The following is a 100,976-nucleotide window of genomic DNA, read 5'->3' on the forward strand; positions in this document are numbered from 1 at the left end:
CCCGATCGTGTCCGGCTCTGGGCGGCGTCCGCCCAGCCAGTTCTCCCGCTTCGAGTGTAGCGAAGCGGGATTGCGCGTCGTCGCTACGGGCGCGATACATGTCGCAGATCCTAAGGTCGGTCTGGGAGGGCGTGGGGATGACGGGTCAGGGGGAGGAGACCGGCCATTCGGCGCATCTGCCGGTGGAGAGTTTCCTCGTTCGCGGCAATGATTTCCTGATCGCCGGCTGCGAGGACGTCTTCCTCATGTCGGCCCCGCACACGCACAGCCAGGTCGAGATGAACTACGTCCTGAGCGGGCGGGTCGTTTATCGGCACGACGGCCGAATGGCGGCGCTGGAGGCCGGCGATCTCGGCCTGTTCTGGGGGGCGATCCCGCACCAGAGCGTCGAGGTCGCGCCGGGCACGCGCTATGTCTGCATCTACCTGCCGCTGGAAATGTTTCTGGGTGCCCCAATCGGCGAGGCGCTGCGCTCGGCCGTGCTGGCGGGCGGCCTGATGGTGGCGGCCGAGCCCCGGCGCTTCGAGCCCGAGGCGATGTGCCGGATGCGCGCCGAATGGCTGGCGAGCGGCGACATGCGCCTGCGCGATCTCGTGGCGGCGGAGGTCGTTCTCCTTCTGCGCCGGCTCGACGTGACGGGCTGGCGCGACCTCCTGTCGGGCTCGCACGAGGAAGGTCGGGCGGTGTCCGGCGCCATGCCGCCAAAGGTTCTGGAGATGACGCGCTTCATCGCCGAGCACGGCCACGAGGCGATCACGGTGGCGGACGTGGCCAAGGCAGCAAAGCTCCACCCGAACTACGCGATGACGCGCTTTCGCGCGCTGCTCGGAATGACGATCGCCCATTACATCCTGCGCCATCGAATGATGGCGGCGCAGACTCTTCTCCTGTCCACGCGCAAGGATCTTGCCGCCATCGCCTTCGAGACCGGCTTCGGCTCGGTGAGCCAGTTCCACCGCTCCTTCCGCAGCTATTTCAGCTGCACCCCCGCCAGCTTTCGCCGCCACATGCGCCCGGTTCAGAGCATTCCGCTGGCGGCCAAGAACTGACGAACCTTAGACATTGGTGATGTTGTAGACCGTGTCGGAGAAGCGCAGCTGATCGACATGGGTGATGCTGGCCTTGTAACCGTCGTCGAAGCTCACGATCGTCGTGTGGTCGCTGGTCGAGATATGCGCGTCGGAGAAGTGGCGGTCGGCGAAGTTGACGGTGTTGGAGCCGGCGCCGCCGTCCAGTGTGTCATGGCCCGTGCCGTAGTGGACGATCTGGAAATAGTCCGATCCGTCGCCGCCCATGACGCTGTCGCCGACGCCGTAGGCCATGAGATAGTCGTCGCCCGCGCCGCCCGAGAGCGTCGCATGGCCGCCCTTGGAGCCGATGATGGAATCGTTGCCCGCGCCGCCGTCGACATAGGAATAGCCGGTCTTGTCGTCGTGCAGCATGATCGTGTCGTTGCCGTCACCGCCCTGGATCGTCGCGTGGTGGCCATAGGCGTCGATGGTGGACGCGCGATGCGAGCCGGAGGCGTCGATCGTGTCATAGGCGCCGTGGGAGCCGATCGTGTCGCCATCGGCGTGAATCAGCGTGTGGTCGCCATAGGTATTGATGGTCGCCACGCCGCCATGGATCGTGTCGTAATCGCCGGTGGAGCGGATCGTGTCGCCGCCTCCGCCCGCGTGCATCTCGGTGTGCCCCTTCGCGCCGCCCTCGAGATAGCTCCCGTCGGTTCCGGCCCAGAGCGTGTCCATGCCGTTGCCGCCCAGCAGCGTGTCGTGGCCCCCGCCGCCATAGATCACGTGCGAGCCGCCGATCGAACCGCCCGACAGGCTGTCAGCGCCGAGCCCGCCGTGGATCGTGGCATCGCCGCCGCCGGCGGTGATCGTGTCGCCGCCGTCCGAGCCGAAGATCGTGTCGTTGCCGAGGCCCGTCAGGTGGATCGTGCCGTGATCGCTCATGATCACAGAGACGTTCGCGCCGGAATCGTCCACCGCCACGTCCTTGGAGTCACCCGGAATGACCACCATGACAGCATCGCCCGAGTCGGCGGCGACCTGGTCGCTGCCGATCGACTGGATCGCGACGTGAGACGTGCCGGCCAGGCCGATATCGCTCAGAACCCGATTGATGCGGTCGGTGGCCTCCTGCGAAAGGGAGTGCAGGGCGGCCGCCTCGGAACTGCTGTACATTTCAGCCATGGGGGGCGCTTCGGAATGCCGTCAGCTGAGCCTTTCGTCTTGGGTTGTCGGAAGGGTTGGAAATCGCCGTGTCAGGCGGCGCCGGCCTGCGGCATCTCGCGGCGGAAGACGCGAAGGCGATTCTCCGGCCGGTTGTCCTGCCGGCCGACGGGGTCGCTCACCGTCTCGCCGCGCACGAGAGGCACCATGTCCAGCCGCAGGCCGACCAGCGGGTCGAGCGGCGAGGGGCCGGTGAACTCGATCTCGCGGCCCGAGCGGACGACAGGAGAGCCGCCGAGAAACAGCGCCTCGCCGCGCAGCATGAGATCGGAAGGGGCGGCGTCCGTCAGGCGCAGGCGCAGGCCGATCAGCGGCAGCGCCTTGCCGCGCGAGCCGGCATAGGCGCCGGCGGGAAACCAGCTCGACCAGCCGCCCGTGCGCCCGCCCGTCGCCACCTGATATTCCACCGGGCATTCGGTGCCGACGCCGCGCACCTCCAGCCCCTCGATTCGGCCGGGCAGGGCGGGGCCGCAGAGCCATTCGCCGCGCGCGGCCGAGAGATCGCCGCGCAGGGACACATGGGCGCGCACCAGGAACTCGCTCGCGCCCGGGGTCAGCGGCGTGCGCTGGCGGCTCGACGGGGCGGCGATCGACAGGCGCTGCGCCTCGATGCGGGACAGCTCCAACGAAGCGTCGAGACTGCCGCCGCTCTGGCTGGCCTGGATCGTCAGATGAAGCGTTCCGTCCTGCTCGGCCAGCACCACGAGGCCCTTGCCGGGGGCCGAGAGCGTACCGAACTCTTCGCCCGGCGCGGTGACCAGGAAGATGCCTTCGGAGGCGGCCTCGACCCGGGCGATCGGCGGAACCGAGAGGTCCAGCGCGTAGGCGGGATCGAAACGATAGACCAGGGAGTGAAGTCCTCGCGTGACCTTCAGAACGGCCTTGCGCTCCTGTCCGACCATCGCTCCGCTTCTCCCTGCCCTCGATCGTGAAAGTTACTCTTAGAGCAATACATCAGACTTCGTGAAATAATTGCTTCCGCACTCTGACCCGTTACAAGCAAACAATCTAAATTTTTTATTCAATACAGAGATTTGTTAGCGTTAAATTTCTCTGGATTTCAGCGATCGTTGACCAAACCAGGATGGGCTTGGCGCAGGGGGATGGGACGAGGACTCTGAGCCCGGCGGTCTGGTGCAGCGCGGTCGGACTCGCGCCGTGTTCGGCCTCGCCAGGGGGCCATACAGATTTGCTACGATGTATAACGATGTATACGGAAGCGTAACATCCTTCGAATAATTTGAGCCATCATTCTTCCAAGAGATGTGGCCGACATGATCAGGGGCAGTATCGAGTTCGTTACCAGCGACTCCATTCAAGGTTGGATCTTCTCCGAAGACGGCCGCATCCGCGAGCGGACCATCCTGGCCTTTCGTGACGACGTCTGCATCGGCGCGGGCAAGGTGAACATGTTCCGCGCCGATCTGGCGGATGCAGGGATCGGCGACGGGCATCTCGGCTTCAGCTTCCCGATCTCGGTCGCGGCCGACGAGACCGGCGCGGTTTTCCTGAAGCTGGAAGGCAGCGACGCGGTGATCCTTCAGTCCGGCGCGACCATCGCGACGGGCGCCAAGGCCGAGACCCGCCTCGATCGCGCCGAAATGCGCACCCGCCTCGCCGCCCTCAAATGGGCCCTGAAGCATGGGCGCATTCCGCAGTCGGACTTCGACTTCCTGCGCATTCTCTGGTCCTTCGGCGCCTATGAGCGCGGTCTGTCGCGGCGCGTGCCGACGAGCGAGACCCCGGTTCTGGACAAGCCCGTGACGGTCGCCGCGCAGCTCTTCGAAAGCTATCTCGGCCTCGACGCGCAGCTGGAGCAAGTCGAGATGATGCAGGGCGAGGCGCTGCAGGCCGAGATCCGCCGCGTCGCCTCGCTGCCCGACGCAGCCCCTCTCCTGGCCTTCTACTCCACCGACCGGGCGCGCCTTCGGGTCATGGAAGGCACGCATGTGTCGAGCGCGGCGGGCGACGCGCCGCAGGGCACGCTCTCGGACTACACGCTGACGGCCGAGAACCTCGTGGTGATCGACATCCGCGCCTCGGCCGAGCTGGTGGTTCCGCCAGGCGGGCGGGTGATCGCCCTGTCGGCGAGTCCCGCGATCGCATGAAGACGGTCCGACCGGACCAATAGCGCAACCCAATCGGTTCGGCCGGATGGCATGACATGCTGAACCACACGCCCCCTCGCTACGCATCGCCCGAACTCTCGCCCTCGCTGGGCGGACTTTGGCGCGGCCGAATCGACCGGTTCGACCCGATCAACGGCATCGAGGGCTGGGCCGTGGCGATCGAGGAGCCCGGCCGCCGCGTCGAGCTGGAGCTTTCGGTCGGCGGCTATGTCATGGCGCTGGGCACGACCGGGCTCGCCCGGCCCGACATCGACATTCACGTCTCGCCCCGCTGCCGCGCGGGCTTCCGCTTCGATCCGTCCGTGTTCGGCCGTCTGGCGCGGCTGGCCGCCCATCGGCACGACAAACCTGTGTCACTGCGCGTGGCGGGCACCGACGTCACGCTCCTGCCCCCAGCGGGCCGCGCGCCGAGCGTCGGCGAGCTGGTCGCGCAATGGCGCGAGGCGATCCTTTCCGAACTTGGCCGGCGCGAGGCGCCGCGCTCCAAGGGCGACCGGCTCCTCGGCCAGCTGCGCGCCCTGCGCCTTGAGGCCGAGCGCCTGCGCGAGCGCCCGCTTCTGCCCCATTCCGATGGCGAAATCGGGCAGATCGATCTCGTCCACCTGTCCTCCGACGGGCAGGTCTGGTTCATCGGCTGGGCCAAGCGCGGCATCGACACCGAGTTTCCCGCCGTCGTCGCGGACAGGGTAAAGCACCCCGCAGGCATCGCCGTCGCCCCCTACGAGCGTTCCGACCTGTCGGCCAATTGCGTCGGGGTCGTCGGACTGATCGAGACCGGATGGACGCCGCCCGCCCACTTCAAGGACGGGTTCGTCTTTGCCGGCGACAAAGGCCAGTTCCACCTTCGCCTGACTCCGCAGACCCGCCTCGTGCGCGCCGACGCCTTTACGGCCGCCTATCAGCAGCTTCAGCCCGCGCTGGTGGGCGGGCAGGGGGAGGCGATGGGCGCGGTGCTAGCCTCGCTCGCCAACTGGCTTCCCGGCGCCTCGGCCGCGGGCGGCGTCTTCGTGGAGGGTGGCGTCGATCGGCTGCTGCTCATTCCCGGCTTCGGCTGCATCGCCGAAGGCTGGGCCGTCAGCCCCGCCAAGCGCACCGAGACCTTTCATCTCAAGATCGGCGACACGGTGCTGACCGCCGACGAGACCTGCACCTATTTCCGCCCGCGCACCGATCTTCAGGGCGCCTTCGGATCGGCGCCCTCCGTCACCGCCCGCGCCGGCTTCACCACGATCTTTCGTGGCGCCTTGCCGGTCGGCGCCTCCGCCGCGCCGCTCCTGCGCGTGGTTCTGGAAGATGGCACGTCGGCCGTCCTCCGGGTCGATCCCAAAGTGCCCCGCCGCCTCGATCTCGTGACCGATGGCGACGAGGTTCTGGCGCTCTATCCCTCGCTGCGCTTCGAGCCCGTTTATCCCGCACTGGTGTCCGCCGTGCAGGACACGCTGCGCGCGGAATGGCGCGCGCCTGCCGTTCTCGCCCTCGCCCCGGCCGAGCGGGCCGTCGTGCAGCGCCTTCCCGCCGACGAGGGGAACCTGCGCCTCGTCTTCGACCGCGCCGCGCGCTACCTGCCCGACCTCGAACCCGGCACTGGCCTCGCTTTCGTCGCCGACACCGGCCGCAACCGGTCCGAAGCGCTGCTGCGCTTCGAGGAGCTGCGGGCGCGCACCGAGGCACCGCTCTCGCTCTTCGTGGTCGCTCATCCCGACGAGGTGGTGGCCGAACTGCCCTGGATGCTGGCGCGCATGGAGGCCAAGCGCTTCGTCCATGTCGGGCGCGGCGTGGCGCTGACGGCGGCGGGCTGGGCCGGGGCGCGAGCGAGCCTTGCGCGGCGCGGCCATTCGGTCGATCGGTTCGAGATCGTGGACGACGAAGGACGGCCGGACCGGATCGACGGCGCGCTGTCGGCCGCCGCATTCGGCTGGAGCACGCCGGCCCTGATCGACTGGAGTCGCACGGCGCCGCGCTTCCTGCGCGGCACGCACGCGGGCGGCGCGCTGCCCGAGCAGCCCGGGCTCGACCGGCTCGTCGCTGGCGGGGCGGTGCGCCTGGAGCGCCCGCGCCTGTCGCGCCTCGCCGACCTCATCGAAGCGGACATTCTGAAAGGCGCGGCGCGATGAAGCTTGGCCCGATCCGCCACATGGGCTTCGAGCAGGCGCTGCTGCCCAAGCGCATGGCCATCGTCTCCCACAGCCATCCCTCGCTTTCCAAGGGCGGGGCGGAAATCTCGGCCTATGCGCTCTACCGGGGCCTGCGCGAGATCGGCGTCGATGCCATCTATATCGGCTCCTGCGCGGAGGCCGACCGGCAGAAGCTCTCGCTCGGCCACGAGACCGAGTTCGCCGTGTTCCGCGACGCCGCGCGCTACGACCATTTCTACCATCTCGCCCCGGCGGGCGAGGAGGAGCAACTGCTGACGATCCTGCGCGAGCAGCGGATCGGCCTCGTCAATTTCCATCATTTCTACAATCTCGGCCTCAACACGCTGCGCGCCTCTCGCCGGCTGCCGGGCGTCCTCAACTTCCTGACGATCCACGAATTCCTGGCGATCTGCCACAATCACGGACAGATGGTGACGCGCCCCGCGCAGGTCCTGTGCGAGCGCGCGCGGTGGGACGATTGCACCAGCTGCTTCCCCGGCGAAAGCCGCAGCCGCTTCGCCATGCGCAAGGAAACCATGCTGGACGGGTTCGGCGCCTTCGACGGCTTCGTCTCGCCGAGCCGCTTCCTGGCCGAGCGTTTCATCGAATGGGGCCTGTCGGCGGACCGCACCACGGTGATCGAGAACGGGCTCCTGGCGCCGCCCGAGGCGCGGCACGGCGAGCGGGGCGAGGGGGCTTGGGTCTTCGGCTTCTTCGGCCAGATCACGCCGTTCAAGGGCGTCGACGTCATTCTCGACGCGGCCGAGCTGATCGCCAAGGACCCCGATCTGGCGCGCAAGGTGCGTTTTCGAATCCACGGCAATCTGGTGGGCCAGTCCGCCAGCTTCACCGAGCGCTTCGAGGCTGCGCTCAAGGCCTATCCGTTCCTGACCTATGCTGGCGCCTACAGCAACGCCTCGGTCCACCGGCTGATGGCCGATTGCGATTATCTCGTGATCCCCAGCAAATGGTGGGAGAACTCGCCCGTGGTGATTCAGGAGGCCTATTCCGTCGGCCTGCCCGTGATCTGCACCGGCATCGGCGGCATGGCCGAAAAAGTGCCAAACGGCGTGTCGGGCCTGCATTTCCGGCTGGGCGACGCGAGCGACCTCCTGCGCGCGGTTCAGCTCGGGGCCGATCCGCGCAACCACGCCACGCTGAAGGCTGGCATTCCCACGGTTCTCTCGGCGACGGGCATGGCCGAGCGCTATCTCGCCTTCTTCGCCACCATGGCGGCCAGCCGCATGGTCGCCGCGCCATGATCCAGGGGCATATCGACTTCGTCTCGCGCTCGCGCGTGGAAGGCTGGGTCAGCAGCCCGCAATGGCCCCTGCGCGGGGCGCGCGTCCTCGCCTTCGTGGACGAAACCTGCGTCGGCGGCGGCATCGTGGAGCTGTTCCGGCAGGATCTGGCCGATGCCGGCGTCGGCGACGGGTTCGTCGGCTTTCGCATTCCCGTGGCGCTGGAGCCCTGGCACGACATGCGCCTTCTCGACATCCGCCTGGAAGGCAGCGCCTTTCTTCTCAAGCAGCGCCGGTCCTGCCTCGCGCTGCGCGACGCGCAAGGGGCGGATCGGCGCCGCCAGGGGCGCGAGCCGGAATCCCTATCCTGGATGCTGTCGCGCGGGTGGATAGACCAGACGCAGTATGATGCGCTGCGCCTCCTCGGCCTCATCGGCGCGCACACGCAGCTTCTGCCGCCCGCGCTCTCGCATCTGGAGCCGCGCCGGCGCTGCGACGAGGTGGCGATGATCGCGGCCGGGGTCCTGGAGGTGCATCTGCTCCAGCCCATGGCGCTCGAAATCCGCGAGGATCTCGGGGGAGATAGCTTCGCCGCCATGCGGGACGAGCTGCGCGGGGCCTTTCCCGCCGTGCCGCCCGTGGTCGGCCTCTGGTCGGAGCGGCGCGGCACGGTGGCGGTGGAGGAGGGCGCGCAGCACGCCGGCGCGCCGGCCGCCTCGAACCCGATCGAGCACGGGTTCGGCGATCGCGAACTTCTGCTTCTCAACCTCGACACCGCGCCCAGCCTGCCGCGCGGAGGCGGCGCCGAGCGCTTCACCGCCTTCGTGCCCTGCCGGCCGGAGGTCTAGCGCCATGCTGGCCGAGGCGCCCCGCCCCCTGTCGCCCGAGCTGATGGCCTCGCGCATCTTCTCGCCCTTCGCCTATCCGCTGCCGCGCCAGTCGCGCGTCGTGCCGGTCGTGGCGGCGGAGGCCGAGCGGCTGGCCGCGACCTTTCCGCTGATCTGGCAGGCGCGCGAGAGCGGCCCGGAGCTGGTCGTCCTGCGCACGCTGATGGAGGATGGAACCGGCTTTCCGCCCGGCACCGAGCGCGCCCTGGCGCTGCTGCCGCTCCTGTTCCAGGCCTATCCGCTGACCCTGCCCGCCGACCCGGCGGAGGCCGGGCGGCCGGGCCAGCGGCTGATGCTGGACACGGCCTGCGCCGACGAGGTGACGGACGCGGGCGCGCCGATCGCCACGTCCGAGGGCAAGCTCTCGCGCGGCGCGGAACTGCGCCTTCGCGCGCTGGAAATCTTCGAGCGCGATCTCGCGCGCACCCGCGCCCTCTCGCTTTCGCTGGCGGTGCGCGGCTTCCTCGAGCCCTGGACGCTGGCCTTCGATCTCGGCGCCGGGCGCCGCTGCGAGATCACCGATCTTCTCGTGGTCGCGCCGCGCGTCTTCGACACGCCGGCTTTGGCACCGGTGATGGAGGAGTTCGGTGTGGTGGCCGCCCGGTTGCTCGGGCTACACCGCCTGTCCCTGTTTCGCGCCGGCGCGCTCCTGGCGCAGGCCCGCGCGGCCTCGGCGCGGAGCGCGGCGGCATGACGGGCGCGGTTCCGCTTCTTGCCTTCGCGAGCCAGCGCTACAGCGCGCCGCGCGCCTTTCGCTTCGCGCTGGAGGCCGGCTTCGTCGCGGTCAACGACACAGAATATCTCCTGACGGCCCATCACCTGCCGCTGGTCGCGCGCATCGAAGGCGGCGAGCCGGTGCTAGGTGCGCTGGTCGCGGAGGCCGATCTCGTCCGGCCCGCGATGGAGCCGGACGGCGCCTGGCGCCTCGGCTACCTGCCGATCGCGCTTCGCACCTATCCTTTCGTGCTGGCGGAGCGCGAGGCGCAACGGCCGATCGACGAGATCGACGTGCTCGTGCCCGGCGCCGGTCTGCTCGGGGCGCAGGGCGCGCCGATCTCGGTCGATCTCGCCACCGGCCAGCTCGGGCCGGAAATGATGGCGATCCGCAACACGCTGCACATGACGCGCTCGGGCCGCGCCCGCCTGTCCCAGGCGCTGGAGCTCCTGCGCATCGCCGGCGTGCTGGTGCCGATCGTGGACGAGGCCGGCGCAAGCCGGGGCGACTGGACGGTGGATGCCAGCGCCTTCGCCGCGCTGGGCAACCCCGTCGTGGCGAGCCTTGCGCGCCAGTCCTTCCTGCCGCTGGATCTCGCCGGCGCCATGCTCTTCTCGCGCCGCCACCTGCGGCCCGAGCGCCTTCCCAAACCCGAGCCGCGCGCGCTCGGCGCGCCGCCGCCCAAGGCCGTGGCCATCGCCAGCGATCCCGCCGACTTCATGCTCGCGAGCCTGGAGGAGATGGACTTCGCGTTGGACGGAAGCGACCTGTTCGATCTCGGCGATGTCGTGCTCGGCGCCGAGTTCGCGCCGCTTTCGCCGGAACTCGAACAGGAAGCGGCGGCATGAGCGCCGCTCTGATCCGCCGCCATGTCCTCAATGTCGGCAGCGGCCCGGCTCATCCCGGCAAGCTGCACCCCGCCTTTCGCTGGCCGCATTGGCGGGAAGTGCGGCTCGATGTGGAGCCCAAGGTGCAGCCGGATATTCTGGCCAGCATGGTGGACATGCGCCATGCCGTGGCGGACGCCAGCTTCGACGCGCTCTGGTCCTCGCACAATCTGGAGCATCTTCCCTCGCACGAGGTGCCGCTCGCCTTGAGCGAGTTCGCCCGCGTCCTCGCCCCGCGTGGCTTCGCGTTGATCACCTGTCCCGATGTCGAGGAGATCGCGCGCTTCATCGTCGAGCATGGGATCGATGAGGTGGCCTATCCCTCGGCCTCCGGCCCGGTGACGCCGCTCGACATGCTCTGGGGGCACGGGCCCTCGATCGAGGCGGGCTTCGGCTTCATGACCCATCGCACCGGCTTCACGCTGTCGCGACTGGCGCGGCTGGTGCTGGAAAGCGGCTTCGCCGAGGTGCGCCTGTCGCGTGGCCGGTTCGCCCTTTGGGCGCTGTGCCTCAAGCCTGGCTGCCGGCTGGACCAGCTGCGCGGCGATTTCGGCCGCACCGAGCAGGCCGAGCTTCTGGGCGCGGAAGGCGAGGGCGAGGGCGAGGGCGACGCGCGCGCCGCCGCTTCATGAAGATCCTCTTCGTCCACAACAACTTCCCGGCCCAGTTCCGTCACCTCGCCGAACATCTGGCCGCCGACCCTGCCAACGAGGTGAGGGCGATCGGCGCCGACGGCGCGCGGCCGGTGCGCGGCGTGACGCTGCATCGCTACTCCTTGCAGATGGCCGATGTCGGCGCGACCCATCCCTTCGCACGCCGCTTCGATCTGGAAACGCGCCGCGCCGAGCAGGTTCTCTATGTCGCGGCCATGCTGATGTCGGAAGGCTTTTCGCCCGATCTCGTGGTGGTCCACAGCGGCTGGGGCGAGGCGCTGCCGCTGCGCGCGGTGTTTCCCGGCGCGCGCCTCGTGGTCTATTGCGAGTATTTCTACCGGACCGAACAGTCCGACGTGAACTTCGACCCCGAATTTCCCGCCCTCGGCCTCGACGGCGCGGTGTCGCTGCGCGCGCGCAACGCCATGACCCTTCTGGCGCTGGCCGAGGCCGATCTCGCCATCACGCCGACCGAATGGCAGCGTTCGACATTTCCGCCCGCGCTCGGCTCCTCCATCGCGGTCGCGCACGAGGGGATCGACACAGACCATGTGCGCCCCCGGCCGGAGGCGCGCTGCCGGCTGGAGGACGGCACGCTCCTGTCGCGCGACGACGAGGTCATCACCTTCGTGAACCGCAATCTGGAGCCCCTGCGCGGCTATCACATCTTCATGCGCGCCCTGCCGCGCGTTCTCGCCGAGCGGCCCAAGGCGCGGGTGGTGATCGTCGGCGGCTTCGGCGTGTCCTACGGCCAGCGCGCGCCTTCGGGAAAGACCTGGCACCAGATCTTCTTGGACGAGGTGTCCGGCGGGCTCGATCTCAAGCGCGTCCACTTCCTCGGCCATCTGCCCTACGAGGACTATCTCGACGTTCTGCGCGTGTCGCGCGTCCACGCCTATCTCACCTATCCCTTCGTCCTGTCCTGGTCGTGCCTGGAGGCCATGGCGACGGGCTGCGTCCTGGTCGCCTCCGACACGCCGCCCGTGCGCGAGGTGATCGACGGGCAGAACGGGCTTCTTGTGCCGTTCCATTCGCCGGACGCGCTGGCCGAGGCGCTGCTGCGGGTGCTGCGCGCGCCCGAGCGCCATGCCGAAATGGGCCGCCGGGCGCGCGAGACGATCCGTCGCCGCTTCGATCTCCGGCGCGTCAGCCTGCCCCGGATGGAGCGGCTGGTGATGGGCGCCTCGCCCCGGCCCACCGGCGGCGCGACAGATCGTCCTCAGCCCGGTGTCTGGCCTCAGGGCTGAGCGGGTTCGATAAAAACTTAATCTCTCTTCGGCATCATCGATCGAATTCTTGACGGGACCGGCGTCCCAAGGTGAACGACATGCGCGCAGCCCTTGTGAAGTATTCCGGACGCAGGCTGAACAACCACAAGGCTGTCTGGTTCGACGTTCCTTTTCAGGACACGTTGGAGAAATATTACAACACCGGCGATATTTGCGTCTACGATTCGACCTTGCGGGTGGTGGACTATAGCGAGGGCCATCTCCTCAATATCGACGAGCCGGTCACCGATGCCGAGTTGCACCGGCTGAAGACCAATTGCGACTTCATCCTCCTGCGTGGGTCCAACTATATCCACGAGGATATGGACTGGGGCCACTTCCTCGCCTGGATCGAGGCGCTGAACCTGCCGGTTCTGTGCATCGGCGTCGGTGCGCAGGCCGAGCGGGAGCGCCCGATCATCCTGCCGACCGAGGGGCGGCGCGTCTGGCAGGCGATCGCCGATCGCACGCCGTCGATCGGCGTTCGCGGCGCCTACAGCGCCGAGACGCTGCATCGCAACGGCATCCACAATCTGGAAATCGTCGGCTGCCCGTCGATTTTCCGCGGGCTCGACCGAACCATGGCGCTCAAGCATGCGAGCGACGGCCCCAAGCGCGTCACCTTCAGCCTGCGACGCGAGGTTGGCTCGACCTACGCGGTCGATCCCGCCGCCTTCCAGGCGACGCAGAAGCGCATGATCGCCAAGCTGGCGCTGGCCTCCGACCTCTTCCTTTCCTGCCATGGCGAGCCGGAGGAGAAGGCGTTCTTCTTCAAGGTGCCCAAGCACATGGAGGCGGCCACCGCCAAGCTCGTGGCCGAAGGTTGGTTCGACGAGACCACGGGCCGGGTGCTGCGCGATCTCTATGAGCGCCGCCTCTATTACGTCGGCGCGCCGGACGACTACGACCTCTACGCCACGCAGTTCGACGCCGCGCTCGGCTACCGCGTCCACGCCGTTCTGCCGGCGGTCGCGGTCGGCGTGCCGGGCGTCCTGTTCTCCTACGACACGCGCTCGCGCGAGCTGGCAGAGACGTTCGACCTGCCGATCTACACGCCCGAGGAGTTCGAGCGACAGACGTTGAAGGACGCCTTCGCTCCCTGGCGCTTCGACCGGTTCCAGTCGCTCTTTTCCGAGCGCTACGACCGGATGAAGGCCTTCATCGAGAAGAACGGCGTTCCCTCGCGCATGTGAGGACGCCCACGCCTCGCGGGAGCGACGGGGCGCTTAAGCTGCCTTTCAGACTCTTCTGCGATGGTAAGCTAGACCTTCTTCCGTTCGGAAAAGGCAACAGGAATTTCGCGGCGAACGGGCCGCTACAGGAGGGGGAGCCGGTCCATGCGCACCCGGCGGCAGCAAGGCGGGGGAGGGTCGGAGCTTGACGCCCGGTCCTGCCCGCACGCCCGCCGCCCCCGCCCGGATGCACCGGCCATGAGCGTCGCACCATGAGCGTCGCCTCCACCTCGCCGCTGCTCGGCATCCTGCGCGAATTCTCCTACGGCTATCTCGTGCTGCTCGCCTTCGGCTTCTTCTTTCCGTTCCTGTTCATGGGCATGTCCTTCATCCCCATGAGCATCATGGAGCGCGTGGGGTCGAGCCGGAACGCCTCCACCCTCGTCACGCTGATCCTTCTCGCCGTGGTGGTGACGGTCACCTACACGCTGCTCGAAGTCGTGCGCTCGCAGGTGCTGGAGCGCATGGGAACGGTGATCGACCAGAAGCTGACGCGCATCTGCTTCGACGCCTTCAACCGCGAGCGGCGGCTCGGCACGGGTTCGCCCGCGCAGGCGCTGGCCGATCTCCAAACCACCCGGCGCTTCCTCTGCGGCCCATCGCTCTCGGCCCTGATCGACGCCTTCTGGTCGCCGCTCTTCGTCATCGTCATGTTCTCGATGAGCGCCGCTTTCGGCTTTCTCACGCTCGGCCTTCTCGGCTTCTCGGCCTTCGTCTCCGTTTCCACGCACTATCTCGTCGCCGGCCATCTAAAGGCCGCGCAGCGGCTCGACAACGAAGCCAATGAGTTCGGGCTCGCCGTGTCGCGCAACGCTGAGACGGTGCGCGTCATGGGAATGCTGCCGACCGTCACCAACCGCTGGTACGACCTGCACAGCGAGGGCGTCGGTTGGCGCGCGGCCGCGCAGTCTCGCGCCTCGCGCCTCGGGCTCGTGCCGCGCATCGTCCAGAACGGGCAGATGATCATCGTCTACGGCGTCGGCGGCTTCCTGTTCCTGGCGAACCAGATCCATATCGGCATCCTGTTCGTGGTTCTGATGATGATGATGCGTGCCCAGGGGCCGCTGCAGTACATCATCAACAACTGGAGCTCGATCCAGTCCTTCTGGCTCGCCGCCAAGCGCCTCGACAGCCTTCTGCGCACCGTGGGCGCCGAGCGCCAGCATGTGCAACTTCCCCCGCCCAGCGGGCCGCTCACCGTCTCGCGCATCGTCGGCGGGCCGCCCAGCACCGACAAGCCGATCATCAACGACGTGTCCTTCACCCTGCATCCCGGCCGTATCCTGGGCGTCGTCGGCCCGAGCGGGGCGGGCAAGTCCTGCCTCGGGCGGATGCTCGTCGGCATTTGGAAGGTGCGCCGGGGCACGGTCGTGTTCGGCGAGCAGGATCTCCAGCATTGGAACGAGGACGATCTCGGCCGCCATATCGGCTATATCCCGCAGGACGTGGAATTCCTGCCCGGCACGATCGCGGAGAACATCGCCCGCTTCGACCCCGCCTCCACCAGCGAGAAGATCCTCGACGCGGTGGAACTGGCCGGCATTCACGACATCATCCGCGGCCTGCCGGATGGCTATTCCACGCGGCTGGGCGCCGGCGGGCACACGCTGTCGGGCGGCCAGCGCCAGCGCGTGGCGCTGGCCCGCGCCGTCTACGGGCGGCCGCGCCTTCTCGTTCTGGACGAGCCCAATTCCAATCTCGACGCGCCGGCCGAGCAGGTGCTGGGCCGCACCATGCAGGCGATGCGCGACGACGGGGCGGCGGTGATCGTCGTCTCGCACCGCGTCAGCCTCCTGGCCTTCTGCGACGATCTTCTTGTTCTGAACGAAGGCACGGTCCAGGCCATGGGCGGGCGCGAGCAGATCTTCAGCCGCCTGCCGCGCCTGCGCGGCACGCCGCCGCCGCTGGTGCTGCAGCCCGAGCCGAGGGTCGCGCGGCTGTGAGCGTCGATCTCGCCCTCGGGGCGCCCAAACCCAACACGGACTGGCGCGCGGCGATCCGCACCGGCTACATCATCCTGGCGCTGGGCGTCGGCGTCTGCGGCGGCTGGGCCGCCTTTGCCCATATCAACGCGGCCGTGGTCGTCAGCGGCGCCTTCTCGGTGGAGTCCTATCGCAAGACCGTCCAGCATTTCGAGGGCGGCATCGTCTCGGAAATCCTCGTGCGGGACGGCGATCTGGTGGAAGCTGGCCAGACCCTGATCCGGCTGGAGCTGACGCGCACGCAGGCCACCGCCACGGCGGCGGCCAAGGGCCTCGCCAACGCGCTGGCCACCGAAGCGCGGCAGATCGCGCAGCGCGACCTCAAGGACTACATGGTCATTCCCGAGGAGGCGACCTCGCTTCTGCGCGGCTCCGACTCCACCGCGATCGACGACAATCACCGCGAGTTCGAAAGCCGCCGTCAGGTGCTGAACGGCGGCTTGGAGCTTCTCGACGTGCAGGAAAAGCAGGTCCGCAACGAGATCGAGCAGGCCCGGCTCGACACGCAGACCGCCAACGACCAGATCGCCAGCCTCGTGCAGGAACTGACGGGCCTGCGCCACCTCTTCGAGAAGGGCCTCGTCGCCGTCAGCCGCGTCACCGCGCTGGAGCGCCAGAAGGGTCTTCTGGAAGGCTCCGTCAAGAAGGCGCGCAACGACGTGCAGAAGGCCAAGGACAAGATCGCCGAGATCGCGCTTCGCCGGGAATCGCTGCGCAAGGACTACCGACAGGAGGCCGCCAACGCTCTGGTGGAGACCGGCAAGCAGATCGCCCAGTTCCGGCAGGAGCGCCAGATCGCGCTGGATCAGATGTCGCGCACCGACATCCGCTCGCCCGTCACCGGCACGGTGCAGCAGATGCGCGTCTTCACCGTGGGCGGCGTGGTGCGCCCCGGCGAACCGCTGCTCGACGTGGTGCCGCAGTCCGACGATCTTAGCCTCAAGGCCAAGGTCCTGCCGGCCGATATCGACCGGATCCGCGAGGGCATGGCGGTCGAGATCCATCTCAACGCCTTGATGAAATATCGCCGCGAAAAGCTGACCGGAACGCTGCGCTACGTCTCGCGCGATGCGATCGTCGACGCCAATCCGCAGGTTCCCGCCTATTACTCGATCGAAGTGGCGATCGACGGCGACAGCATTCCGCCCGACATTCGCGAGAAGCTCGTCGCGGGCATGGAGGCAGCGGTCATCATCCCGACCAAGGGGCGTACTGTGCTGCAATATCTCATCGCGCCGGTTCTCGAAAACCTGGAGGAATCCCTGCGCGAGCGGTGAGACGGGGCCGGGCAGGGGCAAAGTCGCGTCCTCCCTACGAACACCGTAAGCGACAATGACGTTCGGAGCGGAACACCCGGGAAGAGCTTCCGTTGGACCTGTGACCAACGGAGAGTGCCATCATGTTCATGCGTGTCGATCAGCTTCAGGCTGAGCTACCCGCCCCGAAACGGGCCGACCCGAATGCCGCCGCCGCGCTTCAGGAACTGCTCGGCGGCAAATATGGCGAAATGTCCACGCTCGGGAACTACATGTTCCAGAGCTTCAACTTCCGCTCCAAGGATAAGCTGCGACCGTTCTACAGTCTGGTCGCATCCATTACGGCCGAAGAGCTCGGCCATGTCGAACTGGTGTCGAACGGCGTCGCCATGCTCGCCAACGGGCCGGACAAGCCCAACGGCGACAAGGGCGACGGCGGCGACATCTCGGGCGCGCCCTTCGTCGACATGAAGGACATGCGCAACGCGGCAGCCTTCCTGTCGGCCGGCGGCGGTGCCATGCCGGTCAATTCCAACGGCATTTCGTGGAACAACGACTTCGTCACGACGACCGGCAATGTCGTGGTCGATCTCCTCCACAATTTCCACCTGGAATGCGGCGCGCGGCTGCACAAGCTGCGGGTCTACGAGACCTTGACCGATCCGACAGGCCGCGAGGTCTGCGGCTATCTTCTGGTGCGCGGCTCCGTGCACGCCCATGCCTACGCCCTGGCGCTGGAAAAGATCACCGGCGTCAAGATCAAGGATTTCTTGCCGACGCCGAACATTCCGCTTAGCAAGATTCCGGAATGCCAGAAGTATCTGGACGAGGGTTCGCATCGCCGGCTTTATACGTTCAGCCCCAACGACTACAAGGAAATGGCGGGCATCTGGGGCAATGGCGAGGTCGCCCTGCCCGACGATCCGCAGGGCGAACTCGAAGTGGTCGACGGCCATCCCGAGGGCGGCAAGATTCACCAGCTGACCGGCGTGCCTTCGGCCTTCACGCCGGACTACGCGCCGGAAGAAATGTTCGAGATCGCGCAGAAGCTCTACAAGGCATCGCGCTGATTTTCGGCCTCTGACACAGGCGGCGCCCAGTCCCGCCGTCGATCACACGAACCATCGAAGCGGTCCGGCGGGTTTCCCCAGCTGGGCTGCTTTCGTTTGAATGGAGGGCGCGCCGGGCCGGGTCCGCGTGGCTTTGTCTCACTGGGCGAACCGGCCGGGCCTTCCGAAGTTGACCGACATGCTGCACGATCCCCGATCCGCTTCCCGACCGAAGGGCCTCTGGCTCCCCCGCCGGGTCCTGGTCACCGCCTCTGCACTGGCGCACACGCATGGCCGCGCGATCGCGGAACGGGCCGAAGGTCTCGGCCTTGCCGTCGAGCGCCTCGCCACGGATCGCCTGCCCCTGGACCGCGCCGCCGATCCCAAACGCGGCTACGCCGCCGCCAAGTCGACCCTCGCGGTCGTGGTCGCACCGCCCTCCAAGCTGAAGCTCCAGCCGATCGCGCCAAGTGCCGACTGGCGGGTGGACCTTGCCGAAGGCTGCCCGGCCCATTGCAGCTACTGCTATCTCGCCGGCTCGTTGAAAGGGCCGCCGATCACCCGCGTCTACGCCAATCTCGACGACATCTCCGCCGCCCTGCCGCGCTATCTCGGCCAGGGCATGGTGACCTCGCGAAGCGACGCGCGGGCAGGCGAGGGGACGACCTTCGAGGCCTCCTGCTACACCGACCCGCTGGCGATCGAACCGGTGACGGGCTCGCTCTCGGCGATGATCGCCCGCTTCGGACAGTGGGAGGCGGACGTGCAACTGCGCTTCACCACCAAGTTCGCCGGGGTCGAGCCGCTGCTGGAGCTCGACCATCGCGGCCGCACCCGCATGCGCGCCTCGCTGAACCCCGCGGCCTTCGCGCGGTTCGAAGGCGGCACGGCCAAGGTCGGCGAGCGGCTTCTGGCGCTGCGCCGAATGGCAGACGCCGGCTATCCCATCGGCCTCACGATCGCGCCGATCATCGCGGCCGAGGGCTGGCGCGAGGCCTATGGCACCTTGATCGGCGACATCGCCGCTGTGCTGGGCGACGCGCCCGAGACGGCCGACCTGACGGTGGAACTCATCACCCACCGCTACACGCCCGGCTCGAAGGCGGTTCTGGAAAGCTGGTATCCCGGCTCCGATCTCGACATGAGCGGACAGGACCGGCGCGAAAAGCGCACGCGCTTCGGCGCGGTGAAACAGGTCTACGATGCCCCGACCATGGCGGCCTTGCGCGGCTTCTTCACCAGCAAACTCGCCGCCAAGCTGCCGCGCGGGCGCATCCTGTATTGGACCTGACGGACGGACGGCGAGGGAAAGGCCCCGCCGTCCCAAAGTCTGTCAGGCCGTGGCGCGGATCACGGCGCCGAGCGTGTCGGCCATTTCCGCGATCTCCTCCGCCTGCACGATCAGCGGCGGGGAAAGGGCGATGATGTCGCCGGTGACGCGGATCAGAAGCCCGCGCTTCAGGCATTCCACGAACACCTCGTAAGCCCGCGCTCCGGGCGCGCCTTCGCGCGGCTGAAGCTCGATGCCGGCGACGAGGCCGATCGTGCGGATATCGATGACATGCGGCAGGCCGCGAAGCCCGTGGATCGTGTCGGACCAGGTGCCGGCCAGGTCGGCGGCGCGGGTCAGAAGGCCTTCCTCCTCATAGATCTCCATCGTCGCGAGGCCCGCCGCGCAGGCGGCGGGGTGGCCGGAATAGGTGTAGCCGTGGAACAGTTCGATCGCGCCTTCCGGCCCCTGCATCAGCGCATCGTGCAGCTTGCGGCTGGCGAACACCGCGCCCATCGGGATGACGCCGTTGGTGAGGCCCTTGGCAGTGGTCACGAGATCGGGCACCACGCCGAAATGATCGGTCGCGAACGGGCTGCCCAGCCGCCCGAAGCCCGTGATGACCTCGTCGAAAATCAGAAGAATGCCGTGCCGGTCGCAGATCGCGCGCAGCCGTTCGAGATAGTTCTTGGGCGGCAGGAGGACGCCGGTCGAGCCCGCCACCGGCTCCACGATGCAGGCTGCGATCGTCTCCGCCCCGTGCAGCGCCACCAGCCGCTCCAGATCGTCGGCGAGATCGGCGCCGTGTTCGGGAAGCCCGTCCTTGGTGAAGGCGTTCCGTGCCAGATCATGCGTATGACGCAGGTGATCGGCACCCGGCAGAAGCGGGAAGACGCGCCGGTTGTTGACGAGGCCGCCGACCGTGATGCCGCCGAAGCCGACGCCGTGATAGCCGCGCTCGCGGCCGATCAGGCGCGTGCGCGTGCCCTGGCCGATGGCGCGCTGGTAGGCGATCGCGATCTTCAGCGCGGTGTCGACCGATTCCGAGCCCGAGCCGGTGAAGAAGATGCGGTCGAGCTTGCCGCCGTCCGGCCCCGGCGCCATGGCGGCCAGCCGCTCGGCGAATTCGAAGGCGATGGGATGGCCCATCTGGAAGGTCGGAGCATAGTCCAGCGTCAGAAGCTGGCGCTCCACGGCGCTGGCGATGCGCTTGCGGCCATGGCCCGCATTGACGCACCAGAGCCCCGCCGTGCCATCCAGCACCGTGCGCCCCTCCATATCGGTGTAGCGCATGCCCTCGGCCGAGACGAGAAGGCGCGGCGCCTGCTTGAACTGCCGGTTGGCCGTGAACGGCATCCAGAAACTGTCGAGGGAGGGCGTGTTGGGGCGTGTGTGGATGGTCATGAGGCGTCTCCGGGCAGGGTCGCGCCAGAATGGGCCGATCCCGCGCGCGAACAAGTCCTTTTCTTGCTTACCCCAACCTCTTGATTTCACGCGATCGGCTGCCCCACTGTTCGACAAATCGAACAAGAGGAACGCGCGGCATGACGGACGATATCGGCGGGCGGCTGCGGCACCTGCGCTTGGCGCATGGCCTTTCGCAGCGCCAGCTCGCAAAGCGGGCTGGCGTCACCAATTCCACCGTCTCGCTGATCGAGGCGAACGCGACCAATCCCTCCGTCGGCGCGTTGAAGCGCATTCTCGACGGCATCCCGATCGGTCTGGCCGAGTTCTTCGCCTTCGAGCCGGAGCGGCCGAAACAGGCCTTCTATCAGGCGGAGGAACTGGTGGAGATCGGTAAGGGGCCGATCTCCTATCGGCAGGTGGGCGAGAGCCTGTTCGGCCGCTCGCTGCAGATCCTGAAGGAGTGCTACCAGCCCGGCGCCGACACGGGAAAGGTGCCGCTCGTCCACGAGGGCGAGGAGGGCGGCATCGTCCTGTCGGGCCGGCTGGAGGTGACGGTGGACGACGAGCGCCGCATTCTCGGCCCCGGCGACGCCTATTACTTCGAAAGCCGGCGCCCGCATCGCTTCCGCTGCGTGGGGCCGAACCCGTGCGAGGTCGTCAGCGCCTGCACGCCGCCGACCTTCTAATTGGCGATCTCGTGCAGCCTCACGCTCGGCTCCACCGTTCGGGCGAGGTCGCAGAGGTGCCGGTGATGGGTGAGGTAGATCACCTGCCCGTGGCGCGACAGCGCCGCCAGAAGCCGCAGCACCTCTTCCGAGCGCGGCTCGTCGAAGGTCTCCATGATGTCGTCGGCGAGGAAGGGAACCGGCGCGCGGGCTTTGGCGAACTCCTCGTAGCCGGCCAGGCGCAGCGCGAGATAAAGCTGGAAGCGCGTGCCCTTGGACATGTCCATGGCAAGGCGCGAGCCGCCCGCGCGCGTCAGGCCGATCAGCGTTTCGCGGTCCTTCTCGGCCTGCGTGGCGAGGCCGGCATAGTCGCCCCGCGTCATGGTGCTGAAGGCCTGGGAGGCGCGGTCCATCATGGCGGAGCGGTGCCGGTCGCGGTAGAGGCGCAGCGCCTCGCCGGCGATCAGGGCGCCCGCTCGGAGGCGCAGCGCGCGCGTCGCCAACTCTTCCATTTCGAGGATCGCCACCCGGCGCTCGCCCATCAGCCGCGCCACGGCATCGTCCCCGCCGATCCGCTCCAGCGCGTCGGCCGCATCGCTCTTGGCGCGAAACAGCGTCTCGCGTCGGGCTTCGAGGTCTTTGAGGCGCGCGTCCAGCGCCCCGCGCTCGGCTTCCAGCGCCTCTTCGTCCGCCTCCGCCAGATGCGCGCGCGCCTCTTCGAGCGAGGCGACGGAGAGATCGGCGAGGATGTCGCGCTCCCAATCCTGAAGACGCGCTTCGCGACGGGCGCGTTCGGCGGCCGCCTCCAGGCAGGGACCGACCTCGGCCAGGGTCTCGACGCCGAAGGCGGAGATCATCGCCTCGGCCTCGGCGGCGAGCCGCGCCTGCGCCTCCTGCAGATCGGCGTGTTCTGAGGAAAGCCGCTCCAACTCGCCGTGGAAATGGCGCTGCGCCTGCGCCCGGCGCTCCGCCGTCTCGATTTCGCCGGCCAAGCGCTCCGCCCGGGCCGCGAGGGCGGCCTCGTCCAGCGCGAGGCCGGAGGCGGCGATCAGACCGTCCAGCGCCTCGGCAAAGTGGCGGCGGTTCTCCTCCATGGTCTCGACCCGGTGCTGCAGATCGGCCACCGCACGCAGGCGTGCCGGAAGCTCGGCCAGAACCGGCAGCATCTCGCGCACCGCACCGACCAGCGGGCCGAGCGCGGCAAAGCCCAGCTCCTCGCCCGCCTCCGCCGGGGCGAAGCGAGGTCCGAACTCTGAGGCCAAGCCGCTGTCGCTCAACAGACGGCGCCAACTTGCCGCCCATTCCTCGGCCAAGCGGCGGGCGCCTTCCGCGTCGCGCCGCCGCCGCTCCAGATCGAGCCGCCGCCCTTCGAGGTCTCGCGCGGCGGCGGCGCGGCGCGCACCCGCTTCCGTCGCCTCGGTCAGAACCGCGTCGGCGGCATCGCTCAACAGAGCCAGATCCCCGCCGGTAGGCTCGCGGCCCAGCGCGCGCAGCGCCTCGCACAAGCCCTCGCGCAGTCGCGCGGCCTCGGCTTCCGCCTCCTCCTGCGCCGTCTCGGCTTCGTCCAGAGCGGAGAAGGCGTGCAGCGCGTCCGCACGGCGCCGCGAAAAGACGTCGAGCCGCGATAGAAGAGCGACGCCGTCGTCCTCCTCCCCGCGCAGGGCGGGCGGCAGGGCGCTCGCGATCTCGGCGGCGATCCGCACGCGGTCGCGCCCGGCCTCGTCGGCCAGTTCGCGCCAGCGCTCGGCGGCGGTCTCGGCGGTCGCGAGCGCCGTGCCGAGCTGGCGCAATTCCCCGAGTTCACGCGCCTGGGCAAGGCGGCGCTGCGAGAGCCCATCATCTGCCTTCAACAGGGTCTCGAAGCGCTCGGCGGTGGCCTCGCTCAAACTCCCGCGATGCGCCGCCCAAGCCTCGTCACGCTCGCCCCGCAGACGTTCGGCATGGGCGTCGTCGATCGCCCCGGCGCTTTTTTCCATCGCGCCGAGCCGGGTGGCGGACAGCCGTGATTCCGTCTCGGCCTCGCGCAGCCGGTTCAGCGCTTCCGCCTCGCGGCGTTCGGTCTCCCCGAGGCGCGCCCGCCAACCGGCGAGCCGGTCGCTGTCGGGCAGATGCAGGGCGCGCAGCTGCGAGGCTTCCCCGGCCCAGGGTCGAAGCGCATCGAGCCGGGCGGCGAGGGCCTGACGGCGCTTGGCCGCTTCGCCGCGCCAATGGGCGAGCCTCCCCGCTGCGTCGCTGCGCCGGGCCAGCGCGCGGGCCGTGTCGAGCACGGCCAGGGCCGAGGCGTCGAAGCCTTCGGCCTCGCCCGTGGCACGGCCGGTCTCGGCGGTCTCCAGCCGATGCGCAGCCTCCGCCTCCTCGCCCAAGGCGGCTTCAAGCTTTTGTTCCAGCGCGAGCCGCGCGTCGATCCGCTCGCGAAGCGAGCCCAGCACCGGCGCGGGCAGGACAAGCGCCGCCGGAGCCGTTCCCTCGGGCGCGCCGAGGAGGGCCAGCGTTTCGCGGAGATGCGCCGCCGCCGCGTCGAGCTCGCGCCGACGCCGGGGCAGATCGTCCTCGGCGGTCAGGGCTCGGGCGCGGTCGCCCTCCAGCGCGCGCCAGCGAGGCTGAAGCGAGAGAAGGGCGGGTTCCGGCTGGCTGGCGGCCCGCTCGGTCTCGATCCGCGCCCGGTCGCTCTCGATCCTGCGAAGCGCTGCGTCCACCCGCGCGCTTTCCGCCAGAAGCTTGGGAAAGCTGTCGCGCCAGGAGGCGGGCGGCCGGGGCGCAGCGCCTTCCGCCTCCAGCGCCTCGGCCAGCGTGGCATGGTCGCGCAGCCGGGGCAGCGCCCGCAAGGCGGCCTCGATCTCGCGCCAGCGACGACGCAAGCCACCGAGTTCGGAGATCACCGCGTCGTAGCTCTCGCTTGCCTTTGCAAGGTCGCCGGCCAGCGCATTGTGCCGTGAAGCGGCCGTATCGATTTCGTTGCGCTTGGTGTCCAGCGCCTCGATGCGCTGGCGCAGGGCATAGATCGCGGTGGAGCGCGCCTGCTTGCGGTGGATGGCGTCGGCCTCGTCCTGCGCGCGCACCAACGCGGCGCTGATGCCGGCAAGGCCCGCGCTGGCGGAGAAGAGAAGCTCGCCGAGATCGCCCCGGCTCTGCAGGATGGCCTCGCCGCCGGCCTCCAGCGTCTCGTCGTCCAGCGAGAACATGGCGCGGTAACTTTCGCGCGACAGGCCGCCCAACGCGCCGGCGAGCAGGGCCTCGTTCACGCCCTGGCCGGCGCCGTCGGTCAGCGAGCCAGTGCGCTGCTTGCGGCGGATCAGATGACGCTCGGCCCCGTCGATCTCCAACAGCGCGCCGACTTCCATCGCGGAATAGGGATGCAGGAAATCGAAGCGCGACTTCTGCTCGATGCCGAAGAGAAGGTCGAGAAAGCCGGAAAGCGAGGTTGATTTGCCGGCCTCGTTCAATCCGTAGACGATGTGGAAATCCGGCGCGCCGGGCGTCGATGGGCCGAAATCGAGCCGATTGTCGGTGAAGCGGCCGTAGCGCGTGAGGTCGAGGCGGCGAAGGCGCATCAGGCGTCCTCCCCCGCGCCGAGGCTCAGCCGGGCGAGCATGTCCTCGCCGGCCTCCACCATGAGCTTGTCCAGAAAGGCTTCGAACTCCGCTTCGGTGCGTCCCGCGAAATCGCGCGCGTCGCTCGGCAGTTCGTCGCGCAGCTTCTCGGCCAGGGCGCGCACGGCCTCCCGCGTGCCATGGGCTTTCGCGACATCCTCGCGCATCAGCCGGCCCAGCTCGGCCAGCGGCCCCGCCGCCTCCCGCTCATTGCCCGGCGGCTCGGTTTCGACCGCGATCTTCTCCACGAAGGTCCGGCCGACCCGCTCGGCCCGGACCGAGGCCTCGGCATGGAGGAGATCGCCATCGCGCCGCAGGCGAAAGGCGAGTGGGGTGCGACCCTTGAGATGCAGCCGCGCGACCAGAACGGGGGAGCGGGCCGGGGCGCGCGCGTCTTCCAGCGCCCGGCCGATGCGCTCGATCGCCTCGCGCCAGTCCTCGACGCCGGACAGATCCACGGACACGCGGGCGAACTCGGCAAGCGAGGTCACGCGCTCCTCGATCTCGACCGTGCGATCGTCGCGGATGGTGACGAGCGTCACACCCTTCGGCCCGCCTTCGTTGACATCCCGCCCCTGCGGCATGCCCGGCATGACGACGCGCCCGCCGGCATCGCCATAGGCCGTGCGGCCGTGCACATGGCCGAGCGCCCAGTAGGAAAAGCGCGTCGCCTGAAGCTCGGGAACCGAGGTCGGCGCATAGACGTCGTGCCCCGGCGCGCCGGCGAGACTGGTATGGAGGAGGCCGATATTGGCCGTGTCCGGCAGGGCCGGCTTGAACTTCGGCAGGAGGCTTTCGGGCGCCTGCGGCTTGGCGAAGCTGACCCCATGCACGGCGACTTCGAGCGCGCCCTTGGGAATGCGCACGATCTCGGCCCGCCCGCCGAACACATGGACATTGGGCGGCAGGACGAGTTCGGCAGTGATGCGCGACATCGCATCGTGATTGCCGCGAATCTTGAAGACGCGCACGCCGCCGGCATGGAGCCGCTCCATCTCGCGCGCCAGGAAGCGCGCCGTCTTCATGGAGGTCTGCTCGCCGTCGTAGAGATCGCCGGCGATGACGAGGGCGTCCACCTGCTCTTCCAGGCAGAGATCGACGATCGCCGACAAGGCCCGGCGGGACGCGTCGCCGATCAGTCCGGCCAGATCGGGATCACGCAATGAAAGGGAGCGAAGGGGCGAGTCGAGATGGAGATCGGCGGTGTGGACGAAGCGAAAGGCCATGGCTCGTGTCTATCACGCCACGTTGCGCCTGACACGCGGCAGAGGCGCGGCGTCCACCACTTCCTGCAACCGAAGCTGACGCTGCGAAAGGTCGTAAATGGCGCCGAGACGGAGGAGAGTCCGCGGCTTCCGATGGGCTCTCGGCAATCGGGCGAGCGCCACATCTTTACGGCTCGTGCGTTGTCGCTCAGCTCTCTTTAAATCGCGCGAAAAACAATCTTGCAAAACATTGTTTCGCCCCCGTAATGTTCGTTCCAGCGACTGATTTTATTCGGTCGAACTTATCATACCTGTTAGACATATTTGGTTAGCTCCATATATTATAAGCGACTTATATAATTAGGAGGAAGCCATCATGCGGTCCACTGCCCCGCCTAACCCCGCCACGAGCCGCAAGACGGATGAGAGCGACCTTGTCCAACCTCTGATTGCCATTTCCAAAGCCACGCGCCAGCTCGTCGCCATTCGCCTCGCCGAGATCGGCGTCGTTGCCGGGCAGGATCAGCTGCTCGACGCTCTGGATCGAACTGAACCGCGTAGCGTCTGCGGCGTGGCGCAGGATCTGACCGTACGCCCGTCCACCGTCTCGAAAATGCTGGACATCCTCGAGCGGCGCGGCTGGTGCCAGCGTCAGGCCGACGAGGCCGACATGCGCCGTACCTGCGTGCGGCTGACGGAGGAAGGCGAGCGCATGCGCTCGGAGGTCCATCGCATCTGGGCCGACGTGAACGGCGATCTCGGCCGCACCCTGCCGCAGCCGGACCTGCAGGTTCTGACCGCTGCGCTTTGGGACATCGAGCGCCTCGTATCCGGCCGCCTGTCGCGACTCCGCTGACGGCGAAGGCCGAGCCGCTCTGGAGAGGCCACGCCGGCCTCTTTCGCCTCTTTTCAGCCCATCTTTGAGCCACAGAGGCGGCGTCCCGCATTCTGTTCCAAATCCTCACCAGACAGGATTTGCGAATTCGGCTCGCGTGGTGGCGCGGTGCCCTGATCTGTTCGAAACGCCGAACGCGCCCCGAATTCAGGCGAACTGGTAGACCCCGGCCGACGCTGCGTGCTGCGGGCGCAGCCACTCCGAGGGGAGGGCGCGCTTGCGCGCGTCGTCGCGCTTTTCCGGGCGCCGAAGGCCGAACATTTCGAGTTCCGACAAAACGGCGGCGGCATCCTGGCGCGCGCTGGAAAGACCCGGCGCGTCGTCGTCGGTGAGATTGTAGATCGTTCCCCCAGCCAGGAAGGGCGCCTCGAAGGCGGCGCGCAGGCCGAGACCCGCCGGCAGGCGGAAGCTTCGGCAGCTGGCAAGATCCCGCTCGACCCGCCGGGCGATGCGACTGGGAATCGACGTGATGCCGGTTGCGACCAGGGCGCGTCGGCGGGGCTGGCGCTCCGTGGGGGCTTCGCGCAGCATCGCCTCGGTTTCGGCCGCCGCGCTGGCCGACAAGGGCGAGAAGCGCACGGGAATGATGGCCATCGTGGACACAGCCGCCGCCTCGGCCAGCATGCCCTCGCACACGCCCGCATCGATCACCACGAAGCGGCGGGAGCGACGTCCGAGATGAACCACGTCTTCCAGCTGCGACGGCTTGGTCACGCGGGCGACGCCGATCCCCTTCGGGCAGCCCGGCCGCTCCGACCAGTGCGACAGGTCGGGCCGGCGCGCGGCGTCCACAAGAAGGACCTCGGTTCCCAGACGTTCGACGGCGGAGGCCAGAGTCAGGGCCAGGGTCGTCGTGCCCCCGCTGCGAAACGACCCCACCGTCACCACCGTCATCTCCACAACTCCCACTGGAAAAGCGCCTGCCGCATTCATGCAAATGTCATATCGCAGCGCAATCCCTTAGCCGGCAAATCCTCGAGGAGGCCAGTTTCGATCCAATTTCGTGTCCAGAAGGATACAGGTTCGGCCCGAAACATTGCGCCATGGCCACTCCCGGTGGACACGGAGCTCTCCCTCTTTTGTGCTCTGCAACAAAAGCAGGGCTGCCATGCAAAGCGCACTCTGGCGCTTCGCAGACGAGGAACCTAAATTCGGACTTGCGAGTTTCGCAGCGGCCTTTCCTCCCATCGGCTGAGGCGACGTGCCGACGGTTCCTCCCACCGAAGGCCAACCATGACGCCCGCTGGTCCTCCCCCAGCGGGCGTTTTTTTATGGCTTTTCACTTTTCCTGAATGGCAGGAAAAATTGAAAACATAAGTTGACTGATCAACTCAACTTGAACAGAACAGCCCTTGACGCCGCCATCGAGCGGCGGGTCCCAAACGGGGTGTACGCATGTCTCGGACCAATGGCCGGCTCGGCTTCCTTTCCGCTATGATCGGCCTTCTCGCCGGCTCCACCGCCGCCTTCGCGGCGGGCGAGGGAATCACCGTCTACAACGCCCAGCACGAAAGCCTGACCAAAGCTTGGGCCGAAGGCTTCACCAAGGACACCGGCATCCCCGTCACCCTGCGCAAGGGAAGCGACACGGAACTGGGCAACCAGATCGTGCAGGAAGGCGCGGCCTCGCCAGCCGACGTCTTCGTCACCGAGAATTCGCCCGCCATGGCGCTGGTCGACAAGGCCGGTCTCTTCGCGCCGCTCGGTGCCGAGACGCGCGCCGAGGTCCCCGCCGAGTTCCAGCCGGCCAGCGGGCACTGGATTGGCGTCGCCGCGCGCTCGACCGTTTTCGCCTACGATAAGACCAAGCTCAAGGAAGGCGCGCTGCCGGCCTCCATCGTCGATCTCGCCAAGCCGGAATGGAAGGGTCGCTGGGCCGCCTCGCCGACGGGCGCAGATTTTCAGGCCATCGTCGCCGCCATGCTGCAGCTGAAGGGCGAGGCCGCGACGCTGGATTGGCTGAAAACGATGCATGAGAACGCCAAGTTCTACAAAGGCAACAGCGTCGCCATGAAGGCGGTGAACGCCGGCGAGACTGAGGGCGCCGTCATCTATCACTATTACTATTTCGGCGATCAGGCGAAGACCGGCGAGAATTCGGGCAATATCGGCCTGCACTATTTCCGCCATAAGGACCCCGGCGCCTTCGTCAGCATCTCCGGCGCGGGCGTTCTGGCCTCCAGCCAGCACAAGGCGGATGCCGAGGCCTTCGTGAAATGGGTTGCCGGTCCCAAGGGGCAGGAAATCCTGAAGACCGGCAATTCCTTCGAATATGCCGTGGGCAAGGGCGCCGCATCCAACCCCGCCCTCGTTCCGCTGGCCGATCTCGACGCGCCGAAGGTGACGCCGGACGAGCTCGACAACCGCGCCGTGGTGAAGCTCATGACGGAGGCCGGGCTCCTCTGAGCCGGGCGCGCCTCGCATGACCCTGTCCGCTCCGTCCGCAAGCGCGGCGCCCGAGCTGCGCTCCCGCGCCGACGGGTGGAGCGGCCTCGCGCGCTATCGCACGGGCGGACGCCCCGTGCTGCTCGCCGCCGCCGGCCTCGTGTCGGCGCTGGCGCTGCTGCCGCTCGGCTTCATCCTCTGGGTCAGCGTACAGACCGGCTGGGAGACGATCGCCACGCTGGTGTTTCGCCCGCGCGTCGGCCAGCTCCTGCTCAACACGCTCGGCCTCGTCGTCTGCGCGCTGCCGCCCTCGATCGCCCTCGCCCTCGCCATGGCCTGGGCGACGGAGCGCACCGATCTGCCGGGCGCCCGCTTCTGGGCCTGGCTCGCCGCCGCACCGCTGGCCGTGCCCGCCTTCGTTCAGAGCTATAGCTGGATTTCGCTGTTCCCGGGGCTTGAGGGTCTGCCGGCGGCGACGCTCCTCTCGGTGCTGGCCTATTTCCCCTTTCTCTACCTGCCCGTCGCCGCGCAGCTTCGCCGGCTCGACCCGGCGCTGGAGGAAGCGGCGGCCGCAAGCGGCCTGTCGCCGGCGCGTATCCTCTGGCGTGTCGTGCTGCCGCAATTGCGGCTGGCGATCTGCGGCGGCAGCCTTCTCGTTGCCCTGCATCTTCTCGCCGAATACGGCCTCTACGTCATGATCCGGTTCGACACATTCACCACCGCGATCGTGGACCAGTTCCAGACCTCGTTCGACGGGCCGGCGGCCAACATGCTGGCCGGCGTCCTCATGCTGCTCTGCCTGGGGCTCGTCCTGTGCGAGCGGGCGTTTCGCGGCAGCGAACGATACGCCAGGGTCGGCTCCGGCGCGGCGAGGGCGCCCAAAAGCGCGCGGCTCGGCGCCTTCATGCCGGTCTGCGTCCTGGGGCTGGCGCTGGTCGCCGCCCTGTCGCTCGGCGTGCCCATCCTCACCCTGGCGCGCTGGCTGTCCTATGGCGGATGGAGCGCCTGGCCGATGGGCGAGATCGGCACGGCCTTCGGCACCACGCTCCTGCTGGCGCTGGCCGGCGGCTGCCTCGCCACGCTCGCCGCGCTTCCCGTGGCCTGGCTTTCGCTGCGCGCGCCGGGCCGGCTGGTGCGCGCCATGGAGGCGGCGCATTACTCTGTCGCCTCGATCCCCGGCGTGGTGATCGCGCTGACGCTGGTGGCCGTCACCGTGCGCGTCGCGCTGCCGCTCTACCAGACCGCCTTCACGCTGCTTGTCGCCTATGCCTTGATGTTCCTGCCGCGCGCGCTGGTCGCCGTGCGGCCGAGCCTCGCGCAGGCGCCGATACAGCTTGAGGAGGCCGCCCAGGCGCTCGGCCGAACACCGAGCCGCGCCATTCTGGAAGTCACGCTGCGGCTGGCCGCGCCCGGCCTTGCCGCCAGCATGGCGCTAGCGGGGCTCGGCATCGCGACCGAGCTCACCGGAACGCTGCTTTTGGCGCCCAACGGCACGGAAACGCTGGCGACGCGCTTCTGGACGCTGACCAGCGAGATCGACTATGTCGCCGCCGCGCCCTATGCGCTTCTCATGGTTCTGATCTCCCTGCCTTTGACGGTGCTCGTGGCCGTGCGGGCCGACAAGGCAAGAGCGCGATGACCCTTCTGCGCCTCGATGGGGTGTCCCGCTTCTTCGGTTCCGTGCGGGCCGTGGACGGCATCGATCTCGCCGTCGCGCCCGCCAGCCGCACGGCCGTAGTCGGCCCGTCCGGCTCGGGCAAGTCGACGCTTCTTCGCCTGATCGCGGGTTTCGAGGCGCCCGATGCCGGCCGCATCACGCTGGGCGATCTCATCCTCGCCGAGCCCGGGCGCGCGCTTCATCCGCACCAGCGCCCGATCGGCCTCGTCTCGCAGGACGGCGCCTTGTTTCCCCATCTCGACCTTGTTGCCAATATCGGCTTCGGCATGGACAAGCGCTTGAAGGACCGGGCCGAGCGCATCCTGGCGCTGATGGATCTGGTGGAGCTCGACCGGTCGCTGCGCCATCGCAGGCCGCACGAACTCTCCGGCGGGCAGCAGCAGCGCGTGGCGCTGGCCCGCGCGCTGGCCCGGCGCCCGAAGCTCATGCTGCTCGACGAGCCCTTCTCGGCGCTGGACGCCGGGCTTCGCGACTCGCTGCGCCGAAAGGTGGCCGAGGTGCTTGAGGCTCAGGGCATCGCCGCCATTCTGGTGACGCACGACCAGGGCGAAGCGCTGACCTTCGCCCATCAGCTCGCCGTCCTGCGCGACGGTCGCCTGCAGCAGGTCGGCGAGCCCCGTGCGCTCTATCTCCAGCCGAATGATGCCGCCACCGCCGCCTTTCTCGGCCCCGCGATCCTGCTCGACGCGGTTCTGGAAGCCGATGGTTGGGCACGCTGCGCGCTGGGGCGCGTGCGAACGAACGAGAGCGGCACCGCCGGCGGCAGCGCGAGGCTCCTCCTGCGCCCCGAGCAGCTTCTGCTGGGGCAGGCTGGTGAGGGGGCCGACGGGATGCGGGCGCGGGTGACCGATGTCGAGTTCGGCGGGCCGGTCTGTCAGGTCGGGCTCGACCTGTCGGGCGCGGCGGGCGAGGGGGTCTCCTTACGGGTTCCCGTGTCTGGCGCGCTGGCCCCGCGCGCGGGCGAGTTCGTGAGCGTCGAGGTTCGGGGCGCCGCCCATCTCTTCAGGCCCTGACGCCGCCTACGCATCCAAGCAACATCGCCGCCTTCGCAAATGAAGCGCGAGATTATTGCCCCCCGGCGCGCCAAGGTTGAAACGTATGAATTTTTTGCGAAATTCGCCATCCGGCGGCTGAGACGGCTGCGGGCTTAACGTCCTGTGCAAAGGCTTTTTCTAAGACGAGCGGACCGGCAGGAGACCGCGACTCATGGACCCGTTTCAGGCGACACCCCGTATCAAGATCAGGCAGTACCGTTTGTTGCTGGTGCTTCAGGCCCTGTCGCTCGCTGGCATGGTGACCTGGTTCCTGTTTCCGGATTTCGAGCCGATCGCCGTGTTCTTCGCCAGCTTCTGTCTCGTCGCGTTGTCGGTCCTGCTTCTCCTGTGGATGCGCCATCGCCTCGGGCGGGAAGTGGTGGCAGCGGAAGTCGAGGCGGCGCGCCAGGTGGCCCTGCTTCAGGCCGATCCGCTGACGGGCGCGATGACGCGGCGCATCTTCATGGAAACGCTGAAGACCGCCACGCGCCCCAGCGCACAGGGCGAACCCTGCTCGCTGGCGCTTCTCGACGTCGATCACTTCAAGTCGCTGAACGACAGCTTCGGCCACAATGTCGGCGACTTCGCGCTGACGCATCTGGTTGAGGTCGCGCGGCGCACCCTACCGGGCGCCTCGATCGGGCGCCTGGGCGGGGACGAGTTCGCCGTGCTCCTGCCTCGTTGCGACGAGGTGCGCGGCCTCGCGCTGATGGACGAGTTTCTGGTCGCTCTGAAGGCGCCGACCTTCGCGGCCACCCGACAGCTCAATCTCAGCGCCTCGATCGGCCTCGTCACCGCGCCCAAGCACACGTCCTTCTTCGAGGAGATGATCCTCCTCGCCGATCTTGCCCTCTACGAAAGCAAGCGGCGCGGGCGCGGGCGGGCCACGGTCTTCGACCCCGACATGCTGAGCGTGAAGCGCAACCGCCGGATGATCGAACGCGATCTGCGGGCCGCGATCATGCTGGACGAGCTGGACCTTCATTACCAGCCGATCACCGACGCCGATCAGACGATCCTGGGCGTCGAGGCACTGGTGCGCTGGAAGCACCCGGTTCGTGGCATGATTCCGCCCGCCGAATTCATTCCCGTCGCCGAGGAAAGCACGCTGATCGACATGCTGGGCGAATGGGTGCTGCGCCGCGCCTGCCTCGATCTGGAAGACCTGCCGGGCCGGTTCGTCACCGTCAACATCTCGCCCGCTCAGATGCGGCGCAACGATCTTCTGGGCGTGGTGAGGGACGTGCTGAAGGAAACCGGTGCCGCGCCCAACCAGCTCGTTCTGGAGATCACCGAGAACGTCTCGCTTCTTTCGATCCCCGAAGTGCTCGGCCGCATCCAGGCCTTGCGCGCCATGGGCGTCAGGATCGCGCTCGACGATTTCGGAACCGGCCACTGCACCTTCAACTATCTGCAGAGCCTGCCGGTGGACATGGTGAAGATCGACCGTTCCTATGTCTCGCGCCTGCCGGACGATCCGGTTTCGCGCATCTTCGTTTCGGCCGTCATGGAAGTGGCGCGCGCCCTGCGCCTCAGCGTGGTCGCGGAAGGCGTCGAAACGGAGGAAGAGTTCGAGCTGTCGCGCGCCGCTGGCTGCGCGACCTTCCAGGGCTATCTCTTGGGCCGCCCGCTGGCCAAGGCCGATCTGATCCGCACGACCGCCCGTGTCGAAGCACCGGTCGAAAGGCGCCAGCTTCTCTCGGCTTGAGGTGGCTCGGCCGGGCGCCGGTCTGCGGCCTCGGGGTGAAAAAAACGTGTTCGTGCCTACATGAGCCTTCCGACAACAAGAGAAGGTTTGTCCATGGCTAGCCGTGTTACCCGCCGCATCGCTCTCGCTTCCCGCCCCAAGGGCGCGCCGACACCGGAGAATTTTCGCCTGGAGGAGGCGGCGCTGGCCGAGCCGGGCGAGGGGCAGGTCGAAGTGCGCAATCTCTTTCTGTCGCTCGATCCTTATATGCGCGGGCGGATGAGCGACGCGCCTTCCTATGCCGAGCCCTTCAAGGTCGGCGAGGCGCTGGGCGGCGCGACGGTCGGGCGGGTCGAAACCGCGCGCCATCCCAACTATTCCGCGGGCGATCTCGTTCTCGGCTTCGGCGGCTGGCAGGAGCGCGCGGTGCTTCCCGCCAAGGAGCTGCGCAAGCTCCCTGCCGACCTTCCCAACCCCTCCACCGCGCTCGGCGTCCTCGGCATGCCGGGCTTCACCGGCTGGTGGGGCCTCACCAAAATCGGTCAGCCTAAGGCGGGCGAGACCGTGGTGGTGGCCGCCGCCAGCGGCGCCGTCGGCTCGGTGGTCGGCCAGGTGGCCAAGCAGCGCGGCGCGAATGTCGTCGGCATCGCGGGCGGGGCCGAGAAGTGCCGCTACGTGACGAAGACGCTCGGCTTCGACGCCTGCATCGACCGACGCGCGGGCGATTTCGCCGAGCAGCTGAAGTCCGCCGTTCCCAAGGGCATCGACGTCTATTTCGAGAATGTCGGCGGCGCGGTGTTCGACGCCGTTCTCGCGCTTCTGAACGTTCATGCCCGCGTGCCCATCTGCGGTCTGATCTCGGGCTACAACGCCAACGGCCTGCCGGAAGGGCCGGACCGCCTGAGCCTCCTCATGGCGACCCTTCTCAAGAAGCGTATCCGCATGGAAGGATTCATCATCAGCGACCATTACGGGCCGGACTACTCCGAATTCCTGGCCGAGATGGAGCCCTGGGTTCGAGGCGGGAAGATCCAGTTCCGCGAGGATGTCGTGGATGGGCTGGAGAACGCGCCGAAGGCCTTCATGGGTCTTCTCGAAGGCGAGAACTTCGGCAAGCTCGTGGTGCGCCTCGGCCAGGACAAAGCCTGAATTGCAAGCTTAATGGCGGGCATCGGAAGGGTCAGATGCCCTTCCGGTGCCCCCAGATCAGCGCATGAAGCTGCGGCAGGATGCGCGGCGCGAACCAGCCATCGGCGAGCGTCTGCTCCACAAGCCAGCGCATGCGGTCCATCATGGCCGGGAGATCGGCGCTTTCGCTGCCCGATCGCACCGCCTCCACGGGATTGCCCGGCTGAAGGAAGACGGGAAGCGCGGGGTGGCGCGCCGCCGCCGCCTTCGCGAAGGCATAGTCGGCCTCGTCGAAGACCACGAATTTCAGCACCACGCGCGGCTTGGCGCCTGCTGCCGCGAGGCAGGCGTCCAGCGCCGACCAGTCCGTCGCCATGCCGCTCGAGGGCGGCTTGGGGCTGAGCACCAGCGTTTCCAGCTCGGCAAACCAGTCCCGCGCGACCGAGCCCTGCGTTTCCAGGGCGAAGCCGTAGCCCGCCGCCCGGCCGCGCGCGATCAAGGGGCCGAAGGGCTGAATCGCGGGATTGCCGCCCGACAGCGAGACGGTGAGAGGACGGCCGCCCGACAGCCGCTCGACCTCCTGCCAGATCGCCTCCGGAGAGAGCGGGCGCCATTCGTCGCGAAAGCTGGGGTCCACCGCATGCAGCGTGTCGCACCAGACGCAGCGATAATCGCAGCCGCCCGAGCGCACGAACACGGTCGGCTCGCCGATCAGCACGCCCTCGCCCTGGATGGTCGGGCCGAAGATCTCGCTGACGCGGATCGGAGCCTCGCCGCTCACGGGCGATACTCCGCCCAGGTCTTGGGCGTCTCGCTCACCCGCGCCGCCGAGACCTCGGGAAAGCGCTCCCGACACCATTCGAAGAAATGCCGTGCCAGCGTTTCCGCCGTCACATGGTCGTGGCCGAGCACGGCATTGAGATGGCGATGGTCGAACCGCTCGTCGATATAGCGCTTCAGCTCGGACAGGTCGCGATAGTCGCGCACGAAGCCATGCGCGTTCAACGTCTCGGCCGACAGCTCGATCTCCACGATGTAATTGTGCCCGTGCAGCCGGGCGCAGGGATGCTCGTCCGGCAGGCCGCTCAGCTGATGCGAGGCCGAGAAGTCGAACCGTTTGGTGATCCGGTACATCAGCCCGCCCTCGATGCGACAGCTGCTTGCCAGAAATCGGGGTCCTCGTAGCGGGTCGGGTCCTCGACACCCGCCAAGTGGAAGGCCTCCCGGCGCTCGACACAGGTGCCGCAGCGCCCGCAATGCACCTCGCCGCCCTTGTAGCAGGACCATGTGCGCTCGAACGGCGTTCCGTAGCGCGCACCCTCGCGCACGATGTCGGCCTTGGTCCGGTGGACGAAGGGCGCCAGCAGGTTCACCGAAGCGTAGCCCTCGAGGGCCTTGGCCTGCATGTGCCGGAAGGCGTCGATGAAGTCGGGGCGGCAATCGGGATAGATGAAATGGTCGCCGCCATGCACCGCGACGGCCACGGCGTCGAGATCATGCGCGGCCGCCAAGCCGAAGGCGACGGTGAGGAGGATGGCGTTGCGGTTGGGAACGACGGTCGCCTTCATCGTTTCCTCGGCATAGTGGCCGTCCGGCACGGCGACGTCGCCGGTGAGCGCGGAGCCGCTAAGCACGGCGCCGATCGGGCCGATGTCGAGGAGGTGGAAGGGCACGGCGAGGCGCGTCGCGGCCTCGCGCGCGAAGTCGATCTCGCGCTTGTGCCTTTGACCGTAGTCGAAGGTGACGAGCGCGGCGAGATCGCCTTCGCCGGCATATTTCTGCGCAAGCGAAACGGAATCGAGTCCGCCTGAGCAGACGACGAGGGTCTTCATATCGGTGTCCTTGTTTTGACCGGGTAGGCTGCGACCGGCATTCTCGGCCCCGCACCTAACGGACGGGACACGTCCTGTAAATTCTTGGAGGGCTCCTCAGGGTTCAATCGAGCGTGTGCCCCGGGTCACGCGACGCGCAACTCCGCAGAACGCAAGACGGTCAAGCCGCACACCGGACATCGACCGGCCCTTTGCAGGAAAACGGGTGGCCGGAGGACCTCGAACTCGGCCAGATCGGCGTCGAAGACAGAAGGGAATCGCCGACATGAGCTTTCGCATCACCGGACTTTCGCCCGAACCGTTTCGCCCTCTCTTCGGGCTGAGCGAGACGGAACTGAAGACTCAAAACGTCCTTCGGATGGTCGTGGACGATCATCCCGGCTATCCCGACCGGATCACGCTTCGCGAGGTTCCCGTGGGGGAAACAGTCCTTCTGGTGAACCATGTCTCGATGCCCGAGCCGACGCCCTATCGCGCGAGCCACGCGATCTTCATCTGGGAAGGCGCGAGCGAGCGTTACGACGCGATCGGCGCGGTGCCGGAGGTGATGCGCCGGCGGCTCCTGTCGCTTCGCGGCTTCGACGAGGGGGGCCTCCTGCTGGAGGCCGATGTGGTGGAGGGCGCGGGAATCGAGACCGTCATCTCGCGTCTCTTCGCCAATCCGTCCATCGCTACCATCCATGTCCACAACGCCAAGCAGGGCTGCTTCTCCGGCCGGATCGAGCGCGCCTGACAGCGCCCGGCGAGGGGGCCGGCCCGCCACGGAGGCGGGCCGGCAGGTCTCGTCAGCTCGCGCCCCAGAGCTTGGGCAGTTGCTGAAGGATCGTCAGGATCGACAGGCCGCCGAACAGGAGGAAGGCCCAGACGAGCATTGAGACGCGGAAGGCGCCGGGCCGGATCTCGGGCACCAGCACCTTGCGGTTCAGGACGATCAGGAGGAAGGCGTAGAGGAACATCATCAGTCCGCCGACGCAGGCCGAGATGACGAGGAGCACCAACGGCTGCGTGAGGCCGCCCAGAAGCACCACGATGCCGACCAGAACGAGGCCCCAGACCAGCCAGAAATAAAGCCGGCTCTCATTGGCGTTCTTGAGGTAGGAGGTGCGCAGGACGTCGGCCGCCAGACGGCTGGTGTAGTCGACGATGCCGGTCGCCGCGCCGAACAGCGAGAAGGCGCCGATGAACCAGAACAGGGCGCCGAACCAGCCGCCGACGCGCTCGGCCAGAACCTGCCCTTCGCGCTGAACGAAGGCCACCGAATTGGCGAGGCCCTGTTCACCGTAGACCGTGGAATAGGCGAGCAGCGAGGTGAAGGTGATCGTGATGAAGGTGATCAGCACGAAGGTCAGCATCTGCTCCCAATTGGCGAAGCGCCACCAGCGGTTCCACCGCGCCATGTTCTCAGGTGTCGGCTCGAAGACGAAGCCGGTGGAGGGCGCCGCCTCCGGCTGCCCGGTGACGGGGCTTGTGATGCGCGGCACGTAGGAGCCCATGCCGAAGCCCTTGTCGCGAATCCAGTTGGACTGGCAGAGATTCTGGCCGCCGCCCGCGCCCGCAAACGCAAGCGCGCCCAGAAGCAGCGCGAAGCCGAGTTCCTTCGACGGGATCGTCGCGGTGGTCACGATCTGCGGCAGCGCGGCCCAGTCCTCGGCGGTGATGACGAAGAAGCCGGCGATGAGGATGAGGACGCCGACCGCGGCGATCTTCACCATCTGCAGCCGTTCCAGCATCACGTAGACCACGGGCGCGAGCGTCAGGATCAGCCCGATCACGACCAGAAGCGCGATGGCGATCCAGCGCGGCTCGCCGCCGACGATATAGGACAGGAGCGTCGCCGAGCTCGTCGCCCAGCCCGGCCAGAGATTGGCGAAATAGGCGAGAACGGCGAAGACGAGACCCCAGTGGCGCCAGAACCGGCTGAAGCCGGTGAGCACGGTTTCGCCGGTCGCCAACGTGTAGCGCTCGATCTCCATGTTCAGGAAGAACTGCGTCATGACGCCGAGCAACGCGGCCCAGACGAAGGCCATGCCGACCTGGCTTGCGATATAGGGATAGAGAATGAACTCGCCCGACGAGAGCCCGACGCCGGCGGCGACGATGCCGGGGCCGATCAACCGCCTCGTGTCGGCGGGCGCGGGCGGCAGTTCGCGGATTTCGGGCCGACCGTGGATGCGGGTTGGGAACAGGTCGGCGGCGGAGCCGACACTCCGTTCTTCGGTTTTCAGCATCATTCCTCCCGAACTGACGAGCCGCGCCCGATGCGGAAACGCGCCCCTTACGCGCCGACACATGGCGGCCGACGGGCCAGAACTAGAGCGGCGGGCTCAACCTTCACCCCCGGCGTGTGGGCCGAGCCTGCGCAGCGCGCTCGCCAAGCTCTCCCGGCGGCCCGCTGGGGCAACGAGGCAGGGGCCGCGCTCCATCGAGGCGCGGCCCTTGCGATAATTTGGTCAGGCGAGGGTCAACCGGCGCTGGTGATGCGCGGGGTCATCAGGTCGCCGAACGTTCCGTCGCCGCCATGATGGCGCGAGGCGCGGACGAACTCGACGCTGACGCCGGCCTCGACCGCCTCCATGACGGCGTGGTTGAGGCGATGCAACTCGTTGGCGAGCGTGCGGATCGAGGCTTGCTGCGCCTCGGTCAGTGCGGTGGCCTGTTCCTCGGCCCGCTCGCGGACGCGGGTGCGCGGGCGGCTGGTCTCGACTGAGATGGCAGGGGTGCGATCGTCGGTGCCTTGCAGGATGAACATGATGTCGCTCCGTTCTTGAAATCGAGAAAGCTGGATTACTCGGCGGCCTGGCGCTGGAACTGGCCGTGCTCGGTGGATTCGCCCATGGCCGTGGTGGAGGAGGCGCCGCCGCCGATCGCCAGCGCCACGGCGTCGAAATAGCCGGTGCCGACCTCGCGCTGGTGGCGCGTCGCGGTGTAGCCATCGGCCTCGGCGGCGAACTCGGCCTCCTGCAGCTCGCTATAGGCGGCCATCTGCCGATCGCGGTAGCCGCGCGCCAACTGGAACATGCCATGGTTCAGCTGATGGAAACCGGCGAGCGTGATGAACTGGAACTTGTAACCCATCGCGCCCAGCTCGCGCTGAAACTTGGCGATCGTCGCTTCGTCAAGATGCCGCCGCCAGTTGAACGAGGGCGAGCAATTGTAGGCGAGCAGCTTGCCGGGATGGACCTTGTGCACCCCTTCGGCGAAGCGCCGGGCCTGATCGAGGTCGGGCTTCGAGGTCTCGCACCAGATGAGATCGGTGTGCGGCGCATAGGCGACGGCGCGCGCGATGCAGGGCTCCAGCCCGTTCTTCACTTGGAAGAACCCTTCCGCCGTGCGGCCCTTGTCATAGTCCACGAAGGGCCGGTCGCGCTCGTCGATATCGGAGGTCAGCAGCTTGGCGGCTTCGGCGTCGGTGCGGGCGATCACCAGCGTCGGCACGCCCATGACGTCGGCGGCCAGACGCGCGGCGGTGAGGTTGCGGATATGGGCCATGGTGGGGATCAAAACCTTGCCGCCGAGATGGCCGCATTTCTTCTCCGACGCCAGCTGATCCTCGAAGTGAACCCCCGACGCACCCGCCTCGATAAAGGCCTTCATGATCTCGAAGGCGTTGAGCGGGCCGCCGAACCCCGCCTCGGCATCGGCCACGATCGGCGCGAACCAGCTCTCGACCGACAGGCCCTCGCCCTCGGCATGTTCGATCTGGTCGGCACGCTGCAGCGTCCGGTTGATGCGCCTGCAGAGCTCGGGCGCGGCGTTGGCTGGGTAAAGCGACTGGTCGGGATACATGGCGGACGCCGTGTTGGCGTCGGCCGCGACCTGCCAGCCCGAGAGGTAGATCGCCTTCAGCCCGGCGCGGACCATCTGCATGGCCTGGTTGCCGGTGACGGCGCCCAGCGCGTTGACGAAATCGTCGCGGTGCAGAAGCTCCCAGAGGCGCGTGGCGCCGCGCTCGGCCAGGCTGTAGCGGATCTCGATCGAGCCGCGCAGCCGCTCCACATCCTCGGGCCCGTAGGGTCGATGGATGCCGTCGAAGCGCCCGCGCGGGGCACTGGGAACAAGCTTGCGAAAGTCGGTCATGACACTCTCCCGATCGCTTCTGGCAACTGACCTTCGTCAGGCGCCGATGGGTTGAGTTTTGTCAAAATCGCGCTGCGGGTCGAACGAAACCGACCTTTAGCAGGGAATAATCGGGCAAACCTGTACCAGCTGTGACCAGCCTGCCTTGTCAAACTGTCAAAATCTTGACCAACTTTCTCTCGGTGGATTGGTCAAGGATTGTGACGGATGGCCGAGCAGAAGATCTTCGCGGGGCCACGCATCCGCCGCCTTCGCCTGTCCAAGGCCTTGAGCCAGACGGCCATGGCGAGCGAGCTCGGCATTTCCCCTTCCTATCTCAACCTGATCGAGCGCAACCAGCGCCCGCTCACCGTGCAGCTTCTCCTGAAACTCTCTTCGGTCTACCGGATCGAGGCCGAGGAGTTCGGGGAGGAGGGCGGCCTCCTGCCGGCGCTGCGCCAGGCCTTCGCCGATCCGCTGATCTCGGGCGAGCTGGCGGGCGAGGGCGAAATCGCCGATCTAGCGGCGTCCGCGCCCAATGCCGCGCGGGCCATTCTCAAGCTGCATCAGGCCTATCGCGAGCAGGCCGAGCGCCTGTCCGATCTCGGCGAACTGCTGGCGCGCGAAGGGCGGGCCTCGCTTCTGGCCGGCGCGCGTCTGCCGGCCGACGAAATGCGCGAGACACTGGAGCGCCGGCCCCATCACTTCGCGGCGATCGAAGCCGAGGCGGAGGAATTCGCGCGCGCGCTGGGGCCATCGGAGGATCTTCTCGCCGCGCTGAAGACCTGGCTGCGCGCCGAGCATGGGATCGCGGTGCGCGTTCTGCCAGCCTCCGCCATGCCGGTCTGGCGCCGGCGCTACGACCGCCATTCGCAGCGGCTCTTCCTGTCGGAGCGCCTGTCGCCCTTCGACCAGTTGCACGAAGTGGCGCTGGAGGCGGCGCTGCTGCGCATGGACAAGGCCATCACAGCGGAGATCGCCGATCTTGCCCTATCCAGCGACGAGGCGCGGCGGCTGGCGCGGTTCGAGATCGGCCGCTACGCCGCCCATGCGCTCGCCATGCCCTACAGCGCCTTCGCGCGCGCGGCGGCCAGCGTGCGATACGACATTGCCGTGCTCGCCGCGCGCTTTCGCGTGTCCTTCGGGCAGGCGGCCGAGCGCCTGACGACGCTGGCGCGGCCGGGCGAGGCGGGGGTGCCCTTCTTTCTCCTGGAGATCGACCATGCCGGCCACCGGCTGCGCCGCCTGGGCGCCGCGGGCTTTCCGCTTCTGCGCTTCGGCGGGGCCTGTCCCAAGCTCGTCTCCTATGCCGCCTTCGCGCGGCCGGGAGAAATCCTGTTCGAGGCCGTCGAGATGCCCGACGGCGCGCGCTTTCTCACCCTCGCCCGGACGCTGGAAGGACTGGCCGCCGGCTTCGACGAACGGCCGAGGCGCACAGCGCTCCTGGTCGGCTGCGAGTTCGAGCGGCGCAGCGAGATTGTTTATGCCGACCGCCTGCCAGCGTCGGCCGCCGGTGGCGAGACGGCGGGCGTTCCGATCGGCCCGGCCTGCCGCTCCTGCGAGCGCATCGCCTGCATCGCGCGGGCCGAGCCGCCGCTGACCCGCCCGCTCGGGCTGGACGAGATGGCGCGCGGCGTCTCCGCCTTCGACTTTCAGTAGGCTGAGTTCAGAGCGTGACCTTGGACCAATCGATGTCGAGATTGTTGCCGAGGGTGAAGTTCGGGCCTTCGCGGGCTTCGCTCGCGCGTCGCGCGGCATGGGCGGCTTCGGCCGAGGCGGCGACCTGCGCATGGGCCTCGGTAAGTTCGCCTAGCTTCTCGAAATGGCCCATGGAGAACATCTGCGCATAGGCGACGGGGAGGGCGCCGGTGCGGCGCACGGCTGAGAAAGCCGCGTCGTCCAACTCGTTCAGCCGCGCCTCGTTGATGCGGAACAGACCGTCGACCTGTTTCGTCGCCTCGCCGTCCCGCACCGACAGGGGCCAGGCCTCGATGAGCCCGGCTTCCGCCAGCCGATCGCAGGCGGCCGACAGGCGGGCCTCGCCCTTGGCGACCTCCAGCATGAAGGACCAGACGCCGCCGGCGGCCTGGCTGAGCTCGCCCGATGGATCGAACAGCGCCTCGCCCCCACCCTGCACCAGTAGTCCGCTGCTTTCGTCCACGCAGAACACGGCGTCCGCGCTGCCCTCGGCCCGGCCGATGCGGAACGGATACGAGCGCAGATGGGCGGGAACGTAGCCCGCCAGCCAGCGCCCGTCCGGCGCTACGAAGAGATTGCGCCCCGGCAGAAGGCCGAGCAGCGCCACGAACTGCCAGCGCCCGTCCTGATGCACGAAGCCGAGCGGCAGATGGAGCACGGCCTTGGCGAGTTCCGCATCGGCCAAGGGCGCGAAGCTGACGCCGGCGGCGAAGCGATAATCCCCGAACCGCCGCCAGCCGATCCCCTTGTGTCGTTCGCGGGATAGGGGATGGATCGAGGACACGTCGCTCATGCACGGGCTCATGGTCTGTCGAAGGGAGGCCATCCCTGCCAAGAATGTCGGCGCGGGTCAATCAGGCGTGCGATCCGGTCGCCCGCGACCGATTGCGATCCCAGCGATGTTTTCGGGTTGCCCGCAAAAGGGGCGGGAGAGTCGCGCCACTCCCGTCACCTCGGAGCTATGCTTCGTCGCCACTGCTTCCAACGCCGCGCTTCAGGCGGTGGGTCAAACGGCGAAGCCTGCCGCGCGCCGTGCGCAGGCGCGCATAGAGGGCATCCTGCCGCTTCAGCCGGGCTCGAAGCTCTTCCAAGCCTCGGTCGGCCAGGGCCATCCCCCGGCCGCGCAGCGAGTGGGTCTCTTCCAGCCGATAAAGCGGACGGCCTTCCGTGCCCATGCTCTGCTTGTAGCCTTGAGCACCGACGGAGAAGTCGAAATAGGTCACGCCCTCGCGGCAGGCATGGAGGACGGCCTGCGTGATCGCGAAAAGGCCGGGCGCGGTGTTGTTCGCGCGTTCCTCGTCGATGGCGATCAGGATGCCGTGAGCGACCGTGCTATCGTGCAGCACGAGAAGAAGAGACAGCCAATCGCCGTCGAGCTTGAGGCCGAGAACCCGCGCTGCACCCCCCGCCAGCCCCTGTCGCGCCGCTTCGAGATAGAAGTCGGAATAGGGCTGGCTCGCCAGAATGTCGAACCGGCCGAGCTTGCGGAACCTGTCGAGACGAAGGCGTAGGAGCGCCTCCATCATCTCCTCCACCTCGGCCATGGTCTTGGCTTCCATGAAGGCGACCTCGCCCATCCGCTCCAGCCGCCGGCCCGTTTTGCGGATCTGCTTGACGAAGGACGGCCGGAAGGTGCGCTCCAGAAGCGTCTCCTCCGGCCTCGCAAGAGCGACGCCGGACACCGAAAGCGCCGACGGCTCCACGGAATCGAGGAGAGCCAGGGGGTTCGGCAGTCCGGGGCGGATTTCATGCGGGATGGAATCCAGGCGAATCCGGTCGGCGCGCGGCAGAACCGAGCGGATCGCCTGCCAGATCCGAAACGCCTCCTCCGGCGTATAGACCACGGGCCGGGCGAGGATGGGCGCGGTGTAGTCGCAGACCCCGGCGCTCAAGGGAACGATCTCGACCAGCCCCGCCTTGCGGCGGCGCGCCAGCGGCAGAAGCAGGATCGGTTCGCCCGTCGCCTCGTCGCCAACTACTACGATCAGGACCTCGGCGCGCTCTAGCGGCAGCAGGCGCTCCGCCACCAGGGCCATCCAGCCATAGCGCTGGTGCGCGTTGCAGGCGCCCTGCGTCTCGAAGGCGAGCCAGAGATCGCGCACGGACTCCAGGCTTTCATGCAGGCGCGCGCGGGGACGGAGCGAGGCGCGAGGCTCGCAGACGGGCTTATCCATTCGATCGCCCCGAGAAAAGGCGAGGACTCAGCGAGCCGGCCTCGCGCGGCGCGAGCCGCCGGCCGATCGCGACCCAGGACAGGATCGCGACCAGGACTTCCGAGGCAGCCGCTCCAGCCAGAACCCAGTCCGGCGGCGCCAGAAGCAGGAGGAGCACGATGGCGCCGACACCGAACAGGGCGGCGACACCTGTCGTCGTGGCGACGGTGCCAAAATCGCCGAAGGCTTCCAGCGTGATGCGGGGCATGACGTAGAGCATCATGGTGAAGAAGATCGCCCAGGAAAACAGGCCGATGAGCCAGCCGTTGGTCCCGGCGAGCACGTCGGATTTCAGATAGGGGAGGGCTGCAAGGACGAGCGCGCCATAGCAGAGGCCGACGAGCCCGAGGCCGAGCGTCCACAGCCCCATCAGCCGCCGGATCGCCGCGTCGTCCCGGCCGACGAGCCGCGCGATCTCGGGCTGCACCATGTTGGCGATGGCGGTCGCCACGATGCGCAGCGGCGTGAAGAAGACCAGCACCGCCGCAATGGGGGCGTAGGCGGCGGGGCCCGCGAAGCTCGCCACCAGAAGCGCCATGGCCTGGCCCTGCAGGGTCGTGGTCGTCGCGCTCACGGCCGACCAGCGCACGGAGCGCCATAGGCCGAGCCAGCGCCTGCGCATGCTGGCGCGCAGCGTGAAACGGATCGGCCGCCGCATGCCGAAGAGCATGACGGCGACGCCGAGCGCGTTGGTGGCCGCCATCGCCAGAAAGGTCTCGTGCAGCAGGTCGCCCCCGCGCCAGACCACGAGGGCGATCGCCGCGACGCTGGAAAGGGTGAAGCCGAGATCGCTGAGCGCCACCAGACCCGGCCGCCCCAGGGCGAAGTTGCTGGTTCGCAGATGGCTGCGGAACGACCAGAAAAGCACGAAGACGCCGACCGACAGGATCTCCGTGGCCTTCCAGGCGACCATCAGGAGAACGGTCAGGAGGCTGATGCCGAGCGACAGGACGAAGGCGCCCGACGCGAAGCTGACATCATAGGCATGGGCGCGATGGCGCCCGTTCTGCCGCCCGATCCAGATGCTGGCGGGAACGGCGGTGAGCGAGCGGACATAGCTGATCGCCACACCGCCCATGACCATGGCAAGCGCGAAAAGACCGTAGTTCTCGGCCGACAGGCGATGCATCAAGAGGATGTTCAGCGCGAAATGGAAGGCGCTCTGCATCGCCTCGCCGCCGACCATCACCAGAAGCCGGCGAAGAAGAGGAAGAGCGCGCCTCATGATGCGCTCCGCTCCCGCCCCGTGCGCGGGGCTGGCCTGTTGCTACGCGCGAGATTGGCGCGCAGCACCCCCGTCAGCGCGTCGGCGGCCGTCGACTGCGAGAAGAGGCGTTCGAACCGCGCGCGCCCGGCCTCCGCGAAGCCGGCGAGCGGCGCGGGATCGGCAAGGATCGCCTCGATGCGCGCGGCGAGCGCGGCGGCATTTCCCGGCGGCACGAGCCAGCCGGTGCGCCCATCCTCCACCACTTCGCCGAGGCCCCCGATGTCGGAGACGATGGGGGGTCGGCCATAGGCCTGCGCCTCGATCGCCACGCGGCCGAGCGATTCCGGCAGGCGCGAGGGCACGACGACGATATCGGCCCAGCGGAAATGCTCGGCCGGATCGGGCTGGAAGGGGAGAAGCCGAACCACGGGACCAAGCCCGGCCGCCGCGATGCGCCGTTCCAGCTCGATCTCCGGCTCGCGCGTTTCGAAGGCGCTGCCGACGATGCGCACCGACAAGCGCTCGCGCGAGGCGGGCGGCAGGAGGGCGAGCGCGTCGAGCAGCACCTCCTGGCCCTTGATGCGATTGATGCGGCCGAGCATGAGAATGTGAAGCGGGCCGCCGGCCACGGCCTTCACCGGCTGCGGCTCGGCCTCGAGCGCCACGCCGTTGTAGATCACATGGCTGCGCTGGCCGGCGAGGCCGGGATAGGTGCGCTTCGTCGCCTGCGAGTTGAACACGATCTCCGCGCGGGTCCAGCGCAGAAGCGCGCGCAGGACCCGCAGCGCACCGCCTTCGGGAATCTCGTGGACATGGATGATCGTCTTCGCCCTGAACAGACGGGCGACCAGCGTGTGGTCGAACACGACTGCCGTGTTGACATAGACGAGATCCGCGCGCCGCATCCGCCGCACGGCGCGCCAGAGCGCGAGCGGCAGGTCGATGGCGGCCGTGACCACAAGCCGGGCGAGGGAATGGCGACGCAGGACCCAGAGCGGCTCGATCGTGGGCGGCAGGCCATCGGCCCGCAGCGCCTCGGCCAGGGGGCCTTCGCGCGGGATGACGATTTCGATCTCCGCCTCGGGGAAGGCGGCGCGGATGGCGCGCACGCTCTCGATGAAGCTCCGGTCCGACCCGTAGAGCTCGTAGCCTTGATGAATGCAGGAAAGCCTCATGGCCCTTTGCCCCCGCGCCCGGCGATCCCGTGCCTGGCGCTTGTCCACCGTCGCTTGCCCGAGCCGGAAGCCAAGATTTAACGTCGGAAGACAACGAGTGTCAGAATTTTAGCCATTCGGACTGTAAGTGTGACCAGTGCAGATTGTGTGAACGGCGCGGGTGGATCATGGGCGGCTGGGCTCAACTTTCTGGTAACGATAGGGAAGGCCCGCCCGACCACGACGAATCCACCGTGGAACTCGGCGAGTTGAAGGGAATCCTCGTCCATCGCCGGGCCCTGATCCTCGGGACGGCGCTGCTTCTGACGCTGCTCGCCCTCGTCTACGGCCTCGCCGCGCCGCCGCTCTACAGCGCGACCGCCGAGATCATCATCGACCCGCGCGACCAACAGATCGTCAGCAACGCCATCAACCCCAGCGAAATCTCGCCCGATGGCGGCATCACGCAGGTGGAAAGCCAGGTCGCAGTGGTGCAGTCCAACTCGGTGCTGCTGCGGGCGATCGAGGCGGGCAAGCTGACCGAGGACCCCGCCTTCAACCGGCCAGGCCTTCTGACGCGCCTCAAATCCCGCCTTCTCGGCCGCGCACCGGCGGCCGAGCCAAGCGCGGACGAGGCGACGGCGCGGGTGCTGGAACGGCTGCGCCGCAGTCTTTCGGTCAAGCGCGCGGACAAGGTCCTGGTGATCGACGTGACGGTGACGGCCGAGCAACCGGCCGAGGCCGCGAGGCTCGCCAATCTCGTCGCCGATTCCTACCTCGCCGACCAGAGCGAGGCCCGCGCCCAGTCCTCGCGCCGGGCCGCCGACGCCCTGACCTCGCGCCTCGCCGAGCAGCGCCGTGCCGTGCAGGAGGCAGAGGACGCGGTGGAGCGCTACCGCTCGGAAAACAATCTCCTCATGAGCGGCGGCGTGCTCGTATCGGATCAGGCGCTGACCAACATCAACACGCAGCTCGCCAACGCGCGCAACCTCACCGCCTATCAGAAGGCGCGGGTGGAGCAGATCCAGGCCGTGCGGGCTTCGGGCAAGGCGCTGGATTCCACGGCCGAGGTTCTTCGCTCCACCGTGATCTCCAGCCTGCGGGACCGGGAAGCCGCGCTGGACCAGAAGATCTCCGACATGACCATTCAGTTCGGAGCGCGCCACCCCGCGCTGCAGTCGGCCCGCGCGCAGAAGGTGGGTCTCGAGCGGCAGATCAAGACCGAGCTCGACCGGATCGCCACCTCCGCCTCGGCCGACTACGACTGGGCGGTGGCAGCCGAAAAGGAGCTGGAGTCCCGCCAAACGGCGCTGGAAAGCCAGACGCGCGTGACCGATCAGGTCCAGGTGCGGCTGCGCGAGCTGGAGCGCGACCGGGAGGCGGTGCGCGAGATCTACGCCAACTATCTCAAGCGCAGCCAAGAGGTGCGCGAGCAGGCCAATATCGACAGCACCAATTCGCGCGTCATCAGCCGGGCGATCGTCCCGGTCGACAGGAAGGGACCGGCGACGCCGCTTCTCGCGGTCGCAGGGTTCTTCGGCGGGCTCGGCCTTGGCGCCGCGCTTGCGCTGGTGGTGGAATACGCCTCGCCCACGGCCCTGTCGGAGCGGCAGGTGCGCGGCGCGGCGGGGGCGCCGGTGCTCGCCGTTCTGCCGGGCTCGCTCGCCCGGAGCCGTCGCTCTGATAGCTCCGGGCGCGGGGCGCGAAACCTTGCGGGCCTACTCGGCCTCGTGCTGCGCCGCCTGTCCGGCGCGCGCCGCGATGGCCGCTCGCCCCTGGCCGTCGTGCTGCTCTGCTCGGCGGCGGGCGACGCGGTGGCGCGCGCGCATGTCGCGACGGAACTCGCCGCCGCCGCTGCCTCGCGCGGGGACCGCGTCCTGATGATCGACGCCGATCTCCTGCACAGCCGCGCGCAGGCGCCGGCCGGGCTGATCGACGTCCTGTCGGGCGAAACCCGCCTGTCGAACGCCGTTCAGGACTGCTACGGCGACACGATCCGCTACATGGCCATGGGCGGCGACCGCGCGGTCCTGAAGGAACGGGACGCGCTGCGCTTCACCGAACGGCTCTGGGCCGACGCGGCCGACAGTTTCGATCTCGTCGTGGTGGATGCGGGCGACCTCACGGCCAATCTGCGCGCGGCGGCGCTCGTCGCCACCGCGGGGGACATCCTGCTCGTCGCCCGGCTGCGGGCGACGCCGATCGAGGCGATCCGCGCGCAGGCGACGGCCGCCGGCGTGATGGGCCGGAGCTTGACCGGCGCGCTGCTCGTCGGCCCCGGCCGCTGAGCGCCGGGCCTTGCGCGGCTCCTCCCTCGTCAGCGACAGACACGCGGCCCCCCGGGCGGGTGCGACGGCCGGCGTGCCGCGCCTCGACCGCGTGTCGCGCGTCGGGATTCTCTGCACCGTCCTGGCGCTTTTCAGCCTGTCGGGCGGCCTTCTTTGGTATGCTGGGTACAATTACGACGGGCTGATGGGCAGCGCGCTGACCAAGCTGCATCCCGCGACCTATCTCACGATCCTGCTGCTTGTCTGGCGCGCCTGCGCCTTCGGCAATCCGATCGGCTATCTCGCCTTCGTGGGCGGGCGAAGGCCGGCGACGCTTCTCATGGTGCTGATCTCGATCGGCGCGCTCGTCTCCGTCGTCCTGCGCGGGCGGCCGAACATGGCCGGCCTCGTCGATACGTTCCTGGGCGCGGGGCTGCTCGTTCTACTTCTGGCGGAAACCGACGAGCCCTTGCGAAGGCGGATCGAGGCGCTGGTCCACGGCGTGATGACGGTGAACGCGCTTCTGGCGCTCTTCGAGTTCGCCACCAAGATCCTGGTTTTTCCCTATCGCTTCGATGGCGAGACCTTCCCGACGGACCTTCGATCCTCCGCGCTCCAGGGCCACCCGCTGGCCAACGCGACGTTGACGGCCTGCTACGTTCTGGCGCTCATGAGCGGATCGCGGCAGCTCTCGGCGCCGCTGCGCCTTGGGCTGATCCTGCTCCAGCTGGCAGCGCTGGTGGCTTTCGGCGGGCGCACGGCGATCGTCATCGTGGTGGCGCTCGGCCTCTGCTACGGCTCCTGGCGCAGCCTTGCCGCGATCCGCCGTCGCGTGCATCTGATGGCCGCCGCCGGGCTGCTGTTCGCCGCCTCGCTCGCCCCCGTCGCGCTGGCCGTTCTGGCGACCGGCGGCTTCTTCGACGAACTGGCCGGGCGCTTCGTGTCGGACGGCGGCAGCGCGAATGCGCGCGTCGAGATGTTCGGCCTGTTCGACCATTTCTCGCTGCCCGACCTTTTGCTCGGGCCCGATGTCGAGCTTCTGGAAAGCGTCAGGCGCATTTCGGGCCTGGAATGGGGCATCGAGAACCCGATCATCCGCATGATGCTCTACCAGGGCGCGCTGTTCATGCTCCTCATGCTGATCGGCTTCACGCTGTTCATGATGGAATTGGCGCGTGGCCGAGCGGGAAGCTGGCTGCCGATGATCGCATGGCTGATCCTCGTCAACGCCTCCGAAAGCCTCGCCTCGAAGACGACGCTGATGGCGAAGTTCGCCGTGATCCTGCTTTGCCTCTACCGTTCGGGTTCGAGCGCGCAAGCGCCGGAGCCGGATCGCTCCGCGCCGCCTCCACGTCATCCACCCGGAACCCGTGGGCCTGCGCGACCGGCCGCCGCCTATGCCAGCCGCACCTACGATCCGTCAGGCGGCAGCGGACGGTGACGGGCCCCACGCAGGAAAAGGGGTGAAGTATCTGCAAGCTGAACGAAGCAAAAGGCGATCCTTTAACCCGTTTTCTCTAGCGTTCGGTGTGGGGCCGCGTGGTGCCGGGACCGGAGGCTCCGTTCGGGAAACCCACCACTTGTCGGACATAGAGGAGTGACGCCGCGTGCGGATCGTCGTGCATGTGAACGAGACCGACCTCCGCCGGTGGCATGTCCTGCTGCTGGAGCGTCTCGCAGCCTTGCCGTCCTGCACCGTTCGGCTGGCCCTTTCCGATGCTCCCTCTCGCGCGCCGGATGGCATCGAAGCCCTGTTCCGGCTGGAATCCGTGGTGCATGGTCTGCCCGCGCCGCGCCTGTCGGCCCGCCTCGGCCCGGCGGAGCGACCGATGTTCCCCGCCCCCGAGGCGACCCCGCACGATCTCGACATCGACCTTTGCGGCGAAGCGGTGCCTGAGGGCACGCGCCTTTGGCGGCTGGATTTCAACGGCGCCGCCGGCGAGGCCGGGCTCCTTTCGGCCATCCTCGCGGACGAGACCATTCTGGCAGAGCTGATCGAGGACGGGCGTTCGCTTGCCCAAGGGCGCCTCGGCACGGAATATCCCGGCGTCGCGCTCGCCACGTTCGAGGACGTTCTGGCCCGCACGGTCACCTTGATCGTCGCCTACGTGGAAAAGGGCGGGCCGGGCGCGCTGCCGCGCCTGCCCGACGAGGCGCCGCGCGCGATCCGGGGTGCCGGGCGGCCCCTGGCGCAGCGCGCCTTACGAACGACGGCGGGCGCGGTGCTTCGGCGCATCTATCGGCTCTGCTATCGAACGCCCCATTGGCGCGTCGGCTGGCGGCGGATCGAGGGCGGCGACCTGTTCGATCTCAAGGCCCATCCCGAGACCGGATGGACCGATCTGCCGGACGATGGAAAGCGCTTCTATGCCGATCCGTTTCCGGTCGAGACGGCGGGCGGCCTCACGCTCTTCGTGGAGGATTACGTCCACGCGCTCGGCAAGGGGCTGATCTCCGCCGTGGCGTTCGGCCCCGACGGCCCGCTCGGTGCGCCCGTGCCGGTCATGGAGCAGGATTGCCACCTGTCCTATCCCTTCGTCTTCGAGCGCGAGGGGCAGATGTGGATGATCCCCGAGACCAACCAGCGCGGGACGATCGAGCTGTTTCGCGCCACCGCCTTTCCCGGGGGATGGGTGCGCGAAGCCGTGCTCGTGTCCGGCCTCTCGGCGAGCGACGCGACCTTGGCGGAGAAGGACGGCGTCTTCTGGTTGTTCGCGACCGTGCGCGACGGGGGCGGCGCCTTCTCGGACGCGCTTCATCTCTGGTCGGCGCCGGATTTTCGCGGCCCCTGGACGGCCCATCCCGCCAATCCCGTTCTCGTCGACATTGCTTCGGCCAGGCCCGCCGGGCGCATGGTCTGGCGGGATGGCACGCTGTGGCGCCCGGTGCAGGATTGCCGTCGCGGGTATGGTACGGCGCTCGGGCTCGCCAAGGTGCTCCGCCTCGACGGGGAGGGCTTCGAGCAGTCCGTGGAGACGATCCTCACCCCCGGCCCGCGCTGGCCGGGCCGTCGCATGCATAGTCTGAACCGCGCCGGTCCGTTCGAATTCATCGACGGGTCCGGCACCGCGCCGCGCTGGTCCTGATCTTGGCCGCCCCACGAAAGCCCGAGCCCATGTCCTCTCCGCACTCCCTCGAACCCCTCGATCGCCCCGGGCCGGAGGGGGCGCGCGCGTCGGTGGATGTGGCGATCATCGGCGCGGGGCTGGCGGGAACGGCGAGCGCGCTGCGCCTCGCGGCGCTTGGGTATAAGGTCGCCCTGGTGGACGCGAATGCCGAGCATCCTGAAGAGTTTCGGGCGGAGAAGATGGGCCTCCTCCATCTCGCCCTGTTCGAGAAACTGGGGCTCGACGCGACTGCCCGGCCCGCCCTGACGCCGATGCTCGACAACCAGGTCTACCGGCTGGGCCGCCTCTATGCCCGCAAGGACATTCCCGAATTCGGCTTTTCCTATGCCCAGCTCGTGAACACGCTGCGCCGCGCCGTGCCGAAGGAAGTGCTCTGCGTCACCGGCAAGGTCACGGAGATCGAGCCCCTGCCCGAAGGGCGAAGGTTGCGGCTGGCCGATGGAGCCGAGATCGACGCGCGGCTCGTCGTCATCTCGACCGGCCTCGGGGAAGCCGTGCGGCGCATGGCGGGCGTCAAGCGGACCGTCACCTCGCGGGGCCATTCGCTGGCCTTCGGCTTCGATCTGGCGGGGCAGGCCAAGGATTACGGCTTCGGCACGCTGAACTACTACAGCAAGCGGTTCGAGGAGCGCTACGCCTACCTTACCTTCTTCCCGATCGGCGACACGATGCGGGCGAATTTCTTCACCTATCGCGACATGTCGGACCCGTTCGTGAAGCGCTTCCGCGCGGAGCCGCAGGCGATGCTCCGCGAACTCATGCCCGAAATCTCTGACCTTTGCGGAGGTTTCGAGCTGGTCGGTCCCGTCTCGGTGCGGCCGGTCGATCTCAGCGTCAGCGAGGGCTACGAGCAGCCGGGCCTCGTCTTGGTGGGAGATGCGTTCTGCACGACCTGCCCCGTGCCGGGCGTCGGCATCAGCCGCGTGATGACCGACGTGGAGCGCCTGTGCAACGTCCACATCCCCGCCTGGTTCGCGACGCCAGGCATGGGCGTAGACAAGATCGGCAACTATTACCGCGACCCGGTGAAGGTGGAGACCGACCGGGTCGGCATGCGCGTCAGCTGGTACGCCCGGCAGGTGAGCGTCGGGGAGAGCATGGTCTGGCGGCTGCGGCGCGGGCGCAATCAGCTGGTCCGCCGCTCGCTGCTGGCGCTGCGGCCCACGCCGGCGCACGGTTAGATGGATTTCGCTCGTCGCTCGCACTCTCACACGCACGCGTTGCGATAGGCGATCAAACCGATAAAGTGGGGCGCGATGCCAGATCGCGCTCGGCCCGTTTCGTGAACGCTCCCCTTCAACCCTTCCGCCAGACGAAATCGGGACCACAGAAAGCAAGGCCCTCATGCCCGACGAAACGAGACCCATTCTGCGCATTCTGGGCACACGCGGGGTGCCCGCAGCCCATGGTGGGTTCGAGACCTTCGCCGAGCAGCTTTCGCTCTTTCTCGTGGCGAGGGGCTGGAGGGTCGTGGTCTATTGCCAGCACGACGTTTCCGAGGTGATCGAGGGCCTGCGCACCGACATCTGGCGCGGGGTGGAGCTGGTTCACATCCAGATCGCCTCGACCGGCCCGAAATCGACCCTCGAATTCGACTGGAAATCCGTGCGCCATGCCGGCGCGGAGGAGGGGCTCTGCCTCGTTCTCGGCTACAATAGCGGGCTGTTCCTTCCTTATCTCCGCCTTCGCGGCAAGACGGTCCTGACCAATATGGACGGGATGGAATGGCGGCGGGCCAAGTGGGGGCCAGCCATCAAGGCCTGGTTCTGGGTCAACGAATGGATCGCGGCCTGGTCGTCCCATCGCCTGATCGCCGACCACCCGGCGATCGCCGATCATCTGGCCACCCGGCGCCCGCGGCGGCACATCACGACCATCGCCTATGGCGCAAACGAGGTGCCGCCGCAGCCGGAAGGGCCGGTGCGCGACCTGGCTTTGGTGCCCGGCACCTATCTCGTCTCGATCGCCCGGGTCGAGCCCGACAACAACATCCACACCATCGTCGAGGCCTTCTCGCGCCGGCGGCGCGGCGCGAAGCTCGTGGTTCTCGGCACCTTGCAGCGCGGTCTTGCCTATCACGACCGCCTGCTGAAGGCGGCGAGCGACGAAGTGGTCTTTCCCGGCGCGATCTATGACGGCGCGGTCGTCGCAGCGCTGCGTTACCACGCGCGGGCTTATGTCCACGGCCATACGGTCGGCGGCACGAACCCCTCGCTGGTGGAATCGCTGGCGGCGGGGAACGCCTGCATCGCCCATGACAACGTCTTCAACCGCTGGACCGCCGGAGAGGCCGCCACCTATTTCAGCGATCGGGACGGCTGCGAAGCGGCGATCGAGGCCGTGCTCGCCGACGACGCCCTGGTGGCCCGCGCCCGGACAGCCGCGCGCGAGCGCGCCCGTTCGGCCTTCCGCCTGGAGGATATTCTCTCGGCCTACGAGCGGGAGTTCGCAAGCTTTTCGGGCTATCCCGCAGCGTCCCAGCCGCTGGGCGTCCTGACGTGATCCGGGCTTGGCCTTGAACCCGCTCCCGACCCGCCGCCGCGTCCTGCAAGGCGGGCTCGCGGCCTCCGCTGCTCTTCTGACAGGCGCCCCGGCGGTGGCCGAGGCAAATCGAAGACCCCAGCCGCTCACGCTCTCGCGCGGCGTCAACGCCTTTCCCTGGTTCTCGCTGACGCGCGAATATCCCGCGCCGCGCACGGACTACGGCTCGCCGCCCTTTCAGACTGGGCGGCCGGTGCCGACGCGGGCCGATCTCCTGCGCCTGCGGGCAGCGGGGTTGGACTTCCTTCGCCTGCCGGTCGATCCCGGCCCCTTTCTCGCCGGCACGCCCATTGAGCGAAGCGCGCTTCTGGACATGTTGGCGGACGCGGTCGCGCTGACGCTCGATTGCGGTCTGAAGCTCGTCGTCAACCTTCAGGTCAACGGCGCGACCCATTACTGGAACCAGGACCGGCTGATCGCGGGGCCGGATGCGCCAGGGTTTTCCGCCTATGTCGCTTTCGCGGGCGAAATGGCGCATCGGCTCGCCAGCTTCGACCCGCAGCGCGTCGCGCTCGAGCCCGTCAACGAACCGCCCCAGGCCTGCGGAGTCGAAGCTTGGCAGGGGATGCAGCGGCGCCTGTTCGAGGCGGCGCGGGGGCAGGCGAGGGATCTGACGCTGGTGGCGACCGGCGCCTGCGGCGGCATGATCATGGGGCTCGAAACGCTCGACCCCGCCCCGCTCCTGGCGCAAGGGCCGGTGCTTTTCACCTTTCACTTCTACGAGCCCTATCTGTTCAGCCATCAGGGCGCGCCCTGGATGCGTGAGCCGGTCTACCGCGCGCTCAACGCCGTGCCCTGGCCAGCGCGCGAAGGCTCGCTCGACGCAACGCTGCGGGCGGTGCGCGCCCGCATGGCGCAGGATACGACCCGCCCCAGGGTCGAGGCGGAGGCCACCTACGAGGAGACGGTCCGGCTTCTCCGGCAGTATTTCGAGGCCGATCCGGGCCGTCCCTATATCGACCATTATCTCGATATGGCGGCCAGTTGGGCGCGGCGACACGCCATCCCGCCCGGCCAAGTGATGCTCGGCGAGTTCGGCGCCCTGCGCACGGACGCGCACTACACCGCCGCCGCCGCGCCGGACCGCGCCCGCTATGTCAGGGATGTCCGCGAAAGCGCCGAAGCGCATGACTTTCCCTGGGCCTTCTGGAATCTCTTCGACGGAATGGGGGTGATGGACGACACGACGCGCGCGCTCGACCCGGCCATTACGGCGGCGCTCGGCCTGAAGATGCCCAACTGATTCGGCGGACGATGGCCCTCGTGCAGGACGAGGCGCGAACCCAGCGATCAGGCAAGCGGCACGGCGATTCGCCGGGCTGCCGGAAAACGACAAGAGATAGGGTATATTTGTCGGCTTCTGCGACCGTTTGGCCGTACGGGCATCACGGTTTGGGGACGGGTGAGAATCCGAAGTCTCGTGGGCGTGCCGGTGTTTACCTCAAGAGACCGGTCGGCCTTGAGCGTTTGTGCGCGTGCGCCTATAGCTGCCTGCGGACCGAGCGTGGGAATATCATATGGTGGGCGTGCCCAAGGAGCAACCCGACAGCATCGACGTGAGCGTCGGGCGGCAAGTGCGCGCACTTCGCAAGGCGCGTCGGATGTCGCTGGACATGCTGGCGTCGAAGGTCGGCGTCACCTACCAGCAGGTGCAGAAATACGAGAGCGGCACGAATCGCGTCTCGGCCTCGATGCTGGCGCGCATTGCGCGCGTCCTCAACGTGCGAATCAGCGACTTCTTTCCGGATGAGGAAACAGACGCAGGATCGGGCGCCCAAACGGCCGATCTTTCCTCGCTGGTGATCGCCCAGAAGATCGGCCTACTCGACCCACATCTGCGTCGGTCGATTTCCGATCTGGTGGACGCGCTGACATCCGTCAAAAGCTGATCTGGCCGACCGTCGCCGGATCGGCGCTCAACTCGTGCCAAGCGCCTCCAGACGATGCCCCTTCAGGATCTCGATGGCCATCGAGACCCAGAGATGGGGTCCCGTGCCGGGCGTCAGGTCCCGGACGGCGAAGGCCAGCGCCGCGACGGGCGAGGCGCCGGGCCGGGCCGGGCGCCCGAAGTTGATATCCGGCAGATCGACCAGCGGATCGAGCGCTTCCACCGCGCGCTTCAGAAGCGATACCGCGTCGTCGGAATGCCGCGCGGCCGCCGGCAGCAGGTCGGCGAGATAGGCGGCGAGGAACTGCTGCTCGCTCGGCTCGGAGAACGAGGCGTCGTCGAGGTCCCATGTCTTGCCGGTGGAATGGGGAATGTCCAAGATGGCTTGCCTCACGATCTTCGGTAATGCGCTCCGGCGTCTCGCTCCAGAAGGGCGACGCGGAGCTTGAGCTGAAGGAAATCCTCGAGCGGGCCCTGGCCCTTGGCCGACGAGCCCGGCCCGCGCTCCTTCCCGTGCCAGACCATGGCCAGTTCCAGGAGCGCGAGATCGAGAAGGCGGGTGACGAAAGGCAGGGACAGGCCGCTCGCCAGTTCCCGGTCGCGCGTCAGGCCTCGCGCCAACTCCGTCAGCCTGCGCTCTTCCTCCGCGTCCATGGATCAGCCTGCCAGGGTGCTGGGGCGCTCGAGAGCGCAGGGCTGGTTCCACAGCCCTTCGGGCCGGATCGTGCGCACCGGATCGTCGCCGATGCACACCGCGTCGTCGAAGGGCTCGATGTCCTCGACCATTTCCACCAGCGGCCAGCTGGCCAACTCGAACGGCGCGCCGTTGTCGCGAACCTTGAAGCCGAAATGCAGCCAGAAGCTCAGATATTCCTCGCTGGCATGGCCATAGAGCTTGCGGTAGCCCTTGGCCCGGCACAGATCGACCGCCGCGCGCACCAGCTCGAAGGAGATGCGGGAATTGCGGAACTCGCGCCGCACCGCCAGACGCTCCATTTTGGCGAAATCACCGAAGAAGCGGATGCGGATGCAGCCGGCGGGCTCGCCGCGAACGCTGGCGAGAAGATGGGTGGCGGCAAAATCGTTGCCGTCGAACTGCTGGTCGTAGGCGAAGGCCTTCTCGCCCATGTAGACGGCGGCGCGCACCACGGCCATCTTCACGAAATCGTCCATGCCGTGGACGACCACGAGGCCCGTTCCGTTGGCGTCGAGCCCCTTTTCGTAGCGCCGGGCGCGCCGGGGCGCGGCATCGGAGGGGGACAAGTCGGGAGAAGCGGTGGGGAAGGGTGAAGAACTCATCTTGTTCTCTCCGATAGATTGTGGAGAGGATGGTTACTCAACTGTCGGCGCCGCCGATGCAGCAAAGCTGACGACGGGGCGTTCGCCATATGGAACACCTACTGCAGAGCGTGGACTGGGACGGGGTGAAGGTCATCCTCGCCGTGGCCGATCGCCAGAGCTTCCGACAGGCGGCCCAGGATCTGGGACGCAGCGTCAACACGCTGCGCGGCATCGTCGACCGGCTGGAGGACCAGTTCGGCTTTCCCGTGTTCAACCGCCATGTCGACGGCGCCAAGCTGACCGTGGAGGGGCGGCGTGTGGTGAGCGCCGCGCGGCTGGTGGAGCGCTCGATGATGGACCTGATGCGCGTCGCACAGTCCGCCTCCGACACGATGAAGGGCCCGGTGCGCCTCGCCGTGACGGAGGGGATCGGCACGTTCTGGATCGTGCCGCAGCTGGTGGAATTTCTGGCCGGGCCGGGGCGAGACATCCAGGTGACGCTGCAATGCGCGCTGCAGGCGGTGGACGTCCTGCGGCTGGAGGCCGACATCTCGATCCAGACGGCCGAGCCGACGGCGTTCGACGTGGTGAAGCACAAGATCGGCTGCGTTCACATGACGCTGTTCGCCGGGCGCGCCTATGCCGAGCGTCACGGTCTGCCGACGACGCTGGCGGAGCTGGCCGACCACCGCATCATCGAACAGGAGATGGACCAGTTCACGGGCTACGGGCTGGACCGGATCTACACGCCGGAGATCGCGGAGCGGATCGTGGCGCTTCGGACGAACTTCGCCAGCGCCCATTACTGGGCGATCGCCAAGGGCGCCGGCATCGGCATGCTGCCGAACTACGCCGCGGCCATCGGCGGCGATCTGGTTCCCTTGGATCTCGGCCTGCGCATCCCGGTGGACCTCTGGCTCGCGGTTCACCCCGAAATGGTGAAGACCGCGCGGCACCGTGCCGTAGTGGAATGGCTGGACACCTGCTTCAGTGCCGAGACCTATCCCTGGTTCGGCGATCGCTACATGGCCCCGGAGGAAATCGAAGCTTTTCTACGCGGCTCGGCCAAACTGAAGGGCTATTTCTCAGGGTTCACGCCTTTGAATCCGATGGCGGAGCCGCTGCCGATCGACAAGCTGGAGCAGCTTTGAAGAGATGTCGGGGGCGTCACGGTCGCAAGCACGTTCTCATGAGGTAGGCGAGCGCTCTGCCTATTTGGAGCGCCTGTCAAAACCTGCCGGCAGAGGATGCTCGAGGGGTTTTCATCCGGGAGGAGCAAAGCGCAGTCAATGCCGAGTGCACAGGCCCAAGTTTTAGCGGTGAAATCCTCGACGAAAGGACTTGGGCAGCAGGCCCAGTGAGGGTCCGTTGGGCGCTCTATACCAATGCCCGGCCGCGCAGCGGCGAGCGCGTCAACTGGGCCGGGTCGGCCGACTCCAGCCTGAGCGCGTGGGCGAGCGGCATGGCGGCGGCGCCGAGCGCGGCGGCGTCCTCCGAGCCGGCGGCGCGGTAGACATGCGGTGACGGGCGCGGGTCCTCGGCCAGCGCCTCGTGGACATGCTGGATCAGGCGATCCATCAGCGTCACCGGCAGGCGGCCGCCGATCACCACCGCGTCAGGGTCGAGCGTCAGGCCGATGTCGATCGCGGCTTCCGCCAGAGGGCGCGCGGCGCGGCGCAACCACTCCGCCACCAGGGCGCGGCCGCGCTCGTCCAGCGCCAGCAATTGCTGCGGCTCGTCCACATGGAAGCCGTGGGACTTCAGGAACTCGTAGAGCAGGAAGAGCGACACGACCTCGCCAAGCGGGCGCACCGGCCCTTCGCCGCCGTCCGGCGCGACGGGCAGCCAGCCGATCTCGCCCGCGATCCCGCCCGCGCCGTGATAGGCCGCGCCGTCCAGCACCACGCCGCCGCCGAGGCCGGCGCCGATGAAGATGTAGAAGAAGCTGCGGATTTCCGCGCCGAGCCCGTAGTTCGTCTCGCCGATCGCCGCGACGGTCGCGTCGTTGTCGATGAAGATCGGCCGGTCGGTAATCTCGGCGAGACCCGCGCGGATGTCGGTCGCCTCCCACAAGGCATAGCGCTCGGGCATGCCGATGAAGGGAATGCGCCCAAGCCAGTCTGGAAACGCGACGCCAATGCCGCTTAAGCGGCTCTCGTCGACGGCGCGGCGGCGGCGAAAGCTTTTGAGCGCCTCGCGCACTTCGGCGAAGAAGGCGTCCGGCAGGAGATAGCGCGCCTCGCGATGAACCCGGTCCTGCACCCGGCCGAGCGCGTCCACCGCGACGATGGTGAGATGGTCGCGCCCCAGCCCGATGCCGACCGCCGAGCAGCCCTGCGGGTCGATCTCCAGCTCGATCGCCGGCTGACCGCGCAGGCCGTAGCGCCGGCGCGCCTCCATCACGAGCCCGTCGTCGATCAGCTTTTCCGTGATGCGCGCCACGGCCTGCTTGCTGAGGCCGCAGCGCTGGGCGAGTTCGGTGCGCGAGATCGGCTGGTTCCAGCGGATGGTGCGCAGCACGACCGCCTGATTGTGGCTCGCGGCAAGGCCGGAATTGGAGCCGGCCAGATCGCCCGGCGAAGAAGTGGATGTCATGTCCCGTCCGCAACAACTCGTCAGCCAGCCGACCTTATCGAGGTCGTCATGCTCCAAGCCTCACGTCCGGCCTTGGATCGGCAAAGCGCGGCTCGCCTCGGGCGAGCCACGTGCCGGCCGGACACATGGCAGCGCCTGAGAAGGGGCACCGCTCCGTTCGCATGAAGGCCGGCGGGGGCGGGCTTTGTCAAACCCTTCTCCCGTAGCCGGCCTGCCACTGGGCTTGGCGCTCGCTTGCGGCCCGAGCGCCAGGCCTATGCCCTAAGCCCGCGTCAGGCGCCAGCTCCGCACCTCGAAGGGCTTGAGGCCCGGCCCAGCCGGGCGCGAGACCGGCTCCTCCAGAAGATCCACATCCCCCGCCACCGCCCAGCCCCGGACGGGGTCGAGCGCGAAGGCGCCGCGCGCGCCGGCTGGTTCGTAGACGCGGGCGACGAGGCCATTGCCGTCCTCCGCCGGCTTGAGGCCGGCCAGCGCGGCGGGGACGCCCGCCACCGCCAGCGGCCGGTGGAGGCCGGCGGCAAGGCCACTCGCCAGTTTGGCGAGCACGGGCTGATTGAGGTCCAGTGCTTCCTCTCGCACGCCGCCTTCGCGCCAGTCGCCGGCATGGGGCAGAAGCGCGTAGGTGAAGCTTTGCGCCCCTTCGTCGGCCAGCGGATCGGGATAGATCGGCGCGCGCACGAGACTGAGGCCGAGCACGTTGCCCTTCACGCTGTGGCCATACTTGGCATCGTTGAGAAGCGCGACGCCGAAGCCCGGCTCCGACAGGTCGGCGAAGCGATGGGCCGGCACCTCGAACTTCGCCTCGTCCCAGGACGTGTTGTCATGCGTGGCGCGGCGCACCACGCCGAAGGCACATTCGAAGGTCGCGAAATCACTGCGCACGTCCACCGGCGTCTCGGTGCGCAGGAGGACGCGGCGGTCGTGCCAGTCGAGATCGGTGCGAATTTCGAGGCGCGGCGAGTTGGCCCAAAGGCGCAGCGTCTGCGTGATCGTGGAGTCGCGGAAGCGACGCTCGATGCGGATCGTGGCGCGATGCGGCCCGGTTTCCACGATCTCGATCGCATCCACTGCCGTCAGTTCGATGCCGCCCCGGCGATAGTCGTTCTCGAGGTCCCACGCGTCCCAATCGCGCGGCTTGTCCATGGGATAGACCCAGAGCTGGTTGCCGCGCCCGGCCAGCGCCTCGCGCCCGATCCGCTTGTCGAAAAGGCTGGCCAGCGTGCCGTCCGCCGCGATCTCGACCCGCACGAAGCGGTTTTCCAGATGCGTCGCGGAGACCGAAAGGCCGGCGGGCGCTTTAACGGCCGCCCGGTCGAGAACGAGGACACCCAGCGCCGGCAAAGCCGTGTCGACCGTGAGCGGCGCGCCGTCGATCTCGGCGCGCACCCCGCGCTCGTGCAGGTCGGGATTGACCAGCACCAGAGCCTGCGCGATCTCGCCCTTGGACAACTGGCTTGTGAGCGCGGCGAGACCGGCGCGTCCGGCGGCTTCGGCCGAGGCCAAGGCTTCCGTCAGTTCGCGCTCGGAATCCTCGTAGATCTCACGGATGCCGGAGCCGGGCAGAATGTCGTGGAACTCGTTCTTGAGAACCGTGCGCCAGACAGGCTCCAGGCTTTCCGGCACGTCCGCGCCCAGGAGCGCGGCGAGCGAGCCGACCGTTTCGGCGGTGATCAGCGCGCGCTCGGCGTGGCGGTGCAGGCGCTTGGTGTGGCTCTGCGAGGTCAGCGTGGCGCGGTGGAGTTCGAGATAGATTTCGCCGGACCAGACGGGCAGCGTCTCGGCGGGCACTTCGTCGTGGATGCGGGCGAAGAAGTCCTCGACGCGAACGGGGCGCAGTGCCGGCACGACGGGGAAGTCGGCGAGCTGCGCCTGCCGCTCCAGCATCTCGGCCGTGGTGCCGCCGCCGCCATCGCCCCAGCCGACGGCGAGAAGCGTCTCGTCGTGGATGTCCTTGCGGCGGAAATTGCCCCAGGTCGGCAGGATCGCCGCCGGCTCGACCGAGCCGTTGTAGCCGTTCTGCGGATTGTCGAACGTGTGGGCGAGGACGCGGCTGCCGTCGAGCCCTTCCCAATAAAAGAGATCGTGCGGGAAGCGGTTGGTCTCCGACCAGTTGACCTTGATGGTGAAGAAGGAATCCATGCCGCCTTGGCGCAGGAGCTGGGGTAGGGCGGGCGAGAAGCCGAAACAGTCCGGCAGCCAGCAGACGCGATGGCGCACGCCGAAGGTTTTCTCGAAATAGCGCTGGCCGTAGAGAATCTGGCGAACGAAGCTCTCGCCGGTCGGCATGTTGGTGTCGGGCTCGACCCACATGCCGCCGATCGTCTCCCACTGGCCGCGCTTCACCGCCTCGCGGATCGCCTCGAACAGGGCGGGATCATCCTGCTCGATCTGGGCATAGAAGGCAGCGGTGGACTGGTTGAAGACGAAGTTCGGAAACGCCTCCATCAGCCCCAGCATGGAGTGGAAGGTGCGCCGCGCCTTGCGCCGCGTCTCGGCATAGGGCCAGAGCCAGGCGAGGTCGATATGGGCATGGCCGGTGACCGCGACGCGGCCCTGCTGGGGATAGCGCGTCTTGAGCGCCCGCAGCGCGGCCGCCAGCCCGTCATGGGCGGCGGTGACGCTCGCGCGTTGCGCGTCGGTGAGCCCGGCCGGTTGGGCTTTCAGCGCCGGCAGCGCCCAGATGGCGCGCCCTTGCGTGAAGTCGCCCATGCGCGCGACGTAATCGGCCGTAGCCGACGGCCAGTCCAGGCTCGCGAACGCATCCTCGCCGGCGGCGACGAGATGGGCCACCGCCTCGTGCGAGCCGAGAAGCCGCGCCGTTTCGACCAGCTGGCGCAGCAGGAGATGGAAGGCGTGCACCGCTGGCTCGATCCAGGCAAGGCGCGCCACCGTCAGGCGCGGCTCCTTCACCGGCTCGCCGAAGGGGAGGCGCGCGACCGTTTCCGAGCCGATGGCGAAGCGCCGGCCCGGCACCGCGAATTCGCGGTGGTAAGGGTCGAGCCCGTAGCTCTTCTCGCCGGCCTCGCCCTTGAGCGTGACGAGGCTTTCGCCGCCGAGGTCGAGAAGGAGGCGCGTGTCCTCCAACGGCCAGCCCTCCGGCACTTCGGCTTCGGCGGCGAAGCGGAAGACGCCGTCGCGGCGCGGCCAGAAGGCGCCGAGGGCGAGCGTCTCGCCGTCGAAGGTCCAGCGCTCGATCGGCACGCTGGCGCGCTCGCGCCAATGGGGCAGTTCGCGGCTGCGGACGTCGAGGCGGTCGATCCGCTGCGTAAGCGTCAACGACATGGGGAACTCCTTTTGGAAACTCAGCCCTTCACCGCACCGGCGGTGAGCGCGCCGACGACGAGGCGCTGGAGGGCGATGAAGGCGATAATGGCGGGCACGACCGCCACGAGGCAGGCGGCGGCCAGGACCTGCGTGGTCGAGGCGTTGGACGTGCCGGCGAAGTTGAAGATCGCGACGGCGATCGGCAGCTGCCCGTCCTTGTTCAGAAGCAGGAAGGGGATCAGGAACTGCGACCAGTTGAGGATCATCACGAGGATGAAGGTCGAGGCGAGACCGGGCGCTGCGAGCGGCAGCGTAATGCGCCAGAAGATGCCGAAGCGGCCGCATCCGTCGATCTGGGCGGCTTCCTCGACCTCGCGCGGAATGGCGTCGATCGCGCCCTTCAGCATCCAGGTGCACATGGGAACGCCGACCGCGACATAGACCATGGTGACGCCGAAATGGCTGTTGAGCAGCCCGAGCGCGTTCATGTAGCGATAGAGCGGCACCAGGATCACCAGGGGCGAGACCATCTGGAAGCCGAGGATCGCGAGCATCAGGCCCGAGCGGCCCGCGAACCAGAAGCGCGAGAAGGCGTAGGCCGCGGGCGCCGCGACGACGAGGCAGCCGAGCCCGCCCAGCGCCGAGAGCTTCAGCCCGTTCCAGAGATAAAGAAGAAAAGTCGGATCGCTCAGCACCTGCTCGAAATTGGCGAGCGTCGGGTTCTTGGGGATGAACCGGCTGGCGCCCAGGAACACTTCCTGGCGCGCGCGCAGCGCAAGCGACAGGAGCCAGAGAAGCGGCGTCAGGAAGAAGGCGGCGATCAGGATCGCGAAGGCATAGGTCGCGGCGTCCGCGAGCCTTTGGCGGGGGCGGGCGCTCATGCGCGGTCCTCATCGCGCGGCAGGAAGCTTGCGTAGAGCACGGCGAGAACGAGGCTGATCACGAGCATCAGGATGGACAGGACGCTGGCGCCGCCGAGATCGTAGTTGCGGAACACGGTGAAGAAGGTGAAGAGCGACAGAACCTCCGTCGCCCGCCCCGGCCCGCCGCCCGTCAGCGAGATGATGGCGTCGAAGACGTTCAGCGTCTGAATGGTGACGAGGATGGAATTGACCAGGATGGCCGGTCGCAGCAGCGGCAGCGTGACATGGCGGAACGTCTGCCTCGTGCTCGCCCCGTCCATATCAGCCGCCTCGTAGAGCGTCGTGTCGATGCCCTTCAGCGCGGCGTAGAAGACGATCATCGAGAAGGCGGTGCCACGCCAGATGTTGGAGACCACAGAGGAGACCATGGCGAGCGTCGGGTCCGACAGCCAGGGAACGGGCGCGACATGCAGAAGCCGCAGGACGCCGTTGATCGCGCCGAAGGGCGCCTCGCTGAACAGAAGCTGCCAGATGATGCCGTTGGCGATGCCGGGAATGACCCAGGCGACGAGGACGATCGTGCGCAGAAGCACCATGCCCGGCAGGCGCCGCCGCTCGCCGCGCACCACGAGCAGGGCGATGGCCAGCCCCAGGGCCTGCTGCCCGGCGACGCTCGCAAACGTGAAGACGGCGGTGTTGGCGAGGATCTCGCCCAGCGCCGCGTGGCCGAGCACGGCTGTTATGGTCCCGGTCGTATAGCGCACCTCGCCGCCGAGCAGCGAGGCGTTGGTGAAGGCGAGGCGAACCGCGTCGAGGATGGGATAGAGGTAGAAGAGGCCGAGCATCACAGCCGTCGGCAGGAGCCAGACGAAGGGATTGTCCTCCAGGCGTCGGCGCGGTCGGCGCCGGGCTTGGCGCGGCGGCACCAAGTCGGCATGGGCTTGCGATGCGGTCATGAACTCCTCCCCCCTCGACGCGCGGCGGCTGGCGCCGGGCGCGGGCGGCCAGTCTCCCGGCCGCCCGTCGCGCTTTTCCGATCAGCGGGCGTAGGCCGCCTGCACGGCCGCGTCGGCGGCATCGAGTGCGGCCTCCGGCGTCTTGGTGCCGGACAGGACGTCGCCCATCATGATCTGGATCTGGTTGGAGAGTTCGGGATAGATCGTGGCGCCGGGCCGCGCCTGCCCATGCTGCAGCGCCTTGGCGAAGGCCTGGTTCTCAGGCGTCTTGAAGACCTCGTACTTGTCGTAGAGCGCCTTGGCCGTCGGCAGCTGCATCTGCAGCGCGTTGCCGGGGCCGGAATAGACCTCCTTGGCGAGCGCCGCGCAGAGCGCGACCTTCTCGGGGTCCTTGGCGAAGGCGCCGATCGTCCAGCCGCCGGTTCCCGTGGCGCGCTGGTCGGCGGTCGGGCCGGGCAGTTCCGAGAAGGTCCACTTGGCGAACTCCTCGGGCTCCATCGTGTTCTTGAGCTGGCCGAGCTGCCAATTGCCGCCGACAAAGAGCGCCGTGGTGCCGGCAGCGGCCGCCGCGTTGAACTCGTCGTAATTGCTGATCGTGGCGACGCGCTTGGGCGCGGCGCCGCTGTCCACCAGATCCTTGTAGTAGCGCACCGCCTTCAGGAACTTGTCGCGGTTCTCGCCTGCCGCGAAGACAGGCTTGCCGGCCTCGTCCACCAGCTTGCCGCCCTGCGACCAGAAATTGGCCAGCCAGTCGAAGGTCGTGCCTTCCCAGCGCCCGCCGTTGAAGAGAACGCCTTCCAGCCCCTGGTCCTTGGAGACGAGGGCGGCGGCCTTCAGATCGTCCCAGGTCTGCGGCGCGTCGGGAACGATCTCCTTGTTGCGGTAGAGAACACGCAGGTCCGTATCCCACCACCAGGCATAGATGCGACCGTCCTTGCCCGTGATGCCTTCGCGCACGAAGGGGAAGAGGTCGGCCACATCCTCCTTGCTGAAATACGCATCGAGCGGCTGCAGCACGTCGGCGCTCTTGAACAGGGCGAGCACGAAGGAATCCACTGCCGCGCAGTCCGGCCCGTGGCCGGACTTCACCTGCTCCAGCATCCGGGCCTGCTCCTGCCCGATATTGTCCGACATCGTCTCCAGACTGATCTTCCAGCCAGGATGGCGGCCGATGAAGTCGACGAGCAGCGCCTTGTAGCCGTCGGCCCAGACGGGGTCGTTGCTGTTGGGGCCATCCTGCGTCAGGCGCAGGGTGAGGGATTTGGACGCGTCGGCGGGACCGATCCGATCCTTCGCGACGAGGTTTTCGGCCTGGGCCGAAGGGGAGGTGAGCGCGACGGCCGAAGCCAGCAGCGCGGAAGCCAGACGCAGGCGCATCGATCGGATCTCCAGTGTTTCCTCGAAAAGACGGTTCTCAGCCGCCCTTGCCGGCACGGTTCGATCCGCGCTCTTCTCGAATAAATCACATCGATTTTATATCAGCAAGATAGGCTCCTGCTTTTGCGCTCACGCCTTTTCGCGTGTGTTGAATGGTCGAGGGTTCGAGACGCGGTTGAGACGCAGTCCGGTCGTCAGCCGTCCCCAGCGCGACTGCCGTGCGTTCGCGGGTGCTGATGCGATGGGCTCGTCGGGCTGGCTGTCGAACCGGTCGCGGATGCGCGGCGGGCCGACAAGTCCAGGCGAATGGTCTGCGTGATGCGGTCAACCGAAGGGCGCGTGCGATTTGCAATTGGCCAGCGCATTGCGCGAATGACCGACAACAACCCTCGAGTTGTTTCGGCAACCAAAGCCGAGCGCTGTCAGCGGCCGAGAGCGACGACCGGGCGCGCCGACACCCGGACGAACCCTTTCCGTCCGGATCGAAGCCAAACAGCGTCGCCTTGCGCGTTCAGATGTCGAGTTGCCGACGCATCTCTTCCAGCCGCTCCATGGCGATCACGCCGTCATGGATGGTAGGAGCCGCCGTTTTCTGGCCCTGGAGGGCGGGAACGACATCGGCCAGAAGCGCGTGATAGCCCTTGTAGTCCTCGTTCGCGGCGGCGGTGAAGTTGGGCTTCCAGCAGAGCGTGTCCTCGGCGTCGAGCAGCGTGGCGGCGGGGTCGGCGACCTTGAAGGGCGGGTTGCGGTGCCAGCGCACCTCCACCACGTCCTCGACCTCCAGCCGCTGGTGGTCGCCCATGATCTCGATCCGCTCCACCGGCGTGCCGCGCGACTGCGCCGTGCCCATGACGATCGTACCGATGGCGCCGCATTCGAAGTCGAAGCCGACATGGAAGAGGATGCGCCCCGGCGTCTTCTCCACCTTGCGCGCGGCGATGCGCGTCACCGGCGAGACGAGATGCGAGACGAGATCCATGTAGTGGACGCAGTGATGCAGCAGGAAGCCGGTATAGTCGACATTGCCGGCGAAATAGCCCGGCGCCGTCATGTAGTAGCCGGTGAGGCCGAGAATGTCGCCGAAGCGCCCGGACTTCAGGACGTTGTGGGCGATCTTGTTGCCGACGGAATAGCGCTTCATGAAGCCGACGAGCAGCGGCTTGCCGGAGCGGCGGGAAGCCTCCGCCAGCTCGCGCGCCCCGGCGGCCGAACCGGACGGCGGCTTTTCCATGAAGACCGGCAGGCCGCGCTCCAAGGCCGCCTTGCCGAAGGCGAGATGCTGGTCGGGGCCGACCGCCATGCCGACCGCGTCGATCCCCGGAGTTGCGATCAGCTCATTGGCGTCCGAGGTCAACGTGCGCGTGCCGAACTGGCGACCGGCTTGGGCCAGCCGGTCCTTGTCGATGTCGCAAAGGGCGGCGATCTCGACATCGTGGCGCAGGAGCTGGGGCAGCAGCATCTGCGTGGCGTGGATTCCGCAGCCGATCCAACCGATCCGAAGTGTCATCGTCTGAATTCCGTCAGGGTGAGGTGGGACTTGATGAAGGCGGCGCTGGCGGCGAGGCGGTCGCTCTCGTCCTCGTGCGGCGGGCGCCACTGCGCGAAGGGCACGCCGAACCGGTCGTCGTCGCGCCGGAAGGGCTCCAGCGACACCGGACCGCGATAGCCGACCTGGTGCAGCGCGCGGCCGACCGCGACCCAATCCACCGAGCCGGTGCCGGGAAAGCCGCGATGGTTCTCGTTGGCTTGGAAATGCTTGAGCCGCGAGCCGCCGAGCAGGATGGCCTCGGCGATGGACGCCTCCTCCATCGCCATGTGGAACGTGTCCAGCATGAGCTGGACGGAGGGGTGGTCGACGGCGTCGAGCAGTTCGATGGCCTGTTTGGTTGTGCAGAGCACGTCGCTCTCGAAGCGGTTCAGCGGCTCCACGGCGAGCGTCACGCCCGTTCCCGCCGCATGGGCGCCGGCCGCCTGCAGCCCCTCGACGCAGCGCGCCTTGCGGGCGAGGCGCTCGTCTTCCGCAACCGGGGCCGGCGCGCGCCCGGCAAAGACCAGGGGGTTGCCGGTCAGCGGACCGCCGACGATCTCGGCGCCCATCTCGGCCGCGACGTCCACGGCGTATCGGAGATAGTCGACGCCGCCCTTCCGGGCGTCCGGTTCGGCGGACGAGAGGTTGCGCTGGAGATTGACCCGCGCGGCGAGCACCACGCCGAGGCCTGCGTCCCACAGCGCCTTCGCCGTTTCGCGGGCGTCGAGCTCGCCGGGCTCGGGCACCAGCAGCTCGACGAAATCGTAGCCCAGCGCCTTCATGCGGGCAAAGAGTGGGAAATGCTCGGCCGTGAAGGGCCTGGCATATTGCATGGAGATCAACCCGACCGGGTTCATGACAAGCGTCTTTCCTTCGAGAAGGTGGAAAAGGCACGGCAGCGTCGGCGGAGGGCGGTTCAGCCCTTGACCGCCCCTTGCGTCAGGCCGCCGACCAGCCGGCGTTGAACGAGCAGGAAGAGGATCGTCACCGGCAGCGCGCCGACCACGCCGCCGGCGGCGAGCAGGCCCCATTCGATCTGGTACTCGCCGATCAGCGTCTGAATGGCGACGGTGACGGTGCGCACGTTCCGCCCGCCCAGCGTCAGGGCGTAGAGATACTCGTTCCAGGCGGTGATGAAGATGTAGATGCCGGTGGAGATGATGCCCGGTAGCGCCAGCGGCAGCACGACGCGGCGCATGGCGGTGAGGCGCGAGCAGCCGTCGATCATCGCCGCCTCGTCGAGGCTCTTGGGGATGGCGCCGACATAGCTCGTCAGCATCCAGACCGCGAAGGGAATGGCCGTGGTCGCGTTGGCGATGATGAGACCGAGATGCGTGTCGAGAATGCCGAGGCGCCGCATCATGACGAAGAGCGGAAGGATCAGCAGCACCACCGGGAACATGTTGACCAGAAGGAACTGCAGCATCAGCGCCTTGCGCCCGGGAAAGCGGAAGCGCGAGAAGGCGTAGGCAGCCGTTACCGAAACCAGAAGGCCGAGCACCACCGTGCCGAGCGCGACGATGAAGCTGTGCCCCATATTGCCCAGAAACGAGGTCTGGCCCATGAGCCGGACGTAATTGTCGGCGCTCCAGCCCGTCGGCCCGAGCGAGACGCCTTTCGCGACGATCCGCGCCGAGGGGGTAAGCGAGGTCAGGATCATCCAGGCGAAGGGGCCGACCGCCAGGAGCACCACCAGCGCCACGGGAATATGCGTCGTGAGAAGACGGCGCAGAAAGCTCTGGCGGTTCATCGCTCGACCTCGCGCATGGTGCGGGCGATATAGATCGCGACCGCGGACCCCAGGATCAGGGTGAAGGTGACGGCGATCGACGAGCCATAGCCGAAGTCGAGATTCTGCCGCGCCTTGACGAAGGCGTAGAGCGGCAGCGTCGTCGTGGCGTAGCCCGGCCCTCCCGATGTCATGACGAAGATGACATCCATCGAGTTCGCCACCCAGATGACGCGCAAAAGGCCCGCCGTCGCCAGGACGGGCGCGATGCCGGGTAGCGTGATGTGGCGGAACTGGCGCCAGGCGCTCGCCCCGTCGATTGAGGCCGCCTCGTACTGGCTCTTGGGAATGCCCTGGAGGGCGGCGAGAATCATCACCGCGAAGAAGGGAAAGCCCTGCCAGGTCAGCGTGCCGATGATGGCATAGAGCGCGATGCCGGGATCGGCCAGCCAGGGCACGGCCGCCGTGATGACGGAGAGATAAAGCAGGAGGTCGTTCAGCACGCCGATATTGGGATCGTAGATCCAGCGCCACATGAGCGCGATCACGACGCTCGGCAGCGCCCAGGGAATGATGACCAGCGCGCGGGCAAGGCCGCGCCAGGCGAAGTCGCGATTGAGAAGGATCGCGGCGACGAGGCCGAGCCCCATCTGCAACGGCACGGTGAGGCCGATCCACAGCGCGGTGTGGCCGAGCGCTTCCCAGAACACGGGATCGGCGAAAAGCTTGACGTAATTGGCGAGGCCGACGAACCGGCTGGCATTGGGGCGGAACAGGATCAGCTCGTAGAAGCTGGTCACCACCGCTTCGATCATGGGTAGGAAGACCACCACCGCGACGACCAGGACGGCGGGCGCCAGAAGCGCATAGGGCATCAGTCTGGCGCGCGAGAAGCGCGGCGGCGGCGCGCCTTCGAGCGCGGCCATCTCATCGAGCGTGGACATGGGATCGGACCTTCGGTTTCACCGAGGAGAGAGGCGCCGGTTTTGAGGGCCGGCGCCTGACGAAGGGACTGGGCGTCTGGAGCCTGTCCGGCGAATCCGGATCACCGGACAGGCTCCGGATCGTTGCTTTCGCCGCACCATCCCGGGCAGAACGTGTCCGCCCTGCCCGGATAGGCCCTAGTTCTGGAACAGCGCCTGCAGCTTCTTCATCATGTCGGCCGAGGAGATCTGGCCCGTCATCGCCTGCTGCATCGTCGCCTGCCATTCCGTGTTGACGAAGTCGGCGGTGGCGGACGACTGCGGCAGGACGGCCGCGAAGGGCAGTGAGGCGAGCGTGGCGTCGACGAAGCGCTTCTCGTGCCCGGTCCAGTTGGCCGAGCCCGTCTTCGTCACCGGCAGCTGGTTGGTCGCCTTGACGAACTCGACGTTGTTCTCCGGCTCGGCCAGGAATGAGACCCATTTCCAGGCCGCGTCCTTGGCCTCGGAATGGGCGAAGATCGCGAGCGACTCGTCGCCATAGGAGGTCCAGGCCTTGCCGTCGCAGGCCGGCACCGGCACGGCCGAGACCTTGTCGCCGAGCGCTGCCACCAGATCCTTGGACGAGCCGATATGGTGGATGGTCATCGCCGTCTTGCCCGACTTGAAGGCGCCGATGATCTCCTGGAACCCATCATTGGGCGAGGACGGGGGGATCGACTTGTCCACGGCGAACATGTCGATCAGCCACTGGTTGGCGGCGATCGCCTCCGGATTGTCGAGCCCGCCCGGCTTCAAGGCCGCGCCGCGCGAGAAGGTGAACGTGCCCCACTGGTCCCAGCCGCCCTTGCCGCCGCGAAAGCCGAAGCCGTAGGTGTCCGGCGCCTTGGTCAGCGTCTTGGCGGCGGTGCGGAACTCCTCGCAGGTCTTGGGCGGTTCGAGGCCGGCGGCCTGGAACAGGTCGGTGCGGTAGTAGAGATAGAGAACGACATATTGGATCGGCAGATAGTAGTTCTGCCCATCCGGCCCGGCATTCAGCGTCAGGAGATTGTCGAGAAGCTCGGCCTTGCCCGGCCAGGCCGCGATGCGCTCGCCCAGCGGCTCCAGCGCGCCCATTTCCAGAAGGCGCGGCTGGGCGAAGAGCTTCACCATGGCCGCGTCCGGCGCGTTGCCGCCGACCAGCGCGGTGTAGAGATTGTCGTAATAGCTGTTCCAGGGAACGTTCTCGGCCTCGACCGTAATGCCCGGATTGGCCGTCTGGAACTTCTCCACCAGCGCCGACATCGGATTTTCCGGATTGTCGAAATGGTACCAGAAGCGCACCGTCTCGGCCTCGGCCAGCGTGGTGCCCAGCGTGGTGAAAAGGGCGAGCGCGCCCGCCAGGGTCCTCAGTCTCGTCATGTTGGTTCCTCCCGTTCTTCTTATGGTCATCTTGGCCGTCGTCAGATCGCATTCACGAAAGCGGCGGCCCGCCCCAGGGCCTCCCGAGCCTGGGGCAGGTCGCGGCTCATCTGCAGGAAACCGTGCACGACGCCGGGCACGATCTCCGTCCGCTCGCTGCGGCCGAGCGAGGCGAGCCGGGCTTCGAAATTCAGCGTGTCGCTGAGCAGCGGATCGATGCCGGCGGCCATGAGATGGAGCGGCGGCAGGGTTGCCAAAGCCTCGTCGCTTGCCAGGAGCGGAGAGACCAGCGGGTCGCCACGCGCCGCCGGGTCGGCTAAGTAAAAATCCCAGTAGCGCTGCATCTTGCCCCGCGTCAGGCCCGGCCCGTCCGCGAAGCTCCGGTAGGACGGCGTCTCGAAATCGGCGGCATAGACGCCGTAGAACAGGAGCGCCGCATCCGCCCGGCCTCGTGCGCCCTGGTGCACGAGCGCGGAAACGCAGAGCCCGGCTCCCGCGCTGTCGCCCGCCAGGATCATCGGCCCCGGCTGCACGCCAAGGGCGGCGGTAGCCTCAAACGCGCCGCGCCAGGCGGCCACGACATCCATGAGCCCGGCGGGATAGGGATGCTCGGGGGCGAGACGATAGTCCGGCAGGATCACCGGACGCCCCGTTTCGGCGGCGAGAACCCGGGCGCAGCGCTCATGCGTCTCGGGGCTGCAGAAGGCGAAGCCGCCGCCATGCACGAAGAGGATCGCACCCGCTTTCGCCTCGGGCGGCACCAGCACGAGAAGCCGCACCTCTGCCGAGCCGAGCGCCGGGTCGGCCGGGACATGGGCGGTGCCGACGCGGGCCATCTCGGGCAGATCGACATTCCAGCGTCGGTTGCCCGCTTCCGCCAGCTGGCGCCCCTCGGCGGCGGGCAGCAGCGTCGGGTCGGGCTGCGGCCCGTCTTCGGCAAGGACGCGCGCGGCGAGCGCCGCCATTTCGGGAGCAAGGTCGGTGGAAAAGGGGGCGGGGCTGCGGGCGTGGCTCATTGGACGTGATCCGGAAAGACGTTCGGGCCAAAATCCACGATCGTCGCGATATGGTGGAACAGGGCGGCGGAAGCGGCGCCGAGGTCTCGCGCCTCGATGGCGGCGACGATCGGCTCGTGGCGCCGGGCGGTCTGGGCAAGGTCGCGCGCCTGCGTCGAGCGCGAGATCTTGTAGCGATGATTGTGGATGAGGCAGCGGCGCAGGATTGGGTCCAGCGCCGGCAGGCCGGCATCGGCGAAGATGCGGCCGTGGAACTCGCGGTCGATCGAGGCGAGCTCCAACTCGTCTTCCCGCTCGGCCGCGCGGGTCATGTCGGCGAGCATGGCCTTGAGATCGGAAACCAGCGTGCGGCTGGGATGGCGCAGCACATGGACGATGCCGCGGCATTCGATGGACTGGCGGATGCGGAACAGCTCCACCGCCTCTTCCAGCGTGCAGTCGGAGACCTGCGTGCCGCGATAGCCGTTGCGCAGCACCAGCCCTTCGTCCTGCAGCTGCAGCAGCGCCTCGCGCACCGTGCCCTGGCTGCAGCCGAAGCGGGTGGCCAGTTCCAGTTCGACTAGCGCCTGGCCCGGCCGGAGCTCGCCCAGCATGATCTCGCGCTTCAGCGAGGTGAAGGCGGCAGCGGACTTGCCGGACGCCGCGCGCCTGCCACCCGTCCTTTGCCGATCTTCCCCGCCCCGCGCTTCTTCCACAACGATCTCCTTGCTCTTCATTATCGATATCATTATTGATAATTGGAGATCAAGGGGTCTGGGAGGAACTCGATGTCGGCCATTGCCTTGAAGGCGATCCGCAAGGACTACGGTGCGGTGAACGTGATCCGGCGCGTGGATCTCGAGATCGCCAGCGGCGAATTCATCGTGCTGGTCGGCCCGTCCGGCTGCGGCAAGTCCACGCTTCTGCGCATGATCGCCGGGCTGGAGGAGATCAGCGCCGGCGAATTGTTCATCGGCGGGCGCTCCGTCGGCCAGCTGCCGCCGGCCGAGCGCAACATCGCCATGGTGTTTCAGGACTACGCGCTCTACCCGCATATGTCGGTGGAGGAGAACATGGCCTTCGGCCTGAAGATGCGCGACGGCGACCCCGCCGCCATCGACGGCAAGGTGAAGAACGCCTCCGCCATCCTGAAGCTCGACCCGTTTCTGGACCGGCGCCCCGCGCAGCTATCGGGCGGCCAGCGCCAGCGCGTCGCCATGGGCCGGGCCATCGTGCGCGATCCCGACGCCTTCCTGTTCGACGAGCCCTTGTCCAATCTCGACGCCGCCTTGCGCGTCGAGATGCGGCTCGAAATCGCCAAGCTGCACCGGCGCATTCGCGCGACCACGGTCTATGTCACGCACGATCAGGTCGAGGCGATGACCCTGGCGGACCGGATCGTGGTGATGAACGGCGGCCATATGGAACAGGTCGGCGCGCCGCTCCACCTCTACCAGCGACCGCAGACCCTGTTCGTCGCCAAGTTCATCGGCAGCCCGACCATGAACACGCTGGACTGCGAAATCCTCGGCAGCGACGCGCTGGAGCTGCGCCTGCGCCTGCCCGCGCGCGAGATCAGCCTGCCGCCCTTGGCGTCCGCCGCCGGCTCGAGGCAGGTCACGCTCGGCATCCGGCCGGAAGACCTCGAAATCGGCACGCCGGAGGCCGCTTGGTTCACGGGCGAGCTTTCGGTGGTGGAGCGCCTGGGCAGCCAGACCTTCGGCTATCTCGACATCGGCGAGGAGCGCATGGTCACGGTGGAATTCCCCCGAACCAGCCCCGTTCGCGTCGGGGAGCGCTTGTCCGTCGCCGGGCGCGCCGACCATGCCCATCTCTTCGCCAAGGAGGATGGACGTCGCCTCAACTGAAGGACGATGCCCACAATTCAGAGCTCGGCTCTTGGCTCGATCGTCGCCCCGGCTGGACCAAGCCTGTGCCGCTTCGGTTCAACGGTCGTCGCTTACAGATGAACTTGTGTGCCGCGGGGCCCTTGAGCGGACTTCGCCGTCGCCTAATCTCTCCAGCGTCGATGCCTCGTGGCCCGTGCGTCCCGGACCCGGTCGGCCAGGAGGAGGAAAAGATGAGCATTTTTCCGGATCGCGAAGCGGCTTTCGAGCAGAAATTCGTCCATGACGAGGAGGTCGCGTTTCTGGTCCGGATGGCGCGCGAGCGCCGCTTCGGTCTTTGGGCCGCCGGGCGGATGGGGCAGGACGAGGAAGCGGCCGCCGCCTATGCGCGGTCGCTCGTGAAGGGCGCTCTCGACGGAAAGACGGATGCCGAACTTCTTGCACAAGTCCAACGCGATCTGGCGGCGCGCGGCGTGTCTGCCTCCCCCGCCGAGTTGCAACAGGCCATGCTGCAGGCGGAAGCCGGCGCCCGGACACAAGTGATGGGCGCCGATCCGAGCGCGCTCGATCGGCGGTGAAAGCCGGCCCGGATTGACCGGGCCACATCAGGTCTTTCGGCGAGCGTTGCCAAAGGCCGTATCCTCCGAGGTGACGGCGCGGTTAGCCGTCTCTCGCTCTCCTAAAAGCGATGACGCGTCGGCCGGCGGCCCCCTACCGCCGGACCGCGTCACCGCCTTTGCTTGCGCCCCGCTCAGCTCCAGGCGTGAAGCGGCGGGTTGACGCCGTTCAGGGCGTGATTGCCGAGGATCGCGACCTTCCAGCGCACAGGGTCGTGCAACGTGTGGGTGCGGGCGTTGCGCCAATGCCGATCGAGATTGTGCTCGGCAAGCGTGGAGCGGGTGCCGGCAAGCTCGAACAGCTTGTTGGTCGCCTCGATCGCGATCTCGGTGGACAGGATCTTGGCCTCGGCCACGGCGATCTGCGCGGCAGCCACGCTCTCGGCGGAGGGGGCGGCGACAGCTCGGTCCACCGCCTCCCCGGCGAGATGCTGCAGCGCCTGCGCGGCGTGGAGCTGAAGCGTCAGGCGGCCGACCGCCTGGATCGTATAGGGATCGTCCGACGCGCGCTCCAGCCCGGAATCCACCCAGGCGCGCGACTTGGTGCGCACGAAGTCGATCGTATCCTCGATCGCCGCGCGAGCAATGCCGGTGTCCACGGCGACCTGGATGATCTGGAAGATTGCGCCATCGACTGTCGGCACCTCGTAGCCCTTGTAGCCAGGCACGAGATGGGTCTTGGGCACTTTCACATGGTCGACGAGAACGGTGCCCGACAGCGTCGTGCGCTGGCCGAAGGCGGACCAGTCGTCGATCACGGTGAGCCCTTCGGCGTTGCGGTCTGCGATCGCGTACCAGGCGCGGCCTTCCTCGTCCAAGGCGACGATCGGCACGAAATGGGCGAGCAGCGCGCCGCTGGAATAGAACTTGCGACCGGTGACGACGACATGATCGCCGGCATCGGTGAACTTCGTCTCGAAATCGGCGGCGCGCTTGGAGCCGAACTCGGAGAAGGCGTTGCCGAAGCGCACGCCCCGCAGAACCTCGGCAAACAGAAGCGCCTTCTGCGCTTCGTCGGACACCGTGCGGATGGCCGCCACCACGCCGAGATGGTTCTGCGTGATCTGGCCGATGGATGGGTCGGCGGCCGAGACGATCTCGATCACCTTGGCGAGCGTGGCGTAGGAGACCTCCGGTCCGCCATAAGCCTTCGGCACGTTGATCGACCAGAGGCCGGACTGGGAATAGGCGTCGAGCTCCTCGACCGGCCAGATACGCTCGGCATCGCGCCGCGCCGCGCCAGGGCGGATGCGATCGGCGATTGCGGTCGCGACCGCGATCGCCTCGGCGTCGTCGGCGATGACATGCGCGGGCGCGGAGGGGCGCGGCAGGCCGGGAACGGCCTTGGCGGCGGCTTCGATCTTCTGACCAGCAATCGTCATGACGAACTCTCCTGTTGGGTTTTCAGTGAAGGGAATGGGCGGTCGCGGCAGGGACAATGACGGGCCGGGGCGTCGGCGCGAGGCCGAGATAGAAGGCGCTGATGTCGCCTCGCGCCTTCAGCTCCTCGGCCGGGCCAGCAAGGACGCAGAGGCCGTTCTCGATCACGACGGCTCGGCTCGCGTGGTGAAGCGCCACGGCCGCGTTCTGCTCGGCGACGAGGATCGACAGGCCCTCGCGGCGATTAAGGTCCGCCAGCGTCGCGAAGATCGTCTGCGTGATCTGGGGCGCGAGGCCCATCGAGGGCTCGTCCAGCACCAGAAGGCGTGGTCGGCCCATCAAGGCGCGCCCGATCGCCACCATCTGCTGCTCGCCGCCCGAAACCAGCCCGGCCGCCAGACGCCGCTTCGGAACGAGGCGGGGAAAGAAGGCGTAGACGCGCTCGAGATCCTGCGCGGCCTCGCGCCGGCTGGAGCCGCGCCCGAGCGCGCCCGTCAGCAAATTCTCCTCGACGCTCAGCGACTTGAAGCAATGGCGCCCCTCCAGAACCGGCACGAGGCCGCGACGAACGAGTTCGCCGGGGCCTAGCGCGGCGACGTCCTCACCCTCGAAGCGGATATGGCCGCGCGTGAGGCGCCCGCGTTCGGCCTTGAGAAGCCGCGAGACGGCCTTGAGAACCGTCGACTTGCCGGCGCCGTTGGAGCCGAGAAGCGCGACGATCTCGCCCGTTCGGACGGTGAGCGAGACACCGGACAAGGCAAGGATCGCCTCGTTGTAGACGGCATGCACCGAGACGATGTCGAGAAGAAGCGGGCTGGAATCGAGAGCGGACATGACGGGCCTATCCGAAGGACGGGGGAGGAGCCGCTGGAGGCTTCCTCCATCGGCGGAAAGGCGCCTTACTGCGCGGCGGCCTGCTTGCCCGAGGCGACCTTCTCGGCATCCTCGGCGGTGCGCAGCGGAATGCCCTTTTCCCTAGCGTAGGCTTCGGCCGATTTCTCGATGATCGGGCGCAGCAGCGCCCAGTCCGGCGCGATCCAGTCGGACACGACGTTCCACTTCTGCCCGTCCCATTGCTGGAAGGTCACGCGGCCCTCGCCCTCGTGATTGTCCCAGGTGACGTTGATCGAGTGGAACAGGTCCTTGGCGCCCAGCGCCTCGACGCGGGCGGGGTCGAGCCGGAGATGCTCGAAGCCCCAGCGCACCTCGTCGCCGCTCAGCGTGCGCTTGCCGAACTTGTCCTGCGCGATGCGGATCGCCTCGACGTTCAGGATGCCGTTGACGATGCCGAGATTGTGGTAGACCGAGCCGATGCGGCTCTCGTCCGACAGATTGCCCTGGCCCTTGTCGTAGAGCGTCTTGATGATCTCCTGCACCACGGGATAGCTGTTGCCCGAGGCCTGGGTGGTGATCGCGGTGTAGCCCTTGGCGGCGTCGCCCGCCGGCTTCACGTCCTCCTCCGAATTGGACCAGACGTTGCCGACGATATGGTCCGCCGGGAAGCCCGTCTTCTGCGCGGTCTTCAGCGCCACGGGGTTCATCACACCCCAGCCGCGCAGAACGACATAATCCGGCTTGGCGCGGCGGATCGTCAGCCACTGCGCCTGCTGCTCGTTGCCGGGATGGGGCACCTCGATCTGCTGCACGGTGAAGCCGTATTTCTCGGCCAAGAGCTCGTAGATCGGGATCGTCTCCTTGCCGTAGGGCGAGCCGTGATAGAGCACCACGAGCTTCTTGCCCTTCAGCTTCTCCAGCCCGCCCTCCTTGGCGGCGATGTAGTTCACGATGCCCGACGTCTCGCTATAGGGGTTGAGCAGCAGCGGGAAGACATAGGGGAAGACGCGGCCGTCGGTGGAGTCCGTGCGGCCGTGGTTGATGGTGACGAGCGGCACCTTGTCCTGCGTGATCCGGTCGATCATGGCATAGGCGATGCCGACCGAAAGCGGGTTCCAGGCGGCGATGTCGGGATGGGTCTTCAGGCGCTCGTAGACCTCGACCCCCTTCTCCACCTCGTATTGCGTCTCGCCCTCGCTCCAGGTCAGCTTGACGCCGTTGACCCCGCCGTCGCGCGTGTTGATGAGGTTGAGATAGTCGATGAACCCGCCGAAGAAGCCGGTGCCGCCGGCGGCATAGGGGCCGACGCGGTAGCTCTGGAGCGGGAAGTACTGTTCGTCGGCACGGGCCCCGTGGGCGCCGGCAAGACCCAGCGCGGCAAGGCCGAGGGCTGTCGAGAGGGCGGCGGATCGAAGAAGCGAAAGCGGTTTCATCGGGCAGACTCCGGGCGTTTGTCGAAGCGCCGTGCGGTTCGACATCGTTGTGGTGGGAAAGGGCGGCCGCGTTCAGCGCTGGGGCAGGAGCCGGCGCTTCAGGCGGTCGAACAGGGCGGCGAGGCCGTCTGGTTCGCGGATCAGGAAGAGGATGATGAGGGCGCCGAGGATCATGCGCTGCGTCATCTCGATGGCGCCGCTGTCGAACACGGAGCCCAACAACGCCTGTCCGGCGCGGGACAGAAGCAGCGGAAAGACCACGATCAGCGCCGCGCCGAGAAAAGCGCCGCGAAGCGTCGCGAGCCCACCGATGATGACGATGAACAGGATCTGGAACGACCGGTCGAGATTGAAGCCGTGCGGCTCGACGGTCCTGAGATAGGCGAAGGCCCAGAGCGCCCCGGCGACGCCGATCACGAAGGAGGACAGGGCGAAGGCCAGAAGCTTGGTGCGCAGCACAGGCACGCCGATGATGCGCGCCGCCGTCTCGTTGTCGCGCACCGCGACGAAGTCGCGACCGATCGGCGAGCGCACCAGCCGGTGGGCGAGATAGGTCAGGCCGGCGACCAGCGTGAGCGCGAAGAGGTAGCGCTCGGCGGGCGAAGCGAAGGTGAAGCCGGCGATGCGCAGCGGCGGGGCGTCGATCACGCCGGACGGGCTGTCGTTGGAGAACCAGCCGAACTTGGTGAGCGCCCAGGTGACGAAGAACTGCGCGGCAAGCGTCGAGACGGCGAGATAGAAGCCGCGAAGGCGCAGGCTCGGCAGACCGAAGACGAGACCCACGGCCGCCGCGCAGACGCCCGCGAGCGCGATCGAAGCGAGAAGCGGCAGACCGGGCAGGCGCAGCTCCAGATTGAAGGCGGCGAAAGCGCCGACCGCCATGAAGGCCGCCGAGCCGAGCGAGAGCTGGCCGGCATAGCCGGTCAGGAGGTTGAGCCCCAGCGCGGCGAGGCTGAGCGCCAGAAAGGGGGTCAGCAGCGCGTCGAAGAGATAGTCCGTACCGACGAGCGGTACGATGCCGTAGGCGAGGGCGAGAAGCGCGAGGATCGCCGTAGGGGCCGGCAGGCGGGGTCGGACCGCGGGCCGGTCGAGCGGGATGGTGGACATAGCTTCAGACCCTCTCGACCACGGACTTGCCGAACAGGCCGCCCGGACGAACCAACAGGAAGGCCAGCGCCACGACATAGGCGAACCAGCTCTCGATACCGCCGCCGAACATTTCGCCGAGATAGACCTCGGCCAGCTTTTCGCCCGCGCCGATCAGAAGGCCGCCAACGATGGCGCCGAGGATCGAGTCGAAGCCGCCGAGCACCAGAACGGGCAGGGCCTTGAGAACCACGAGCGACAGCGAGAACTGGACGCCCAGCCGCGCGCCCCAGAGAAGACCGGCGACCAGGGCGACGACGCCCGCCGCCGTCCACACGCTGGCCCAGATCACCGGCAGGCGCAGGCCGACTGCAAGGGCGGCGTATTGATCGTCCGCGACGGCGCGAAAGCCGAGCCCGACGCGCGTCCAACGGAAGAAGGCGATGAGGCCCACCACCAGAAGGCCGGCGGTGGCGGCGGCGAACAGGTCGAACTGCGAGACGAAGACGCCGCCGACATCGAAGGGCAGATCCTCGATGCCGAGATCCAGCGCATGGACCTGCGTGCCCCAGAGAAGCTGCGCCGCGCCCTCGATGACATAGGCAAGGCCGAGCGTCGCCATGAACAGGGTGATGGGCGGACGGTTGGTGAGGGGCCTTAGCACCGCCCGCTCGATGGCAAGGCCCAGCACGGCCATGACCAGGAGCGTGGCATTGAGGGCCAGCACGAAGGGAAGGCCGCGCTCGACAAGGCTGACGAAGGTCAGCGCCGCGAAGAGCAGCATCGCACCTTGCGCGAAGTTGAGGACGCCCGAGGTCTTGTAAATCAGGACGAAGCCGATCGCGACCAGCGAGTACATGACGCCGGCGAGGAGCCCGCCGACGAGAACCTCGGTGAAGAAGAGCCAGTCGAACCCCTCGGCCATCACGCCGCCTCCGCCGGGACCGTGCCGAGATAGGCGGCGATCACGGCGGGGTCGGCGGACACCTCCGCCGGCGTGCCGTCGGCGATCTTGCGTCCGTAGTCGAGCACGGCGACATGGTCGGACAGGCCCATGACGATGCCGATATCATGCTCGATCAGCACCACCGTTGTGCCCAGCCGATCGCGCGCCTCACGCACGAAGCCCGCCATTTCGATCTTCTCTCCCGCCGTCATGCCGGCCATCGGCTCGTCGAGCAGCAGGACACGCGGGCGCGCCACCAAGGCGCGGGCGAGTTCCACCCGCTTCTGCAGCCCGTAAGGCAGGCCGCCGGCCAGCCGATCGGCGTGAGCCGACAGGTGAAGCTGGGCCAGCACCTCCTCCACCTCCGCGCCGTCCCGCGCCCGCTCCCGGCGCGCGCCGGGCGAACCGAGGACATGGCCGAACCAAGTCGCGCGGCGCCGATGGGTGAGGCCCGCCGCCACGTTGTCGCGAACCGACAGGCCGCGAAACAGGGCAAGATTCTGGAAGGTGCGGGCGATGCCGAGCGACGCGAGGCGACTGGCCCGCACGCTGGACACGCTGCGATCGCCGATCCGGATTTGACCCCGGTCGGGCCGGTAGAGGCCGCTCAGCACATTGACCAGCGAACTCTTGCCGGCGCCGTTCGGGCCGATGATGGCACGGATCTCGCCCGGCCGGACAGTGAGGTCGATATCACTCAGCGCCGCGACGCCGCCAAAGGAGAGCGACACGCCCGACAGCGCCAGCGCGGTTTCGCTCGACATGGCGCGATCGGTTTGTGCCGGTGCTGGCCGGATCGGGCGGATCGGCGCGCGCGAGGTCGGCAGGGCTTCCAGGGGGAAGACCGTCATCTCGTCATCTCCTGATGGCGTCTGGGATTGGGCGCGCTATTCCGCCGCGAGCCGCTGCGTGTCGCCCTCTGCTTCCAGCTCGCGAACCAGCGGCAGAACGGTGCGACCGAAGGCTTCGACCTCTTCCTGGAAATGAAGAAAGCCGAGCAGGACGAGATCGGCGCCCGCCCGCTTCAGCGCCACGATGCGCTCGGCGACCTGAAGCGGCGTCCCGATCAGGTTGGTGCGGAAGCCGTCATTGTACTGGACGAGATCCTCGAAGCTCGATTTGGCCCAGTTGCCTTCGCCTTCCGGGGAGGCCTTGCCGGCATTCTTCACCTCGTGGCCGAAGGCCTTGACCGCGTCCGGGTTAGCCTTGGCGACGATCTCGTCGCGCACGGCGAAGGCTTCCTCCTGCGTGTCGCGCACGATGGCGAAGGCGTTGATGCCGATCTTGACCGACCGCCCGTGCTCGGCCGCCTTGGTGCGGATGTCCTCGACCTGGGCCGCGAGGCCCTCAGGCGTGTTTCCGTTGGTGAAGTACCAGTCCGACACGCGGGCAGCCATGTCGCGCGCGGCACGCGAGGACCCGCCCTGGAAGATTTCGGGTTGCGGATCGACCGGCTTGGGCTTCAGCGAATAGTCGTTGAAGCGGTAGAAGTCGCCCCGGAAGGTGAAGGCGTCCTCGCTCCAGATTCCGCGCAGTGAGCGGATGAATTCCTCCGAGCGGCGATAGCGCTCGTCATGGTCGAGCCAGTGCTCGCCGATGGCGTGGAACTCGCCCCGGAACCAACCCGATACGATATTGACCGCGATGCGCCCGCCGCTGAGCACGCTGATGGTCGCAAGCTGCTTGGCCGCCAAGGCCGGGTTCCACGGCCCCGGGAGGATGGCGGCGATAACCTTGAGGCTGGTGGTCGAGGCCAGAAGATCCTGGCTGAAGGACACGCTCTCGTGCTGCTCGTCCGCGCCGTAGCCGGCGGTGAAGCGAATCTGGCTCAGCGCATAATCGAAGCCCGCGCGTTCGGCGATCTGCGCCAGTTCGCGATTGTATTGGGGATGATGGCTGGTGCGCTGCTCGATATTCGAGATCACCAGGCCACCGGAGACGTTCGGCACCCAATAGGCGAATTTCAGCGCGTGATTCTCGGTCGGTTCGGACATGGGTTTCCTCCTGAAGGATGGGTCAGCGGTGAAGAGCGACGGCGACCGGCTGTGCCGCGCGGGCCGGCGTGCCGGTCAGAAACAGGGCGGCCTCCTGCGCCGCGCGCTCGATCCGCGCGGCGATGGCCGGGCTGTTCAGCCGGTAATCGGTGAAATCGGCCTCCACGGCATAGAGCGTGGTCGGCAGGGTGAGCGCGCGGAAGAAGGACAGGAGCGGCCGAAGCTGGTGGTCGGTGACGAGCCCGTGCAACGGACTGCCGCCCGTGGCGGCGAGGATCGCCGGCTTGCCGGCCAGCGCGTTGAAATCCACAAGATCGAACAGGTGCTTCAGCGCGCCGGTGTAGGATGCGCGGTAGACCGGCGAGCCGACCACAAGCAGATCGGCCGTCTCGACCCGGCGCAGGATCGCCTCGCCCTTCTCGCCCACGGTCGCGCGGGTCAGTGCCGTGAGAATATGCGGCGCGGCGTCTGCCAGCTCGACGAGGTCGCCTTCTCCCCCGGTCAGCTCGGCGAGCCGCTCGACAACGCTGGCCACCAGAGCGGCGGTGCGCGAGGGCTGCGTGACATTGCCGGAAAGGCCGAGAATTCGAAGGGGAGCCATGCGCTTCGGTGTCCGATCGTGACGATACGGACCGGAGCATAAGTCCTATCTATCCATAGGTGAGATAGATTATTTTCTTTTGCGCGGCCCTGGGAGAAAATTCGTCGGCGCGCTTTCGCCCCTCAATTAGGGCCGGGACATGACCTGCGGGTGAAGGGATAGGCGAAGGGATTGTGCTGGAGAAAAACCAAGCGCGATCGATACAAGGTCGCACGGCTGAGCCTTCGCGTCGAATTGTCCGGTGCTATGATCCGCCGGGCCAGCCCCCGCGAGATTTCCGTTCGGTGCGCTAGATGCCCGACGACGGATAGCCGGCGGTCTTCAACGGTGCAGGCAAGCAAGGCGGAGCGCATGACGACCCATTTTCCCTTCAGCAACAGCTATGTCAGCCTTGGAGACACCTTTCATCGGCGCATTCTGCCGACGCGCGTCGCAGCGCCGCGCCTCGTCAAGCTGAACCGCCCGCTGGCCGCCGAACTCGGGCTCGACGCGGATGCGCTGGATAGCACCGAGGGCGCCGAGATCCTGTCCGGCAACAAGGTCCCGGAGGGGGCCGAGCCTCTGGCCGCCGCCTATGCCGGGCATCAGTTCGGCAATTTCGTGCCGCAGCTGGGAGACGGGCGGGCGATCCTTCTCGGCGAGGTGGTGGACCGGCAAGGGCGCCGCCGCGACATCCAGCTGAAGGGCTCCGGGCCGACGCCGTTCTCGCGCGGCGGCGATGGGCGGGCGGGCCTCGGGCCGGTCCTGCGCGAATACATCGTCAGCGAAGCCATGGCCGCGCTCCGCATTCCGACGACACGGGCGCTGGCGGCGGTCGCGACGGGCGAGGACGTGTATCGCGAGACCGCCCTGCCGGGCGCGGTGCTGACGCGCGTCGCCTCCAGCCACATCCGCATCGGCACGTTCCAGTTCTTCGCCGCGCGCGGCGACGACGCCGCGCTCGCCAGATTAGCCCAGCATGTGATCGAGCGGCACTATCCCGAGGCCGCCGCCGCACCCCATCCCGTCCGCGCCCTCTTGGAAGGCATCTGCGCGCGGCAGGCGGCGCTGGTGGCGCGCTGGATGCAGGTCGGCTTCGTTCACGGCGTCATGAACACTGACAACATGTCGATCGCCGGCGAGACGATCGACTACGGCCCCTGCGCCTTTCTCGACGCCTACGATCCCGCGACCGTCTTCTCCTCGATCGACCGGAACGGGCGCTACGCCTATGGCAACCAACCGGCGATCGCGAACTGGAACCTCGCCCGCCTCGCCGAATGCCTCCTGCCGCAGCTCGCGCCCGAGGAAGGGGAAGCGGTCGAGATCGCAAAGGAGGCGCTGTCCGGTTTCGCCGAGGCGTTCAACACCGCCTATTTCGACGGTTTTCGGCGCAAGATCGGGTTGAGCGAACGGCAGGAGGAGGACGCCGCGCTGATCCAGGACCTTCTGAAGGCCATGGCCGAGCAGGGCGCCGACTTCACCCTGACCTTCCGAGGGCTGGGCAAGGCGGCCGAGGCCGAGCAGGCCGACGCAAACCTGCGCGCCCTTTTCACTGATCCCGCCGCCTATGACGACTGGGCCCTGCGCTGGCGCGCGCGACTTGCAAATGACCCGATGGGGCCGGGCGAGCGCCAAGCCGCGATGGACGCGGCGAACCCCGCCGTGATCCCCCGCAATCACCTCGTCGAGGACGCGCTCGCCGCGGCGATGGGCGGCGACACCGGCCCCTTCGAACGCCTGAACGAGGCTCTGGCCGAGCCCTATCTCGACCGCCCGGACTTCGCCGCCTACGCCGCCCTGCCGCCGGCCCGCGAAAGAGCCTACCGGACCTTCTGCGGAACCTAGCGGCGGAGTGTTGGGGCCGAGCCGAAGACCGCGCGGGCTCCTAGAGCAGACCGCCCTGGCCTTGAGCAGCCGGAGGCGCGGAGGGGGAGGTTACCGGCGCGGAGCGGGCCGAGCGGGGCGGTGTCCCGGCCAGACCGTCGCGCACGGCCCCGATATCGATCACGTCGAGACGCGGCGCGGGGGGAAGGATCATGACGCCGTCCGCCCGGCGCGGCAGATCGCCCAGCGCTTCGACCCGCATGGTCGGCGTTTCCGGCACGCGCTCCTCCAGATCGACCACGGGAGCGGGTTGCGCGGACGAGACGATCCGGCCGGGCGTCAGAGGTGCGCTTTGGGGATGGGCGGAGAGGCCAGGGGGCGGTGGCAACGTGCCGCTCGTGACCTGCTGCTGCGCCGGCGCCGGAGACACGCTTCCCAAGAGATCCTGCGGGCCGCTCATGCTGGTGCAGGCACCAAGAAGCGACGCGGCGACGATCGGTGCAACGACGGGAAAGCGGAGAAAATGCAAGGCCATAGGCAAACCTAGCGCCTTGCCGAAGTCCTGTCCGTGACGGCGGCGCCACAGATCGCGGACAATCAGCCAACCCTTCGTTTTACATGCTTACGGACGATCAAGGGGGGGCTGGAGCTCATTCACGCTGGCGTGATGTGCCGCTGATCCGCCGGGTCCCTCGGAGTGGCTCTGCGCTTCTGACCGGCGACGATGCGACAGGGAAGGGTTGTCGTGAACCGGGACGGTTTGCTGGCAAGCAGCCAGAACTCCGCCGCAGCCTATGAAGGATTGCATAAACGAAAACGCCCTCGCCGGGGGAGGACCGGCAAGGGCGTCAGGGGTAAGCCGAAAGGGGGGAGGACCCGTTCGGCTCGAGCGCCGCGACCGGGGGAGGACCGGCCGAGGCGAAAGCGTGAAACTGTTAGCGCGTCGCCTGACGGGCGATGGCCGGGATGTCCGCGCGCGCAATGCCGAGATCGGCGAGTTCGCGCTGCGAAAGACGGTTCAGCTCGTTGGTGGTGTTGCGATACTGGCGCCAGGTGCTGAAGGAGCGAGCGAGGTTCATGGGTTTTCCTAAGTGTCCGGCCTCTCGTCGATGGTGGCCGGTTCCTGCTTGGTGTTTGCTGACAAGCCGAACATAGGCGCTTCGCTTCTCCCGCAGTAGCGTAAAGCAGGAATGGGAGACCCGCGCGGACGGAATGGCCGGTTACGAAAGTATGAACGAAAGCCGGCACTCGTGGGCGACCCGCGCCCTAGCTATGTCAGCGAAGGAGCGCCCATGCCCAAATCGCCCAAACCTCTCAACCGTCGCCGAGGCTCGACCTGGATGGTCGTGACCGCCGCGATCGTCCTCGTCGTGCTGGCGGTCGCCTTTTATTCCGGCAGCGGCGGGCCGTCCGTCACGGTCGGCCCCGGGGGCACGACGCCGGCGGACGGCTCGCGCGCACCCGTGCCGTCCGGCGCCGTACCGGCCAATTGAGACGGCGCCTCGGTGACGAGTTCCGTCAGCCATCGCAGGAACGTGCGGAAGGCGGAGCGCTCCACGCTGCGCTGGGGATAGACCAGGGTGTAGGGCGGCGCGAGGCTGAGCATGCGGGGCGAGGCGGGCACGAGAAGCCCGGCCTCCAGCTCGCGACGGACGGCGAAGTCGGGCACCAGCGCCACGCCGAGCCCGGCCACGGCGCCTTCCACCACGGTGGCGAACTGGTCGAAGCGATGGCCGCGCAAAATGTTGCGAACGTCGAGCCCCGCCTCGCGAAACCATTCGAGCCAGAGCGTCGGCCGCGTCGCCTGCTGCAGCAGGGGCAGCGCCAGAAGCGCGCCGGCGTCCCGCGCCGCCCCGCCCTCCATCAGACGCGGACTGGCTACGGGCACCAGCCGATCCGCCTCGAGCATCAGAGCGCCGAACCCGGCCGGCCCTTGCGCGGTGCGAAGGATCGAGGCGTCGAACCCATCCCGCTCGTGATCGACGGGAAGCAGGCGCGCGGCGAGGTTGAGGCTGATCTCCGGCGCGGCGGCCGGAAAGCCCTGGAGGCGCGGCGTCAGCCAGCGCGAGGCGAAGGTCGGTAGCACGGCGAGATTGAGAATGTCCCGCCGCCCGCCGAAGGCCATGGTCTTGACCGTCGCCTCTTCCAGCCGGGCCAGGATGCCGGCCGCGTCCACCGCGAAGAGACGACCGGCGTCCGAGGGCACGAGGCGCTTTCGCACACGGTGGAACAGCGGCACGCCGAGCTTCTCCTCCAGCAAGGCGAGCGAGCGGCTGACCGTGCTCTGGGTCAGCGACAGGCTGTCGGCCGCCGCCGTCACCGATCCCTTCTCCATGCAGGCGACGAAGGCCCGCAGCTCCGCGACCGTGGGATGATGGACGTTGCGCATGGAGGTTGATCGACTTTTCCGATGAACTCAGAAACGATTGTCGTTTGAACAGGGGCGGCGCGCAACGTTACATGGCGCTTCCGATGCCCCCGAAGGAGCAGCCATGTCCGCCGCCCCGACCACCAAGCCCGACCAATCCGCCGCGCCCGCCGCCTTCGACTGGGCCGATCCGTTCCATCTCGCCGAGCAGCTCAGCGACGACGAGCGGATGATCTTCGAGACGGCGACGCAGTTCGCCGAGGAGCGGCTGCGACCGCGCGTGGTCGAGGCCTATGCCAAGGAAACGGTGGACGCCTCGATCTTCCGCGAGATGGGCGAACTCGGGCTTCTCGGCGTCACCCTGCCGGAGGACTATGGCTGCGCCGGCGCCTCCTATGTCGCCTATGGGCTGGTGGCCCGCGCCGTGGAGCGGGTGGATTCGGGCTATCGCTCGATGATGAGCGTGCAATCCTCGCTCGTCATGTATCCGATCCATGCCTATGGCACCGAGGCGCAGCGGCGAAAATATCTGCCGAAGCTCGCTTCCGGCGAATGGATCGGCTGCTTCGGCCTGACCGAGCCCGATGCCGGTTCGGACCCCGGCGGCATGCGCACCAAGGCCGAGCGGATCGATGGCGGCTACCGCCTGTCGGGCGCCAAGATGTGGATTTCCAATTCGCCGATCGCCGATGTCTTCGTGATCTGGGCGAAATCGGCCGCGCATGATGGCGCGATCCGTGGCTTCGTTCTGGAAAAGGGCATGAAGGGCCTGTCCGCGCCGAAGATGGAGGGCAAGCTGTCGCTGCGCACCTCGGTGACGGGCGAGATCGTTCTGGACGGGGTGGAAGTCGGCGAAGACGCGCTGCTTCCCAACGTGTCGGGCCTGAAAGGGCCGTTCGGCTGCCTCAACCGGGCGCGCTACGGAATCTCCTGGGGCGCGATGGGCGCGGCGGAGGATTGCTGGCACCGGGCGCGAAGCTACACGCTGGAGCGCACGCAGTTCGGCCGCCCCCTGGCGCAGACGCAGCTCGTCCAGCGCAAGCTCGCCGACATGCAGACCGAGATCGCACTGGGGCTGCAAGGGGCGCTGCGCGTCGGCCGCCTGTTCGACGAGGGCCGCATGGCCCCGGAGATGATCTCGCTGGTGAAGCGCAACAATTGCGGCAAGGCGTTGGCCATCGCTCGCGAGGCGAGGGACATGCATGGCGGCAACGGCATCATGGGCGAGTACCACGTGATGCGCCACGCGCAGAACCTTGAGACCGTGAACACCTACGAGGGCACGCACGACGTTCATGCCCTGATCCTCGGCCGGGCGCAGACCGGCCTTCAGGCCTTCTTCTGATGCCATCGGAGGGCAAGGCGGACGCGCCGCTTAAGGGCCTCAAGGTTCTGGAACTCGCCCGCATCCTGGCCGGCCCCTGGATCGGCCAGACGCTGGCCGATCTCGGCGCGGAGGTCATCAAGGTCGAGGCGCCCGCAGGCGACGACACGCGCCGCTGGGGTCCGCCCTTCATCGCCCACGGGGGCGAGCGGGTGGCGGCTTATTTCCACGCCTGCAACCGGGGCAAGCGGTCGCTCGTCGCGGATTTCGCCCTGGAGGAGGACCGCGCGATGGTGCGCCGGCTGGCGCTCGACGCCGACGTGCTGGTCGAGAACTTCAAGGTCGGCGGGCTCGCAAAGTATGGGCTCGACTACGAGAGCCTTTCGGAGAGCAATCCGAGCCTCGTTTATTGCTCCGTCACCGGCTTCGGCCAGGACGGCCCCTATGCCGCGCGGGCCGGATACGACTTCATGATCCAGGCCATGAGCGGCATCATGGACCTGACCGGCGATCCCGAGGGCGAGCCGCAGAAGATCGGCGTCGCCTTCGCCGACATCTTCACCGGCCTCTACGGCACGATCGCGATCCAGGCTGCCTTGGCGCGGCGCGAGCGCACCGGGCGCGGCGACCGGATCGACATGGCGCTGATGGACTGCATGACCGGCGTCCTCGCCAACCAGGCGCTGAACTATTTCGCCAGCGGCGTGGCGCCGACGCGGCTCGGCAACGCCCATCCCAATATCGTGCCCTATCAGAGTTTCCCGGTCGCCGACGGACATGTCGTGATCGCCTGCGGCAACGACCGGCAGTTCGCCCGGCTCGCCGCCGAGCTTGGCCTATCGGAGCTCGCCACGGACGAACGCTTCGCCACCAACGAGGCGCGTGTCGCGAACCGGGCGGTTCTGGTGCCTGTCATGACGGAGCGGCTGGCGCGCCGGTCGCGCGACGAGTTTCTGGCCGCGCTGGAGCGAGAGGGCGTGCCCGCCGGGCCGATCAACACGCTGGCCGATGTTTTCGACGATCCGCAGGTGGCCCACCGCGGCATGCGGATCGAGCCCGGCGGAGTGCCGGGTCTGCGCACGCCGATCCGTTTCGGCGAGGCCGGACTGTCGCTGGACCGCCCCTCGCCGGTGCTGGGCGAGATGGATCGGGCGGGCGGTTTCGACCACGGTTAAGGTCTACGCGTAGCCGCAGGCCCGGCGCAGGATCGCCCGGGCTTCGGCGCGGGGCAGGGTGGCGCAACGGGTCATGGCGGCGCGCGCCCGCGCGTGGTTGCGCAGGATGTAGGCGGCGTTGTCGGGATATCGGCTGGCGCGCCATTCCCCGATCGTGATCGTCATCGCATGGCGGGCGGCGATGAGATCGAAAAGATGATCGACCTCCGCTTCGGGCATGGGATGGACCGCGTGATAGCCGGCCAGCAGCTCCGCCACGAAGGCGAGCGGCGGCCCGTCCTCCGCTACCTGATAGGCACAGGCGATGGCGAGATCGTAGATCGCTGAGGTCGAGACGAGATCGCCGAAGTCGAGAATGCCGGTGAGCCGGTCGCTGTCGTCCGGCGCGACCAAAAGGTTGAACGGGTTGAAGTCGTTGTGCACGACCTGCGTGCGAAAGCCCGGCGCCAGCGGCAGGATTTCGTCGCGAAACCGCAGGAAGGCCGCCTCCACGCGCCCGCGCAACGCGTCGTCCCCGACATGGGCTGTGAGCGGGATCAGCTGCGGCACGCGCCGGAGATCCCAGACGATCTCGTGGTCGGCGGCCGGATGGCGAAAGCTCGACAGCGCCTTGGCGAGCTGGCCGAGCGCAGCCCCAAGCGCGCGCATCTGCGGCATGGTTTGAGGCGTGCCGAAAAGCGGGCGGCCGGGAAGCCAGGTCAGAAGCCGCGTGAAATGCGGCTGACCGTGCTTCTCCGCCAGGAATTCAGACGCGCCGTCCACGGTCGGCACGAGGCGGGAGGCTGGCACATCCGGCGCGACCCGTTCGAGATGCTCGAGCGCGCGGTTCTGGAACTCGGAGACGGCGGGGTCTTCCGCCGCATTGGCGATCTTGAGGACGAAACTTTCGCCGCCCGAGGCATCGATGCGCACAGTGAGATCGCGTTCGCTCGTCAGGAACGAGGCTCGCCCGGTGAGCCCATAGCGCGCCGCCACCAAGGCTTCGATCTCGCTCAAGGAAAAGTCCGGCGCGCTCGTCGTGAAGGCGCTTCTTGCTTCGTCGGAGCCTGTGGACATGAGGATTGGAGACTCCGAAGGGTGCGCGAGAGGGGGACGGACCAACCCTATGTCGGCAAGACGCTCAGATGAGGACGACATGATTTGCTATCATGATATATCATATACCGGCCGTCGATCAATCGGGTTAGTCTACATCTCGACCGTCGTTCACACGATCAGCCAAGCGAGTCACGGCCGGCACTTTCCACACTTCGGTCAATGATATATCATGCATCAAGCCCAAGAGCTCGAAGGCCCTTGCTCGCCCTGCTCGCACCCTAGCGACCAAGCGCCAAAAGCCTTCGCCTCACGCCCACTGGAGTCGTGCCTCATGAGTTCCGCCGCCGACCTCGCCATGCCGAACGCCTTCGTCCCCGGGCGCGGCGACGTTTCGCCGGAGAACGCGGGTTTGATCGAGCGCCGGGCGCGCACGCTGGGGCCGGCCTATCGGCTGATGTACGACTCGCCGCTCCATCTCGTGCGCGGCGAGGGGGTCTGGCTTCATGACGAGACGGGCCGGCGCTTTCTCGACGCCTACAACAACGTCACCTCGATCGGCCATTGTCACCCCCGCGTCGTGGAGGCGATCCGCGCTCAGGTGGGTACGCTCGCCACCAACACGCGCTATCTCCACACCGCGATCCTCGACTATGCCGAGCGGCTGACGGCGACCTTCCCCACGGACCTTTCCCAGGTCATGTTCGCCTGCACGGGCAGCGAGGCGAACGATCTCGCGCTGCGCATCGCCAAGGCGCACACGGGCGGACAGGGCGTGATCGTCACCGAAAACGCCTATCACGGGATCACGGAAGCCGTCGCCGCCTTCTCGCCCTCGCTGGGCGCCTCGGTCGATCTCGGTGCCCATGTGCGCACCGTGCCGGCGCCCGACCGCTATCATCTGGCGGGCGAGGACGTCGGGGCCGCGTTCAGACGCGATGTCGAAGCGGCGATCGGCGATCTCAAGCGCCACGGCATCAAGCCGGCAATCCTGATCGTCGACACACTCTTCACCAGCGACGGAGTCCTGCCCGGCCCTGCCGGGTTCCTGGCCGGCGCGGCGGAGGCGATCCGCGCGGCTGGCGGTCTCTTCGTCGCGGACGAGGTGCAGCCCGGCTTCGGCCGAACGGGCGAAGCCATGTGGGGCTTCGAGCGGCATGGCGTGGTGCCGGACATGGTGACGCTTGGCAAGCCCATGGGCAACGGCCAGCCGATTTCGGCGGTCGTCATGAAGCCCGAAGTGGTCGACCGGTTCGGCCGCAACGCGCGCTACTTCAATACGTTCGGCGGCAATGCCGTGTCCTGCGCCGCCGCCATGGCGGTGCTCGACGCGATCGAGACGGAGGGCCTGCAGCTTAACGCGCTGGAGACCGGGCGCGCGCTTCTGCACGGCATCGAAGAAGCCTGCGCCGGGGTCGAGGCGGTGGGCGACGTGCGCGGCGTCGGGCTGTTTCTGGCGGTGGAGTTCGTCAAGGACCGCGCGAGCCGGACGCCCGACCGCGAGCGCGCCTCGCGCGTCGTCAACGCCATGCGCGAGCGCGGCGTTCTGATCTCGATCTCGGGCAAGAACCACAACAGCCTGAAGATCCGCCCGCCGCTCGTCTTCACCCGCGAGAATGCCGATCTCTTCGTGTCCGTTCTCTCCGACTCGCTGAAAGCGACGGCTTAAGTCGACGTCTTGGCCTTACCGTCGCGTGAGGCTTCCAGCGCTTCGAGATGCGGGATCAGGAATCCGCCGGCGACGGTGAGATCGGCGATGACGCTGGCGCGCGCGGTCTTGGGCTCGCGCCGGTCCAGCGCCCGAAGCAACGCCTGATGCGCCTCGTTGGCCTTTGGCTCGTACGCTGGCGCGCCAAAGAGTTCCTTCATATAGGGGCCGGTCTCGCTCCAGAGATCCTGGATCAGCTGAAACAGGCGCGGCGAGCCGCATTCGGCATAGATCGCGAAGTGAAAGGCCTGGTTCTCTCGGCGGTAGGCGTCGTGATCGCGCCGCTCCAGACTGGCGTCCATATCGGAGACGAGCTTGGCGAGCTTTCGCAAGGCCGGCTTGCCGAGGCGCGGCGTGGCGAGTTCCGCCGCGAGGCCCTCCAGCTCGCAGCGGATGCGCGCGATCTCGGCATATTTGGCCGCCTCCAGCCCCGGCACGGCAATGGAGCGGTTGGGCAGGAGAACCAGAAGACGCTCGGCCACCAGCCGCTGCAACGCCTCGCGGACCGGCGTCGTCGAGATGCCGTAGCTCTCGGCCAGCGTGCGGATCACCAGGATCTGGCCTGGATGAAAGGACGCCGCCATCAGTCCTTCGCGGATACGGTCATAAGCGAGGTCGTTGAGGGTTCGGTATTCGATCTTCGACAAGCAGGCGTCTCCGTGCGAAACCCTGCATATCATATATCGCCGCGCGGGGCCGCCTAAGCTTTCGGGGGAGGCGCCCGACGCCTCTCCCGCCCGGCCTCGCCAGCCGTCAGGCGAAAAGCTCGGGCTTCTCCAGTCGCAGCGCGGCAGCGCGGCGGTGGCCTTCCAACCCCTCGCTGGCGCTCTGGCGCACGGCGGGCGGGGCGACCGTCGCGACGCCCTCGTCCTCCAGCCATTGGTGGGTGGCGATCTTCACATAGGAGCCGACCCAGAGCCCGCCGGTGTAGCGCCCCGCGCCCATGGTCGGCAGCGTGTGGTTGGTGCCGCAGCACTTGTCGGAATAGACGACGCTCGCCTTGGTGCCGATGAAGAGCGAGCCGTAGCCCGACAGGCGCGCGGCCAGCGCCTTGGCATCCCGCGTGTGGACCTGAAGATGCTCGGCGGCGATCCAGTCGGAATAGGCGATGAGGTCCGCCTCGCTTTCGCAGACCGTCACCTCGCCCTGCCGCTCCCAGGCGACGCGCGCGACAGCGGCGGTGGACAGCGTTTCCAGCTGCCGCTCGACCTCGGCGATCACGGCGTCCGCCAGCGGGCGATGGGTGGTGATGAGGCCGACGCGGGTGTGAACGTCGTGCTCGGCCTGGGCCAAGAGGTCAGTCGCGATGATCTCGGCATTCCCCGTCTCGTCGGCCAGCGTGTAGATCTCGCTGGGCCCCGCCAGCTGGTCGATGCCGACGGGTCCGAAGACCTGTCGCTTGGCCTCGTTCACATAGGCATTGCCCGGCCCGACGATCTTGTGCACCGCCGGGATCGACTCGGTGCCGAAGGCCATGGCGGCGATGGCCTGCGCGCCGCCGACCCGGAAGATGCGGTCCGCGCCCGACAAGTGACATCCGGCGATCATCGCCTCGGCCGCCGTCGGCGGCAGGCAAGCCACCACCTCCGCGCAACCCGCGACCTTGGCCGGCACGATGGTCATGATCGGCGCCGAAAGGAGGGGATAGCGCCCGCCCGGCACATAGGCGCCGACCCGCGCGACGGGGATGACGCGGTGGCCGAGATGCAGGCCCGGCCGCAGCTCGATCTCCAGCGGCAGCATGGTCTTCAGCTGCGCTTCGGCGAACGCGCGCACGTTGCCGATGGCAAACTCCGTGTCGGCCCGGGTCTGCGGATCGAGCTTTGCCACCGCCGCCTCGCGCTCCTCCAGCGTCACCTCGAACGCTTCCGGCTCGATCTTGTCGAAGGCCTTGGAGTAGCGCCGCAGCGCCGCGTCGCCTTCCTGACGAACGGCCGAGAGAACCTCCGCGACGGTGCCCGACACGCTGGTCTGCGTCTCCTTGTCGGCCTGGGGCGCCTTCACGAATGTGAGTCGCTTGCGAAGGGCTTCGATCTCGGGCGCCATGTCACTCATCCTTTGCCGCTGTTTGCGGCAGAACGCTCGCAGACGCAGCACGAAGGGACAATGGCGCCGCGCCCCGCTGTCTAGTATCGTCACCAGACCGCAGAGCCCTGAAGGGCCGAACCTGGAGATGGGAATGCCCGCCATCGGAGCCGCGATCCGGGAACTCAGACGCCGCCGACAGCTGACGACGCGCCAGCTCGCGGTGCGCTCCGGCATCTCGCATTCCACCATCTCGCTCTTGGAGCGCGACCGGCTGAGCCCCTCGGTCGATACGCTGAGCGCCATTCTCGAAGCCATGGGCTCGACGCTCACCGGCTTCTTCTCCGAGATCGGCGACCGGCTGCCTCATTCGCCCTTCTACCGGGCCGACGACCTGCCGGAAATCGGGCGAAGCGACGGTATTTCCTACCGCATGGTCGGGATCAACCATCCCAACCGCCGCCTTCTGATGCTGCACGAAACCTATTGCCCCGGCGCCGATACGGGCGACGCCTTCTCGCACAAGGCGCAGGAGGCCGGCATCGTGCTCAAGGGCCAGGTCGAGGTCACGGTCGGCGATCAGGCGCGTCGGCTTCAGGCGGGCGACGCCTATTACTTCGACAGCGAGACGCCGCATCGTTTCCGCAACGCCGGCGCCGAGCCGGCGGAACTGATCAGCGCGATCACGCCACCGACCTATTGAGCGGCGTGGTGAGTTTTTCGACCAGCTGCGGGAAGTCGTTGCGCCCGTGCGCCTTCGTGCCTCAGGTTTGAATTCTTCAATTTGGGAGACGCTCGATGTCACGCAATGGAACTCGGAAACTCCTCGGTGGCCTCGTTGCCGCGACCTTGCTGATCGCCGCTCCCGCTTCGGCGCGGGACCTGACGGTGGTTTCCTGGGGCGGCAACTATCAGGACGCCCAGCGCACCATCTACTTCAAGCCTTTCAGCGAGAAGACCGGCAAGCCGCTTCTGGAAGAATCGTGGGACGGCGGCTACGGCGTCCTTTCGGCCAAGATGCAGGCCGGCACGCCGAACTGGGACGCGGTGCAGGTCGAGGCCGAGGAACTGGCGCTCGGCTGCGCCGACGGCATCTACGAGCCGGTGGACTGGTCGAAGCTCGGCGGCAAGGACAAGTTCATCCCCTCCGCCGTCAGCGATTGCGGCGTGGGCGCCATCGTCTGGACCACTGGCCTCGGCTACGACGCCGACAAGCTGAAGCAGGCGCCGACAAGCTGGGCCGACTTCTTCGACACCGCCAAGTTCCCCGGCAAGCGCGCGCTGCGCAAGGGGCCGAAATACGCGCTGGAATTCGCCCTCATCGCCGACGGCGTCGCGCCCAAGGACGTCTATACGACGCTCGCGACCCCGGCGGGCGTCGACCGCGCCTTCAAGAAGCTCGACACGATCAAGAAGGATCTCGTCTGGTGGGAGGCCGGCGCGCAGCCGATCCAGCTTCTCGCCTCGGGCGAGGTGGTGATGACCTCCGCCTATAACGGGCGTCTGGCCGGCATCAACAAGACCGAGGGCAAGAACTTCCAGATCGTCTGGCCCGGCTCGATCTACGCCGTGGACAGCTGGGTCGTGCTCAAGGGCTCGCCCAACAAGGACGCCGCCTTCGACTTCATCCAGTTCGCCAGCGAGCCGGCCAACCAGTCCAAGCTGCCGGATTATATCGCCTATGGCCTTCCCAACAAGGAAGCCGGCGCGATGCTGAAGCCGGACGTCGCCGCCAACCTGCCGACCGCGCCGGCCAACCTCGATGTCGCCATTCCGCTCGACACCGACTTCTGGGTGGACAATATCGAAGCGCTGACGGCCCGCTTCAACGCCTGGGTCTCGCAGTAAGACGTCTGGCGGGCCGGCTCCGCTGCCGACCCGCCAGACCGCCAAGGCTCCCGCAGCAAGCGAACAGGGCTCGATGAAGAACTTCATCCATTTCCACGACGTATCGAAATCCTTCGGCATGACGAAGGTCGTTGAGAACCTGGATCTGGAGGTGGAGAAGGGCGAGTTCCTGTCGCTGCTGGGGCCGTCCGGCTCGGGCAAGACGACGATCCTGATGATGCTGGCCGGCTTCGAGAACGCCACATCCGGCACCATCCGCATGGATGGCGAGCGCATCGAGGACCTGCCGCCGCACAAGCGCGGCATCGGCGTCGTGTTCCAGAACTACGCCCTGTTTCCCCATATGACGATCGCCGAGAACGTCGCCTTTCCCCTGCAGATGCGCCGGCTCGGCAAGGCGGAGACGCAGGAGCGCGTGGCGCGCGCGCTCGACCGCGTTCGCCTTGGCCATCTCAGCGAACGCCGGCCCGACCAGCTGTCCGGCGGCCAGCAGCAACGCGTGGCGCTGACCCGCGCCCTCGTCTTCGAGCCCAAGGTCGTCCTGATGGACGAGCCGCTCGGCGCGCTCGACAAACAGCTGCGCGAGGAGATGCAGCTCGAAATCCGCGAGCTGCACCGCCAGCTCGGCCTCACCATCGTCTTCGTCACGCACGACCAGGGCGAGGCGCTCACTATGAGCAACCGCATCGCGATCTTCGACAAGGGCCGCATCTCGCAGATCGGCACGGCCTCCCGGGTCTACGACCATCCCGAGAACGCCTTTGTCGCGCAGTTCATCGGCGAGACCAATCTCCTGCCCGCCAAGGTCGAGCGGCGCGACGGAGAGAGGCTTCTCATCGATCTCGGCGAAGGCGCGCGGCTGGAAGCCGAAGGGCCGGCCGGGCTGGAGCCGGGTGCCAGCGTCATGCTCTCGGTGCGGCCCGAGCGGCTGCATCTGCGCACCCAGGCCGAGAGCAACGCCATCGAGGCCGGCGTCGACGACGTCGTCTATCAGGGCGATCATCTCCGGCTGCATCTCTCGCGCGGCGCCCTGCGCTTCGTCGCGCGTTGCGAGCGGACCGCCGTACCCCCCGCTTTGGGCTCGCGCACCTGGCTCTCGGCCGCGCCGGCCGATTGCGCGGTGTTTCCGGCATGAGCAGCGCCGGCTCGTCCCTTCGCAGCGCGGCACTGATCGCGCCGCTCTTCCTGTTTCTGGGCTTCTTTTTTCTCTGGCCGCTCTGGACGATGATCTCCGTCTCCATGCGCGATCCCGCCGTGGCGATGGCTTTGCCGCAGACCGCGACAGCCATCGGCGGCTGGAGCGGGGAGGGGGTTCCGGCGCCGGAGGTTCAGAGCGCGCTCGCCAACGACCTGCGCGGCGTGCAGGCGATCGAACTCGGGGCGGCGGTGCGCCGCCTCAACAGCGAAGTCTCCGGCTTTCGCTCGCTGATCCCCAAGACGCAGCGCGCCGTGAAGGACGCGGCCGAGGGCGCGCCGGTGGATCTCACCGCGCTCGACCCGCGCTGGGCCGACCCCGCCGTCTGGACGGCGATCCGCAACGCCTCCTCCGCCTTTACCGACCGCAATCTCCTGGCCGCCGCCGATCTCGGGCGAGACGACACGGGCGCGATCGCCGAGCTGCCGGCCGGCAGTTCCGCCAACCGGCTCATCATCTCGCGCACCTTCGTCATCGCCGGCACGATCACGCTCTGCTGCCTCGCCATCGGCCTGCCCTATGCCATGCTGATGGCGGCGACCTCAGGCTGGAAGCGAAACGTTCTGATGTTGGCAGTTCTCTTGCCACTTTGGACCTCGCTTCTCGTGCGCACCGCCGCCTGGTTCATCCTTCTGCAGGATCAGGGGCTCATCAACGGCGCGCTCGTGCGCCTCGGCCTGTCCGATGCGCCGCTGCCGCTGATCTTCAACCGCACCGGCGTCGTGCTCGCCATGACGCATGTGCTGCTGCCCTTCATGGTGCTGCCGATCTACAGCGTCGTGAACGCCATCCCGAAGACGCTGATGCCCGCCGCCGCCTCGATGGGCGCGCCGCCGTTCGCCGCCTTCCGACGCATCCTTCTGCCGCTCGCCATGCCGGGCATCCTGTCGGGCTCGCTGCTCGTCTTCATGGTGGCTATCGGCTACTACATCACGCCGGCGCTGGTCGGCGGCCCGAACGACCAGATGATCTCCTCCATCATCGCCTTCTACGCGCTGCAGACGGCGAACTGGGGCATGGCCGGGGCGCTGGGGCTCATCCTGCTCGTGGTGACGACGGCGCTCTATCTCGTCTATGGCCGGCTGTCGCGCGCCGGCTCGCCGCTGGGGGCCTGAGCCATGCTGCGCGTCTTTCAGGGCCTGTTCGGAACGCTCGCGGTCTTCTTTCTCCTGGCGCCGCTGATCGCCATCCTGCCGCTCGCCTTCACCTCGGGCATCTTCCTCAACTACCCCATCCCCTCGCTGTCGCTGCGCTGGTTCGCCGAACTCGCCAATTCGGATGTGTGGCGGCTGGCGATCGTCAACAGTCTGGTGATCGGGCTGGGCGCAACGGTTCTGGCCGTGGTGCTCGGCACGCTCGCCGCGCTCGGGCTGCGCAGCGGTCTCGTGCCCTTCGGCAACGCCTTGCGCACCGTGTTTCTCCTGCCGATGGTGGTGCCCGCCGTGGTGCTGGGCGTCGGTCTCCAGACCGCCCTCGGGCGGCTCGGCCTCACCAGCAGCTACACCGGCGTCATTCTCGCCCATGCCGTGCTCTGCGTGCCCTTCGTCGTGGTCAGCGTCTCCACTGCGCTGCAGGGCATCGACCGGCGGGTGGAGCGCGCGGCCGCGAGCCTCGGCGCCTCGCCGGTCACGGTGTTCCGCCGCATCACCTTTCCGCTCGCCATGCCCGGCATCGTCACCGGCGCGGTCTTCGCCTTCGCCACCTCGCTGGACGAAGTGGTGCTGACGCTCTTCGTGGCGGGGCCGAACCAGCGCACGCTGGCGCGCCAGATGTTCTCCTCGATCCGCGAGAATATCAGCCCGGCCATCGCCGCTGCCGCCTTCATCCTGATCGTCGGCACGCTGGTTCTGGCTGCGCTCGTCGCCTTCATGAACCGGCGCCGCCGCGTCGCGGCGTGACCGGGCGTTCAGAAGGCATCGGGCGTTCGCCTCGAGGTTTCGGCTTGCGGCGGCTCACAAAAGGGCGATGCTCTCCGCCAGCTTAGGCTCCCGCTTCGTTGCCGCCCGGCCTTATCGAGCGGCCCGGCCGCGACCATTCCCCGCTCGGGATCGCCCGCGATCCCGGCACCACGACGCTCAACCATCGGCATTTGGCCCAAGGACGGCAATCATGGACGCACTCTCGAACTCCGTCGCAGCAGCGGACATCGCGCATGTCGTGCATCCCGTCACCAACCTGCGCGCGCACGAGACCAACGGCCCGCTGGTCATGGCGCGGGGCGAGGGCATCCGCGTCTACGACGATCGCGG

General features: G+C 67.9%; 87 protein-coding genes. 42 read left to right on the forward strand and 45 right to left on the reverse strand.

From position 1 onward, the window contains the following. The first annotated feature begins 98 nt into the window (after positions 1-98). The gene (locus AUL32_RS20585) at positions 99-1,049 is read left to right on the forward strand and encodes a helix-turn-helix domain-containing protein (RefSeq protein ID WP_082659919.1); all 951 of its coding nucleotides are present in this window, start codon (positions 99-101) and stop codon (positions 1,047-1,049) included. 6 nt (positions 1,050-1,055) lie between these two features. Here the strand turns inward: AUL32_RS20585 and AUL32_RS20590 are convergent, their stop codons facing one another. Continuing rightward, a complete protein-coding gene (locus AUL32_RS20590) occupies positions 1,056-2,186 on the reverse strand; it encodes a calcium-binding protein (protein ID WP_062119267.1) in 1,131 nt (376 codons plus the stop codon). 80 nt (positions 2,187-2,266) lie between these two features. Beyond that, positions 2,267-3,136, reverse strand: a complete 870-nt coding sequence (locus AUL32_RS20595) for a hypothetical protein (protein ID WP_062119270.1) — start codon at positions 3,134-3,136, stop codon at positions 2,267-2,269. Between the two features lie 372 nt (positions 3,137-3,508). Between AUL32_RS20595 and AUL32_RS20600 the strand changes: the two genes are divergently transcribed. The 13 genes from AUL32_RS20600 to AUL32_RS20660 all read left to right on the forward strand — a co-directional run bounded on the left by AUL32_RS20600 (position 3,509) and on the right by AUL32_RS20660 (position 18,959). Further along, positions 3,509-4,342, forward strand: coding sequence for a hypothetical protein (locus tag AUL32_RS20600; RefSeq protein ID WP_061978244.1), 834 nt, complete (start codon positions 3,509-3,511; stop codon positions 4,340-4,342). 56 nt (positions 4,343-4,398) lie between these two features. Beyond that, a complete protein-coding gene (locus AUL32_RS20605; RefSeq protein WP_062119273.1) occupies positions 4,399-6,477 on the forward strand; it encodes a hypothetical protein in 2,079 nt (692 codons plus the stop codon). Beyond that, entirely contained in the window at positions 6,474-7,760 is a 1,287-nt protein-coding gene (locus tag AUL32_RS20610; RefSeq protein WP_062119276.1) for a glycosyltransferase, read from the forward strand. Before AUL32_RS20605 ends, AUL32_RS20610 begins: the two co-directional genes overlap by 4 nt. Beyond that, the gene (locus AUL32_RS20615; protein WP_062119280.1) at positions 7,757-8,587 is read left to right on the forward strand and encodes a hypothetical protein; all 831 of its coding nucleotides are present in this window, start codon (positions 7,757-7,759) and stop codon (positions 8,585-8,587) included. The genes AUL32_RS20610 and AUL32_RS20615 overlap by 4 nt, the downstream gene beginning before the upstream one ends. Positions 8,588-8,591: 4 nt before the next feature. After that, on the forward strand, positions 8,592-9,320 hold the full coding sequence (locus tag AUL32_RS20620) for a SapC family protein (RefSeq protein WP_062119282.1): 729 nt from the start codon (positions 8,592-8,594) through the stop codon (positions 9,318-9,320). Next, positions 9,317-10,189, forward strand: coding sequence for a SapC family protein (locus AUL32_RS20625; protein ID WP_062119285.1), 873 nt, complete (start codon positions 9,317-9,319; stop codon positions 10,187-10,189). Before AUL32_RS20620 ends, AUL32_RS20625 begins: the two co-directional genes overlap by 4 nt. Continuing rightward, positions 10,186-10,860 (forward strand): class I SAM-dependent methyltransferase, encoded by a 675-nt coding sequence (locus tag AUL32_RS20630; protein WP_062119288.1) that lies wholly within the window; start codon positions 10,186-10,188, stop codon positions 10,858-10,860. The genes AUL32_RS20625 and AUL32_RS20630 overlap by 4 nt, the downstream gene beginning before the upstream one ends. Further along, entirely contained in the window at positions 10,857-12,128 is a 1,272-nt protein-coding gene (locus AUL32_RS20635; RefSeq protein WP_062119291.1) for a glycosyltransferase, read from the forward strand. The genes AUL32_RS20630 and AUL32_RS20635 overlap by 4 nt, the downstream gene beginning before the upstream one ends. A gap of 80 nt (positions 12,129-12,208) precedes the next feature. Further along, on the forward strand, positions 12,209-13,342 hold the full coding sequence (locus tag AUL32_RS20640) for a polysaccharide pyruvyl transferase family protein (protein WP_062119294.1): 1,134 nt from the start codon (positions 12,209-12,211) through the stop codon (positions 13,340-13,342). A gap of 251 nt (positions 13,343-13,593) precedes the next feature. After that, positions 13,594-15,324, forward strand: coding sequence for a type I secretion system permease/ATPase (locus AUL32_RS20645; protein WP_061978235.1), 1,731 nt, complete (start codon positions 13,594-13,596; stop codon positions 15,322-15,324). After that, positions 15,321-16,640 (forward strand): HlyD family type I secretion periplasmic adaptor subunit, encoded by a 1,320-nt coding sequence (locus AUL32_RS20650; protein WP_062119297.1) that lies wholly within the window; start codon positions 15,321-15,323, stop codon positions 16,638-16,640. Before AUL32_RS20645 ends, AUL32_RS20650 begins: the two co-directional genes overlap by 4 nt. 122 nt (positions 16,641-16,762) lie before the next feature. Next, positions 16,763-17,689: a manganese catalase family protein gene (locus AUL32_RS20655; RefSeq protein WP_061978233.1), complete on the forward strand. Its 927-nt coding sequence runs from the start codon at positions 16,763-16,765 to the stop codon at positions 17,687-17,689. Positions 17,690-17,867: 178 nt separating this feature from the next. After that, positions 17,868-18,959, forward strand: coding sequence for an SPL family radical SAM protein (locus tag AUL32_RS20660; RefSeq protein ID WP_062119300.1), 1,092 nt, complete (start codon positions 17,868-17,870; stop codon positions 18,957-18,959). Positions 18,960-19,001: 42 nt separating this feature from the next. On the opposite strand, the gene AUL32_RS20665 is transcribed toward AUL32_RS20660, so the two are convergent. Further along, the gene (locus tag AUL32_RS20665) at positions 19,002-20,342 is read right to left on the reverse strand and encodes an aspartate aminotransferase family protein (RefSeq protein WP_062119303.1); all 1,341 of its coding nucleotides are present in this window, start codon (positions 20,340-20,342) and stop codon (positions 19,002-19,004) included. A gap of 140 nt (positions 20,343-20,482) precedes the next feature. Here AUL32_RS20665 and AUL32_RS20670 point away from each other — a divergent pair, with 140 nt between their 5' ends. Continuing rightward, positions 20,483-21,031, forward strand: a complete 549-nt coding sequence (locus AUL32_RS20670; protein ID WP_061978230.1) for a cupin domain-containing protein — start codon at positions 20,483-20,485, stop codon at positions 21,029-21,031. On the opposite strand, the gene AUL32_RS26320 is transcribed toward AUL32_RS20670, so the two are convergent. Next, a complete protein-coding gene (locus tag AUL32_RS26320) occupies positions 21,028-24,561 on the reverse strand; it encodes an AAA family ATPase (RefSeq protein ID WP_062119305.1) in 3,534 nt (1,177 codons plus the stop codon). The two genes, AUL32_RS20670 and AUL32_RS26320, sit on opposite strands and share 4 nt — an antisense overlap. Continuing rightward, complete coding sequence (locus tag AUL32_RS20680; protein ID WP_062119308.1) at positions 24,561-25,826, reverse strand: metallophosphoesterase family protein; 1,266 nt, start codon at positions 25,824-25,826, stop codon at positions 24,561-24,563. Before AUL32_RS20680 ends, AUL32_RS26320 begins: the two co-directional genes overlap by 1 nt. Positions 25,827-26,181: 355 nt before the next feature. Between AUL32_RS20680 and AUL32_RS20685 the strand changes: the two genes are divergently transcribed. Continuing rightward, entirely contained in the window at positions 26,182-26,661 is a 480-nt protein-coding gene (locus AUL32_RS20685; RefSeq protein WP_061978227.1) for a MarR family winged helix-turn-helix transcriptional regulator, read from the forward strand. Positions 26,662-26,847: 186 nt separating this feature from the next. Here the strand turns inward: AUL32_RS20685 and AUL32_RS20690 are convergent, their stop codons facing one another. Beyond that, positions 26,848-27,594 carry a hypothetical protein gene (locus tag AUL32_RS20690; RefSeq protein ID WP_062119311.1) on the reverse strand — a complete coding sequence of 249 codons (747 nt, stop codon included), beginning with the start codon at positions 27,592-27,594 and terminating at the stop codon, positions 26,848-26,850. 540 nt (positions 27,595-28,134) lie between these two features. Between AUL32_RS20690 and AUL32_RS20695 the strand changes: the two genes are divergently transcribed. The 5 genes from AUL32_RS20695 to AUL32_RS20715 all read left to right on the forward strand — a co-directional run bounded on the left by AUL32_RS20695 (position 28,135) and on the right by AUL32_RS20715 (position 34,633). Continuing rightward, a complete protein-coding gene (locus AUL32_RS20695; protein WP_062119531.1) occupies positions 28,135-29,106 on the forward strand; it encodes an iron ABC transporter substrate-binding protein in 972 nt (323 codons plus the stop codon). 16 nt (positions 29,107-29,122) lie between these two features. Next, on the forward strand, positions 29,123-30,724 hold the full coding sequence (locus AUL32_RS20700) for an ABC transporter permease (RefSeq protein WP_082659925.1): 1,602 nt from the start codon (positions 29,123-29,125) through the stop codon (positions 30,722-30,724). Next, positions 30,721-31,776, forward strand: coding sequence for an ABC transporter ATP-binding protein (locus AUL32_RS20705; RefSeq protein ID WP_062119314.1), 1,056 nt, complete (start codon positions 30,721-30,723; stop codon positions 31,774-31,776). Before AUL32_RS20700 ends, AUL32_RS20705 begins: the two co-directional genes overlap by 4 nt. A 193-nt stretch (positions 31,777-31,969) precedes the next feature. Further along, positions 31,970-33,505 (forward strand): putative bifunctional diguanylate cyclase/phosphodiesterase, encoded by a 1,536-nt coding sequence (locus AUL32_RS20710; protein WP_062119317.1) that lies wholly within the window; start codon positions 31,970-31,972, stop codon positions 33,503-33,505. Positions 33,506-33,598: 93 nt separating this feature from the next. Further along, positions 33,599-34,633: an NADP-dependent oxidoreductase gene (locus AUL32_RS20715; protein ID WP_062119320.1), complete on the forward strand. Its 1,035-nt coding sequence runs from the start codon at positions 33,599-33,601 to the stop codon at positions 34,631-34,633. A gap of 31 nt (positions 34,634-34,664) precedes the next feature. Here the strand turns inward: AUL32_RS20715 and queE are convergent, their stop codons facing one another. Genes queE through queC form a run of 3 tightly spaced genes read right to left on the reverse strand, consistent with a single transcriptional unit; the run spans position 34,665 to position 36,444 of the window. Then, positions 34,665-35,393 carry a 7-carboxy-7-deazaguanine synthase QueE gene (gene queE, locus AUL32_RS20720; protein WP_062119324.1) on the reverse strand — a complete coding sequence of 243 codons (729 nt, stop codon included), beginning with the start codon at positions 35,391-35,393 and terminating at the stop codon, positions 34,665-34,667. After that, complete coding sequence (gene queD, locus AUL32_RS20725) at positions 35,390-35,746, reverse strand: 6-carboxytetrahydropterin synthase QueD (protein WP_062119327.1); 357 nt, start codon at positions 35,744-35,746, stop codon at positions 35,390-35,392. The genes queE and queD overlap by 4 nt, the downstream gene beginning before the upstream one ends. Further along, on the reverse strand, positions 35,746-36,444 hold the full coding sequence (queC, locus tag AUL32_RS20730; protein WP_062119329.1) for a 7-cyano-7-deazaguanine synthase QueC: 699 nt from the start codon (positions 36,442-36,444) through the stop codon (positions 35,746-35,748). Before queC ends, queD begins: the two co-directional genes overlap by 1 nt. A 265-nt stretch (positions 36,445-36,709) precedes the next feature. On the opposite strand from queC, the gene AUL32_RS20735 reads away from it, so the two are divergent. Then, on the forward strand, positions 36,710-37,177 hold the full coding sequence (locus AUL32_RS20735; protein ID WP_062119341.1) for a DUF1203 domain-containing protein: 468 nt from the start codon (positions 36,710-36,712) through the stop codon (positions 37,175-37,177). Between the two features lie 52 nt (positions 37,178-37,229). Here AUL32_RS20735 and AUL32_RS20740 read toward each other — a convergent pair whose 3' ends face one another. The 3 genes from AUL32_RS20740 to aceA form a co-directional block, all read right to left on the reverse strand. After that, positions 37,230-38,672: an Nramp family divalent metal transporter gene (locus tag AUL32_RS20740; RefSeq protein WP_061978313.1), complete on the reverse strand. Its 1,443-nt coding sequence runs from the start codon at positions 38,670-38,672 to the stop codon at positions 37,230-37,232. Between the two features lie 233 nt (positions 38,673-38,905). After that, positions 38,906-39,193: an SMc00767 family acetate metabolism repressor gene (locus tag AUL32_RS20745; RefSeq protein ID WP_156421560.1), complete on the reverse strand. Its 288-nt coding sequence runs from the start codon at positions 39,191-39,193 to the stop codon at positions 38,906-38,908. 35 nt (positions 39,194-39,228) lie between these two features. Then, a complete protein-coding gene (aceA, locus tag AUL32_RS20750; protein ID WP_062119344.1) occupies positions 39,229-40,521 on the reverse strand; it encodes an isocitrate lyase in 1,293 nt (430 codons plus the stop codon). 207 nt (positions 40,522-40,728) lie between these two features. Between aceA and AUL32_RS20755 the strand changes: the two genes are divergently transcribed. Next, complete coding sequence (locus AUL32_RS20755; protein ID WP_062119347.1) at positions 40,729-42,159, forward strand: helix-turn-helix domain-containing protein; 1,431 nt, start codon at positions 40,729-40,731, stop codon at positions 42,157-42,159. Between the two features lie 7 nt (positions 42,160-42,166). On the opposite strand, the gene AUL32_RS20760 is transcribed toward AUL32_RS20755, so the two are convergent. From AUL32_RS20760 to AUL32_RS20775, 4 genes are all read right to left on the reverse strand, one after another. Continuing rightward, positions 42,167-42,991 carry a SapC family protein gene (locus tag AUL32_RS20760; protein WP_062119350.1) on the reverse strand — a complete coding sequence of 275 codons (825 nt, stop codon included), beginning with the start codon at positions 42,989-42,991 and terminating at the stop codon, positions 42,167-42,169. A 166-nt stretch (positions 42,992-43,157) separates the two neighbouring features. Beyond that, a complete protein-coding gene (locus tag AUL32_RS20765) occupies positions 43,158-44,372 on the reverse strand; it encodes a GNAT family N-acetyltransferase (protein WP_062119353.1) in 1,215 nt (404 codons plus the stop codon). Beyond that, entirely contained in the window at positions 44,365-45,636 is a 1,272-nt protein-coding gene (locus AUL32_RS20770) for a hypothetical protein (protein ID WP_062119356.1), read from the reverse strand. The genes AUL32_RS20765 and AUL32_RS20770 overlap by 8 nt, the downstream gene beginning before the upstream one ends. Continuing rightward, entirely contained in the window at positions 45,633-46,793 is a 1,161-nt protein-coding gene (locus AUL32_RS20775) for a glycosyltransferase family 4 protein (RefSeq protein WP_062119359.1), read from the reverse strand. Before AUL32_RS20775 ends, AUL32_RS20770 begins: the two co-directional genes overlap by 4 nt. Before the next feature lie 167 nt (positions 46,794-46,960). On the opposite strand from AUL32_RS20775, the gene AUL32_RS20780 reads away from it, so the two are divergent. The 7 genes from AUL32_RS20780 (at position 46,961) to AUL32_RS20810 (ending at position 56,597) form a co-directional block, all read left to right on the forward strand. Then, positions 46,961-49,060 (forward strand): GumC family protein, encoded by a 2,100-nt coding sequence (locus AUL32_RS20780; protein ID WP_062119363.1) that lies wholly within the window; start codon positions 46,961-46,963, stop codon positions 49,058-49,060. A 73-nt stretch (positions 49,061-49,133) separates the two neighbouring features. Further along, positions 49,134-50,480, forward strand: a complete 1,347-nt coding sequence (locus tag AUL32_RS20785; RefSeq protein WP_192847495.1) for a VpsF family polysaccharide biosynthesis protein — start codon at positions 49,134-49,136, stop codon at positions 50,478-50,480. A gap of 166 nt (positions 50,481-50,646) precedes the next feature. Next, positions 50,647-52,125, forward strand: coding sequence for a glucosamine inositolphosphorylceramide transferase family protein (locus AUL32_RS20790; protein WP_062119366.1), 1,479 nt, complete (start codon positions 50,647-50,649; stop codon positions 52,123-52,125). A 29-nt stretch (positions 52,126-52,154) separates the two neighbouring features. Further along, the gene (locus AUL32_RS20795; RefSeq protein ID WP_062119369.1) at positions 52,155-53,348 is read left to right on the forward strand and encodes an FAD-dependent oxidoreductase; all 1,194 of its coding nucleotides are present in this window, start codon (positions 52,155-52,157) and stop codon (positions 53,346-53,348) included. Positions 53,349-53,511: 163 nt separating this feature from the next. Next, complete coding sequence (locus AUL32_RS20800) at positions 53,512-54,669, forward strand: DUF1972 domain-containing protein (protein WP_062119372.1); 1,158 nt, start codon at positions 53,512-53,514, stop codon at positions 54,667-54,669. 13 nt (positions 54,670-54,682) lie between these two features. Beyond that, complete coding sequence (locus tag AUL32_RS20805; RefSeq protein ID WP_082659942.1) at positions 54,683-55,951, forward strand: glycoside hydrolase family 5 protein; 1,269 nt, start codon at positions 54,683-54,685, stop codon at positions 55,949-55,951. Positions 55,952-56,225: 274 nt separating this feature from the next. Then, the gene (locus AUL32_RS20810; protein WP_061978208.1) at positions 56,226-56,597 is read left to right on the forward strand and encodes a helix-turn-helix domain-containing protein; all 372 of its coding nucleotides are present in this window, start codon (positions 56,226-56,228) and stop codon (positions 56,595-56,597) included. Between the two features lie 27 nt (positions 56,598-56,624). Here AUL32_RS20810 and AUL32_RS20815 read toward each other — a convergent pair whose 3' ends face one another. From AUL32_RS20815 to AUL32_RS20825, 3 genes are read right to left on the reverse strand one after another with little or no spacing between them, the layout of a single operon-like run. Then, positions 56,625-56,990: a hypothetical protein gene (locus AUL32_RS20815; protein WP_156421561.1), complete on the reverse strand. Its 366-nt coding sequence runs from the start codon at positions 56,988-56,990 to the stop codon at positions 56,625-56,627. Next, positions 56,987-57,250, reverse strand: a complete 264-nt coding sequence (locus tag AUL32_RS20820) for a hypothetical protein (protein ID WP_061978206.1) — start codon at positions 57,248-57,250, stop codon at positions 56,987-56,989. Before AUL32_RS20820 ends, AUL32_RS20815 begins: the two co-directional genes overlap by 4 nt. A gap of 3 nt (positions 57,251-57,253) precedes the next feature. Further along, complete coding sequence (locus AUL32_RS20825; RefSeq protein WP_061978205.1) at positions 57,254-57,895, reverse strand: GNAT family N-acetyltransferase; 642 nt, start codon at positions 57,893-57,895, stop codon at positions 57,254-57,256. Positions 57,896-57,984: 89 nt separating this feature from the next. On the opposite strand from AUL32_RS20825, the gene AUL32_RS20830 reads away from it, so the two are divergent. Further along, the gene (locus tag AUL32_RS20830) at positions 57,985-59,028 is read left to right on the forward strand and encodes a LysR family transcriptional regulator (protein ID WP_062119380.1); all 1,044 of its coding nucleotides are present in this window, start codon (positions 57,985-57,987) and stop codon (positions 59,026-59,028) included. Between the two features lie 226 nt (positions 59,029-59,254). Here the strand turns inward: AUL32_RS20830 and AUL32_RS20835 are convergent, their stop codons facing one another. From AUL32_RS20835 to AUL32_RS20890, 12 genes are all read right to left on the reverse strand, one after another. Beyond that, complete coding sequence (locus AUL32_RS20835; RefSeq protein WP_062119383.1) at positions 59,255-60,472, reverse strand: ROK family transcriptional regulator; 1,218 nt, start codon at positions 60,470-60,472, stop codon at positions 59,255-59,257. Between the two features lie 261 nt (positions 60,473-60,733). Next, positions 60,734-63,754 (reverse strand): alpha-mannosidase, encoded by a 3,021-nt coding sequence (locus AUL32_RS20840; RefSeq protein WP_062119386.1) that lies wholly within the window; start codon positions 63,752-63,754, stop codon positions 60,734-60,736. A 20-nt stretch (positions 63,755-63,774) separates the two neighbouring features. After that, positions 63,775-64,617: a carbohydrate ABC transporter permease gene (locus AUL32_RS20845; protein WP_062119389.1), complete on the reverse strand. Its 843-nt coding sequence runs from the start codon at positions 64,615-64,617 to the stop codon at positions 63,775-63,777. After that, entirely contained in the window at positions 64,614-65,444 is an 831-nt protein-coding gene (locus AUL32_RS20850) for a carbohydrate ABC transporter permease (RefSeq protein ID WP_062119542.1), read from the reverse strand. Before AUL32_RS20850 ends, AUL32_RS20845 begins: the two co-directional genes overlap by 4 nt. Before the next feature lie 192 nt (positions 65,445-65,636). Further along, on the reverse strand, positions 65,637-66,932 hold the full coding sequence (locus AUL32_RS20855; protein WP_062119392.1) for an extracellular solute-binding protein: 1,296 nt from the start codon (positions 66,930-66,932) through the stop codon (positions 65,637-65,639). A gap of 511 nt (positions 66,933-67,443) precedes the next feature. Beyond that, on the reverse strand, positions 67,444-68,439 hold the full coding sequence (locus tag AUL32_RS20860; RefSeq protein ID WP_062119396.1) for a Gfo/Idh/MocA family protein: 996 nt from the start codon (positions 68,437-68,439) through the stop codon (positions 67,444-67,446). After that, positions 68,436-69,317 carry a sugar phosphate isomerase/epimerase family protein gene (locus AUL32_RS20865; RefSeq protein WP_062119399.1) on the reverse strand — a complete coding sequence of 294 codons (882 nt, stop codon included), beginning with the start codon at positions 69,315-69,317 and terminating at the stop codon, positions 68,436-68,438. Before AUL32_RS20865 ends, AUL32_RS20860 begins: the two co-directional genes overlap by 4 nt. Before the next feature lie 59 nt (positions 69,318-69,376). After that, positions 69,377-70,210: a carbohydrate ABC transporter permease gene (locus AUL32_RS20870; protein WP_062119402.1), complete on the reverse strand. Its 834-nt coding sequence runs from the start codon at positions 70,208-70,210 to the stop codon at positions 69,377-69,379. Further along, positions 70,207-71,115 carry a carbohydrate ABC transporter permease gene (locus AUL32_RS20875; protein ID WP_062119545.1) on the reverse strand — a complete coding sequence of 303 codons (909 nt, stop codon included), beginning with the start codon at positions 71,113-71,115 and terminating at the stop codon, positions 70,207-70,209. The genes AUL32_RS20870 and AUL32_RS20875 overlap by 4 nt, the downstream gene beginning before the upstream one ends. A 195-nt stretch (positions 71,116-71,310) precedes the next feature. Then, positions 71,311-72,510, reverse strand: coding sequence for an ABC transporter substrate-binding protein (locus AUL32_RS20880; RefSeq protein ID WP_062119405.1), 1,200 nt, complete (start codon positions 72,508-72,510; stop codon positions 71,311-71,313). Between the two features lie 41 nt (positions 72,511-72,551). After that, positions 72,552-73,526: an alpha/beta hydrolase gene (locus AUL32_RS20885; RefSeq protein WP_062119408.1), complete on the reverse strand. Its 975-nt coding sequence runs from the start codon at positions 73,524-73,526 to the stop codon at positions 72,552-72,554. Next, positions 73,523-74,242: a GntR family transcriptional regulator gene (locus AUL32_RS20890; RefSeq protein ID WP_082659929.1), complete on the reverse strand. Its 720-nt coding sequence runs from the start codon at positions 74,240-74,242 to the stop codon at positions 73,523-73,525. The genes AUL32_RS20885 and AUL32_RS20890 overlap by 4 nt, the downstream gene beginning before the upstream one ends. 51 nt (positions 74,243-74,293) lie before the next feature. Between AUL32_RS20890 and AUL32_RS20895 the strand changes: the two genes are divergently transcribed. Both AUL32_RS20895 and AUL32_RS20900 read left to right on the forward strand, forming a co-directional pair. Continuing rightward, positions 74,294-75,373: an ABC transporter ATP-binding protein gene (locus AUL32_RS20895; protein WP_062119411.1), complete on the forward strand. Its 1,080-nt coding sequence runs from the start codon at positions 74,294-74,296 to the stop codon at positions 75,371-75,373. 212 nt (positions 75,374-75,585) lie between these two features. Then, positions 75,586-75,930, forward strand: a complete 345-nt coding sequence (locus AUL32_RS20900; RefSeq protein ID WP_062119414.1) for a DUF1476 domain-containing protein — start codon at positions 75,586-75,588, stop codon at positions 75,928-75,930. Between the two features lie 173 nt (positions 75,931-76,103). On the opposite strand, the gene AUL32_RS20905 is transcribed toward AUL32_RS20900, so the two are convergent. The 8 genes from AUL32_RS20905 to msuE form a co-directional block, all read right to left on the reverse strand. Next, positions 76,104-77,351 carry an SfnB family sulfur acquisition oxidoreductase gene (locus AUL32_RS20905; RefSeq protein ID WP_062119416.1) on the reverse strand — a complete coding sequence of 416 codons (1,248 nt, stop codon included), beginning with the start codon at positions 77,349-77,351 and terminating at the stop codon, positions 76,104-76,106. Between the two features lie 22 nt (positions 77,352-77,373). Continuing rightward, complete coding sequence (locus AUL32_RS20910; protein WP_062119418.1) at positions 77,374-78,183, reverse strand: ABC transporter ATP-binding protein; 810 nt, start codon at positions 78,181-78,183, stop codon at positions 77,374-77,376. A 65-nt stretch (positions 78,184-78,248) separates the two neighbouring features. Then, entirely contained in the window at positions 78,249-79,616 is a 1,368-nt protein-coding gene (locus tag AUL32_RS20915) for an ABC transporter substrate-binding protein (RefSeq protein ID WP_062119420.1), read from the reverse strand. A gap of 72 nt (positions 79,617-79,688) precedes the next feature. Then, the gene (locus AUL32_RS20920; protein WP_082659931.1) at positions 79,689-80,723 is read right to left on the reverse strand and encodes a branched-chain amino acid ABC transporter permease; all 1,035 of its coding nucleotides are present in this window, start codon (positions 80,721-80,723) and stop codon (positions 79,689-79,691) included. A gap of 4 nt (positions 80,724-80,727) precedes the next feature. Next, entirely contained in the window at positions 80,728-81,627 is a 900-nt protein-coding gene (locus tag AUL32_RS20925; RefSeq protein WP_062119422.1) for a branched-chain amino acid ABC transporter permease, read from the reverse strand. Continuing rightward, positions 81,627-82,499, reverse strand: coding sequence for an ABC transporter ATP-binding protein (locus tag AUL32_RS20930; RefSeq protein WP_082659932.1), 873 nt, complete (start codon positions 82,497-82,499; stop codon positions 81,627-81,629). Before AUL32_RS20930 ends, AUL32_RS20925 begins: the two co-directional genes overlap by 1 nt. 36 nt (positions 82,500-82,535) lie before the next feature. Further along, the gene (gene sfnG / locus AUL32_RS20935) at positions 82,536-83,642 is read right to left on the reverse strand and encodes a dimethylsulfone monooxygenase SfnG (RefSeq protein WP_062119424.1); all 1,107 of its coding nucleotides are present in this window, start codon (positions 83,640-83,642) and stop codon (positions 82,536-82,538) included. Positions 83,643-83,664: 22 nt separating this feature from the next. Continuing rightward, a complete protein-coding gene (gene msuE, locus AUL32_RS20940; protein WP_062119426.1) occupies positions 83,665-84,243 on the reverse strand; it encodes an FMN reductase in 579 nt (192 codons plus the stop codon). A gap of 351 nt (positions 84,244-84,594) precedes the next feature. Here msuE and AUL32_RS20945 point away from each other — a divergent pair, with 351 nt between their 5' ends. Beyond that, entirely contained in the window at positions 84,595-86,070 is a 1,476-nt protein-coding gene (locus AUL32_RS20945) for a protein adenylyltransferase SelO (protein ID WP_062119430.1), read from the forward strand. Between the two features lie 40 nt (positions 86,071-86,110). Here AUL32_RS20945 and AUL32_RS20950 read toward each other — a convergent pair whose 3' ends face one another. The 3 genes from AUL32_RS20950 to AUL32_RS20955 form a co-directional block, all read right to left on the reverse strand. Next, positions 86,111-86,584: a hypothetical protein gene (locus tag AUL32_RS20950; protein ID WP_062119433.1), complete on the reverse strand. Its 474-nt coding sequence runs from the start codon at positions 86,582-86,584 to the stop codon at positions 86,111-86,113. Between the two features lie 400 nt (positions 86,585-86,984). Next, positions 86,985-87,128, reverse strand: coding sequence for a DUF1127 domain-containing protein (locus tag AUL32_RS24715; protein ID WP_082639832.1), 144 nt, complete (start codon positions 87,126-87,128; stop codon positions 86,985-86,987). 308 nt (positions 87,129-87,436) lie between these two features. After that, the gene (locus tag AUL32_RS20955; protein ID WP_082659933.1) at positions 87,437-88,438 is read right to left on the reverse strand and encodes a LysR family transcriptional regulator; all 1,002 of its coding nucleotides are present in this window, start codon (positions 88,436-88,438) and stop codon (positions 87,437-87,439) included. Between the two features lie 103 nt (positions 88,439-88,541). On the opposite strand from AUL32_RS20955, the gene AUL32_RS20960 reads away from it, so the two are divergent. Together AUL32_RS20960 and AUL32_RS20965 are read left to right on the forward strand one after the other, a co-directional pair. Continuing rightward, entirely contained in the window at positions 88,542-89,762 is a 1,221-nt protein-coding gene (locus AUL32_RS20960; RefSeq protein WP_062119435.1) for an acyl-CoA dehydrogenase, read from the forward strand. Then, the gene (locus AUL32_RS20965) at positions 89,762-90,916 is read left to right on the forward strand and encodes a CaiB/BaiF CoA transferase family protein (protein WP_062119437.1); all 1,155 of its coding nucleotides are present in this window, start codon (positions 89,762-89,764) and stop codon (positions 90,914-90,916) included. Before AUL32_RS20960 ends, AUL32_RS20965 begins: the two co-directional genes overlap by 1 nt. A gap of 3 nt (positions 90,917-90,919) precedes the next feature. Here AUL32_RS20965 and AUL32_RS20970 read toward each other — a convergent pair whose 3' ends face one another. Continuing rightward, positions 90,920-91,912: a phosphotransferase gene (locus AUL32_RS20970; protein WP_192847496.1), complete on the reverse strand. Its 993-nt coding sequence runs from the start codon at positions 91,910-91,912 to the stop codon at positions 90,920-90,922. Positions 91,913-92,285: 373 nt separating this feature from the next. Between AUL32_RS20970 and AUL32_RS20975 the strand changes: the two genes are divergently transcribed. After that, positions 92,286-93,620 (forward strand): aspartate aminotransferase family protein, encoded by a 1,335-nt coding sequence (locus AUL32_RS20975; protein ID WP_062119442.1) that lies wholly within the window; start codon positions 92,286-92,288, stop codon positions 93,618-93,620. Here the strand turns inward: AUL32_RS20975 and AUL32_RS20980 are convergent. Together AUL32_RS20980 and hisD are read right to left on the reverse strand one after the other, a co-directional pair. Beyond that, positions 93,617-94,306: a GntR family transcriptional regulator gene (locus AUL32_RS20980; RefSeq protein ID WP_082659936.1), complete on the reverse strand. Its 690-nt coding sequence runs from the start codon at positions 94,304-94,306 to the stop codon at positions 93,617-93,619. The genes AUL32_RS20975 and AUL32_RS20980 overlap by 4 nt on opposite strands. A 106-nt stretch (positions 94,307-94,412) precedes the next feature. Continuing rightward, positions 94,413-95,705 (reverse strand): histidinol dehydrogenase, encoded by a 1,293-nt coding sequence (gene hisD / locus AUL32_RS20985; protein WP_192847497.1) that lies wholly within the window; start codon positions 95,703-95,705, stop codon positions 94,413-94,415. A gap of 133 nt (positions 95,706-95,838) precedes the next feature. Between hisD and AUL32_RS20990 the strand changes: the two genes are divergently transcribed. From AUL32_RS20990 to AUL32_RS21010, 5 genes are all read left to right on the forward strand, one after another. Beyond that, the gene (locus AUL32_RS20990) at positions 95,839-96,387 is read left to right on the forward strand and encodes a cupin domain-containing protein (RefSeq protein WP_061978177.1); all 549 of its coding nucleotides are present in this window, start codon (positions 95,839-95,841) and stop codon (positions 96,385-96,387) included. Between the two features lie 95 nt (positions 96,388-96,482). Then, on the forward strand, positions 96,483-97,532 hold the full coding sequence (locus AUL32_RS20995; RefSeq protein ID WP_061978176.1) for an ABC transporter substrate-binding protein: 1,050 nt from the start codon (positions 96,483-96,485) through the stop codon (positions 97,530-97,532). Positions 97,533-97,605: 73 nt separating this feature from the next. Then, on the forward strand, positions 97,606-98,667 hold the full coding sequence (locus AUL32_RS21000; protein ID WP_062119448.1) for an ABC transporter ATP-binding protein: 1,062 nt from the start codon (positions 97,606-97,608) through the stop codon (positions 98,665-98,667). Next, a complete protein-coding gene (locus AUL32_RS21005; protein ID WP_062119450.1) occupies positions 98,664-99,842 on the forward strand; it encodes an ABC transporter permease in 1,179 nt (392 codons plus the stop codon). The genes AUL32_RS21000 and AUL32_RS21005 overlap by 4 nt, the downstream gene beginning before the upstream one ends. A 3-nt stretch (positions 99,843-99,845) precedes the next feature. Further along, positions 99,846-100,625 (forward strand): ABC transporter permease, encoded by a 780-nt coding sequence (locus AUL32_RS21010; RefSeq protein WP_062119453.1) that lies wholly within the window; start codon positions 99,846-99,848, stop codon positions 100,623-100,625. Positions 100,626-100,976: the final 351 nt, after the last annotated feature.

This window comes from Aureimonas sp. AU40 (genome assembly GCF_001463785.1).
Classification (GTDB): Bacteria; Pseudomonadota; Alphaproteobacteria; order Rhizobiales; family Rhizobiaceae; genus Aureimonas.

What these genes read in the sequence shown, in the direction of transcription:
- AUL32_RS20600 (WP_061978244.1), top strand. Translation starts at nt 3,509, where the DNA reads ATGATCAGGGGCAGTATCGAGTTCGTTACCAGCGACTCCATTCAAGGT.
- AUL32_RS20645 (WP_061978235.1), top strand. Translation starts at nt 13,594, where the DNA reads ATGAGCGTCGCCTCCACCTCGCCGCTGCTCGGCATCCTGCGCGAATTC.
- AUL32_RS20925 (WP_062119422.1), bottom strand. Translation starts at nt 81,627, where the DNA reads ATGGCCGAGGGGTTCGACTGGCTCTTCTTCACCGAGGTTCTCGTCGGC.
- msuE (WP_062119426.1), bottom strand. Translation starts at nt 84,243, where the DNA reads ATGGCTCCCCTTCGAATTCTCGGCCTTTCCGGCAATGTCACGCAGCCC.
- AUL32_RS20700 (WP_082659925.1), top strand. Translation starts at nt 29,123, where the DNA reads ATGACCCTGTCCGCTCCGTCCGCAAGCGCGGCGCCCGAGCTGCGCTCC.
- AUL32_RS20695 (WP_062119531.1), top strand. Translation starts at nt 28,135, where the DNA reads ATGATCGGCCTTCTCGCCGGCTCCACCGCCGCCTTCGCGGCGGGCGAG.
- AUL32_RS20780 (WP_062119363.1), top strand. Translation starts at nt 46,961, where the DNA reads ATGGGCGGCTGGGCTCAACTTTCTGGTAACGATAGGGAAGGCCCGCCC.
- hisD (WP_192847497.1), bottom strand. Translation starts at nt 95,705, where the DNA reads ATGGCGCCCGAGATCGAAGCCCTTCGCAAGCGACTCACATTCGTGAAG.
- AUL32_RS20930 (WP_082659932.1), bottom strand. Translation starts at nt 82,499, where the DNA reads ATGACGGTCTTCCCCCTGGAAGCCCTGCCGACCTCGCGCGCGCCGATC.
- AUL32_RS20945 (WP_062119430.1), top strand. Translation starts at nt 84,595, where the DNA reads ATGACGACCCATTTTCCCTTCAGCAACAGCTATGTCAGCCTTGGAGAC.
- AUL32_RS20595 (WP_062119270.1), bottom strand. Translation starts at nt 3,136, where the DNA reads ATGGTCGGACAGGAGCGCAAGGCCGTTCTGAAGGTCACGCGAGGACTT.
- AUL32_RS20685 (WP_061978227.1), top strand. Translation starts at nt 26,182, where the DNA reads ATGCGGTCCACTGCCCCGCCTAACCCCGCCACGAGCCGCAAGACGGAT.
- AUL32_RS20865 (WP_062119399.1), bottom strand. Translation starts at nt 69,317, where the DNA reads ATGAACCCGGTCGGGTTGATCTCCATGCAATATGCCAGGCCCTTCACG.
- AUL32_RS20850 (WP_062119542.1), bottom strand. Translation starts at nt 65,444, where the DNA reads ATGCTCGGCCTCTTCTACCTCTATCCCATCCTCGACGCGGTTCGCCTC.
- AUL32_RS20845 (WP_062119389.1), bottom strand. Translation starts at nt 64,617, where the DNA reads ATGAGCGCCCGCCCCCGCCAAAGGCTCGCGGACGCCGCGACCTATGCC.
- AUL32_RS20740 (WP_061978313.1), bottom strand. Translation starts at nt 38,672, where the DNA reads ATGCTGAAAACCGAAGAACGGAGTGTCGGCTCCGCCGCCGACCTGTTC.
- AUL32_RS20810 (WP_061978208.1), top strand. Translation starts at nt 56,226, where the DNA reads ATGGTGGGCGTGCCCAAGGAGCAACCCGACAGCATCGACGTGAGCGTC.
- AUL32_RS20670 (WP_061978230.1), top strand. Translation starts at nt 20,483, where the DNA reads ATGACGGACGATATCGGCGGGCGGCTGCGGCACCTGCGCTTGGCGCAT.
- AUL32_RS20900 (WP_062119414.1), top strand. Translation starts at nt 75,586, where the DNA reads ATGAGCATTTTTCCGGATCGCGAAGCGGCTTTCGAGCAGAAATTCGTC.
- AUL32_RS20755 (WP_062119347.1), top strand. Translation starts at nt 40,729, where the DNA reads ATGGCCGAGCAGAAGATCTTCGCGGGGCCACGCATCCGCCGCCTTCGC.
- AUL32_RS20875 (WP_062119545.1), bottom strand. Translation starts at nt 71,115, where the DNA reads ATGGCCGCGCTCGAAGGCGCGCCGCCGCCGCGCTTCTCGCGCGCCAGA.
- AUL32_RS20660 (WP_062119300.1), top strand. Translation starts at nt 17,868, where the DNA reads ATGCTGCACGATCCCCGATCCGCTTCCCGACCGAAGGGCCTCTGGCTC.
- AUL32_RS20965 (WP_062119437.1), top strand. Translation starts at nt 89,762, where the DNA reads ATGCCATCGGAGGGCAAGGCGGACGCGCCGCTTAAGGGCCTCAAGGTT.
- AUL32_RS20950 (WP_062119433.1), bottom strand. Translation starts at nt 86,584, where the DNA reads ATGGCCTTGCATTTTCTCCGCTTTCCCGTCGTTGCACCGATCGTCGCC.
- AUL32_RS20605 (WP_062119273.1), top strand. Translation starts at nt 4,399, where the DNA reads ATGCTGAACCACACGCCCCCTCGCTACGCATCGCCCGAACTCTCGCCC.
- AUL32_RS20615 (WP_062119280.1), top strand. Translation starts at nt 7,757, where the DNA reads ATGATCCAGGGGCATATCGACTTCGTCTCGCGCTCGCGCGTGGAAGGC.
- AUL32_RS20735 (WP_062119341.1), top strand. Translation starts at nt 36,710, where the DNA reads ATGAGCTTTCGCATCACCGGACTTTCGCCCGAACCGTTTCGCCCTCTC.
- AUL32_RS20825 (WP_061978205.1), bottom strand. Translation starts at nt 57,895, where the DNA reads ATGAGTTCTTCACCCTTCCCCACCGCTTCTCCCGACTTGTCCCCCTCC.
- AUL32_RS20620 (WP_062119282.1), top strand. Translation starts at nt 8,592, where the DNA reads ATGCTGGCCGAGGCGCCCCGCCCCCTGTCGCCCGAGCTGATGGCCTCG.
- AUL32_RS21005 (WP_062119450.1), top strand. Translation starts at nt 98,664, where the DNA reads ATGAGCAGCGCCGGCTCGTCCCTTCGCAGCGCGGCACTGATCGCGCCG.
- AUL32_RS20905 (WP_062119416.1), bottom strand. Translation starts at nt 77,351, where the DNA reads ATGACGATTGCTGGTCAGAAGATCGAAGCCGCCGCCAAGGCCGTTCCC.
- AUL32_RS20910 (WP_062119418.1), bottom strand. Translation starts at nt 78,183, where the DNA reads ATGTCCGCTCTCGATTCCAGCCCGCTTCTTCTCGACATCGTCTCGGTG.
- AUL32_RS20655 (WP_061978233.1), top strand. Translation starts at nt 16,763, where the DNA reads ATGTTCATGCGTGTCGATCAGCTTCAGGCTGAGCTACCCGCCCCGAAA.
- AUL32_RS20625 (WP_062119285.1), top strand. Translation starts at nt 9,317, where the DNA reads ATGACGGGCGCGGTTCCGCTTCTTGCCTTCGCGAGCCAGCGCTACAGC.
- AUL32_RS20890 (WP_082659929.1), bottom strand. Translation starts at nt 74,242, where the DNA reads ATGAAGAGCAAGGAGATCGTTGTGGAAGAAGCGCGGGGCGGGGAAGAT.
- queC (WP_062119329.1), bottom strand. Translation starts at nt 36,444, where the DNA reads ATGAAGACCCTCGTCGTCTGCTCAGGCGGACTCGATTCCGTTTCGCTT.
- queD (WP_062119327.1), bottom strand. Translation starts at nt 35,746, where the DNA reads ATGTACCGGATCACCAAACGGTTCGACTTCTCGGCCTCGCATCAGCTG.
- AUL32_RS20860 (WP_062119396.1), bottom strand. Translation starts at nt 68,439, where the DNA reads ATGACACTTCGGATCGGTTGGATCGGCTGCGGAATCCACGCCACGCAG.
- sfnG (WP_062119424.1), bottom strand. Translation starts at nt 83,642, where the DNA reads ATGTCCGAACCGACCGAGAATCACGCGCTGAAATTCGCCTATTGGGTG.
- AUL32_RS20680 (WP_062119308.1), bottom strand. Translation starts at nt 25,826, where the DNA reads ATGGCCTTTCGCTTCGTCCACACCGCCGATCTCCATCTCGACTCGCCC.
- AUL32_RS20990 (WP_061978177.1), top strand. Translation starts at nt 95,839, where the DNA reads ATGCCCGCCATCGGAGCCGCGATCCGGGAACTCAGACGCCGCCGACAG.
- AUL32_RS20710 (WP_062119317.1), top strand. Translation starts at nt 31,970, where the DNA reads ATGGACCCGTTTCAGGCGACACCCCGTATCAAGATCAGGCAGTACCGT.
- AUL32_RS20880 (WP_062119405.1), bottom strand. Translation starts at nt 72,510, where the DNA reads ATGACGAGACTGAGGACCCTGGCGGGCGCGCTCGCCCTTTTCACCACG.
- AUL32_RS20745 (WP_156421560.1), bottom strand. Translation starts at nt 39,193, where the DNA reads ATGTTCATCCTGCAAGGCACCGACGATCGCACCCCTGCCATCTCAGTC.
- AUL32_RS20920 (WP_082659931.1), bottom strand. Translation starts at nt 80,723, where the DNA reads ATGTCCACCATCCCGCTCGACCGGCCCGCGGTCCGACCCCGCCTGCCG.
- AUL32_RS20895 (WP_062119411.1), top strand. Translation starts at nt 74,294, where the DNA reads ATGTCGGCCATTGCCTTGAAGGCGATCCGCAAGGACTACGGTGCGGTG.
- AUL32_RS20665 (WP_062119303.1), bottom strand. Translation starts at nt 20,342, where the DNA reads ATGACCATCCACACACGCCCCAACACGCCCTCCCTCGACAGTTTCTGG.
- AUL32_RS20820 (WP_061978206.1), bottom strand. Translation starts at nt 57,250, where the DNA reads ATGGACGCGGAGGAAGAGCGCAGGCTGACGGAGTTGGCGCGAGGCCTG.
- AUL32_RS20835 (WP_062119383.1), bottom strand. Translation starts at nt 60,472, where the DNA reads ATGACATCCACTTCTTCGCCGGGCGATCTGGCCGGCTCCAATTCCGGC.
- AUL32_RS20885 (WP_062119408.1), bottom strand. Translation starts at nt 73,526, where the DNA reads ATGAGCCACGCCCGCAGCCCCGCCCCCTTTTCCACCGACCTTGCTCCC.
- AUL32_RS20585 (WP_082659919.1), top strand. Translation starts at nt 99, where the DNA reads ATGTCGCAGATCCTAAGGTCGGTCTGGGAGGGCGTGGGGATGACGGGT.
- AUL32_RS20855 (WP_062119392.1), bottom strand. Translation starts at nt 66,932, where the DNA reads ATGCGCCTGCGTCTGGCTTCCGCGCTGCTGGCTTCGGCCGTCGCGCTC.
- AUL32_RS20975 (WP_062119442.1), top strand. Translation starts at nt 92,286, where the DNA reads ATGAGTTCCGCCGCCGACCTCGCCATGCCGAACGCCTTCGTCCCCGGG.
- AUL32_RS20770 (WP_062119356.1), bottom strand. Translation starts at nt 45,636, where the DNA reads ATGAGGCGCGCTCTTCCTCTTCTTCGCCGGCTTCTGGTGATGGTCGGC.
- AUL32_RS20690 (WP_062119311.1), bottom strand. Translation starts at nt 27,594, where the DNA reads ATGACGGTGGTGACGGTGGGGTCGTTTCGCAGCGGGGGCACGACGACC.
- AUL32_RS20870 (WP_062119402.1), bottom strand. Translation starts at nt 70,210, where the DNA reads ATGAACCGCCAGAGCTTTCTGCGCCGTCTTCTCACGACGCATATTCCC.
- AUL32_RS20830 (WP_062119380.1), top strand. Translation starts at nt 57,985, where the DNA reads ATGGAACACCTACTGCAGAGCGTGGACTGGGACGGGGTGAAGGTCATC.
- AUL32_RS20630 (WP_062119288.1), top strand. Translation starts at nt 10,186, where the DNA reads ATGAGCGCCGCTCTGATCCGCCGCCATGTCCTCAATGTCGGCAGCGGC.
- AUL32_RS21000 (WP_062119448.1), top strand. Translation starts at nt 97,606, where the DNA reads ATGAAGAACTTCATCCATTTCCACGACGTATCGAAATCCTTCGGCATG.
- AUL32_RS20705 (WP_062119314.1), top strand. Translation starts at nt 30,721, where the DNA reads ATGACCCTTCTGCGCCTCGATGGGGTGTCCCGCTTCTTCGGTTCCGTG.
- AUL32_RS20955 (WP_082659933.1), bottom strand. Translation starts at nt 88,438, where the DNA reads ATGCGCAACGTCCATCATCCCACGGTCGCGGAGCTGCGGGCCTTCGTC.
- AUL32_RS20760 (WP_062119350.1), bottom strand. Translation starts at nt 42,991, where the DNA reads ATGAGCGACGTGTCCTCGATCCATCCCCTATCCCGCGAACGACACAAG.
- AUL32_RS20765 (WP_062119353.1), bottom strand. Translation starts at nt 44,372, where the DNA reads ATGGATAAGCCCGTCTGCGAGCCTCGCGCCTCGCTCCGTCCCCGCGCG.
- AUL32_RS20800 (WP_062119372.1), top strand. Translation starts at nt 53,512, where the DNA reads ATGCCCGACGAAACGAGACCCATTCTGCGCATTCTGGGCACACGCGGG.
- AUL32_RS21010 (WP_062119453.1), top strand. Translation starts at nt 99,846, where the DNA reads ATGCTGCGCGTCTTTCAGGGCCTGTTCGGAACGCTCGCGGTCTTCTTT.
- AUL32_RS20590 (WP_062119267.1), bottom strand. Translation starts at nt 2,186, where the DNA reads ATGTACAGCAGTTCCGAGGCGGCCGCCCTGCACTCCCTTTCGCAGGAG.
- AUL32_RS24715 (WP_082639832.1), bottom strand. Translation starts at nt 87,128, where the DNA reads ATGAACCTCGCTCGCTCCTTCAGCACCTGGCGCCAGTATCGCAACACC.
- AUL32_RS20640 (WP_062119294.1), top strand. Translation starts at nt 12,209, where the DNA reads ATGCGCGCAGCCCTTGTGAAGTATTCCGGACGCAGGCTGAACAACCAC.
- AUL32_RS20915 (WP_062119420.1), bottom strand. Translation starts at nt 79,616, where the DNA reads ATGAAACCGCTTTCGCTTCTTCGATCCGCCGCCCTCTCGACAGCCCTC.
- AUL32_RS20715 (WP_062119320.1), top strand. Translation starts at nt 33,599, where the DNA reads ATGGCTAGCCGTGTTACCCGCCGCATCGCTCTCGCTTCCCGCCCCAAG.
- AUL32_RS26320 (WP_062119305.1), bottom strand. Translation starts at nt 24,561, where the DNA reads ATGCGCCTTCGCCGCCTCGACCTCACGCGCTACGGCCGCTTCACCGAC.
- AUL32_RS20610 (WP_062119276.1), top strand. Translation starts at nt 6,474, where the DNA reads ATGAAGCTTGGCCCGATCCGCCACATGGGCTTCGAGCAGGCGCTGCTG.
- AUL32_RS20960 (WP_062119435.1), top strand. Translation starts at nt 88,542, where the DNA reads ATGTCCGCCGCCCCGACCACCAAGCCCGACCAATCCGCCGCGCCCGCC.
- AUL32_RS20995 (WP_061978176.1), top strand. Translation starts at nt 96,483, where the DNA reads ATGTCACGCAATGGAACTCGGAAACTCCTCGGTGGCCTCGTTGCCGCG.
- AUL32_RS20635 (WP_062119291.1), top strand. Translation starts at nt 10,857, where the DNA reads ATGAAGATCCTCTTCGTCCACAACAACTTCCCGGCCCAGTTCCGTCAC.
- aceA (WP_062119344.1), bottom strand. Translation starts at nt 40,521, where the DNA reads ATGACCGACTTTCGCAAGCTTGTTCCCAGTGCCCCGCGCGGGCGCTTC.
- AUL32_RS20840 (WP_062119386.1), bottom strand. Translation starts at nt 63,754, where the DNA reads ATGTCGTTGACGCTTACGCAGCGGATCGACCGCCTCGACGTCCGCAGC.
- AUL32_RS20775 (WP_062119359.1), bottom strand. Translation starts at nt 46,793, where the DNA reads ATGAGGCTTTCCTGCATTCATCAAGGCTACGAGCTCTACGGGTCGGAC.
- AUL32_RS20795 (WP_062119369.1), top strand. Translation starts at nt 52,155, where the DNA reads ATGTCCTCTCCGCACTCCCTCGAACCCCTCGATCGCCCCGGGCCGGAG.